Raw genomic sequence first — 110700 nt, 5'->3', positions numbered from 1 at the left:
CACCCGGATCGGCAGCCCCACCAGGTGGGCGTGGCCCGCGATGCGGTAGGACTCCTCGTCGAGGGTCATGCGTACGCTGGGGACGTCCACGCCCGCCAGCACCCGGACCCGCACCGTGCCCTCGCCCCGCGGCCCCGACCGCCGCAGCCGCACCACGGCCCCCGTGATCCGCACCGGCATCGCCGGCTCGTCCCGCAGATAGCGCGCGCCCGCCTCCCGCAGCACCGGCAGGTCACCGGGCGAGAACTCGACGGGATCGGCGTCGACGGCGCACCCCTCGGGCACCCCGGCGGCCGGCGCCCACTCCACGGCGACCCGCGCCCCTTCCGTGCCCCGCACCAGGGCCACCACGGCCTCCGTGAGCTCATGGCTGACGCCCGCCTCGACGGCGCCGTCGAAGGCGTCCATGCCGCCGGTGGCGCGTTGGTAGTCGACGGCTTCGCGGACCGCGTACAGCGCCTGGTGCAGCCGCACCGCCAGCAGACGCCCGGTCAGGACGGGCACGAACGCGGTGAGCTGCCGCCCGCCGGGAGCGGGTCCCACCAGGACGTTCTCCAGGGACGCGGCGGCGGGCCCGCGGTGCCGCGCCCCGTAGTACCCGGCACGGGCGCGCGCCGCGAGGGCTCCGGCGAGCAGCATCTGCCGCGCCGCCGCCCGCAGTTGCTCCTCGGCCGTCCAGGTCGCGGCGCCCGCGGGCCCCACCGGGACATCGCGCCACCAGCGGATCTCGTCGCTGGGCACGGTGAGCCCGACGAGCACGTCACGGGCGGACGGCGACGCGCTGCGCGACAGGGCGATGAGCGCCTCGCCGAGCAGGTCCTCACAGTCCGGGAAGGCCCTGCTCTCCGGCACGAGCAGGCTCGTGCCGCCCGCGCCGGGACCTGGCGGGGTCCAGCGGGCGTAGCGTCCCGCCGCTCCCCCGCGCCGGTGCCAGCCGTGCCGTGCGAGCAGTGCGCCGAGCACGGCGGGGTCGACCTGCGAAGGGTCGGGGGGACCGGCGGCCAGCGGATCGGCCCAGCTGCCCGCGGCTTCGACGGGGTGCGGGCGAACGGGGCGTAGTGGCTCTTCGATCGGGCGGTGCATCAGGGTCTCCCTCCCGTCCCGACCCGCGTCATGATCTCGCAGAGGGCCCTGTCGTCGAAGATCCGCGAGGTCGGGACGCGGACCGTGGTCCTGCGCCGGCCGGTCACCCGGTGTCCGGCGAGGTTGGTCCAGTAGCAGCAGTGCCGCAGGTCGAGCCGGTCGTGGCTCGCGCGCAGCCAGTCGTCCTGCGACCGGGGCACGAGCATCACGACCAGGATCTTGTGCACCGAGACCGGGGTGCGAGCGAGCTTCTCCAGGTGCGGATTGTCGAGCGTGAAGGAGAAGGCGGCGCCCGGCGGGTTCGGCGGTATCTGGTAGGTGCACTTGAGCTGCACCTTGATGGTGACTTCGTCGTCGACCGTGTGCCCGGGGGCGCTGTGGCTGACGTGCCAGTCGATTCCGTTGTCCGGAAAGGGTTGTGAGAGCGAGCACCCCGCCGCGGCGGCGACAGCGTGCAGATAGCCCACCTGAAGGGTCTCCATACAGGCGGTGGTGGCGAGTGTGCCGCGCGGCGGTGCGATCCGCTCGGGCAGCAGCCCACCCTGTTCGGGCTGCGCGAGCGCCATGTCCAACGAGCCTTCCGAACCAGTGAATCCCCGCTTCGGGCCGGTCAATTCCGTTGCCCTGTACCTCTGTTGTCTCCGGGCCGCGTACAGCGCAAACGGCCCGGGTATCACCGGTGTGGGCAGGGGAGGAAAGCCATCTGCCGGACATGATCGAGGAGTTGCGTCACTATGACGTGCTGGTACGAGGGGCCCTTGGCCGCATTCGACACCGAGACCACGGGCGTCGACGTCGAGACCGACCGCATTGTGTCGGCCGCCGTCGTCGTCCAGCAAGGCGCGGGCACCCGCCCGCGCATCACCCGCTGGCTGGTGAACCCGGGCGTTCCCGTGCCCGAGAGTGCCACCGCGGTGCACGGCCTGACGGAGGAACATCTTCAGCACAACGGCCGCTGGCCCGCGCCGGTGATGGAGGAGATAGCGAGGGAACTGGCGGAACAGGGCGCCGCGGGCCGCCCCATCGTCGTCATGAACGCACCGTTCGATCTGACGATCCTGGACCGCGAGTTGCGCAGGCACCGCGCGTCCTCGCTCAGCCACTACATGGCGGGGTCCTCGCTGTGCGTGCTGGATCCGCGGGTCCTGGACAAGCAGCTCGACCGGTACCGCAAGGGGCGCCGCACGCTGACCGATCTGTGCGCGCACTACGCGGTGGAGCTGGACGAGGCGCACGACGCGGCGGCCGACGCGCAGGCCGCGCTGGACGTCGTGCGTGCCGTGGGACAGCGTTTCGCGTCGCGGCTCGAACGGCTCTCGGCGGCCGAGCTGCACGCGCTGCAGGCGGTGTGGCACGCGGCGCAGGCACGCGGACTGCAGGCGTGGTTCGCGCGCAGCGGTACACCTGAGGCAGTTGATCCGGCGTGGCCGCTGCGTCCCGAACTGCCTGCGGCAGCCTGACCGTCGTCGGTGCGACGCGGGCATGAAGCGGTGCGGGTATGAAGCTGTGTGGACATGAAAAAACCGGTCCGTCGGTGACGGACCGGCATTCTCCGGGTGGGCGATACTGGGTTCGAACCAGTGACCTCTTCGGTGTGAACGAAGCGCTCTCCCACTGAGCTAATCGCCCGGGAACGGACTGAACAATACAGGTCTTCACGGGTTTCCTTCAAACCGCTTCCGCGAGAGCCGTCAGCCCCCTGTGAGGTGCTCCCTCAGACCTCGCTCGCCCGCACGCATCATCAGCGCGTGGTTGAGGAGGAAGACGGGCCTCCCGGGGACGGCGAGGCGCCGCATCAGCGGTTTGCGCACCACTACTTCCTGGTCGTAGACCGCTCGCGTCCCGCCCGGTACCGCCGTGACGGTCCAGCGCGCCCAGCCGTGCAGATCCCCGGTCATCCCTATCTCCAGGATTCCGGAGTCCGGGTCGCGGCGCCGCTCCTCGCCGGTGACGAACAGGTCGTAGGGCAGGAAGGAGCGGAAGCGTGCGGTGCCACTGCGCTCGTCGACGGGCGTCACCTCGCGCACCTGGGGCCACCACGCCGGATACTCCTCGGCGCGTTCGAGGACGGCGTACACGTCGGCGAGCGGCGCGGGCACGTGCCAGACGCTGCGGAAGCGGTAGTGGCTCCAGTCCATGGACCGAGTCTGCCGGGAGGGGCCCGATCTGAGTACGTCCTGAGTATCCGAACCGATGCCCGCCACAGTGTTCCCGGCCACACTCCACGGGCATGACGAACATTCCGCCCCCGGCCGAGGAGCTGCGCATCCTCGACCTGGAGCTGCACCGACTCGACGCGCGCAGGTCGCAGTTGCTGCACCGCCGAGCCTGGCTGGTCAGCTCCCTCCAGGCAGTGGCGGCACCGGCCCCCGCTCCCCCGCGGCCGGTCCGCGCCCCGGAGGCCACCCCGCCGAACGTGCAGAACGTGCTGCTCACGCTGGGCGGCATCCTGCTGACCATCGCGGCGATCGCCTTCACGTTGGTGAGCTGGGGGCACCTGGGCATCGGCGGACGCAGCGCCGTCCTCGCGGCCGTGACGCTGACGGCCCTGGGCGTGCCCGCGCCGCTGCTGCGCCGCAGGCTGCGTTCGACGGCGGAGACGGTGGCCGCGCTCGGCCTCGCCCTGACCGTCCTCGACGCGTACGCCCTCCATGCCGTCGCCCTGCCACAGGCCGACGGCCTGGGCTACACGGCGGTCGCGTCCGCCGTGCTCGCCGCGCTGTGGGCGGCGTACGGTCTGGCGTTCCGCGAGCTGCGGCTGCCCTTGCCGCTGGCCGTGGCGAGCGCTCAACTCCCCTTGTTCCTCTGGGTGCGCGCCGCTGACGCGGGTGACCACGCCACGGCTGCGGCGCTCCTGGTGACGGCGGCGTTCGACGTCGCGATCGCGCTGCGGGTCGGCGCCGAGGGCGTGCGCGTCGTCGCGACCGTGGGCGCCTGCGCCGCGGGGCTGTGGGGTGCGGTGGGCGCCGGGTACCTGTCCTGGTCGGCCACGGGGCTGCCCGACGCGGCGCGGGCGAGCGCGCTCCTGCTGCTGGCCGCCTCCGTCGCGCTGGTGGCGGCGTGGCTGATCACGCCGCCCCCGCAGGCGACGGTTGCGGCGTTCGCGGGCGGCCTGCTCGTGACGGCGGCCGCCGGTGGCGTGCTGCGCGGGGCACTGCCCGCCGCGTGGACGGTCCCCGCCTATCTGGCGTGCGGCGTCGCGCTGTTGGCGGTCGTCCGCACCTCCCTGCCCAGCCCCGTGCTGCGCGGGATCGCCGGGTCGGCGCTCCTGGTGCACGCGCTCGCGGCGCTGTGGACGCTGCCCGCGCTGGTCTCCGCGCTGCTCGGCCCCGTGAGTTGGGCCGGGAAGCCCTGGTCGGGCGCACCACGGGGCACGGATGACGCCATCGCGGTGCCCGGCCTGTCCGTCCAACACCCCGTCATGGCCTCACTCGTACTGGCAACCATCGCCGGGGTCCTACTCACAGCCGCCAGGCTGCTGCCCACCGCCGTGACCGCTGCGACTACAGCGACCGCCGTGAGCACCCCGGGCGCACCGGCTGCCACCCCTGCCGCAGGCCCCGCCGCGGGGCGTGGCGCAGAGCCAGGCACAGCCCCCGCAGCAGGTCCCGGCGCGACACCCGGAACAGAGCCGGGCGCAGGTCCCGGCGAGGGGCGCGGCGCGAAGCCAGACGTAAGTCACGCAGGACCCGGCGCGGAGCTGAGCGCCACGCGCGGAGCAGAACCGGGCGTAGATCCCGCTGGCCCGGGCGCGAGCCGCGCCACGGAGCCCAGCGCAGCACGCGGGACAGAGCCGGACGCAAACCCCGCTGGCCCCGGCACGAGCCGCGCCACGGAGCCCAGCGCAGCACGCGGAACAGAGCCGGACGCAGACCCCGCCGCCGAGCGGGCGGGGCAACTGCCGCACAGCCAGGCAGCGGCCGCCCCTGCCGCACATCCCGCAGGCCCCGCACATCCCGCAGGCCCCGCAAGCCCCGCAGGCCCCGCCTCCGAGCGGACCGTACCGCCCCTCGTCGCCATCTCACCGCGGGCCGGCACACCGTTCCTGAACGATCCCGGCGCCACTCGTTCCGGCGCCCTGTTCCTCGCCTGGGCCGCCGCCCTCGTCCTCCCGTCCGCCGTCCAACTCCCTTACGCGGCCGGGGTATCGGCGTACGTCGTGCTCACCGCCGCCCTGCTCGCCGTCGCCTCGCGTGTCGGCTCGACGGCGGTGGCCCTCACCTCGCTGGGTCTGGCGCTCGCCTCATCGGTGAGCGTCGCGTTCCTGGCCCTGGCCACCACGGGGGCGACGCTCGGCACGCTCGGCGCCCTGACGGCACTGTTCCTCGCGGCGACCGTGTGCGCCGTCCGCCGCCGGGAAGCCGCTCCGGGCGTGGCACCCGCCGCCGCGTGCGCCACGATCGCGTACGCCACCGCGCTCGCCTTCGCCTCGGGAGCTGCCCGGGACCTGCGTCCGGACCACACGGGGCTCCTGATGCTCGTCGTACCGGCACTCGGCGCCCTCGTCGCGGCCCGGCTCGGCCGGCACCCGCTGACGCTGCCGGTCGAGATCACCGGTGCGGTCGCGGGCGGCCTCGCCATCGTCCTCACCGCGGGCCACCCGACGACCCTCGCCCTGGCCCTCGCGCTCGGCGGCGTCATCGCCGCGGGCACCGCGCTCCGCACGGACCGCCGACAGGTCGGATACGCGGCCGGGGCCCTGTTCCTCCTGGCGACCTGGGTGCGCCTGGCCGCCTGGGGCGTGGGGGCCCCGGAGGCGTACACCCTGCCGGTCACCGTCCCCGCACTCCTGATCGGCGCGCTACGACGCCGCCGCGCCCCGGAGACATCCTCCTGGACGGCCTACGGCCCCGGCCTCGCGGCGACCCTCCTGCCGAGCCTCGTCGCCGCCTGGAGCGACACGCACTGGCAGCGCCCGCTGCTCCTGGGCACCGCGGCCCTGTTGATCACGCTGGTGGGGGCCCGGCACCGGCTGCAGGCGCCATTGGTGCTCGGCGGCACGGTCCTCGCCCTGGACGCGCTGCACGAACTGGCGCCCTACATCGTCCACGTGGTGGACGCCCTGCCGCGCTGGCTGCCGCCCGCACTCGCCGGACTCCTGCTGCTCACCGTCGGCGCGACGTACGAACAGCGGCTGCGCGACGCACGCCGGGTCCGTGACGTTCTCGGCAGAATGCACTGACTCCGCTTTTTTCCGTTCGGCGGCCGGCTCCGCAGCAGACGGAGCGTCACATTCCTTGTGCCGCACGGAAATGCGAGCGAATACGACTGCGGCCCGGAGGCTGTTAAGCCTCCGGGCCGCAGTTCCGGGGTGGGCGATACTGGGTTCGAACCAGTGACCTCTTCGGTGTGAACGAAGCGCTCTCCCACTGAGCTAATCGCCCCGGGCGCACGGAGAACATTACCGCATGTCAGCGGTGCCTCCGACCGCCGTGGAGTCACCCGAAGGTCACTCCTTGATCTTCCATGGCATCTCGAGCCCGAACTTCCAGACGTAGATCCCGACGAGCACGGCGATGATCACCAGGCCGATGGTCGTCAGGATGATGTTCCGGCGGCGCACCTTGGGGTCGAGCGCACGCTGCGCCGCCTCGGTGACCTTCCGCTTCGTCCAGCGAAGGACCAGCTGGGCCCAGACGAACTCGGTCGCCCAGATCGCCATTCCACCGAAGATCACCAGCCAGCCCGGTCCGGGCAGCGGCAGCATCACGATGCCGGCGCCGACCACGGCGAGGCCGACGATGAAGACGCCCACCTGCCAGCTGAGGTGCAGCGCCTTGCGGGCCTGGATGAACTCCGGCGCACGCGATCCGAGCGGCTGGTCGTCCTTCGTGCCGGTGATTGTTTCGGCAACCCCCGGCTCGTTACTCCCCGTATTCATACGGCCAAACCCTACCGGACGGAAACCCGTCACTGGAATGGCCGTACCTCCCGAACAAACAACCCGCCGTACGAGCTACCTAAAGACACCCAAAACCCTCAGAGGGGTTTACAACGGCACCGTAGGTGGCATGTCGATTTCGCCGACGTGCGAATCCCCGAGCGCACACTGAGCGAAAGGCCCTGGCGCTTATGAACACCACGGTCAGCTGCGAGCTGCACCTGCGCCTCGTTGTGTCGAGCGAGTCCTCACTGCCTGTACCCGCAGGACTGCGGTATGACACGGCCGATCCCTATGCCGTGCACGCCACCTTCCACACCGGAGCCGAGGAAACCGTCGAGTGGGTGTTCGCCCGCGACCTCCTCGCCGAGGGCCTGCACCGGCCCACCGGTACCGGCGACGTCCGAGTCTGGCCGTCCCGGAGCCACGGTCAGGGTGTTGTCTGCATCGCCCTGAGTTCCCCCGAGGGTGAGGCTCTGCTCGAGGCCCCGGCGCGGGCCCTTGAGTCGTTCCTGAAGCGAACCGATGCGGCCGTGCCGCCCGGCACGGAACACCGCCACTTCGATCTGGATACGGAGCTCTCGCACATCCTGGCCGAAAGTTAGCTCAGGCAGCGCGAGAGCGCCCGGCGCCGTCCGACTCGGGGCGACGGCTCGGGCATGACAACCGCACAGTGCAGACACACCGGCGCCGTCGCCGCGGATTCCCGCGGGGACGGCGCCGGTGTGTCGTGTCGTGAAGCCGCTAGCATCGGCCAGCATCGGCGGGCACCCTTCCCCTGGCTCTGATGAGCAGGGGAGGCCCCCACTACCCCCAGGCCAGGGAGCAAATCGTGCTGATCACCCACGACACCCGGTGCGCACTCGACGCCGTGGTCGATCTGGTGAACACCGCGCCGGACACCGAGAGCACCGCGAGCGCCGAGACGGAGGGACTCACGGACGTCGCAGCCCTGGAGGCCTTCGTGCAGAGCCACGGCATAAGTGACGTCGGCGTGCTCTCGGAGCGTGACCTGATCGGCGTCCGGCAGATCCGGAGCCGCTTCCACGAAGTCTTCGCGGCCTCCGAGCCGCAGGCCGCGGCGGCGGTGATCAACGAACTGATCGCGGCGGCGGGCACCACGCCCCGTCTCACCGACCACGACGGCTACGACTGGCACGTGCACTACTTCGCACCCGGGGCCTCCATCGCCGACCACCTCGCGGCGGACTGCGGGATGGCGCTGGCGTTCTTCGTGGTCGCCGGTGAGCAGGAGCGGCTGCGGCGCTGCGAGGCGCCGGACTGCCGGCGCGCCTTCGTCGACCTCTCCCGCAACCGCTCGCGCCGCTACTGCGACAGCCGCACCTGCGGAAACCGGCTGCACGTCGCCGCCTACCGGGCCCGGCGCAAGGAAGCGGCGGGCTGAGCCCCGGCCGCGGCGCCCCTTAGAGCCGCAGCAGGTCGTGCAGCGACCCCATCAGGATCAGGACGCCGATCACCGCCAGAAAGATCATCAGGGGTGGCTGGGAGAGCGCGAACAGACAGCCCTTGGGCTCTTCCGTCGCGGCTCGCTCATCGGTCGGCGGGGCGGCATCGCCCGGTGCGGTCTCCAGCATCTCGCGGCGATGATGACTCAGTCCCGGGGGCTCCGATGACCAACACGCCCGGGAAGCGCGGGAGTTCACCGCCTTCCGTGACCTGCGAAAGTCCAGCGCCGCGCACGCTGCGTCCACGGCTCACCAGCGACGCACCTCATCAGGCCCGACCGCACCGCCGTCCACACGAACGAGGGAGTCCCAGGCCCTTCGAACGCGGACGCTTGTTGACGAACGGGGCGGCGTGCGGGGCGGCGGGCGGGGCCGCTCCCGTCAGATGCCGTGCTTCGTTCAGATGCCGTGCTTCTTCAGGATGGCCTCGATGTCACTGAAGTCCTCCTTGGGCGCCGCCGCCTTCGGCTGGGCAACCGGCTGGGCGGCCGGGCGCGCTCCCTGGCCCAGGGAGGGCGCGGACGCCGCGGGGGCCACGGCATCGCGCTGGGCCGCCTTCGCGGCCTTGCGCTCCTTGCGGGTGCCGCCGGAGCGGCGCTCCACGGCACGAGTGATCATGAAGAGCAGCCAGGCGACGCCCAGGACCCCGAAGCCCGCCCAGGCCTTCATGCTGAAGGCGGTGTCGGCAAGCCATCCGACGACTCCGGTCATCACCAGGCCGACCGGCACCAGGGAGTAGGCGGCGAGGCGCGTCGCCGCGAGGAAACGCTTGCGGTAGGCCGTGATCGCGGCGATGCCGAGGCCGGCCGCGGATACGGCGGAACAGACGGTCTCGGCAATCATCCGATCCTCCAGGCGTGCGGGCGTAGACGCTGACACTGTCGCCCTTCCATCCTGCACCGGGTGGGCCCCTACAAGCCACGCCCGGAGCGGACTTCAGGGACATATCAGGGTCACGCCTCCTCCGCAGGTTCCGGTCGCCGCCCCGGGCCCCGGTTGGGAGGCGCGCGCGGGGCTGGAAGACTGGGGCGCATGAGCGACTCTGCCCCCGCCGCCCCCACCGGCCCCCTCGTCATCGACATCTGGTGCGAGCTGCAGTGCCCGGACTGCCGGACCGCCCTCGACGACGTACGCGCGCTGCGTGCCCGCTACGGCGACCGCGTCGACCTGCGCCTGCGGCACTTCCCCCTCGAAAAGCACAAGTACGCCTTCGCCGCCGCCCAGGCCGCCGAGGAGGCCTTCGAGCAGGGACAGGGCTGGCCGTACGTCGAGGCCGTGCTCGGCCGGGTCGAGGACCTGACCCGCAAGGGAGAACCCCTCCTGGTCGAGATCGCGCGCGAACTGGGGCTGGACGCGGAGGAGTTCGACACCGCGCTCGTCGACGGCCGACACATCCTGATCGTCGACGCCGACCAGGCCGAGGGCAAGGCGATCGGCGTCACCGGCACACCGACGTACGTCATCGGGGGCGAGCGCCTCGACGGCGGGAAGAGCCAGGACGGCCTCCTCGAACGCGTCGAGGAGATCACGGACCTCCTGCTCGCGGCCTCCGGTCAGCACGACGCCTAGAGCTCGCCCAAAGCTCCCCTGGAGCTCGCCTAGAGCAGCTGCTTGTAGACGTAGTACATGACCGATTCGTAGCCCAGCGACTCGTACAGACGCAGGGCCGGGGTGTTGCCCGCGAAGACGTTGAGGCCGATGCGGCGCAGGCCCACCGCCCGGGCCTGGGTCTCCGCGAGCAGCATCAGGGAGCGGCCGTGGCCGCGTCCGCGGTACTCCTCGTCGACCTCGACGTCGAAGACGAACGCGTCGCCGTCCCGCAGCGCGAGCCAGAGGGTGCCGACCTTCGTGCCTTCGTGCGTGAGCACGCAGAGGCTGGTGCCGGGGGTGGCGAGGCCCTGGGGCAGGTGGTCGGCGTGGTCGGCGTCGGACTTGGCGCGCGCCTCGGCCTCCGGGACCCCGCGCTCGATCCAGGTCTGCGCGTAGTCCTCCTTCTCGCGGGCCAGCCACACCTCGTACTCGTCCTCGGTCATCTCCCGCCCCTCGACGCCCGCGGGCAGCGCGGGCGGCTCGGCGGTCAGGGGCTTGGCCATCTGGCGGTTGCGCTCCTGGTAGCCGAGGGACACGGCGAGGCGGTGGGCCGCCGCGGCCTCGGCGGGCACGGCCACCTCGATCCGCTTGCAGCCCCAGCCGCGCGCCACCTCCTCGGCGGCGAGCACGGCGACGGTGGCACGGCCGCGCCTTCGGTCGGTCTCCTTGATGCTCAGGTCGCGCATCTCGGCGACGCCCGGTCCGAAGACGGGGTGCGTGGCGAGTTCTATCCCGCCCACAGGACGGCTGTTCACACACACTTCGTACGTGCGTGACTTGGCGCCGTCAGCGCTCTGCTGGAGCGGCCCGGTCGGCCGCAGGGTCGTGGTCATCAGTGGTGTTCTACCCGCCCAGCGGCTCGTGCGTCATCAGGAATACGTGCGTTTGCGCCCTCGTGCCCCACCGGTCACGGATCGAGGTCGTCCGCCGCCCGCTCGTCGAAGATCCGCATCGCCTTGGCGGTCACCGGACCCGGTGCGCCGGACAGTTCACGCGCGTCGATCCGGTGCACGGCCTGCACGTCACGGAGCGTCGAGGTCAGGAACACCTCGTCGGCGCGGTCCAGGACGTCCAGCGGCAGATCGGTCTCGCGCGCGTTCGTCCAGTCGACGGCCAACGCGCGCGTGATGCCCGCCAGACACCCGGAGGCGACCGGCGGCGTGTGGATCTCGCCGTCGAGCACCACGAAGACGTTCGATCCCGTGCCCTCGCACAGCTGCCCCAGCGTGTTGGCGAACAGCGCCTCCGAGGCGCCCTGTTCACGGGCGCGCGCCAGGGCGACGACGTTCTCGGCGTACGAGGTGGTCTTCAGGCCGGTCAGGGCGCCGCGTTCGTTGCGGGTCCACGGCACCGTGATCACGGCGGTCGTGTCGGGGCGCCTTTCGGTCTCGCCGAGGGCGACCACCAGCGTCGGCCCCTGGTCACCGCGGTCGGAGCCGAGCGGCGAGAGGCCGCCGGTGTACGTGATGCGCAGGCGCCCCAGCGGCATCGGGTTGGCGTCGAGGACGGCGGCGCAGGCCGTGCGCACCTCGTCGAGGTCCGGCTCGGGCAGGCCGAGGCCGCGCGCCGAACGGGCGAGCCGGTCCAGGTGCCGGGTCAGCGCGAAGGGCCGCCCCGCGACCGACTTCACCGTCTCGAAGATTCCGTCGCCGACGGTCAGTCCGTGGTCGAGCACGGAGACACGGGCGGTCTCGAGGTCCTGCAGGCTGCCGTTGAGCCAGATCTTCACTGAGAGGTCCCTCCACTCACTTCGTACGCCCCCGACGCTACCGCCAGCAGCCGTTCCGCCTTCAGCTCGGTCTCCCGCCACTCCCCCTCGGGGTCCGAGCCCCAGGTGATCCCCGCGCCGGTGCCGAAGCGCAGCACTCCCTGCGCGCGGTCGATCCAGAAGGTGCGGATGCCGACGGCCAGTTCGCCGGCGCCCCGGTCGGCGTCGACCCAGCCGATGCCGCCGCAGTACGGGCCGCGGGGCGCGGTCTCCAGGGCATCGATGATGCGCAGGGCGCTGGACTTGGGGGCGCCGGTGACGGAACCGGGCGGGAAGGCGGCGGCGAAGAGTTCGGGCCAGCCGGCGTCGGGGCGCAGCTCGCCGCGGACGGTGGAGACGAGGTGGACGAGCCCGGGGTGCTTCTCGGTCACGCAGAGCTCGGGCACGGTCACGGAGCCCGTCTCGCATATCTGCCCGAGGTCGTTGCGGACGAGATCCACGATCATGACGTTCTCGGCGTGGTCCTTCTCCAGCAGATCGGCCTCGGTGCGGCCGGTGCCCTTGATCGGCCCCGACTCGACGACGCGTCCCTCGCGGCGCAGGAACAGCTCGGGGGACGCCGTCGCTATCTCGACGCCGTGCTCGGGCAGCCGGATCGTCCCGGCGTACGGAGCGGGGTTGCCGCGCGCGAGGAGCGCGGTCAGGGCGTCGATGTCCGCACGGTCCACGCCGTCGGGAACCGGCGCGGACAGCACGCGGCAGAGGTTCGCCTGATAGACGTCGCCGGCCGCGATGTGTTCGCGCACCCTTCGTACGCCGTCCACGTACGCGGCGCGGTCGAGCGACGACGTCCAGTCACCGGCGGCGGGTCCCCGCCACGCGCCCGGCACCGGAGCGGGCACCGGTTCCTCGCGTACGTCGTCGAAGCGGGCGCAGACCAGTTCGCCCTCGAAACTCGCGGACACCGCCCAGAATCCCCGGGAGTCCAGCGCCGAGGGATCGCTGGTCACGTCCCTGAGGCCGGTCGCGAGCAGGCCGCCGAAGCGCGCCATGGGGAGGGAGGCCCCGGAGGGCGGCCGGGAGGACATCTGAGGGGCGCTGTGCACGTCTGCGAGTCTATGACCGGTGTCCTGGTGGCGCCCCGGGCCGGTGACAGCGCAGCACGCTGCGCAAACGCGTTTTTGTACTGGCCCAGGAATCCGCTAGAGTTCAACACGTCGCCGGGACGCGCAAGCGGGCCGGGAAAGACAAGCGGACGTAGCTCAGTTGGTAGAGCGCAACCTTGCCAAGGTTGAGGTCGCCAGTTCGAACCTGGTCGTCCGCTCGCAGGATGTGGGGGATCTTCCCGAACCCCCGCCCTCCTGGTGGAGTGGCCGAGAGGCGAGGCAACGGCCTGCAAAGCCGTCTACACGGGTTCAAATCCCGTCTCCACCTCCAAGCGCGATTAGCTCAGCGGGAGAGCGCTTCCCTGACACGGAAGAGGTCACTGGTTCAATCCCAGTATCGCGCACGCAGCACAGCACGTAGCACAAGCACAACTGAAGGTCCGGTCCGCAAGGATCCCCGCGCGATTAGCTCAGCGGGAGAGCGCTTCCCTGACACGGAAGAGGTCACTGGTTCAATCCCAGTATCGCGCACGCAGTACGCAGCACACGCAGGTTGACCCGCGCGATTAGCTCAGCGGGAGAGCGCTTCCCTGACACGGAAGAGGTCACTGGTTCAATCCCAGTATCGCGCACCATCCGTACGAAGCCCCCGGCCGTTCCCACGGCCGGGGGCTTCGTCGTTCCTCCGGTCAGGAGGAGAAGAGCATGTGCCCGAAGCTCTTGTGGCGCTTGTTGTGGCCGTAGTGCCCGCCGTGGCCGCCGTGGTGGCCGCCGTGCTGGGGAGCGCCCCACGCCGGGGCGGGAGCGGCCGGGTAGGCCTGGGGGGCGGGGGCCGCCGGGTACGCCTGCGGGGCGGGCGGCGGGGGCGGGCCCTGCTGGCCGCCCCACTGATTCTCGAGTCGGCTCAGGGACTCGAGCTCGCCGTAGTCGAGGAATATCCCGCGGCAACCGCTGCACTGCTCGATCTGGACGCCATTGCGGTTGTACGTGTGCATCGGTGCACGGCACTTGGGACACTGCATGGTCGGCTCAACTCCTCGCCGGTCGTGACTGCTTAGCCGGATCTCTGCCCGGCTTCGGTGGGTTGCACCCTACTTCGTGACGGTGGGCGCCAACTCCGGCGGGAGGACGGCCATTCGGTCACAGGCGTCGACCACCGCCTGCTCGATCTCGTCGAGGGGCCGGTTCTCCTTGACGGACTTGGCGATCGCCAGGGCGGCGGTCTGTGCGGTGAGGGCGCGGGCCGGTACGTCGAGGGCTGGCCAGGGGTCCGTGCCGTCGGCGGGGACCGCCGGTCCGCGTGCCGCGCGGTAGGCGCCGAGGAAGCGGGTCCACTCGTCCGGGGCGAGGAGGCCGCAGGCGTACCAGGCCGCGGGGCGGGCCAGGTCCCAGGCCGGGTCGCCGAGGCCCAGGTCGTCGACGTCGATGAGCAGCCAGCGCCCTTCGGGGGTGCGGACCAGCTGGCCCAGGTGCAGGTCGCCGTGGCACAGGAGCCCCGGGAGCGGGGCCCGGGCCTCGGCTCGGGCCCAGGCGGGGAGCGTGGCCCAGGCGCGCTCGACGGGGGCGGCCGCGGGGTGCGCTCCCGCGGCCCGCATCCGCGTCATCGCCCGGGCGGCCTTCGCGGGGCCGCGCATGTCCGGGAGCGGCTGCGGGAGCTCGGCCGGGGGTGTGGCGTGCAGGCGGGCCAGGAGGGTGGCGGCGGCTTCCCACGGGGCGGCGTCGGGGTCGTCTCGGTCCACCGGAGTACCGGCCTGCCAGAAGGTGACCAGCCGGCCGTGGAGCGGGACCGCGGCCTCGCCGAGCGGAGGCAGCAGGGTGCCGGTGAGGGCGGCGGCGACCTTCAGGCGGGCCGCGAGTTCGGTGGGGTCCGTGCCCGGGGCGTGGGCCTTGGCCACGGTGTCGCCGTGCCGGACGACCGTGGCGTCGTCCCGGTCGGCCAGGACGGCTTCGGGGGCGCAGGCACAGGGCCCCGGGGTGCGGTGGGCCGCGCGGCGAACCTTGGCAGTCAACGCGGGCAGCAGAGCGGTCACGGGTCCCCTGACGTACATGGAATCGGCACTGCCCGCGAGCGTACGCGGCCCAGTTCCCAGCCCACCCGCCGCCGAGAACGGCCTCGGTGACGGACCGACCCCCAGCCCGTCCCCTGCTGAGGGCGAACCCGGTGGAGGACCGGCCCCCAGCCCACCCGGCGCCGAGGACGACCTCGGTGACGGACCGGCCCCCAGCCCACCCGCTACTCAGGGCGAACTCGATGGAAGACCGGCCCTCAGCCCGCCCGGCGCTCAGGACAGACGCGACGGCAGGGGAAAATCTCCGCCCATCCCGCGCTTGACGACGAACTCGACGCAGCCGGTGAAGTGCGGCGCCCAAGACATCCCCACAGCTCCCCCACCGCGAGGACGACCTCGGCGGCGGACCAGCCCCCAGCCCACCCGCCGCTCAGGACAGACGCGACGGCCGGGGAAAATCTCCGCCCATCCCGCGCTTGACGACGAACTCGACGCAGCCGGTGAAGTGCGGCGCCCAAGACATCCCCGCAACTCCCCCACCGCGAGGACGACCTCGGCGGCGGACCAGCCCCCAGCCCACCCGGCGCTCAGGACAGACGCGACGGCAGGGGAAGATCTCAGCCCGTCCGGCGCTTGAGGACGAGCTCGCCGCAGCCGGTGATGTGCGGCGCCCGAGAACATCTCCGCAGAGCACCCGGCGCAAAGAAGTGCCCGCGCAGCTCCCCAGCTGCGCGGGCATTTCTCGTGCCGTCCGCCGCACCCCCGTCCCCACGGGGTTTCCTGGCCGGATGTCCCCGCCCGGACCGCTCATCCGGGCCCGGGGCGCCGCTCAGCGCCCCAGCATCACGCCCACGGACGACGCCTGTGTGACCACTGCTTCCCAGCCGCCGAAGACGACCACCAGCAGGGCCGCCAGGGGAAGAACCATGGCCGTCGCCACCAAGGGGTGGCGCGTGCCGGACGGGCGGACGCCGAACGTGGCGAAAGCCTTACGTCCCTGCGTGCGGATCATCGTCCGCGGTGCCGTGTCCGCCATGGTTCCTCTCCTGACCGAGTCTGTATGAATATGGCAGCGGCGGGTGTCTGACCTCGGGGGACGAGTGCTGCACCCGCCGCTTGACTTCAAATTTAGGTGCGCCGGAGGTCGGGGGCGTCATGCCCTCGTACCGATTGCCGGGCCTCCCGGAGGATGACCGATCGTCGGTCATGTACTCCCATGGGTGGAGACGGGGTCCTAGGTCTCAGGGTCTTCCCGGAGGGGACGGACGGCCTGCTCGGACGTGTCCTCCCGAGGGACGGGCTGCTCGACCAGAGCAAGCACACGGGTCGCCATGAACCGTGCCGTCCGCACCACGGAGCCGCTACGGGTGACTTCGCTCACTTCGACCACCCCTCTGCGCACCGCCGTCTCCACCCGGCGGCCCGCCCGGCTCGCCACCACCTCGTACGTCCGTGTCGTGTCCCCGGCGTCCACGACTATCTCCACGCGATCACCCTTCACGGGATCAATCCCCCTTCAGCGATGGATGGTTGGGGAGGACACCCCGCACAACGGCCGCTCTCCCCCGGCGCCCTGACCACTCTTCAAGTTTCCCACCCGGCACTGACAATCGGTCGGGCCGCGAGGGCGCGGCCTCTGCACCTGCCCGGCCACGGAAACGTAAGCTGTGGCACGACAACGGACCGGGCAGCGGGGATGGACATGGCGATGATGCGGCTCCGGCGCGAGGACCCGCGTGTCGTCGGCTCGTTCAGACTGCACAGGCGGCTGGGCGCCGGCGGCATGGGTGTCGTCTACCTGGGGTCGGACCGGCGGGGGCAGCGCGTCGCCCTCAAGGTGATCCGGCCCGATCTGGCGGAGGACGAGGAGTTTCGTTCGCGCTTCGCGCGGGAGGTCTCCGCGGCCCGGCGCATCCGCGGCGGCTGCACCGCGCGGCTCGTGGCCGCCGATCTCGACGCCGACCGGCCGTGGTTCGCCACGCAGTACGTTCCCGGGCCCTCCCTGCACGACAAGGTCGCCGCCGAGGGGCCGCTCTCCGCGGCCGATGTGGCGGTCGTCGGTTCGGCGCTGGCCGAGGGCCTCGTCGCCGTACACGAAGCCGGTGTCGTGCACCGCGACCTGAAGCCGTCGAACATCCTGCTGTCCCCGAAGGGGCCGCGGATCATCGACTTCGGCATCGCCTGGGCCACCGGCGCCTCGACGCTGACCCATGTGGGCACCGCCGTCGGTTCGCCCGGCTTCCTCGCGCCCGAGCAGGTGCGCGGCGCCGCCGTCACGCCCGCCACGGACGTGTTCGCCCTCGGAGCCACGCTGGCGTACGCGGGAATGGCGGACTCGCCCTTCGGTCATGGCAGTTCAGAGGTCATGCTCTACCGCGTCGTCCACGAGGAGGCGCAGCTCGGCGGGGTTCCCGACGCGCTCGCGCCGCTGATCAGGGCCTGCCTCGCCAAGGACCCGGAGGAGCGTCCCAGCACGCTCCAACTGTCGCTCAGGCTCAAGGAGATCGCGGCCCGCGAGGCACAGGGCCTGACCGAGCCGCGGCCGCCCGCGCCCCGGCAGGACCAGGACCGGCCGACGGGGCGGATGGCCGAGGAGTACGCGGACCAGCGCACCCAGCGGCGTCACCCGCAGGGCACTCCCCCGCCGCGCACCGGTTCGTCACGGACCGGCTCCTCGCGGACGGGATCGGGATCTTCGCGGACCGGTTCCTCGCGCACGGGTTCCTCGCGGCCGAATTCCTCGCGGCCGGGGTCCAGTTCCTCGCGGCCCGGGTCACGTCCCGGGCCTGCCAGGAACACGACGCGCTCCGGCGGCCCGCGGCGGCCCGCCAACCCGCGGCTGCTGCGCCAGCGGCTCTTCGTGTTCGTGGTCGTGACGCTGCTCGTGGCCCTGGGGATCGCGGCGGCCCAGGGGTGTCAGGGGCCCGCGCGCGGGCTCGGCGGCAGCGGCGCGCACGATGTGCGCGACGTGCAGCAGAGCCAGAGCCAGCGGCAGGACCCGGGGCCGGGCGCTGGGGCCGGGCGGACCTCTCAGAGCTGAGGGCGGCCCGTCGCCACCGCGTAGAACGCGACCGCGGCCGCCGCTCCCACGTTCAGGGAGTCGACGCCGTGGGCCATCGGGATGCGGACCCACTCGTCCGCGGCGACCAGCGCCTGCGTGGACAGGCCGTCGCCCTCCGCGCCGAGCATCAGCGCGACCCGGTCCATCCGGTGGGGCGCCGCCTCGTCCAGGGTCTTCGCCTTCTCGTCCGGGGTGAGCGCGAGCAGGTTGAAGCCCGCCTCGCGTACGCCCTCCAGGCCCTTGGGCCAGGATTCGAGGCGGGCGTAGGGGACGGAGAAGACCGCGCCCATGGAGACCTTCACCGAGCGGCGGTAGAGGGGGTCCGCGCAGTCCGGTGAGAGCAGGACCGCGTCCATGCCCAGGGCGGCGGCGCTGCGGAAGATCGCGCCGATGTTGGTGTGGTCGTTGACCGACTCCATGACGACGACGCGGCGCGCCCTGGTGAGGAGTTCGTCCGACGTCGGCAGCGGCTTGCGCTGCATCGAGGCGAGGGCGCCGCGGTGCACGTGGTAGCCGGTGACCTGCTCGGCCAGGTCGGGATTGACCGCGTACACCGGTGCCGGGACCTCGTCGATGACGTCCCGCATGACGTCGACCCACTTCGCCGAGAGCAGCATCGAGCGCATCTCGTAGCCCGCCTGCTTGGCGCGCCTGATCACCTTCTCGCCCTCGGCGATGAAGAGGCCCTCGGCGGGCTCGCGCCTGCGGCGCAGTTCGACGTCGGTCAGGCCCGTGTAGTCGCGCAGGCGCGGGTCGGTGGGGTCGTCAACGGTGATGAGATCAGCCACAGGGTGATACTGCCTTGTCCTGGGTGTGGTGCCAACGCCTCGGGGCGGGTTGGGTTACCGATGGTTACGCGCGGGCTCGGAGGGTTACGCGCGGGCTCGGGGTGGTTACGCGGGGGCGCCCGGACCCACGTTCACCACGTCGCCGACGACGATCACGGCCGGGGGCTTCACCTCGTGGGCGGCGACCTCGGCGGCGACGGTCGCGAGCGTGGCGTCCACGCGGCGCTGGGACGCGGTGGTGCCCTCCTGGATCAGGGCGACGGGGGTCAGGGGCGACCGGCCGTGCGCGGTGAGCGCCTCGGCGATCCTGCCGATCTTGTCCACGCCCATCAGGATCACCAGGGTGCCGCGCAGCTTGGCCAGCGACGGCCAGTCCACCAGGGAGCGCTCGTCGTCCGGGGCCACGTGGCCGCTGACCACGGTGAACTCGTGGGCGACACCGCGGTGCGTGACGGGGATGCCCGCGGCGCCGGGCACCGAGATCGAGCTGGAGATGCCGGGGACCACCGTGCAGGAGATGCCCGCCTCGGCGAGCGCCTGCGCCTCTTCCATGCCGCGCCCGAAGACGAAGGGGTCACCGCCCTTCAGGCGGACCACCGACTTGCCCTGCTTCGCGTGCTCTATGAGGGCGTTGTTGATGGCTTCCTGCGCCATGAACCGGCCGTACGGGATCTTCGCGGCGTCGATCACCTCGACGTGCGGCGGGAGTTCGTCGAGCAGGTCGCGGGGGCCGAGCCGGTCGGCGATGACCACGTCCGCCTCGGCGAGCAGCCGACGGCCGCGGACCGTGATGAGGTCCGGGTCGCCGGGGCCGCCGCCGACGAGGGCGACGCCGGGGGTGCGGGCGCGGTGCTGGCGCGCCACGAGGGTTCCGTCGCTCAGACCCTCGACGAGCGCGTCGCGGATGGCGGCGGTGCGGCGGGGGTCGCGGTCGTGGATGTCCGTGGTGAGGACGGCGACCGTGACGCCCGCGGAGCGGCCCGTCGCGGGGGTCAGGGCGGTGGCGGCGTCGGCGTCGTCCGAGCGCACGCACCAGACGCGGTGCGCCTCGCCTTCCGCGGAGGCCGCCGTGTTGGCCTCGGGGTCGCTGGTGGCGATGAGCGCGTACCAGGCGTCCTTGAGGTCGCCGTGCTCGTAGCGGCGGCGCTCCCAGGTGATCTCGCCCGCGTCCGCCATCGCCTCCACCGAGGCGGTCGCCGTCGGCGACACGAGGGTGATGTCGGCGCCCGCCGCGATCAGGGCGGGCAGACGGCGCTGGGCCACCTGGCCGCCGCCGAGCACTACCGTGCGGCGGGCGGTGAGACGGAGGCCTACGGGGTAGGCGGGGCTTTCGGCCATGGCGGGTGGCTCCTCGTGCGGGGCGCTGCGTGCGCTGCCGCTTCGGCGGTGGAGCGGCGCTGACGTGCGGGTTCTGGGTGTGGGACTACTTTACGGCCCCTGTACGTCTGCGGACCGTGGGCACAGACACAGCGGCGAAGGGTGGGCACGGCCTGCGTGACGCCCTGCCCACCCCTGTGCCGGTGCGGCTACTTCTCCGTTACTCCTGCCGAGTCGAACGTGGCCACCTCGTGCATCGCGCGGGCCGCGCTCTGGACCACCGGGAGGGCAAGGAGGGCGCCGGTGCCCTCGCCCAGGCGGAGGTCGAGGTCGACCAGGGGGCGCAGGCCCAGCTTGTTGAGGGCCGCCACGTGGCCCGGCTCCGCGCTGCGGTGGCCCGCGATGCAGGCCGCGAGGACCTCGGGGGCGATGGCGCGGGCGACCAGGGCCGCCGCGCCGGCGCTCACGCCGTCCAGGATCACGGGCGTACGCAGCGATGCGCCGCCGAGCAGCAGGCCCACCATCGCCGCGTGCTCCAGGCCGCCGATCGCGGCGAGGACGCCGATCGGGTCGGCCGGGTCGGGCTGGTGCAGGTCGAGGGCGCGGCGCACGACCTCGACCTTGCGGCTGTGCATCTCGTCGTTGATGCCGGTGCCGCGGCCGGTGACCTCGCCCGGGTCGGTGTCCGTGTAGACGGAGATGAGGGCCGCGGACGCCGTCGTGTTCGCGATGCCCATCTCGCCGGTGAGCAGGGCCTTGTTGCCCGCGGCCACCAGGTCGCGGGCGGTCTCGATGCCCACCTCGATGGCGGCCTTGACCTCCTCGCGGCTCAGCGCGGGGCCGGTGGTCATGTCGGCCGTGCCCGCGCGGATCTTGCGGGGCAACAGGCCGGGGGTGGCCGGGAGTTCGCTCGCCACGCCCACATCGATGACGCAGACCTCGGCGCCCACCTGGTTGGCGAAGGCGTTGCAGACCGCGCCGCCGCCGAGGAAGTTGGCGACCATCTGCGCGGTCACCTCCTGGGGCCAGGCGGTGACGCCCTGGGCGTGCACACCGTGGTCGCCCGCGAAGATCGCGACGGCCGCGGGTTCCGGGATCGGCGGCGGGCACTGCCGGGACAGGCCGGAGAGCTGCGCGGAGATGATCTCCAGCATGCCGAGCGCGCCCGGCGGCTTCGTCATCCGCTTCTGCCGCTCCCAGGCCTCGCCGAGCGCCTTGGCGTCCAGCGGGCGGATGTTGGAGACGGTCTCGGCGAGCAGGTCGTGCGGCTCCTCGCCGGGCAGGGCACGGCGGCCGTACGTCTCCTCGTGGACCACCCAGGAGAGCGGGCGGCGCTTGGACCAGCCTGCCTGCATCAGCTCGGGCTCCTCCGGGAACTCGTCGACGTATCCGACACAGAGATAGGCCACCACTTCGAGGTGCTCGGGCAGGCCGAGCGTTCTGACCATCTCGCGTTCGTCGAAGAAGCTGACCCAGCCGACACCCAGGCCTTCGGCGCGCGCCGCCAGCCACAGGTTCTCGACCGCGAGCGCCGAGGAGTACGGAGCCATCTGCGGCTGCGTGTGACGGCCCAGGGTGTGGCGGCCGCCGCGGGTCGGGTCGGCGGTGACGACGATGTTCACCGGGGTGTCGAGGATGGCCTCGATCTTCAGTTCCTTGAACTGTTTCGCGCGGCCCTTGGGCAACGACTTCGCGTACGCGTCCTTCTGGCGCATGGCCAGTTCGTGCATCGTGCGGCGCGTCTCGGCCGAGCGGATGACGACGAAGTCCCAGGGCTGCGAGTGGCCCACGGAGGGCGCGGTGTGGGCCGCCTCCAGGACGCGGAGCAGGACCTCGTGCGGGATGGCGTCGCTGCGGAAGCCGTTGCGGATGTCGCGGCGTTCACGCATGACGCGCAGGACGGCCTCGCGCTCGGCGTCGTCGTAGGCGGGGGCGGCCGGCGCCTGCGACTGCTGGGCGGGCTCCGGCTCCCTGACGGGCTCCGCCGGGACGGCCTCGTCCGCGGCTTCCGCCGGTTCGGCGGCCTCGGTCACCTCGGCGGGCCCGGCCTCGGCGACGGCCGCGGGCTCGGGGGCGTCGGGCACGGCCGCTGCCGCTGCTTCGGCTTCGGCTTCGGCGGATTCGTCGATCACCAGGAGGGGCGTGGGCTCGGCTGCCGTCTCCGTCTGCTCGGGCGCATCCGCCACGGGCTCTTCGACTGCTTGCGTGGGTTCTGGCGCTTCCGGCGCTTCCGGCGCTTCCGACGTGGCAGTTGCCGCCGCGGGCTCCTGGCCGTCACGCGGCGCGGGCACGGTGGCCGCGGGCTCGGGGGCCTCCGCGGCTTCGAGAAGAGTCGAGGGCTCCTGGGCTTCCGGTGCCTCGGGGGGCTCCGGGGCCTCCTGGGCGGACGGCACCTCCGGGACCTCGGCTGCCGGTACGGCGTCCGGCGCGGGGGCCTCGGCCTCGGCGGCGGGCTCCGGCTGCGCCTCGGAGGCCTCGGGCAGCGGGGCATCGAAGTGCTCCGGGGGCACGGACAGGGCGTGCGGGGGCGTCGGCGCCAGGTGGGGCGTGGTCGGCACCGACCCCTCGACCGGCACGAACTGGCCCAGCGGCGCGGGCGCCTGGGGCTCCGCGTAGGGCTGGTTCGGGTCGCCCGGGAGTGCCTCGCCGTGGGGCGCCTGGCCCGCGGGGGCTTCCGCGTACTGCGGGGCCTGAGGGGCCTGCGGGGCCTGAGGCGCCTGCGGGATGAGCGGGCCCTGGACCGTGTGCCCGGCGGCCGCGAGCGGCGCGTCCGACCAGGGCTGCGCGCCGGCCATGGCGAACTGCGGCTGACCGGAGCCCGCGTGCGCGGACTGTCCCTGCGCGGACGGCTGCTCCGCGTCGGCGGTGGGCGGCAGCTCCTGGCTCGCTTCCGGGGCGGGCGCGGCGGCCTCCGCGCCCGACGGCTGCTCTGCGTCCACGGCGAACGCGGGCTGTCCGGCCTCGGCGACGGCGTGCGCGAACTGGTCGTCCGCCTCGGTGCCTTGCGCGATCGCGGGGTCGGCGGCCTCAGCGGCCTGCGGGAAGGCGGCAGCGGGCGGCTCGGCGACCGGGGCCGCGGGGTCCGTCGCCACGGGCTGGGGCATGTCGGTGGCCGGCGCGGGCTGCGGGGCCTCGGCGCCGGGCGAGTCCTGCGCTCCTTGTGCGTCCTGCACGGCCGGTGCGTCCTGCGCGGCCGGTGCGTCCTGCGCGGCCGGTGCGTCCTGCGTGCCCTCTGTTACGGGTGTGGCGTCCGGGACGACCGTTTCTGCTGGTGCGACGGGCTGTGCGGCCTGTGCGACCTGCGCGGCCTGTGCGTGCTGCGGCTGGGTCGTCCACGGCGTCGCGCCCTGCGGCGTGACCTCACCGAGCTGCGGACCCGGCAGCATCCCTTCCCCGTCACGCGGGATGTCGAGGTACTCGGGCCCCACGGTCGGCGGCCCCGCGTGCCGCACGGGCACGGCGTGCTGCGGGGCACCGGCCGGGCCGCGGTCGGCGAGGGACCGTACGGGACTGCCCGTGCCGTCGGGCACGGCGGGACCCGAAGGCCCCCGGTGGAGCGGGCGGCGGGAGGCGCCGGGGTGCGATGCGGGCGCCGGCGTGGGCGCGCCCGGCAGCTGGACGCCGTTCAGGTCGACCGAGCCGCTGTCGCGCCCGGCGGTCTCGTGCGGACCCGGCTGGTGCACGGCCTGCGGTCCTGCGGCGTGCTGGCCGACGAGGGGCCGGCCGCCCGACGACTGATCGGCCGAGTGCCTGCCACCGGCGGACTGGCCGGCGGCGGACTGCTCCGCCATGGCCGGGTCGGCCACGGGCTGACCCGCGGCGTACTGGTTCGCGAAGGACGGGTCACCGACAGGCGCGCCCGCGTTCTGCTGACCTACGGGCCGGCCTGCGGACTGACCGACGGCCGCGTGCTGGGCACCCCCGGGCTGCGCACCCACCGGCTGAGCGACGCCGTGCTGCGCGGTCCCGCCCTGGGCGCCCGCGTGCTGGGCGGCCACCGGCTGCTCCGGGCCTGCCTGCTGCGGCGCGGCCGAGTGCGGCTCGCTCCAGGCACCCTGGGCACCCGGCATGAGGAGCAAATCGTCATCGTCTGCGGGGGCGACGCTCTCGCCGGGATTTTCGGAGGGGTCGAGGTAGGTGTACGCACCCAGGGCGGGGACGCCCGGCTGCTCCACCATGCCTGCGTTCTCCGGCAGTCCCTCGCCCGAGACCTGGCCGGTGTCGGTCATGCGTAACCCCTCGCCCATCGGTTAGTGCTTCTTCGACCGCCCCTCAGCCTTAGGCCGGGGAAGCCCCATTGCCCGGAGCGGCGCACCAACCGCCCGTCAACCTCAACGAGCGTGCGCGCCGCGCGGCACGAACCGCGTACGGACAACAGGCATTGTCCCGGGTGGCCCGCCGCCGCGGCGGCTTGATCCGCAACGGCCCGCTGTGGGCTGCGCCACGTTGCGCGCCCTCCGGTCCTGCCGTACCACACACCCCCCAAAACGGGCGAGCTTTCCGGACATTGACCAACTATTTGCCGGACACTCGGGTGCGGTACAACGATCGGCCAGCCTACCCCGCACCGTGCGGCAGCAGGGTCACGGGGCGCGATCGGGCAACTGTCCGGAGAGCAGGAAGACGACGGTCCGCTCCCGTTCCGTCCACGCGCGCGTGTCGAGTTCGACGGACTGGAGCAGGGCGCATTCGACCGCGTATCCGTGCTCCGTCAGGCCCCTGCCGATGAGTTCGGCGGCGTCACGGGTCGACGCGTGCGTCACGATGCGCGCCGGACGGCGGTCGGCGACGGCGGAGACCACCGCGGCTCCCCCGCCCCCGACGCGTACGACGTCGGGCTCGGGCAGGTCTTCGAGGACGTGCGGCGCCGTGCCGTGCACGATCTGCGGCTGGACGCCGAAGTGGCGGGCGACCGCCGTGGTGCGGGCGCAGGCGTCGGGGTCGGCGTCGACGGCGATGACGGCGGCGCCGAACCGCGCCGCCTCCGCGGTGAAGGCGCCGCTGCCGCAGCCGATGTCCCAGACCAGGTCGCCCACGCGCGGGCCGATACGGGCGAGTTGCGCGGCCCGCAGGCGGTCGCTCTCGCCCTCGCCGAGCTGGGCCTCGCCTCCGTAGGCGGGGGCGGGCAGGGCCCAGCCGCGCGGGGTGCCCGGGTCGCGTCCCGCGATCCAGCCGGTGTCGGAGGCGGCGACCGGGCCGCCGATGACGATGACGACGTTCGGGTCGCGCCAGGTGTGGTCGGCAGCCTTGTCGGAGGTGAGGACGGTGACCTGTTCGCGCTCAGTGCCGAGCTCCTCGCAGATCACGAAGGTGCGGTGCACGCCCTGCAGCAGCAGGCCGAGCTCGGCGGGGCCCGCGCCGGGCGAGGTGAGCACGGCGACCTTGGTGTGGGCGCGGCAGACGTTCACCGCGCGGCGCAGGGTGCGCGGGTGGGCGACCACGACCTGGGCGTCGTCCCAGGGCATCCCGGCGCGGGCGAAGGCCTGGGCCACGGAGGAGACGGCCGGCACCACTTCGACCTCGAGGCCGAATTCGGGGGCGCGCAGGGTGCGTACGACGCCGAAGAACCCGGGGTCGCCGTCGGCGAGGACCACGGCGGTGCCGCGGTGGGCGGCGATGCGGCGGGCGGCCAGGCTCACGCTGCCCAGGCGGATGCGTTCGGCGGCCGGTGGCACCTCGGTGAGCGCCAGGTGGTGGGCGGCGCCCGCGACGAGGGTGGCGGCGCCGAGCGCCGAGCGCGCGGTGGCGGTCAGCGGCGAGCCGTCCCAGCCGATCACCGTGACGCGGTCGGCCATCGTCGTCTGTCTCCTGGGTTCTCGCGGGTGTGCGTTCTCGCGGGTCGTCTGAGGGGGCCGGGCGTCGTGTGCAGGGGGCAACCGTGTGCGGCCAGGGGCGAGCGTACCTGGTGGGGCCCCGAGGTGCTTGGGGGGTCAGTTCCAGTCGGAGTAGGCGCTGAACCCGCTGTCGGCGAGCTGCTCTCCGACGCCTTCCAGGTCCTCGGGGAGCAGGCTCCACACGATGAGGTCGGTCCGGACGTCGATCCAGCCGCCGAACGGGTCCCCGCCGTTCCTCGTACGCGCTATCCAGGCGCCCCGCAGGACTCCCTCGCTGATGCAGCCGATCTTCTGCGCGACCTGCTGGGCCGCGGTGTTGTCGGCGGCGGTGCGCAGCTCGATGCGCTCGAAGCGCTGGTCGTTGAAGAGCCACTGGGCGGTGGCGAGCGCCGCCTCCGAGGCGTAGCCCTCGCCGCGGGCCCAGGGGGCGACGACGTAGTTGAGCTCGCTGGAGCGCACCCGCCAGTCGATGTCCCGCAGTTGCACGATGCCGACCAGGCGCTGGGTGAGGAACTCCGTGACGGCCAGGGCGATTCCGCGGCCCTCGGTGCGCTCGGCGGGCGCGACCCGGGTGATCCAGTCGCGGGCGTCGTCCTCGGTGTAGGGCTGGGGCGCGGAGGTCCAGGCGGTGACCATCTCGTCGTTCATCATCTCCGCGTACGCACAGACGTCGGCTTCCTCGAACGGGCGCAGCACCAACCGCTCCGTGCTGATGGAGATGTCGGGCAAGGTGGTAGTCATGCGCTGCTCCGTAACCTGGAACCCTCGGGCCTGCTGAAGTGCCCAGCATGCAGCATGTCGGCGCGCAAACGCACCACGGGGTCCGCTCCTTCATCAGGAGAGGACCCCGTGGTGAGGGCGGAAACGGACTGTGCGTCAGCTCGTTTCGACGGGCAGGACCGAGCCCTTGTACTTGTCCTCGATGAACTGCTTCACCTCGGGTGAAGTGAGCAGTTCGGCCAGCTTCTCGACCCGGGGATCGTCCTCGTCGCCCTTCTTGACGGCGAGCACGTTGTTGTACGGATTGTCCTTGGGCGACTCCAGAAGGATGGCGTCCTTCTTGGGGCTGAGTCCGGCGTCGAGCGCGTAGTTGTTGTTGATGACCGCGGCGTCGACGTCTTCCAGGGAGCGGGGCAGCTGGGCGGGTTCCAGCGGCTTGATGGTGAGCTTCTTCGGGTTGGACGTGATGTCCTCGGGGGTCGCGGTCGAGCCGGCCCCCTTCTTGAGCCCGATGACGCCCTTGGAGGCGAGGAGTTCGAGCGCCCTGCCTTCGTTGGTGGTGTCGTTAGGAACGGCGACGGTCGCCCCCGCGGGCAGCTCGGTGACGTCCTTCGCCTTGTTCGCGTACACCCCCATCGGCGGCAGATAGACCTCGGTCACCGGCGTCAGCTCCGTCTTCTTGGACTTGTTGAAGTCCTCCAAGTACGGGGTGTGCTGGTAGAGGTTGGCGTCGAGGGAGCCCTCCTGGAGCGCGGTGTTCGGCGTGACGTAGTCCGTGAACTCCGTGATCTGGAGGTCGAGTCCCTTCTTCTTCGCGAGGTTGTCCCTGATGTACGCGAGGACTTCACCGGCCGGGGTCGGGGTGGCGCCGACGACGAGCTTGTCACCGTCGGCGCCTCCCGAGCCGGATTCGCTGCCGCAGGCGGTCAGGCCGAGGGTGAGGGCCAGTGCTCCCGCGGCGGCCGCGATGACGGGCGTCCGCATGATCAGAACGCCGCGACGACGGCACCGTCGTACTTGTCGTCGATGAACTTCTTGACCTCGGGCGAGGTGAGGAGCTTGGCGAGCTTCTTCACGCGCGGGTCGTTCTCGTCGCCCTTGTTCACGGCCAGGAAGTTGCCGTAGGGGTTGTCCTTGGCGGGCTCGGCGACGATGGCGTCCTTGGCCGGGCTGAGCTTGGCCTCAAGGGCGTAGTTGCCGTTGATCACCGCGGCGTCGACGTCACCGAGGGAGCGGGGCACCTGGGCGGCCTCGAGCTCCTTGAACTTGAGGTTCTTCGGGTTCTTCGCGACGTCCTTGGGGGTGGCTTCGTAGCCGACGCCCTTCTTGAGCTCGATCAGGCCGTTGTCGGCGAGGAGCTTGAGCGCGCGGGCCTCGTTGGTGGTGTCGTTCGGCAGGGCGACCGTGGCACCGCTCTTGAGGTCGGTGAGCTTCTTGACGCTCTTGGAGTAGACGCCGAGCGGCTCCAGGTGCACCGTCGCGTTCGGGACGGGCACGATGTCCGTCCCGTTCTTCTTGTTGAAGTCGTCGAGGTAGGGCTTGTGCTGGAAGTAGTTCGCGAAGACCTCGCCCTGCTGGACGGCGGTGTTCGGCGTGACGTAGTCGGTGAACTCCTTGACCTCGAGGTCGAGGCCGGCCTTCTTGGCGAGGTTCGCCTTGACGTAGTCGAGGATCTCGCCCTGCGGCGTCGGGGTCGCGGCGACGATGAGCTTGCCGTCCTTGTCGCCCGCGGCGGAGCCCTTGTCGGAGCCGCAGGCGGAGAGACCGAGGGTGAGGGCTCCGGTGGCGAGGACAGCGGTGGTGATCTTGGCGGTGTTACGCACGAAAAGTGCCTTTCTCCATGGGTGGTACGCCCCGCGATGGGGTGTGCGGGGTGAGATTCAGGAAGCCTTCGAAGGCGCGAGCTTGAGGAAGCGCAGGCGCGGTGCGGCGCCCGAGTGGCCGCCGCGCCGGTGCAGCCTGCGGGCCGCGTAGTCGCCCGCGAACTGGATGATCGAGATGACGACGGCGAGGACGCCGACGGTGATCCACATCAGTTCGGTCTCGAAGCGCTGGTAGCCGTAGCGGATCGCGATGTCGCCGAGGCCGCCCGCGCCGACGGCGCCGGTGATGGCCGAGTAGCCGATGATCGTGACGATCGTCGTGGTGGTGCTGGAGATCAGCGAGGGCAGCGACTCCGGCACGAGGACCTTGCGCACGATGGTCCAGGTGTTGCCGCCCATCGACTGCACGGCCTCGACGAGGCCGCCGTCGACCTCGCGCACCGCGGTCTCCACGAGCCGCGCGAAGAACGGCGTGGCGCCGATCGCGAGCGGCACGATGGCGGCCTCGCGGCCGATCGTCGTACCCGTGATCCAGCGCGTGAAGCCCATCAGGGCGACCATGAGGATGATGAAGGGCATCGAGCGCGCGATGTTCACGATCTGCCCGATGAGCTTGTTCAGGAACGTGTTCTGCAGCAGCCCGCCGCGGTCGGTGAGGACCAGCAGGATGCCGAGCGGCAGTCCGGCGACGACGGCTATCAGCGTCGACCAGCCCACCATGTAGAGGGTGTCCCAACAGGCCTGCTCCAGCAGGGGCTGCATCTCCGACCAGGTCACTTGGCACCTTCCTTGACCAGCGGCGTGGCGTCCTTCGGCGTGCTCACGGGCTCTTCGCCCGCGATGTCCACCTGTAGTCCCTGCTCGCGCAGGAAGCCGATCGGGACGACGTTCTCCTCGAAGCGTCCGGGCAGCTCGATGCGCATCCGGCCGACCTGCTTGCCCGCGACGGTGTCCATCGCGGCGCCGAGGATCGAGATGTCGATGTTGTACGTGCGCGACAGTTGGGAGATGACCGGCTGGGTAGCGGCCTCCCCGTGGAAGGTCACGTCGACGACGGTGCGGTCGACGCCCGACGCCTCGCCGCTGACCGGGAAGAGCGCGGCGGCCAGCTCGGAGCCGGGCGTCGCGAGCAGCTCGGTGACGGTGCCGGACTCGACGATCCGCCCGTTCTCCATGAGGGCGGCGGAGTCGCAGACGCTCTTGACGACGTCCATCTCGTGCGTGATCAGCAGGACGGTCAGGCCGAGCTGCCGGTTGAGGTCGCGCAGGAGCCCCAGGATGGAGCGGGTGGTCTCCGGGTCCAGGGCGCTGGTCGCCTCGTCCGAGAGCAGCACCTTGGGGTCGCCGGCGAGCGCGCGGGCGATGCCGACGCGCTGCTTCTGGCCGCCGGAGAGCTGCGCCGGGTAGGACTTCGCCTTGTCGGCGAGGCCGACCAGGTCGAGGAGTTCGAGGGCCTTGCGGGAGCGCTCGGCGCCGCTGAGACCGAGGATCTCCAGGGGCAGCTCGACGTTGTCCTGCACGGTGCGCGAGGACAGCAGGTTGAAGTGCTGGAAGACCATGCCGATACGGCTGCGGGCCCGACGCAGGTCCTTGCTCGCGCGGCTGCCGCGTCCCGCGAGGGCGGTGAGGTCCTGCCCCGCGACGGTCACGGTGCCGGCGGTGGGGCGCTCCAGGAGGTTGACGCAGCGGATCAGCGAGGATTTGCCGGCGCCGGACTGGCCGATGACGCCGTACACCTCGCCTTCGCGGACATGCAGATCGACGCCGTCGAGGGCAGTTACTTCACGACCGCGTGAGCGGTAGACCTTGGTGAGGCCGGAAGTGGTGATCACAGGGGTTTCCGTCACTGTCGAGTGCGCGGCGCGGTTCTCGCCGGGCACGGGGCATTCGTGGGGAACGCGGCACGGTTTCTCGCGGTGGCGAAAAGAACCGGAGGAGGTGTGCGCGGGGCAGGCTCGCTTCCTACGTCATGTCCGCCGGTAAGGCGTACGTCGCATAGGGGCGCGGCACAGCGGCTTCGCTTCGGGGCGCGATGCTCAGGGGTGGTGCGGGGGCCCTCAGAAGGCGCACATTCGACACATACAACGAGCACCGGGCGTCGTGATCGCCTCGGTCGCAAGGGTGCGGCTGCTCGTCGTGGTCATGTGGACCAGTAAAACACGCGTGCGTCGGCGCCCCGCCACCGTTGTCCGCTATACGGACAGCCGGTGGACAGGTGCGGACGTCGCGGGGCGGGTGCTCAGCCCTCGACGGTGATCTCCACGCCACCCTCGGTGGCCTGTGCGGACACGGCCGAGAGGTCCTTCACGACGACGTCTCCGGAGAGCTCGCCGACGGTGTGCGTTGTGGCCAACGCCACGGTGGTCATGCCGGCCGCGCGGCCCGCCGTGAGACCCGCCGGTGCGTCCTCGAAGACCACGCAGCGCGCCGGGTCGACGCCCAGCTTCGCCGCCGCGAGCAGGAAGGGCTCCGGGTCGGGCTTGCCGCGCGTGATGTCGTCGGCGGCGATCAGCATCGCGGGGTCGATGCCGACCTCCGCGAGCCGGGCCTCGGCCAGGCGCCGCCCGGCGGAGGTCACCACGGCCCAGCGCTCGGGCGGCAGGGACGCGAGCAGCTCACGGGTGCCGGGCAGCAGCACGACGCCGCCGGCGACGTCCGAGACCTCAAGATCCTCGATGCGGGCGACGGCCTCGGCCACGCGCTCGGCGGGCAGCATGTCGGCGATGATCTCGGCCGCGGGGCGGCCGTGCAGCTCGACCCGCTCGAACTCCTCGGCGGTGATCCCGTACTCCTGCGCCAAGCGCCTCCAGCAGCGGTACACCGACTCCATCGAGGAGATCAGGGTGCCGTCGTTGTCGAACAGGAGCGCTTCAGCGTGGATCTTCATGGTGTCCGAGCGTACGGGGCACCCCAGGGGTGCGCGCATCGGGTCATAGGGCCCGTAATAAAGTCACGGCATGCTTGTTGCCCTGACGATCGCGACCGCCGTGGCCGCGCTCGTGCTCGCCGCGTGGTGCGGCTTCGCCGCCTACCGGGACCAGCCGACCAAGGACTGGCACTTCATCGGCATGGCCGTGGTGACGTTCCTCGCCACGGTCCAGCTGATCGTCGGCATCGTTCAGCTGGCGCGGGGCGAGAAGGCCGAGCAGGGCACGACGATCTTCGTGGCGTACTTGATCGGCTCCTTCGCCTGCATCCCGGCCGCGGGCTTCATGTCCCTGGCCGAGCGCACCCGTTGGGGCTCCATCACGGTCGCCGCGGGCGGCGTGGTCCTCGCCGTGCTGCAGGTGCGGCTCTACGACATCTGGGGAGGCTGAGGTGACGGTGACAGAGCCCGAGAAGCACTCCGCGGACGCGGCGCCCGCCCGGCAGAGGCTGATCAGCGGGCCCGGCATCCTGCTGGTGTGGCTGTACGGGGTGATGGTGGTCGGCGCGGTCTCGCGCTCCGCCGTGCAGATCTCGACGGACTTCCACAAGGCCCCGCTCGCCTACACGCTGTCCGCGCTCGCGGGTCTCGTCTACGGCTTCATCACGTACTCGCTGGTGCGGGGCGGCGAGAAGGCCCGCAAGGCGGCGCTGGTGTGCTGCGCCGCCGAGCTGGTGGGCGTCTTGGCGGTGGGGACCTGGACGCTCGTGGAGCCCTCCGCCTTCCCCGACGCCACGGTGTGGTCGGACTTCGGGATGGGCTATCTGTTCATCCCGGTGATCCTGCCGCTCACCGCGATCTTCTGGCTGAACAAGGCGCGCAGGGCGGCGCGCTAGACCCTGGCCGCGTACGCCCCCGCGGTCGCCTCCTTGGCGAGGGTGATGCGCGTGAGCCGTTCGTTCACGTGCTGCGTCTTCACCGCCGCGTAGCCGTGCTTGCGGTAGAGCTGAAGGTTCTGCTCGCTGCGATGGCCGCTGGAGAGCTGGAAGCACTTGGCGGTGCCGCCCGCGCCCAGGCGCCCCTCTATCGCGTCCAGGAGCCGGCCGCCCAGGCCGTGCCGCTGCATCCTGGGGTGGACGATCAGCTTGTCGATCCGCGCCGTGCCGTCGGCGTCGACCGTGCCGCGCACGGACGCGACGACCTCGTCGCCGAGGCGGGCCACCAGCACGTTGCCGGAGGTCAGTTCGGCCTTGATGGAGTCGAGGGTCTGTGTGAGCGGCTCGATGGAGTAGTCGCCGTACAGCTCGGCCTCGCTCTGGTAGCACAGGTACTGCAGTTTGAGGATCTTCTCGGCGTCCTGTCCGCCCGCCTCCGAGATGGTCACGCTCATGCCCATGTGTGCATGCCTCCCGCTCACCTGCTCCGCCGGTTGTCTATCGCTCCTTTCCCCGCGGTTCAGGAGCTGCAACCTCCGCCGCGAGCATTCTGCGCAGGCATCCCAGGCAACGGGAACGTTCAGGCCCCAGACTGCCCTGTGACATTCCCAACTCGCCTGCGATCTCCCGGTAGGTGAGGTCCTTGGGGGAGAGCAGTGCCGCCATGAGACCGGGGCAGCGTCCGGGCAGCCTGCGCACCGCCGCGTGCAGGGTGCGCTCACGGTCGGCCCGCAGGGCGCGCTGTTCGGGGCCGCGCTCGGTGTCGTCGGCCGGCTCGGTCGCGTACGCCACCTCGCGCTCCTCCCGGCGCCGGGCGCCGCGCGCCTCGGAGGCGACGGCGGCGCGCAGCCAGGTGGCCGGGTCGGCTGGTGGGTCGGCGACGTCCATGCGTTCCAACAGGCGCAGCCAGACGGCCTGTTCGAGGTCACCGGGGTCGGTGCCGGAGCCGTGGGCCGCGGCGGAGGCCTCGGCGGCGAGGAGCGGACGCAGGGTGGGGATCAGCTCGTGGGTCATGCAGGGCGGGACGCGACCGCCCCGGCAGGAGGTTGCCGGGGCGGCCGTCTGTCACCCCAACCGGGGCGGGACGATCACTTGTTGACGAAGTCCGCGCGGGCGAGCAGCGCGGTGTCGCAGTTGTCCGAGAAGATGCCGTCGATGCCCGTCTCGAAGTACGCCTTGAAGGCGCCGAAGGCGTCTCCGTAGGCGGCCGGGTCGGTGCCCTTCCTGAAGTTCGTGGGCAGGAAGGTGTTCTCGTTGCGCATCGTGTACGGGTGCAGGATCAGGCCCGCCCTGTGCGCGTCCTTCACGAGGGTGGTCGGGGTGCCGAGGCTGCCGTCCGCCTTCCTCGGGATGATCAGGTCGAGCGTGGGGCCGATGCCCTGCGCGAACGAGGCCATCCACTCCAGGCCCTCGGGCTTGATGAGGTCGGCGACCGTGCGCGGGTCGCCCGCCTCGACGAAGTCCCAGGGGCGGGAGCTCGCGCTGGACAGGAGCACCACGAGCGGCGGGCCGACCAGCTTGTTCAGGCGCTGGATGCTGCTGGGCTCGAAGGACTGAAGGAAGTTCGGCGAGTTCTTCTTGTGCCGTCCGTACTTGCGAAGGAGCTTGGCCAGCGGCTCCTCCAGGCCCAGGCCCAGCTTGCGGAAGTACGTGGGGTGCTTGGTCTCGATGTGCAGCCAGATCCGCTTGCCCGTCCTGCGCTCCTGCCGGTCGGCCCACTGGAAGACCTCTTCCAGGGTGGGCACGTCCCAGCGGCCGTCGTAGAGGGTGTTGCGCTGGCGGGTGCCGGGGATGCGCTCCTTGGCGCGCAGCGTCTTCAGCTCGGCGAGCGTGAAGTCCTCGGTGAACCAGCCGGTGAACGAGGTGCCGTCCACGGACTTGGTGGTCTTGCGGGACGCGAACTCCGGGTGCGCGGCGACGTCCGTCGTCGCGGTGATGTCGTTCTCGTGACGGCATACGAGATGGCCGTCCTTGGTGGGCACGACGTCCTGCTCGATGACGTGCGCGCCCATGTCGAGGGCGAGCTGGTACGAACCGAGCGTGTGCTCGGGCCGGTAGCCGCTGGTGCCGCGGTGCGCGACGACGGTCGGCACGGGCAGGTCCTTGTATCCCCCGTGCCCGTGCTTCCCGTCGGCTCTCGCCACGCCGGGCAGTCCTACGACGGCTGTGCCCGCCCCTAGTACGGCCGCTCCCAGTAGCGCGCGCCGCCCCGGTCGCCGCTCCCCCGGCTCCCCCGGCTTCGAATCCCTCGACTGCTGCGTGGCCATTGAGCGCTCCTCCCGATGTGCTGCCTTGCACCTGACAAAGCGGCACGATCGTAGGTGGCCGCGCGTGACGGACGGGAGACCCTGGACCGAACGGAAGGGTGACGCCGGATGGCGACTGGTGTGCGGGGCGGGGTCCGTTCGGTGGGTCCTGGCGCACGGAGGCGGCCCGCTGCACGGTGGCAGCGCGTGACCACCGCGCGTGACAAGGACCACTAGGACGAGCCACATCCTCCCCACGGAGATACGGTCGTCACAGGGAGGGCGATCCGAGGGCAACACCACGCAAACTCAGGTCAACTCTGCGTATCGAGTGCGTGAACCCGATGTGCGAGGAGCGGTAAGCCACGAGTATCGTCCTCACCTGCACATACTCGTCGTTGACCCGTTGACACCGGAGGGCTCGTTGTCCCGTCTCGCGCTCATCAAGGCTGTGCTCGGACCGATCTTGCGTCTGATGTTCCGCCCTCGGGTGGAAGGCGCCGAGAACATTCCGGGCACCGGTCCGGTCATCATGGCCGGAAACCACCTCACGTTCATCGACTCGATGATCATGCCTCTCGTCTGCCCGCGTCCGGTCTTCTTCATCGGCAAGGACGAGTACGTCACGGGCAAGGGGCTCAAGGGCCGCCTGATGGCCTGGTTCTTCACCGGCTCCGGCATGATCCCCGTGGACCGCGACGGCGGCCACGGCGGCGTCGCCGCCCTGATGACCGGGCGGCGCGTCCTGGAGGAGGGCAAGCTCTTCGGCATCTACCCCGAAGGCACCCGCTCCCCCGACGGCCGCCTGTACCGCGGCCGCACGGGCATCGCCCGGCTGACCCTGATGACCGGCGCGCCCGTCGTCCCCTTCGCGATGATCGGCACGGACAAGCTCCAGCCCGGCGGCAAGGGGCTGCCGCGCCCGGGCCGCGTGACGGTGCGGTTCGGTGAGCCGATGGAGTTCTCGCGGTACGAGGGCATGGACCGCGACCGCTATGTGCTGCGGGCGGTGACGGACTCCGTGATGACGGAGGTCATGCAGCTCTCCGGGCAGGAGTACGTGGACATGTACGCCACGAAGGCGAAGGCGGCGTAGCCCTCCGGGCTCGGGTCGCGCAAGCCTGAACGCCCGCGCCGCGCCAGAGTTCCCCTCCGGCGCGGTGCGGGCGTTCGCGTTTCTGCCTTCAGCTGCGGGCCGTATGTGGCTGGTCGCGCGGTTCCCCGCGCCCCTTACGGGGCTTTTCGCCGTCCTCCAGCCTTGAGCCCTTCAGGAGGAACCACGCCGCCACCGCGGTGGCGAGCAGCACCCCCGCGCCCACGCCCGCCGCCAGGCGCAGGCCGTCGACGAAGGCGTCCTGGGCCGAGGCCAGCAGGGCCTGGGACTCGTGGGCCGGGAGGCCGGCCGTCGACTCCACCGCGCCGCCCAGTGACTCGTGCGCGGCCGCCGCGATCTCCGGTGGGGTGCCCGCCGGGGCGGTGAAGTCGCGGTAGACGCCGGTCACGATGGAGCCGAGCAGGGCGATGCCGAGTGCCGCGCCCAGTTCGTACGCCGTCTCGGAGACAGCGGACGCGGCGCCCGCCTGCTCCTTGGGCACGCTGGAGAGGATGACGTCGGCGGTCACCGTGAACGAGAAGCCCGCGCCGATGCCGACGACCAGGAGCGAGGCGCCGAGCAGCGGATACCCGGTGGACTGGCTCAGCGTGGTCAGCGCCGCGAGGGCCACGCCCACCGCGGCGAGGCCGCCCGCGACCACCAGGCGCACGGAGAACCGCCGCGCGACCATGCCCGCGATCAGACCGGCCGCCACCGCGCCCACCGCGGCGGGCAGTTCGGCCAGGCCCGCCTCGAACGGCCGCCGCCCCTGGACCAGTTGCAGGAACTGGGAGAGGAAGAAGACCAGGCCCGAGAGCCCGAGGACCGTGAGGAGGTCGGCGAGCACCGCCCCGGAGAACCCGCGGTTGCGGAACAGGCGCATGTCCAGGAGGGGCGCCTTGAGGGTGAGCTGGCGCCGTACGAACCAGGTGAGGGCCGCCACGCCGAGCAGGGCCGCCGCCCCGATGTCCCAGCGGATGCCGTGCGCCGCCGCCTCCTTGATGGCGTACACGATGGCGATCATGCCGATGAGCGAGAGCACGACGCTGATCAGGTCCCACGGACCGGGCGCCGGGTTCTTGGACTCGGGCAGGAACTTGATGCCGACGACGACCAGGACCGCCATCACCGGCAGGTTGATCAGGAAGACGGAGCCCCACCAGAAGTGCTCGAGCAGGAAACCGCCGACGACCGGACCCACGGCCGCGCCGGCCGAGGCCATCGCGCCCCAGATGCCGACCGCGAGGCTGCGCTCGCGCGGGTCGTGGAAGATGTTCCGGATCAGCGCGAGGGTGGACGGCATCAGCGTCGCACCCGCGACACCGAGCAGCGCCCGGGCCAGCATGAGCATTTCGGGCGTGGTCGCGTAGGCGTTGAGCACCGAGACGCCGCCGAAGGCGACGGCGCCGATCAGCAGCAGCTTCTTGCGGCCGATGCGGTCACCGAGGCTGCCCATGGAGACGAGCAGACCGGCGATGACGAACGAGTACACGTCGCCGATCCACAGCAGCTGGGTGCCGGTGGGCTTGAGGTCCTCGCTGATGTACGGCGTGGCCAGGCCGAGCACCGTCGCGTCCACGGCGACGAGCAGCACGGCCAGGACCAGCACGGCGAGCGCGAGCCAGCGGCCGGGGCTGCGCTCGACCTCCGCCGACGCGGTCCGCTGTTCGATGCTGGTCATGGTTCCACTCTCCGTTGTGCGCCGCCGATCAGCAGCTCGGCGATCATGTGTGTGAAGTCGTTGGCGGCCACGCGGCCGTCCAGTACGGCCCAGGCGCCCGCGCCGATGAGGCCGTACAGCGCCTCTGTCAGCCAGACGGGGCTCAGGTCGATGCGGAACTCGCCGCTCTCCTGGCCGCGTCGGAAGAGCGCGCCGATGCTGTCGTCGAGCCGGGACCAGCCCTCGTGCTGCGCGTCGTCCTCGAAGAGCTGGTTCTCGGTGACGAGGAACGCGAGCAGGCCCGCGGCCGGCTGGAGCTCCTTCACCAGGCGGCGCAGCGCCTCCTCGGCGCTGTCCTCGCCGAGCCTGGCCGCGTCGAGGGCGGCCTCGCACTCCTGGATGCCGAGCTCTTCCAGGGCGCGTACGAGGGCGTCGCGCCCGGCGAAGTGGCGGTGCAGGGTGGCCCGGCTGATCCCCGCCGCGCGCGCCACCTCGTCCATCGTGGCGGAGCCCTTGCGCGTGAGGAGCGCCGCGGCGCTGCGCAGCACCTGATCGCGATCGACTGACATGAGACAACCATAAGCCATGTGAGACATATTTGTCTCACAATGAAGGCGCGGTGATCACCAAGGGCGCGTCCGGCGGGGTGCTCAGTGCCAGGGCAGTTGTCCGCGCCGTCCCCAGTACGCGGCGGGCTCCTCCACCAGTCCCGCGAGCCGCTCCAGCTGCCCCGCGTCGAGATCGACGGCCGCCGCGTGCAGGTTCGAGACGAGCTGGACCGAGGTTGCGGCCCCGGAGAGCACCACGCCCGCCCAGGGCTGGCGCAGGACCAGGGCGAGGGCCACGGCGTCGCTGCCGAACCCGGACGCGGCGGCGATCTCACGCAGGGCCGCGGGGGCGTGCGGGTCGGCGAGCCGGCCGTTGGCCATGGCCTCCTTGACCAGGACGGTGAGCCCCGCCTCATGGGCCTCCGCGAGCGCGGGGCCCGCCGAGGTCTCCAGGGCGTTGTACGTGGCCTGCACCGTACGGAAGAGCGGCTCGCCGTCGACGGTCACGGCGAGGGCCGCGCGGATCGCGGCCGCCTGCTCCGGGCCGCTGACGGAGAGCCCGACGGTCACACCCTGGGCCGCCAACTCGGCCAGTTTCGCCTGGAGTTCCTTGTCGGTGAGGGCGGGGCTCTCCGGCGTCACGGAGTGGATCTGGTAGAGGTCGAGCCGCTCGCCGAGCAGCTGGGCGCTCTCCTCGCGCTGACGGACGTACGCGGCGAGGCTGTGGTCCTTGACCTCGTGCGGGCCCGCGGCGTCGGCGTTCCAGGCGGCCGTGTACGTGTAGCCCCACTTGCTGCCGATCACGACGTCCCTGATGTCGGGCCTGGCGTTCAGCCAGTCGGCGAGGAACTCCTCGGAGCGGCCGTAGGAGCGCGCCACGTCGATGTACCGGACGCCCAGCGTGTAGGCGGCGTCCAGGAGTTCGAGGGTGCGCTCGCGCAGGGCCTCGACACTGCGGGACGGCGGCAGATCGGTGTCGCGGCCGAGCGTGATGTAGCCGGGCCTGCCGACGGCGGCGAGGCCGAAGCCGATGTGGGCGGTGGGGGTGGTCGCTGCGGCCAGGCGCGAGAAGGGCATCGCGGGCTCCGTTCGGTCGGCTCCTTGCGGAAGAACGACCAACGTAACCCGCGATGCCCACGTCAACGCGGCACGCGCTGTCCCGGCGTCACTTACGCGCCGCGGCCCACTTCTACTTGCGCGCCGCGGCCCACTCCTGCTGGATGGCCAGGTCGGCCTTGACCTCGGCGAGCTGGGCGGCGACGGCCGAGGGGGCGGTGCCGCCGCGGCCGTTGCGCGATGCCAGGGCGCCGGGGACGTTCAGGACGGTGCGGACCTCGGGGGTGAGGTGCTCGGAGATCTTGGCGAACTGCTCGTCCGTGAGCTGGTCGAGCTCGATGCCGTGCGCCTCGCACTCCTTGACGCACTCACCCGCGACCTCGTGCGCGACACGGAACGGCACGCCCTGCTTGACCAGCCACTCGGCGATGTCCGTGGCGAGCGAGAACCCGGCGGGGGCCAGCTCCTCCATGCGCTCGCGGTGCACGGTGAGCGTCGCCATCATGCCGGTGAAGGCGGGGAGCAGGACCTCCAGCTGCTCGCAGGAGTCGAAGACCGGCTCCTTGTCCTCCTGGAGGTCGCGGTTGTACGCGAGCGGCAGCGCCTTGAGCGTCGCCATCAGGCCGGTCAGGTTGCCGATGAGGCGGCCCGACTTGCCGCGCGCCAGCTCGGCGATGTCCGGGTTCTTCTTCTGCGGCATGATCGACGAGCCGGTCGAGAAGGCGTCGTGGAGCGTGACGAAGGAGAACTCCTTCGTGTTCCACAGGATGATCTCCTCGGCGATCCGGGAGAGGTTCACGCCGATCATCGCGGTGATGAAGGCGAACTCCGCCGCGAAGTCCCGCGACGCCGTCCCGTCGATGGAGTTGGCCGCCGAGCCGTGCTCGAAGCCGAGGTCCGCGGCGACGGCCTCGGGGTCGAGGCCGAGAGAGGACCCCGCGAGCGCGCCCGAGCCGTACGGCGACACGGCCGTGCGCTCGTCCCACTGCCGCAGGCGCTCCGCGTCCCGGGAGAGGGGCTGGACGTGCGCGAGGACGTGGTGCGCGAAGAGCACGGGCTGGGCGTGCTGCAGGTGCGTGCGCCCCGGCATGGCGACGTCCGGGTGCGCCTCGGCGAGGCCGACGAGCGCGGCCTGGAGGTCGGCGATCAGACCGCCGATGATCCGGGCGTGGTCCCGCAGGTACATCCGGAAGAGCGTCGCCACCTGGTCGTTGCGCGACCGGCCGGCGCGCAGCTTGCCGCCGAGGTCCGGGCCGAGCCGCTCCAGGAGGCCGCGCTCCAGGGCGGTGTGCACGTCCTCGTCGGCGATGGTGCCGACGAAGTCGCCCGACGCCACATCGGTCTCGAGCTGGTCGAGCCCGGCCAGCATGCGGGTCAGCTCGTCCTCGGTGAGGAGCCCCGCCTTGTGGAGCACGCGCGCGTGGGCGCGGGAACCGGCGATGTCGTACGGCGCCAGGCACCAGTCGAAGTGGACCGATGCCGACAGCTTGGCCAGGGCCTCTGCCGGGCCGTCCGCGAACCGCCCGCCCCAGAGCCGGACGTCACCGCCGTTGTTGCTGCTCACTTCACGTGCTCCTTAACCTGCATTCGCCGTTATGCATGAGTATGCAGTGGTCCGTATGTTTCGTCAATCCAACCAGGAGGTGAGACGCCATCCCCAAGTCGTTAGACAGTCAAAGCTTTTCTGGGAATAATCCTTAGACATGGGAAAGACTTACGAACGCATAGACGGCAGACTCCGCAAGTTCATCGAAGCCCAGCCCCTCTTCTTCACCGCGACCGCGCCCCTCTCCGGCGACGGCACGGTCAATCTCTCCCCCAAGGGCCTCACCGGCTCGTTCGCCGTCGTGGACGAACACACTGTGGCCTATCTGGACTTCGCGGGCAGCACCTCGGAGACCGTCGCGCACCTGCGTGAGAACGGCCGCATCACCCTGATGTGGTGCGCCTTCCAGGGCCCGCCGAACATCGTCCGGGTGCACGGCCGCGGCGAACCCGTCTTCCGCGACGACCCGCGCTGGGCGGAGCTGCTCGGGCACTTCCCCGGCATCGACCCGACCCCGCACGGCCTGCGCGCGATCATCGTCGTGACGGCCGAACTCGTCCGTGACAGCTGCGGATACGCGGTGCCGTTCATGTCGTACGACGACGATCGCGATCTGCACGGCAAGCGCTTCGCGCGCGAGGACGACGCCTCGCTCAGCGCCTACTTCACCAAGAAGGAGTACATCGCACAGAGCATCGACGGCCTGCCCGGGCTGCCGCTGCCCTTGCCTCCCACTACGGTCTGAGCCATGCGCCCCCGTGCCGCCGCCCTCGCGTCCGCAGCCGCCCTCCTCCTCGCCGCCACCGCAACCCTGGGTGCCGCGCCCGGCGCGAGCCGACCGCTGCCGGACCGCATGGCGGACACGGGCGGCGGAACCCAGCTCATCACCGCCCAGGCCGCGCGCACCGGCTCCACCACCGGCACGGTCACGTGGTGGGACCGGCGCGGCGGGCGGTGGGTGAAGTCCGGGACCGCGGCGGCGCGGTTCGGCGCGAACGGCCTGACGGAGGGCGGCTCGCGCAAGCAGGGGACGAACACGACGCCCACCGGTCTCTTCCGCCTGCCGTACGCCTTCGGCATCAAGTCCGCGCCGTCCGGCACGGACTACCCGTACCGCCGTGTCACGAAGGACTCCTGGTGGTGCCAGGACAACGACTCGCGCTCCTACAACCGCTGGACCCAGCCGCGCCCCGCCGACTGCCGCGCCGCCGAGTCTGAGCACCTCATCACGTACGACGCCCAGTACGCGCATGCCCTGGTGATCGGCTTCAACTACGACCGCCCGGTGCGCGGACGCGGCGCGGGGATCTTCCTGCACGTCGACGGACGCGGGGCGACGGCGGGTTGCGTGTCCGTGCCGGGCGATGCGATGCGGCGGATCCTGCGGTGGGCCGAGCAGGGGCGGCGGCCGCACATGGCGATCGGTACGGCTTCGGGGGCCACCGCCATCACGCGGTACTGAACGATCCCCGCCCCCCGGGCAGCTTCGTGTAGCGACCACATATCGAGACGGGTTTGCGTCCCCGCCGCGTGGCGGCGTTGCATCGCCGGGTGCAAACCGAACAGACGATCCCCAGCTCAACGGAGAGCGGCGACAAGGCCGCCCGCCTCGCCGTCACGGTCTTCCCCGTCCTCGTGCTCGCCGCGGGCGCGCTCGGCCTGATGACCCCGGACACCTTCAAGGACTGGGGCACGAACGTCCCGTACCTCCTGGGGCTCGTGATGTTCTGCATGGGGCTCACCATGACCCCGCTCGACTTCCAGGGCGTCGTCAAGCGGCCCTGGGCCGTCGCGCTCGGCCTGGTCGCGCACTACGTGATCATGCCGGGGCTCGGCTGGCTCATCGCCCACGCGCTCGGGCTCTCGCCCCAGCTGGCGGCCGGCGTGATCCTCGTCGGCTGCGCGCCGAGCGGGACCGCGTCCAACGTCGTGACCTATCTGGCGCGCGGTGACGTGGCCCTGTCCGTCTCGGTGGCCACCGTCTCGACCGTCCTCGCGCCGCTCATCACGCCGCCGCTGACGCTGCTCCTGGCGGGCGAGTACCTGCCGGTGGACGCGGGCTCGATGGTCACGGACATCCTCAAGACCGTGCTGCTCCCGGTCCTCGCCGGTCTCGTCGTACGGCTGCTCTTGGGGCGCTACATCGGACGGGTCCTCAGCGCCCTGCCGTGGCTGTCCGCCCTGACCATCGCCGTCATCGTGGCCGTCGTGGTCGCGGGCAGCGCCGCGGCCATCAAGTCGGCCGCCCTGCTCGTGTTCGTCGCCGTCGTGCTGCACAACGGCCTGGGCCTCGCGCTCGGCTACGGCGCGGGCAAGCTGGCCCGCCTGGGTCCGCCGGCCTCGCGCGCCATGGCCTTCGAGGTCGGCATGCAGAACTCGGGGCTCGCCGCGTCGCTGGCCACCGCGCACTTCAGCCCGCTGGCGGCGCTGCCCGCCGCCGTGTTCTCCGTGTGGCACAACGTGTCGGGGGCGCTGGTCGCCGCCTGGATGTCGCACCGGGCGCGGCGGACGGAGAAGGCCGAGCGGACCGAGCAGGCCGAGGCCGCCCAGCAGGCCTGACGGGTACGCATCCGCAAAGAATCTTCCGGCAGCCATAGACGGGACGGATCAGCTCCGCTTACCTTCTAGACATGCCTGGACAGGTTCACAAACACCACCGCGTCGCGCACGTGCTCGCCGACGAGATCCGCGCCGGGGTGCACGCCGACGGCAGCCGCCTGCCCGGCGAGCACGCCCTGCGGGAGCGGTTCGGGGTCAGTCGCACCACCGTGCGGCAGGCCCTGAGCGCGCTCGGCGAGCAGGGGCTCATCGAGACCCACGCCGGCATCGGTTCGATCGTCACGTTCGACGGGACCCCGCTCGACCAGCAGCTCGGCTGGACCCGGGCGCTCGCCGACCAAGGCACCGAGCTCACCACGGACACCCTCCGCTTCGAGCGGATCACCCACCCGGAGCTCGCCGCCGAACTCGGGGTCACGGACCCGCACTTCATCGCCCTCGACCGCGTCAGGCGCCTGCCCGACGGCAGTGGCGTCTCCCTGGAGCGCAGCCGCGTCCCCGCCGTGCCCGCCCTCGCCGATCTGCCCGAGCGAGGCCTCGAAGGCGGCTCGCTGAACCGGACCCTGCTGGCCGCGGGCCACATCGCCGCGTCGAGCGACGCCCACATCGCGGTGTCCGGCCTCGGCGACGAGGACGCGGGGCTCCTGCACCGCTCCCCCGGTGAACCCTTCCTGCGGCTCGCCCAGGTCTTCCGCGATGCCGAGGGAGAGGTCGTGGAACAGGTGACAAGCCTGCTCGACCCGTCCCGGTTCCAACTGCACGTCCGTACCGGCCGAGGAGCCCACTCGTGACCACCGCACCCCCCGACCTTCTCGACCGCGCGCTCGGCGCCTTCTACGGCCTCGCGCTCGGCGACGCCCTGGGCATGCCGACCCAGGTCATGTCCCGCGAGGACGTCGTACGCGTCTACGGCACCCTCACCGGATTCGAACCCGCCCGCGACGACAACCCCGTGAGCGCGGGCATGCCCGCCGGTGCCGTCACCGACGACACCGACCAGGCGGTCATCGTCGCGCGGCTGCTCGTCGAGGGCGGCGGACACGTCGACCCGCTGCGGTTCGCCGACGAACTGCTCTCCTGGGAGCGGGAGATGAAGGCCAAGGGCTCCTTCGACCTGCTCGGCCCGTCCACCAAGGCCGCCCTTGACGCCGTCGCGGGCGGCACCGACCCCAAGGAGGCGGGCAGGTACGGCACCACCAACGGCGCCGCCATGCGCGTCACCCCGGTCGGCATCGCCTTCGCCGCAGAGCCGCTGCCGGACCTCCTCGACCGGGTGGTGGAGTCCTGCCAGGTCACCCATGACACGAACATCGGCATCGCGGGCGCGGCGGCCGTCGCCGCCGCGGTGAGCACGGGCATCGCGGGCGGCACGCTCGACGAGGCCTTCGACGCCGCGATCGCCGCGGCCGAGTCCGGCGCCCGGCGCGGCAACTGGATCGCCGGAGCCGACATCTCCGCCCGCATCGCCTGGGCCCGCGAGCTGGTGGACGGCCTGGACGAGGCCACGGCCCTGGACCGCATCGTCGCGCTCATCGGCACCAGCGTCGCCAGCCAGGAGTCGGTGCCCGCCGCGTTCGCGGTGCTCGCGCTGACCGGCGGCGATCCGTGGCGCAGCACGCTGCTCGCCGCCAACCTCGGCGGCGACAGCGACACGATCGGCGCGATCGCGGGTGCGGTCGCCGGATCGGTGCGCGGCCTCTCGGGGCTGCCCGCCGACGCCGTACGCACCCTGCGCACGGTCAACAGCCTCGAACTGGAGCCGCTGACGGTCCAGTTGCTCACCCACCGCTGATCCCACCACTCCCCTCTTTCTCTCCCCCCTCTTTCTCTCCCCCCTTTTCTCTCTCCCCAGCGCGCAAGGAGGTCCCGTCATGACCGCTTCGACGAAGAACGATCACGTCGGCACCAACGATCAGGTCGGCACCGTAGAGACCCGAGGGATCGAGCCGGTCCCCGACAGCGAGCGCCACGGCCACGCGGGCCAGATGTTCTGGACCTGGTTCGCCGCCAACATCTCGATCCTCGGGCTGCCGCTCGGCGCGACGCTCGTCGCCTTCCGCGGCCTCAGCATCTGGCAGGCCGCGCTGGTCGCGATCGTCGGCTCGTTCGGATCGTTCGCGCTGGTGGGGGCGTTGAGCCTGGCGGGCAAGAAGGGCGGGGCGCCCGCGCTCACCCTCTCCCGCGCGGTGTTCGGGCAGCGCGGCAACGCGGGCCCGACGCTGGTCACCTGGCTGAGCCGGGTCGGCTGGGAGACGATCACGACGACCACGGCGGCGTACGCGCTGCTCGCCCTCCTCGGGGTGGCCTTCGGCGTCCACGAGAACACCTTCCTGACCGTGCTCTGCCTGCTGGTCTTCATCACCTGCACGCTGCTGATCAGCGGCCTGGGGCACGCCACGATCATGTGGATCAACAAGTGGGCGACGGTCCTGTTCGGCGTGCTCAACCTGATCGTCATGGGCTTCCTGGTCGCCACGGTCGACTGGTCGAAGGTCCTGGAGGCCCCTGCGGGACCGACCAGCGGCGTCATCGCGGGCATCGGCTTCATCGCCGCGGGCACCGGCATCGGCTGGGCCAACGCCGGTGCGGACTACGCCCGTTACCTCCCGCGTACGATCCCGGGGCGCCGCCTGGTCACCGCCTCGGCGTTCGGCGCGGGCATCCCGCTCGTGCTGCTCATCTCGCTGGGCTCGCTCCTGACGGCGGGCGACCCGTCGCTCGCCACGTCCTCCGACCCGGTCTCCGCGATCAACGCGATGCTGCCGTCCTGGATGGCGATCCCGTATCTGATCGCGGCCTTCGGCGGCCTGTTGATGTCGAACCACCTGTCGACGTACTCCGCGGGACTCACCATGATCACGCTGGGTCTGCGGGTGCCGCGGGCCTGGGCCGTGGTCATCGACATCGTGCTGATGTTCCTCGGCGGCATCTACTTCATGCTGATCGCCGACGACTTCTACGGCCCCTTCTCCACCTTCCTGACGCTGCTCGCCGTGCCGATCTCCGCCTGGATCGGGGTGATCGCGGTCGACATGCTGCGGGGCCGCGAGTACGACCCGGACGGCCTGATGGACACCTCGCGCGCCGGCCGCTACTGGTACACCGGCGGCTTCCGGCTGCCCGCCGTGCTCGCCTGGGTGGCGGCGATCGTGTCGGGGCTCCTGTTCACGACCGCCGGCACGGGCGCGGACGACGTGTGGTTCTCCGGTCCGCTTGCCGACACCTGGCCGGGCGTGAACGGCCTGGGCTGGGCGGTCTCGATAGGGGTGGGCGCGGCGTTGTACGCCGCCTTCGGCGGACGCCCCTGCGCTACAACTCCCGCCCCCTCCCCCGCACTTGAGGAGCCCGTCCGATGAGCACGCCCACCCGCTCCCCGCGCCTCGTCCTGGCCGGGAACGTCATCGCCGACCTCGTCATCGAGGTCCCCGCGCTGCCCGAACGGGGCGGCGACGTGATCGGCTCCCGTACGGAGCTGTACGCGGGCGGCGGCTTCAACGCGCTGACGGCGGCGCGGCGGTTGGGGGCCGACGCGGTGTACGCGGGGCTCCACGGGACGGGGCCGTACGGGGACCTCGTCCGCCGAGCCCTCGCGGACGAGGGCATCGGGACGCTCCTCCCGGTGCGTACCGACGGGGACACGGGCTTCTGCGTGGCGCTGGTCGACGGTGGGGGCGAGCGGACGTTCGTGACCAGCTTCGGGGTGGACGCCCGGATGACGGCGGCGGAGACGGCGGCCGTGGCGGGGGCGTTGCGGCCGGGCGACACGGTGCAGCTGTCCGGGTACAGCCTCGTGATGGAGGTCAACGGCCCGCTCCTGTCCACGTTCGCGGCGGGGCTGCCGGACGACATCCGGGTCTGCTTCGACCCGGCGCCGCTGGTCGCGGACATCCCCGCGTCCGTCCTGGAGCCGGTCCTTGCCCGGACGGACTGGCTGAGCTGCAACGCGCGGGAGGCCCGCCTGATGACGGGCCACTCCCTTCCGCGGGAGGCGGCCGACGCCCTGCGCGGGCGGCTCGCGCCGGGAGCGGGGGCGCTGGTGCGGGCCGACAAGGACGGCTGCTGGCTGGCCGCGCCGGGCCCGGGGGCGGTGGTTCATGTGCCCGGGTTCCCCGTGGACGCGGTGGACAGCAACGGCGCGGGCGATGCCCACGTGGGAGCGTTCCTCGCCCTGTTGGGGCGGGGCCTCGATCCCCTGACGGCCGCGCGCGGCGCGAACGCGGCGGCGGCTTACGCGGTGACGCGACGGGGCCCGGCCACGGCGCCGGTGCTGGCGGAGCTGGTGGCGTTCCTCGGAGATGATCCGCTGGGTGGGGTGCTGGGGTAAGGGCGGCCCCTGCGGGGCTTTCCCCCATCCCGCCCCTTCCTGAAACTGGGGCTCCGCCCCAGACCCCGTACAAGATGGCCTCAAACGCCGGACGGGCTGGATACTTCCAGCCCGTCCGGCGTTTGAGGACGAACTCGGCGAAGCCGGTGATGACGGCAACCCAAGGCCCCCGCGCCGAGCGGGTTTGTGGGAAGGGGCGGGGCTGGGGACCAATCAGTGCTCGTTCGAAGCCAGCCGCAGCAAGTGGTCCGCCAAGGCCTGGCCCCCCGTGGCCTCCCTGCTGATCAGCATCAACGTGTCGTCGCCCGCGATCGTCCCCAAGATGTCGTGCAGCTCCGCCTGGTCGATCGCCGAGGCCAGGAACTGGGCCGCGCCCGGCGGCGTCCGCAGGACGACGAGGTTGGCCGACGCCTCGGCGGAGATCAGCAGCTCCGCCGAGAGGCGGCGCATCCGCTCCTCCTTGGCCGACTCCCCCAGCGGCGCGCGCGGAGTGCGGAAGCCGCCCTCGCTCGGCACCGCGTAGATGAGGTCGCCCTCGGCGTTGCGGATCTTCACGGCGTTCAGCTCGTCCAGGTCCCGCGAGAGCGTCGCCTGCGTGACCGTGAGGCCGTCGTCGGCGAGCAGCTTCGCGAGCTGACTCTGGGAGCGCACGGGCTGCCGGTTGAGGATGTCCACGATCCGGCGGTGACGTGCGGTGCGGGTCTGCGGCACCGCGGGCCCGGAGTGATCCGGGTGCTCCGCGTGCTCGTTGCCTTGCGCCTGGCTCATCGTCGTCTCATTCTCCGGATCGTCCGTCCCCGTTGGCCGCGGTGGCCTGGTCAAGCACGCCGGGCAGGGCCCGGAGGAACGCGTCCACCTCGTCGTCGCGCACGTTCAGCGGCGGCATCAGCCGTACGACATCGGGGGCGGGCGCGTTCACCAGGAAGCCGGCGTCCTGAGCCGCCTGCTGCGCCTGGGGCGCGAGCGGCTCGGTGAGCACGATACCCAGCAGCAGGCCCGCACCCCGGACATGGCCCACGAGCGGGTGTCCGAGTGACTCGATTCCGTCGCGCAGCTTCTCGCTCGACCGCTTCACGTTCTCCAGGAGTCCCTCGGCCTCGATCGTGTCGAGCACCGCGAGTCCCGCGGCGCACGCCACGGGGTTCCCGCCGAACGTCGTTCCGTGATGACCGGGCTTGAGGAGCTCCGCCGCTGCGCCGAACGCGACGGTCGCGCCGAGCGGCAGACCGCCGCCCAGTCCCTTCGCGAGCGTGACGACGTCGGGCTCCACGCCCTCGTGCGCGAGGTGTTCGAACCAGTGGCCGGTACGGCCGATTCCGGTCTGCACCTCGTCGAGGACGAGGAAGGTCCCGGTGGCCGTCGTGATGTCGCGGGCCGCCTTGAGGTAGCCCGCGGGCGGTACGACCACGCCGTTCTCGCCCTGGATGGGTTCGATGACGACGAGGGCGGTCTCCTCGGTGACCGCGGCCCGCAGGGCCTCCACATCGCCGTACGGGACGTGCGTGACGTCGCCGGGCATCGGCAGGAACGGCTCCTGCTTGCCGGGCTGGCCGGTGAGCGCGAGGGCCCCCATGGTCCGGCCGTGGAAGCCGCCGTCGGTGGCGACCATGTGCGAACGCCCGGTCAGCCGGCCGATCTTGAAGGCGCCTTCGTTGGCCTCGGCGCCGGAGTTGCAGAAGTACACCCGGCCCGTGCGCCCGAAGAGCTGGAGCAGCCGCTCGGCGAGCGCGACCGGCGGCTCGGCGATGAAGAGGTTCGACACGTGGCCGAGGGAGGCGATCTGGGTGCTGACCGCCTCGACGATCGCCGGGTGGGCGTGGCCGAGCGCGTTGACCGCGATGCCGCCGACGAAGTCGACGTACTCCTTGCCGTCGGCGTCCAGAAGCTTGCTGCCCGCGCCGCGCACGAGGGGCAGCCTGGGGGTGCCGTAGTTGTCCATCAGCGCGTCCTGCCAGCGCCGGGTCAGCTCCTCGTTGCCGGTCATGCCGCTTCCCCCTCTGTCTCGTGCTCGGGCGCGTCCGGCACGACCATCGTGCCGATGCCCTCGTCGGTGAAGATCTCCAGCAGGATCGAGTGCTGGACCCGTCCGTCGATCACGCGGGCCGTCTCGACGCCGTTGCGCACGGCGTGCAGGCAGCCCTCCATCTTCGGGACCATGCCGCTGGCCAGCTCGGGAAGGAGCTTCTCCAGCTCCTTCGCGGTCAGGCGGCTGATCACCTCGTCGCTGTTGGGCCAGTCCTCGTAGAGGCCCTCGACGTCCGTGAGGACCATCAGGGTCTCGGCGTCCAGCGCAGCCGCAAGTGCCGCAGCCGCCGTATCAGCATTGACGTTGTAGACATGGTGGTCGTCCTGGGAGCGTGCGATCGAGGAGACGACCGGGATACGGCCGTCCGCGAGCAGGGCCTCGATGGCGCCGGTGTCGATCTCGGTGATCTCACCGACCCGGCCGATGTCGACCAACTCGCCCTCGATACGGGGCTGGTGCTTGGTGGCGGTGATGGTGTGCGCGTCCTCGCCGGTCAGGCCGACGGCGAGCGGGCCGTGCCGGTTGAGCAGGCCGACGAGCTCGCGCTGGACCTGTCCGGCGAGCACCATGCGTACGACGTCCATGGCGTCCTCGGTCGTGACCCGCAGGCCCGCCTTGAACTCGCTGACGATGCCGTGCCGGTCCAGGGCCGCGCTGATCTGCGGTCCGCCGCCGTGCACGACGACGGGCTTGAGGCCCGCGTGGTGCAGGAAGACGACGTCCTGCGCGAAGGCGGCCTTCAGCTCCTCGTCGACCATGGCGTTGCCGCCGAACTTGATGACGACGGTCTTGCCGCGGTGCCGGGTCAGCCAGGGCAGCGCCTCGATGAGGATCTGCGCCTTGGGGAGGGCGGTGTGCTTCCGCGCGGTCTGGTTGCCGCTGGTGTTGCCGCTCGTGTCGCCGCTCATGAGGAGTACGCGCTGTTCTCGTGGACGTAGTCGGCGGTGAGGTCGTTGGCCCAGATCACGACAGGCTCTGCGGTGCCGGCCGCCAGATCCGCGGTGATCTTGATCTCCCGGTAGCGCATGTCGACGAGGTCGCGGTCCTCGCCCACGCTGCCGTTCTTGCAGACCCAGACGCCGTTGATCGCGACGTTCAGCTGGTCGGGCTCGAAGGCGGCCTTGGTCGTGCCGATGGCGGAGAGCACCCGGCCCCAGTTGGGGTCCTCGCCGTGCAGGGCGCACTTGAGGAGGTTGTTGCGGGCGATGGAGCGGCCCACCTCGACGGCGTCGTCCTCGGACGCGGCGTTGACCACCTCGATCCGGATGTCCTTGCTCGCACCCTCGGCGTCGCCGATGAGCTGGCGGGCGAGGTCGTCGCAGACGGCGCGGACGGCTTCGGCGAACTCGGCGTACTCCGGGGCGACCTGGGAGGCGCCGGAGGCCAGCAGGAGCACCGTGTCGTTCGTCGACATGCAGCCGTCGGAGTCGACGCGGTCGAAGGTGACCCTCGTGGCGTCGCGCAGCGCCTTGTCCAGGACGTCGGCCTCCAGGTCGGCGTCCGTGGTCAGTACGACGAGCATCGTGGCGAGCCCGGGGGCGAGCATGCCCGCGCCCTTCGCCATGCCGCCGACCGTCCAGCCGTCCCGGGTGACCACGGCCGTCTTGTGCACGCTGTCGGTGGTCTTGATGGCGATGGCGGCCTTCTCGCCGCCGTGCGCCGAGAGTTCGCCCGCGGCGGCCTCGACTCCCGGCAGGAGCTTGTCCATGGGGAGCGTGACGCCGATGAGCCCCGTCGACGCGACGGCGACCTCGCCCGCGTTCAGGTCGAGGGTCTCGGCGACCTTCTCGGCGGTGGCGTGCGTGTCCTGGAAGCCCTGCGGGCCCGTACAGGCGTTGGCGCCACCGGAGTTGAGGACGACGGCCGAGACGAGCCCGCCCTTGACGACCTGCTCCGACCAGAGGACGGGGGCGGCCTTGACGCGGTTGGAGGTGAAGACGCCCGCGGCGGCCAGGCGGGGCCCGGTGTTGACCACGAGGGCCAGGTCCGGGTTGCCGTTCTCCTTGATCCCGGCGGCGATGCCCGCCGCCGTGAATCCCTGCGCTGCCGTGACGCTCACTGCATCTCCTTGTTCGCTTCTCCGCCCGCGCAGCGCAGAGGCGCGCGGTCCGTTGTCATCTGCGGCCCGGCGGCCGCGCGTGCGTCGCTCACGGAGCCACTCCGATCGTGGAAAGACCGAGCTCCTCCGGGAGCCCGAGTGCGATGTTCATGCTCTGCAGGGCGCCGCCCGCGGTGCCCTTGGTGAGGTTGTCGATGGCGCTGATCACGATGACGCGCCCCGCCGCCTCGTCGTACGCGACCTGGATCTGTACGGCGTTCGAGCCGTACACGGCGGCGGTCGCGGGCCACTGGCCCTCGGGAAGCAGGTGCACGAACGGCTCGTCCGCGTAGGCCTTCTCGTACGCGGCCCGCACGGACTCGGCGGTGACACCCTCGGTCGCCTTAGCGCTGCACGTGGCGAGGATGCCGCGGGGCATCGGGGCCAGGGTCGGCGTGAAGGAGACGGTGACGGGGGTGCCCGCGGCGGCGGAGAGGTTCTGGATCATCTCCGGGGTGTGCCGGTGGACGCCGCCGACACCGTACGGCGACATGGAGCCCATGACCTCGGAGCCCAGCAGGTTCGGCTTGGGCGCCTTGCCCGCGCCCGAGGTCCCGGAGGCGGCGACGACGACCGCCTCGGCCTCGGCGAGCCCGGCGGCGTACGCGGGAGAGAGCGCGAGCGAGACGGCGGTGGGATAGCAGCCGGGCACGGCGATGCGCTTGGAGCCTTCGAGGGCCGCGCGGGCTCCCGGCAGTTCGGGCAGGCCGTACGGCCAGGTCCCGGCGTGCTCGCTGCCGTAGAACTTCTCCCAGTCGGCCGCGTCCTTCAGCCGGAAGTCGGCGCCCATGTCGACGACGAGGACGTCCGGCCCGAGCTGCTCGGCGACGGCGGCGGACTGGCCGTGGGGCAGTGCGAGGAAGACGACGTCGTGTCCGGCGAGGGCCTCTGTGGTGGTCGGCTCCAGGACGCGGTCGGCGAGCGGCATCAGGTGCGGCTGCAGGGCGCCCAGGCGCTGGCCCGCGTTCGAGTTGCCGGTCAGGGCGCCGATCTCCACCTCGGGGTGGACGAGCAGCAGACGCAACAATTCACCGCCCGCGTACCCACTCGCTCCCGCCACTGCTGCACGTACCGCCATGGAACCCTCCTCCTTGATGGCATGACTATACGTATCTACGCAGCTTTATGCAATGAGCCGATCACCCGTTCGGGGGTTCCAGCGGGTCCGCCGCCGGTCTTGGGTGCGCTACTGGGAAGCGACCGGTACCACGATCGAGGAGCAGCGATGGGTGAGAAGCGACGCGACGACGAGGCGCAGGGCGCGCGCTGGATCGGGAAGACCAATGCGGCGCCGGAGCGGATGCGGCCCGCCGACGCCGAGGCGACCGAGAACGACGTCGCCGAGGAGCCGGAGACGTACGACGCGGGCGGGACGAGCAAGCGGCGCCCGCCCGAGAAGTGACCGGGCAAGTTGTGTCCCGGCGATGAGTTCCGGCGGGCGCGAGGGTCAGTACAGGCGCAAGGACCCGAGCGCATCCCGCGCGGGCTCCGCCGACGACAGGAGGCAGTCATGCCCCGCATCACGCCCACCCTCTGGTTCGACACCCAGGGCGAGGACGCCGCCACGTTCTACGTCTCCGTCTTCCCGAACTCGAAGATCACGAACGTCTCCCACTACGGCGAGGCCGGGCCGCGTCCGGCCGGGACCGTGATGACGGTCGAGTTCGAACTCGACGGCCAGCAGTACCTCGTGCTCAACGGCGGCCCCCAGTTCACCTTCAACGAAGCGGTCTCCCTCACGATCTCCTGCGCCGACCAGGAAGAGGTCGACCACTACTGGACCAAGCTCTCCGAGGGCGGCGAGGAAGGCCCGTGCGGCTGGCTCAAGGACAGGTTCGGCCTCTCCTGGCAGGTCGTCCCCGCGGCCCTGGACGAGCTCGTCTCCGACCCCGACCAGGGGCGCGCGCAGCGCGCCATGGCGGCCATGCTCGGCATGAAGAAGATCGACGTGGCGGCGCTGTACGCGGCGGCGGACCAGAAGTAGCCGCCGCGAGGCCCGCACAAATGGTTTGACTTGGAGTCGACTCCAGCTCCTAGGGTCGGGGCGACCGCCCGAAAAAGGGCACACGCTCCACCTGGAGGTACCGGCATGACCAGCATTCCCACGCGCCGACTCGGATCACTGACCGTCTCGGCGCAGGGGCTCGGCTGCATGGGGATGAGCCACGCGTACGGCGCCTCGGACGACACGCAGTCGATCGCGACGATCCACCGTGCCCTAGACCTCGGCGTCAGCCTGCTCGACACCTCCGACTTCTACGGCGCGGGCCACAACGAGGAGCTGATCGGCCGCGCGCTCGCCGGGCGGCGCGAACAGGCCGTCGTCGCAACGAAGTTCGGCTTCGCCAACCGCCTCGGCGAGCCCGCGCAGATCAGGGGCGACGCGGCGTACGTGCACCAGGCGTGCGACGCCTCGCTGCGACGCCTGGGGGTCGACCACATCGACCTCTACTACCTGCACCGCGTCGACCAGAACGTGCCGATCGAGGAGACCGTCGGCGCGATGGCCGAGCTCGTCGAGGCCGGGAAGGTGCGCCACCTCGGACTCTCCGAGGCCAGTACGCGCACGATCCGGCGGGCGCACGCCGTGCATCCCATCGCCGCGCTGCAGAGCGAGTGGTCGTTGTGGACGCGGGACCTGGAGGCGGAGATCGCGCCGGTCTGCCGGGAGCTGGGCATCGGCCTCGTGCCGTTCTCGCCGCTCGGGCGCGGCTTCCTCACCGGGCGCTACACCTCCGTGAACGGCCTCCAGGAAGGCGACATGCGGCGCGGGCAGCCGCGGTTCGCCGACGGGAACCTGGAGCGGAACCTGCCGATCGTGGCCGCCCTCAACTCCCTCGCCGACGAGAAGGGCGTCACCGCGGGGCAGCTGGCCCTGGCCTGGGTGCAGCACCGCGGCGACGACGTGGTGCCGATTCCGGGCACGCGCCGGGAGAAGTACCTCGTGGAGAACCTGGGCGCGCTCGATGTCGAGCTCTCCCCCGACGAGCTCGCGGCGATCGACGCGGCGGCCCCTGCGGAGGCGGTCGCGGGCACGCGTTACGACGAGGGCAGCCTGGCCATCGTCGACAAGTAGACACGGCGGGTGGGCGGGCACGTAGCCTGCCGGTATGCCTTTCGCTGATGAGCCGGCCGACGCGGCGATGGTGGGGAGCGCACCGAGCACCGCCCACCACGCCGTGCCGGACGTGCTGGCGTACCTGGCCGGGTCGTGGACGGTGGAGCGGACCGCGCGGGACCTGGCGGGGAACGCGGAGGGGCACTTCACGGGGACGACGGCGTTCATGCCCCTGGACGACGGCGAGGGTCTCCTGCACCACGAGTCCGGCACCTTCACCTGGCGCGGCACCGCCCGCCCCGCCGAACGCACCCTGCGCTTCCTGCCCGGCGACGAGCCCGGCACCGCCCGCGTCACCTTCGCCGACGGCCGCCCCTTCCACGACCTGGACCTGCGCACCGGGCGGCACACCGCCGACCATCCGTGCGCGCTCGACCTCTACCGGGGCGAGTTCGAGGTCGACGACGCACGGCACTGGCGGACGCGGTGGCGCGTGGCAGGACCCGCCAAGGACCTGATCCTCACGACCGCGTACACGCGGCACGTCACTGGCGGCCCAGTGCCATCCATATCGTCGGGTCCTCGATACCCCTGAACCCGACCTTCTCGTACACCCCGTGCGCATCGGCCGTGGCCAGCAGAATCCGCCCCAGACCGTACGGCTCCAGGTGGTCCCTGACGGCGGTCACCAGCGCACTCCCCAGGCCCTTGCCGCGCACCGCCCGGTCGACGTACACGTCGCAGAGCCAGGCGAAGGTCGCGTGGTCCGTGATGACGCGCGCGTACGCGACCTGCTCGCCCGAAGCCGTTTCGTAGAGCCCGAAGTTGAGCGACCCGGCGATCGCGCGGTCCTGCTTCTCGCGGGGCCGCCCCCTCGCCCAGTACGCGTCCGTGGAGAGCCACTGATGGATGCGGGCCGCGTCCAGGCGGGCGGCGTCGGTGGAGATCTCGTACCCGGCGGGGAGGTCGTACGCTGCGTCGGTCATGACCGCAAGGCTCGCAGGCGCCACGGCACTTCGTCAGCCGGACACCCCCCGCACCGCGTCAGCCGGACACTCCCCGCACCTCGTCGCACGCCCTGCGAAGCCTGCGCACCCCCTCGCCGATCTCCCCCACCCCCGCGACCGCGGCGAAGCTCAACCGCAGGTGGGCCGCCGTGGGTTCGGCCGCGAAGTACGGGCGGCCGGGGGCCACCGCGACGCCCGAGCGCAGCGCCGCGCCCACCAGGTCCGCCTCGTTCGTGCCGTCGGGCAGGCGCAGCCACAGGAGGTAGCCGCCCGCGGGGACGTGCGGCAGGGCGAGTTCGGGCAGCTCCAGGCGCAGGGCCGCCGTCATCGCGTCCCTGCGGTCCTTCAACTCGCCCGCCACCTGGCGCAGATGGCGCGGCCAGGCCGGGGAGCCGACCAGTTCGAGCGCCGCCTCCTGGAGCGGTCTCGGCACGAAGAAGTGGTCGACGACCTGGATCGCGCGCAGCCGCTCCAGGACAGGGCCGCGGGCGGCGAGCGCGCTCACCCGGAAACTGGGCGACGTGGCCTTGGTGAGCGAGCAGACGTGCACGACGACACCGTCGGGGTCGTCGGACTGGAGCGGCCTGGGCAGCGGGCCCGCGTCCTCGTGGACGAGGCGGCGCACGAAGTCGTCCTCGATGACGAAGGCCCCGGCCTCGCGCGCGATGCGCAGCACCTCCGGGCGCCGCTCCGCCGAGAGCACCGCACCCGTCGGGTTCTGGAACAGCGGCTGGCACACGAAGACCCGCGCCCCGGTGGCCTTGAACGCCGCGGCGAGCAGCTGGGGCCGTACGCCGTCCACGTCCACCGGCACCGGTACCGGCCGCAGCCCCGCCGCGCGGGCGATCGCCAGCATGCCGGGGTAGGTGGGCGACTCGACCAGGACCGGCGCACCGGGCGGGGCCAGGGCCCGCAGCGCCGTGGTGAGCCCGCTCTGGCCGCCCGCGGTGATCAGCACCTCGGCGGCCGTGATCGCGCCGCCGATGCCGCGCGCGAACCACTCCCGCAGTTCGGGGAGCCCGTCGATCGGGGGCCTGCCCCACGCGCCGGGGCGCCGCCCCGCCCGCGCCAGGGCCGCCGCCATCGCGCGCTCGGGCTGCAGGGAGGGGTGCAGATAGCCGCCGTTGAACTCGATGATGCCGGGCGGCGGCGCCGCGAGCGTGACCAGGACCCCGGAGGCGTCCACCGCACGCGGCACCAGCTCCGTGGCCGCGTCCGCGCTCAGCGACACCTCCTGCCACGAGGTGTCCCCCGCAGGCGCCGCGGCGGCCTGCGACTCGGCGCGGAAGACACCGGCGCCGGGCCGCGAGACGACCAGGCCCTCGGCGGCCAGCTGCCCCAGGGCCCGCGACACGGTCACCGGGCTCACCCTGAAACGATCGACCAGCGCCCGGCTCGACGGCAGCTTTCCACCAGGTGAGTAGCGGTCGAGCTCACCCCGCAACTGTTTTGCCAACTCAGCCACACTGCTACCCTCATGCATGACAGCACAGGATAGCGCTACTCGCCCGAGTCGGATAGCAGTCACCATCGCCACGGGCCCGCGGGAAGCCCCGGCCGCACCGGTCGGCGCCCCCCGGCACGGCTCCCGCCGCGGCGGCACCGTCATGGCCGCGCTCGGCGTCATCGCGTTCTCGCTCACCTTCCCCTCCACCGCCTGGGGCCTCGAAGGCTTCGGCCCCTGGTCGTTCGTGGCCCTGCGCTGCGCCCTGAGCGCGGTCATCGCGGGCGGCGCCCTGCTCGCCCTGCGCGTACCGCTGCCCGCCCGCCGCCACTGGCCCGGTCTCGCGGTCGTCGCCGCCGGAGTCGTCATCGGCTTCCCGCTGCTCACCACGCTCGCCCTGCAGACCTCCACCACCGCCCACGCGGCCGTGGTCGTCGGCCTGCTCCCGCTGACGACCGCCGTGTTCTCGGCGCTGCGCACCGGGGCGCGGCCCTCGCGGATGTTCTGGGCCGCCGCCCTCACCGGCGCGGCGGCGGTCATCGCGTTCACCGTGCAGCAGAGCGGCGGCGACCTGTCCACCGCCGACCTCTACCTCTTCGCCTCGCTGCTCATCTGCGCCGCCGGCTACACCGAGGGCGGCCGCCTCGCCCGCGAGATGCCGGGCTGGCAGGTCATCGGCTGGGCGCTGGTCCTGTGCCTGCCGCTCGCCGTGGTGGGGGCGGCCGTCGCCCTCCAGCACGAGCCCTTCCAGCTCACCGGCCACAGCACCGCCGGGCTGCTCTACGCAGCCATCGGCTCGCAGTTCCTCGGCCTGGTCGTCTGGTACCGCGGGATGGCGGCGATCGGCGTCCCCAAGGCCAGCCAGCTCCAGCTCGCGCAGCCGCTGCTCACGCTGGTCTGGTCGGTGTTCCTGCTCGGCGAGCACCTCACGGTCGCGGCGCCGCTGACGGCCGCCGCCGTCCTCGTGTGCATCGCGGTCACCCAACGGGCGCGCGGCTAGGCGCCGACGGCCGGGGACCGGCTCCCGCCACCGGACGTAGACTTGCCGCCACGGAAGGCAACCGCAGGGTGGGACGAGGAGGTCGCTCCAGATGCGTGCAACCGTAGGCGACGAGCTGGTGCTGCACGGCAGGATCGTCGGCCAGCACGACCGGATCGGGCAGATCGTCGAGGTGCTCGGCGCGGACGGCGGACCGCCGTACCGCGTCCGCTTCGAGGACGGTCACGAGACGCTGATGTCACCGGGCCCCGACACTGTCGTACGACACCAGGACCCGGCTTCGTAGCTCCCGAGCTTCCGACGGGAGACCGGATCAGCGGGGCGGCCTGGCCCGCTGCTGATAGTGGTCGGCGACCACGCGCGCCATCGCGCCGATCTTGTCCACGCCCACTTCCTTCGCCGAGAAGTACACGTGCCCGCGTGCCTGCGGGAACCCCTTGGCGAACGTGAGGTGACGGGACAGCTCGGCGGGGTCGTGCCAGGGTGCCGCCTGCGCGGGGTCGCCCGCCTTGTAGAGGGCCTCCCCCACGTACAGGCGCACGCCCGTGTCCTTGACGACATCGGCCCACCAGGGCAGCAGCTTGCCGTAGTCCGCGACGGTGAAGCCGATGTTCCAGTAGAGCTGCGGGCAGATGTAGTCGAGCCAGCCCTTCTTGACCCAGCCTCGCGTGTCGGCGTGCAGATTGTCGTAGGTCTGCACGCCGGCCTGAGTGTCCGAACCGATCGGATCGGTCGAGGCGTTGCGCCAGACCCCGAAGGGGCTGATGCCGAACTGCACGTGCTTGCGCACCTTCTTGATCCGCGTCCCCATCTCGCGCACCAGGCGGTCGATGTTGTCGCGCCGCCAGGCGGCCCGGTCGGGGAAGTCGCCGCCGTAGCGCGCGAAGGCGTCGTCGTCGTCGAAGACCTGGCCCGCGACCGGGTACGGGTAGAAGTAGTCGTCCCAGTGCACCGCGTCGACGGCGTAGTGCCGCACGGCGTCGAGCATCGCGTCCTGGACGAAGCGCCGCACCTCGGGCAGGCCGGGGTTGTAGTAGAGCTTCCCGCCGTACGGCACGACCCACTCCGGGTGCAGCCGAGCGGGGTGCGTCGGGACGAGGCGCGAGGGGTCCGTGTGGTTGGCGATGCGGAAGGGGTTGAACCAGGCGTGCAGTTCAAGGCCCCTGCGGTGCGCCTCGGCCACGGCGGTGCCCAGCGGGTCCCAGCCGGGGTGCTTGCCCTGCACGCCGGTGAGGCACTCCGCCCACGGCTCGTAGGGCGAGGGCCACAACGCGTCGGCGGTGGGGCGCACTTGGAAGATCACGGCGTTCAGCCGGCGCCGCACGGCGGTGTCGAGATGGCCGATCAGCTGGGCGCGCTGCTCCGCCGCCGTGAGGCCGGGCTTCGAGGGCCAGTCGCGGTTGGTGACCGTCGCCAGCCACATGCCCCGCAGTTCGCGGCGCGAAGGAGCCTTCCCGGGCACGGCCGCCGCGTCGCCCGCGGCTGTGAGCCCCGCCACCATCGCGGCTGCCGCCATCGTGAACCCTCGGCGTGACATACGCCTCATCCGCTTGCCCCCTGGCCTCTGTATCCGCCGGAACCGCAGTCTCTGGGGGACAGCATGCCCGACCCGGCACGTGATGCACCGGAGGTTCCGGAGTAACGTTCACCGCTGGGGCAGACGCCGCACCCGTACGGCGGCTGCCCGCCCGTTGATCAGCGAAAGGCACGAGGTGACCGACTCTATGCCCGACATCGAACGCGTCGGAGTAGTGGGCTGCGGCCAGATGGGCGCCGGGATCGCGGAGGTCTGCGCCCGCTCCGGACTCGATGTGAAGGTCGCGGAGACCACCGGCGAGGCCCTGGAGATCGGCCGCACCCGGCTGTACAACTCCCTCTCCAAGGCCGCCGAACGCGGCAAGATCTCGGAGGAGGAGCGGGACGCGACGCTCGCCCGGCTCAGCTTCACGACCGACCTCGGGGAGTTCTCCGACCGCGACCTCGTCATCGAGGCGGTCGTCGAGAACGAGGCGGTCAAGACCGAGATCTTCCAGGTGCTCGACCAGGTGGTGACGCGGCAGGACGCGATCCTCGCCTCCAACACCTCGTCCATCCCGCTGGTGAAGCTGGCCGTCGCCACCTCCCGCCCGGACGCGGTCATCGGCATCCACTTCTTCAACCCGGCCCCGGTGCAGCAGCTCGTCGAGCTGATCCCCGCGCTCACGACGTCCGAGGGCACGATCAGCCGCGCGCAGTCCATGGTCGAGAAGGTGCTCGGCAAGCACGCGATCCGCGCCCAGGACCGCTCGGGCTTCGTGGTCAACGCACTGCTCATCCCGTATCTGCTCTCCGCGATCCGGATGTTCGAGTCGGGCATCGCGAGCCGCGAGGACATCGACAACGGCATGGAGATGGGCTGCGCCCACCCGATGGGTCCGCTCAAGCTCGCCGACCTGATCGGCCTGGACACCGTCGCCTCGGTCGCGGACAGCATGTACGCCGAGTACAAGGAGCCGCTGTACGCCGCTCCCCCGCTGCTCCAGCGGATGGTGGACGCGGGCAGGCTCGGCCGCAAGTCCGGCTCGGGCTTCTACCCGTACGGCTGACGCCTGCACGCCTGACACGTCCGCGCCGGACACGACTCACACCGGCACCCGGCACTTCGCACCGCACGCGGGCCCGGCACTCGATCGAGTGCCGGGCCCGCGGCGTTCACACACCGTGTGCGCCCTGGGCTCGCATATGCCCTTCGCACACTCTCCCGTCCTGGCCACCAGGCGAGTTGACTTTCCGTGCGCATCAGGGGGATGGACAGCTACAGAAAGGAACGCAACTGTGACCGCCGACCCCGAACCTCGCGTGGTCCCCGAAGAACTCGCCGAGTTACGCCGAAGCTTGGACGTGGGTCTCGCCCGCGTCGACGGACAGCTGGCGTTGCTCACCCAACATGACGAACAAAGCGTCAAGAATCAGGATGAACTGACCGTACGGATCGCAGCACTCGAGCACACACGCTGGCCGCTGCCCGCCCTTCTCGCCCTGACGGCGGTAGGTGCGCTCGCCGTGGCAATCTGGCAGGCCATCGGCCGTTAGTGCGCGTCCTGGCCAAGACGCAGGTGGTGCAGGAGCAGGAGCGCCGCCGCCATGTTGGCGGCCGGCACTTCACCGCGGGCCACCATGTCAGGGACGAGTTTGAGTGGGACCCATTCACGGCGGTCGGACTCGAAGTCGTCCTCGGGATGACCGATGTAGGTGCACTCATCCGACCAGTAGATGTGGTGCACGGCGTCGGTGAGCCCATTGGACGGCTCGACACTCATCAGGTGTCGTAACGGGCCCGGCCGCCAGCCGGTCTCTTCCTCCATTTCCCGGGCGGCCGCGTAAGCGAGCTCCTCCCCGTCCTCGACGACACCCGCGGCCAGTTCCCAGCCCCAGCTGTCGGTGATGAACCGGTGCCGCCACAGGAGCAGCACCTCGTTGGCCTCATTGACGACGGTGGCCACGGCGACGGGCCGCAGCCGTATCAGGAAGTGGTCGAGGTGCCGGCCGTCGGGCAGTTCGACATCTGCCAGATTGACCGTGAACCATCGATTTCCATACACAGTTTGTTCGCTTTGTTTCGTCCACTGCACGGTTCTGCCACCTTCCGCCGAGTAGATGGCAATATCGCAGCAGGAGGGTGTTCAGAGCAGCGTGTGAACGACGTCGGGGTTCAGTGCTCGCCGTGTGTTGTCGCCGTCGTACGCGCGGTGCGCATCACAGGGGTACGCGCAGCGCCCCGTCGATGAGTTCGGCCGCCTCGGCCGTGCCCGCGCAGTCGCTGCGTACCAGGTGTTCCCGCACGGCCCGCAGCCGGTCGCGCAGCCGTTGGGACTCCATCCCCCGTGCCTGTTCTGCCATTTCCACCGCCGTGGCCACGGCCTCGTCGGTGTTCCCCTGGCGCAGTTCGATCTGGCTGAGCATGGCGAGCCGATGGACCCGGCCCCGGTCGTGAGCCGGCGTGTCCACCGCTGCCGCCGCGTGCTCGTACGCACCCGTGAGGTCGCCGAGGCTGAGCAGCGCCTCCGCCACTTGTACGTTGACGAGCCCGGGCTGGACATACCCGGTCTCGTCCGGCTCGCGCCCACGCCGGATGCGGTCCGCCGCGCCTTCCGCACGCCGGATGCAGGACAGCGCGCTGCTGCCGTCGCCCAAGTGTGCGTACGACTTGGCCTGCATGGCGTAGAGATCGGATGCCAGGGCCGGGGTGAGCTCGCGCCCTGCGGCGCGCAGCGCGGCCTCCGCGAAGGCCACCGCCTGGCGGTACTCGCGCATGAAGAGCGACTGGTTGACCAGGAGCGCGATGACGTAGGCGCCAAGTCCCCTGTCTCCGCTGGCCTTCGCGAGACGCAGGGCCTGGTGGAAGTAGCGCTGGGCCAGGCCGTGGGCGTCCGAGTCGTAGGCGCAGATGCCCGCGATGGCCACCAACCCCCCGGTGGATCTGTGCAGTTGGCGTCCCGTCTCGTCCGTGTAGCTGCCGCGCAGCAGGGGCGCGGCCTCAGCGTTGAGGAAGCCGACGATGCGGGTGCGGGTCGCGATGCCGCCGGTCTTGCGGTACATCTGCTCGTAGTGGGCGCGGGCCGCGCGCATCATGTCGATGTCCGCGGTGCTGACCTGATGCCGGCCGCCGCGGGAGACGTCCACGTCCTCGGGCGGGTTCTCCCACTCCCACACGGGCATCACCGCGGGCGTTCCGGTGACGGCGGGGGCGCCGAGCAGATGCGGGCGCTGCTGTTCGTCGGAGCGCCACAGGGCGGTGGCCCGCTCCACGAAGCCGGACAGCGTCGAGGCCACGGACCCTGATCCCGCGACCGGCAGGCCCGGCACTCCGAGGCCGATGTCGTCCAGGGTGACGGTGCGCTGGAGCCGCCCCGCGAGGACCTCGCAGATCAGGTCGGGCACCTGGCCACGCGGACGCTGGCCCTTCAACCACCGCGACACGGCGGTGTGTTCGTAACGCAGGGCGAGGCCGCGCCTCTTCCCTGCCTGATTGACGTGGGCAGCCAGGCCCGCGTGGGAGATTCCCGCCTCGTCGAGGATCGCGTCGAGCAGGGTATTGGGCTGCATGGAGGCCCTCCGGTGGCTCGGTGTGGCCAGCGTAGTAGAGGTGACTTCACACGGGGTGTGAACGGAACGCCCGAATCCGGGGGGTGTGCGCTCTGCCGCCGCCACTCCCGTCACGCTTGACTGAGGTTCCTCACAAGGAGGCTGGCCGGGCCGCCGGCTCCCCCTCGAAAAGTGCGGCGGCCCTCACCGGCGCCGTCCGCCCCGCCGTCTGCCCGACACTCCTGGGCGGGGTCGGGCGGCGCACGGCCGGGGAAGGTTGACGGTGCGTCACGTCATGGTGCTCTGCCGACGCACCGTCTCCCCCTGCTGCTGGGGCACCCGTCGGCGGTCGTTGCGCAGGACCAGGAGCGCGGCGTCGTCGGCGGGCAACCGCCCGGTGTGACGCAGGAGTTGGGCGTACACCGAGCGGACCACCGTCCGGGGCGCGACCGGCGGGACCCGCACCGCTTCGGTGAGCGCCGCCCGGAGCGGGAAGAACCGCCCGGCCGCGTCCCTCGCATCCTCCATGCCGTCCGTGTGCAGCACGAGCGCCTCACCCGGAAGGAGCGGTCCACAGTGCAGTACGGGCAGTTCGGCGGGGAGCGGGAAGGGGCCGAGCGGCGGCAGCGGCTCCCCGCCGACCACCGGCTCGGCGTGCCCGCTCAGGCGGTACGGCCAGGGGTGACCGCAGTTGAGCGCGGTCATCTCGCCTTCGGGACTGATCTCCATCAGGAGTACGGTGACGAACTCCTCGGCCAGGGGGGTGTCCGGCGCGGCTCCGCCGCTCGCCGGATGCTCGGCCCGCGCCCGCTCCCGCAGATGCCGCCCCAGGGCGCGCTCCAACTTCCTGAGCACGTGCGGCAGTTCCACCTCTTCGTACGCCGCCTCGCGGAAGCAGCCGAGGACCGCGGCGGCCGTGCCGATCGCGGTCAGGCCGTGCCCGCGCACGTCGCCCATGACGACGCGGACGCCGTGATCGGTGGCCGCGACCTCGTACAGATCGCCGCCGACGGAGGCGCCGCGGGACGCGGAGAGCCGCCCGGCCGCGACGGTCAGGCCCTCGACACGCGGCGGCAGCGGGCGCAGCAGGACGTTCTGCGCGGCGCCCGCGATCTCGCGCAGCTGGCGCAACTCCCGCAGCAGCGTGCTGCGGACGTGCCATATCAGGCCGGTGCCGACCGCGAAGAAGACCGCGCTGGTGGCGATCCGCGCCCCGATGCCGTCCTGCTGGGCGAGCGGACAGACGAGTTTGTACGTGATGGCGGCCGCGCCCCACACCGTGGGGAGGCCGAGCGTGAGGACGCGCCGGATCCGCGGCGGGTCCATGCGCGACACCCTCGCCCGGGCCCGCGCCCGGAAGCGGGTCGGGCCCCTTGCCCGGAACCTGGTCCGGCCCCTCGCCCGGAGCAGCACCCGACGGGGAGCTCCAGCCCTCATACGGATCATGCCGACGGCCCCCCTAAGGCCCTGTTCAGCGTGCAGGCCGCGCAGGCCGCCCAGAGATCACGCTCCTGCGGCCGGATTGATTCTGTCGACCGCCTGAGCCAATCGGGCCAGAGAGGGCTTACTTGTCACTCAAACGAGTGAAGGGCGCACCCGGAGGTCCGGATACGCCCTTCTTTGCGCCTCTTGTGCGCCTGGCGGCGACTACAGGCGGTGACTACGCTCCGCGCAGCACCGCGCCGGTCCGCTCGGCCGCCAGCGCGACGGCCGCGTCACGGGCCGCGGAGGCCTCGTCGACGGTCAGCGTGCGGTCGGCAGCGCGGAAGCGCAGCGCGTACGCGAGGGACTTCTTGCCCGCGCCGACCTGATCGCCGGTGAAGACGTCGAACAGGCGGATGGACTCCAGGAGTTCACCCGCGCCCTCGCGCAGCACCTTCTCGACGTCGGCGGACGGGACGCCCTCGTCCACGACGAGCGCGACGTCCTGCGTGGCGACCGGGAAGGTGGAGATCTTCGGCCCCTGCGGGACACCGGAGCTCGCGTCCTCCAGGCGGTCCAGGTCGAGCTCCATCGCGCAGGTGCGCGCGGGCAGACCAAGGGCCTTGACGACGCGCGGGTGCAGCTCGCCCGCGTACCCGATGACCTGCTCGGCACCGTCGATCACGACGGCGAGCTCGGCACACCGGCCCGGGTGCCACGGGCCGTACTGGCCCTGGCGCACGAGCAGTTCGGTGCCCGACTCGGCGGCCAGGGCGCGCGCGGCCTGGACCGCGTCGGCCCACTCGGACGGACGGCCCTTGCCCCACCAGCCGGCCTGCTCGCGGGCGCCCGCGAGGACGACGGCGGCGTGCCGCGGCTGGACGGGGAGCGCCTCGGTCAGAGAGGCGATCTCCTCGTCCGTGGGACGGCGGTCCACCGGAAGCCGCACCGCGACCCGGGCTTCGTCACGCGGCTGGAAGACCAGCCCCGTCTCGAAGAGCGCCAGGTCGTGGCTGCCGCGGCCTTCGTTGCGGCGCAGCGCGCCGAGCAGGCCCGGCAGCAGCGTCGTACGAAGAGCGGGCTCCTCGTCGGAGAGCGGGTTGACCAGCTTCACGACCCTGCGCTTGGGGTCGCCGGGCTCCAGGCCCAGCTGGTCGAAGACCTGCTCGCCGATGAACGGGTAGTTCGGCGCCTCGACGAACCCGCTGCCGGCGAGCGCGCGGCCGATGCGGCGGTGCAGCCGCTGCCGGTCGGTCAGGCCGCGGCCCGCGGGGGGCTTGGGCAGCGTCGAGGGGAGGTTCTCGTACCCCTCGAGCCGGATGACCTCTTCGGCGAGGTCGTTCGGCTCGGCGAGGTCGGGACGCCAGGACGGGACGGTGACGGTCAGGGCGTCTTGGCCGTAGACGTCGCAGCCGACCTCCTGAAGACGGCGGACGACCGTCTCGCGGCCGTACTCCACACCGGCGACCTTGTCCGGGTGATCGGCGGGCATGCTGATCGTGTGGGGCGCGGAGGGCGCAATGACCTCGGTGACCCCGGACTCGGCGGTGCCGCCCGCGAGCAGGACCAGGAGATCCACCGTGCGCTGCGCGGCGGCGGAGGCGGCCTGCGGGTCGACGCCGCGCTCGAAGCGCTTGGCCGCCTCGGAGGGCAGCTTGTGGCGCCGGGCCGTGCGGGCGATGGAGATCGCGTCGAAGTGCGCGGCCTCGATGACGACGTCGGTGGTTCCGGCCGCTTCCTCGTGGTCCGCGATCTCGGTGTTGGCGCCGCCCATGACGCCCGCGAGGCCGATCGGGCCGCGGTCGTCGGTGATGACCAGGTCCTCGGCGTCCAGGACGCGCTTGGCGCCGTCGAGCGTCGTGAACTTCTCGCCCTGCTCGGCACGGCGCACGCCGATCGTGCCCTGGATGCGGGAGCGGTCGTAGGCGTGCAGGGGCTGGCCGAGCTCCAGCATCACGTAGTTCGTGATGTCGACGGCGAGCGAGATCGGGCGCATGCCCGCCTTCTGCAGACGGCGCTGCAGCCAGATCGGCGAGCGGGCCTCGGGGCGGAGCCCGGTGACCGTGCGCGCGGTGAAGCGGTCGCAGCCCATCGGGTCGGAGATCTTGACCGGGTAGCCGGAGGCGTTCGGCGCGGGCACGTCCAGGAGCGCCGGGTCGCGCAGCGGCAGGCCGTACGCGATGGCGGTCTCGCGGGCGACGCCACGCATCGACAGGGCGTACCCGCGGTCGGGCGTGACGGCGATGTCCAGGACCTCGTCGACCAGTTCGAGCAGCTTGATGGCGTCGGAGCCGGCCTCGTGCTCGGGCGGAAGGACGATGATGCCGCCGCTTCCGTCGTCGCCCATGCCCAGCTCGTCGCCGGAGCAGATCATGCCGTGCGAGGTCTTGCCGTACGTCTTGCGCGCGGCGATCTTGAAGTCGCCGGGCAGGACGGCGCCCGGGAGCACGACGACGACCTTGTCGCCTTGCGTGAAGTTCCGTGCGCCGCAGACGATCTCCTGCGGCTCGCCGGTGCCGTTGGCGGAGCCGACGTCGACGGTGCAGAAGCGGATGGGCTTCTTGAACTCCGTCAGCTCCTCGATGGTGAGGACCTTGCCGACGACGAGCGGACCGGTGAGGCCGGAGCCGAGCTGCTCGACGGTCTCGACCTCGAGGCCGACCTCGATGAGCTTGGCCTGTACGTCACGGCCGGTCTCGGTGGCGGGGAGATCGACGTACTCCCGCAGCCAGGAAAGCGGGACCCGCATCAGATCTCCATCCCGAAGGGCCGGGTGAACCGGACGTCACCCTCGACCATGTCTCGCATGTCTTCGACGTTGTGGCGGAACATCAGCATCCGTTCGATGCCGAACCCGAAGGCGAATCCGCTGTACTTCTGGGGGTCGACGCCGCAGGCGGTGAGCACCTTCGGGTTGACCATGCCGCAGCCGCCCAGCTCGATCCAGCCCTCGCTGCCGCAGGTGCGGCAGGGGCGGTCGGGGTTGCCCACGGACTCGCCGCGGCAGACGTAGCAGACCATGTCCATCTCGGCGGACGGCTCGGTGAACGGGAAGTAGTTCGGGCGCAGGCGCGTCTTCATGTCCGCGCCGAAGAGCGACTGGACCATGTGGTCCAGGGTGCCCTTGAGGTCGGCCATGGTCAGGCCCTCGTCCACGGCGAGCAGCTCGATCTGGTGGAAGACCGGGGTGTGCGTCGCGTCCAGCTCGTCCGTGCGGTACACACGGCCGGGGCAGACGATGTAGACGGGCGGCTCGCGGCGCTCCAGGAGCGCGCGGGCCTGCACCGGGGAGGTGTGGGTGCGCAGCACGACACCGGACTCGTCCCCGTCCGTACCCTTCGGGCCCTGGACGAAGAACGTGTCCTGCATCTGCCGGGCCGGGTGGTCCGGGGTGAAGTTCAGGGCGTCGAAGTTGAACCACTCCGCCTCGACCTCGGGGCCCTCCGCGATCTCGTAGCCCATGGCGACGAAGACGTCCGCGACCCGCTCCATGAACGTGGTCAGCGGGTGCCGGGCACCGGCCGGGACGCGGTCGTACGGCAGCGTGACGTCCACCGCCTCCTCGACGAGCACCCGGGCGTCGCGCTCGGCCTCGAGCTCGGTCTGCCGGGCGGCGAGCGCCTTGCTCACGGCGCCGCGCGCCATGCCGACGCGCTTACCGGCCTCGGCCTTGGCCTGCGGGGGCAGCGCGCCGATCTCGCGGTTGGCGAGGGCCAGCGGCGAGGTGCCGCCGGTGTGCGCGACCTTGGCCTCCTGGAGCTGTTCGAGGTCGCCCGCGGCGGCGAAGGCGGCGAGCGCCTCGTCCCGCATGCGCTCGATCTCTTCAGGTTTCAGTGCCTCGACCTCAACAGGGTCGTACGACTTGTTCGGTGCCGACATCTCTTCCCGTGCTTCCGGTTGGCTGGTGATGGTCCCCGTCTACGACTCGGAGACGAATCGTCCACATAGGGGGACGCAAACGTGCCAAGGATCGAGTCTAACGGGGGTGGCGCAGGTGAATGAGCCCGCGGGCGGTGCTCGGGCGGATCAGAGGTGATCAGTGCAGCTCGGTGATGATCACAGGAGATACGCCGGAGTGCTCACGGGCAACGTAAATCGGAACTGGGCGCCGCCGCCGGGCGCGCGGCCGACGGTGATCGTCCCGCCGTGCGCCTCCACGATGCCCTTCACGATGTACAAGCCGAGTCCCGTCCCGCCGCGCTTGCTGCCCCGCCAGAAGCGGGTGAAGACACGGCCCATCGATTCCTCCGGAATGCCGGACCCCTCGTCGCTGACGGTCACGGCCGTTTCGGCCCCGCCCCGCTCACGTGGGGACGAGGAGGGTGCCACGTCGATGGTGACAGTGCCCTCGCCGTGCCGCACGGCATTTTCCAGCAGGTTGCTGAGCACCTGGTCGATCTTGTCGGGGTCGGCCCAGCAGTCGGGCAGCGGCCGCTGTATCCGCACGAGGAAGCGATCGGCGTCCTGGCCCGAGGCGACGTGGGCCTGGATGTGGCGGCCGACGGCGGCGCCGATGTCCACGGGCTGACGGCGCAGTTCGAGGCGCCCGGAGTCGATCCGTGAGATGTCGAGGAGCTCGGCGATGAGCCGCGTGACGCGGTTGGCGTCGGCGTCCACCGTCTCCAGCATCAGTTTCTTCTGGTCGTCGGTGAACCGCTCCCACTTGGCGAGCAGCGTCGCTGTGAAGCCCTTCACGGAGGTGAGGGGCGAGCGGAGCTCGTGGGCGACGGTGGCGATCAGCTCCGCGTGGCTGCGCTCGGTGCGGCGGCGGGCCTCGGTGTCGCGGATGGAGACGACGACCCGGCGGACGGGACCGGTGGGCGCGGTGCGCACATAGCGAGCGGAGACGAGGACCTCGCGCCCGCCGGGGAGCAGCAGATTGCGCTCGGGCTGGGCGAAGCGGGTGGCGAGGCCGCCGTACGGATCGGTCAGCCGCCACCAGCGGCGGCCTTCGAGGTCCTCTAACGGGAGCGCCTGGTCCAGCGGGGCACCCAGCGCGTCGGCGGCGCGGACGGCGGTGATGCGCTCGGCCGCGGCGTTGAAGCAGATGACGTGGCCCGTCTCGTCCGCGACGACCAGGCCGTCGGGGAGGTCGTCCGGGTGGATGCCGAGCCCGCCGCCGAGGTCACCGAGGGCGCCATGGTCCGCGCGAGTACACAGGATGTCCTGTACTCCCGGTGATCTGCTCGTGCCGATGCTCATTCCCCGTACCCCACCTCTCGGACCGGCGCAGGAGGCCTCCGAGCCCGTCACCCTACTAGCTGGGAGTGACGGAACGGCACCCTCCAGCCGCACGCTGTGCACGGGCGGACGCATAGAGGCACACGGCCGCCGCCGTAGCGAGGTTGAGGCTTTCGGCTCTGCCGTGGATCGGAACGCGCACCACGGCGTCGGCGAGTGCGCGGGTCTCCTCCGGGAGCCCCCAGGCCTCGTTGCCGAAGACCCAGGCGGAGGGGGTGCCCATGGCGCCCTTGTCGAGCTCGTCGTCGAGGTCGTCCTCGCCCGCCCCGTCGGCCGCGAGGATGCGTACGCCCGCGTCCTTGAGCCCCTGGACGGCCCGCTCGACGGGTACGCCGACGGCCACGGGCAGATGGAACAGCGAACCGACCGAGGCGCGCACGCACTTGGGGTTGTAGAGATCCACGGAGGCGTCCGTCAGGACGACCGCGTCGGCTCCCGCGGCATCCGCGCAGCGCAGCACGGTGCCGGCGTTCCCGGGGTCACGGACGTGCGCGAGGACGGCGACCAGCTTGGGCCTGGCGGCGAGGATGCTCTCGAAGGGGGTGTCGACGAACCGGCAGACGCCGACGAGCCCCTGGGGCGTGACGGTGGTGGAGATGTCGGCGATGACGTCCTCGTCCGCCAGATGCAGCCGGGCACCGGCGGCACGGGCCTCGCCGACGATGTCGGCGTAGCGCTCGGCGGCCTCGACGGTGGCGAACAGCTCGACGAGCGTGTCGGCCGTGTCACCGTACGCGGCGGCCTCCCGCACGGCCTGCGGCCCCTCGGCGAGAAACAGCTGCTCCTTCCCCCGGAAGTTCCGCTTGGCCAACCGCCGTGCGGCGCTGACGCGCGGGGACTTGGGGGAGATCAACTCGGGGCTGGCGGGCATCAAGTCACTTTCGTGCGTGTACGGAACGGAGTCGAGGGCCCCGTCAGGGGCGCGGGGAACTGCGCGACAAGCCCTCCACGACCCGCGGTCGACGGACGGCGGACGCAATCGGACCCGCAAGCCACAGGCTTGCGGGTCCGGTCACGTTCAGCTCAACGCAAGGCTTAGGCGGCAGCCTTGGGCGCGTTGACGTCCGACGGCAGAGCCTTCTGCGCAACCTCGACCAGCGCGGCGAACGCGTTGGCGTCGTTGACGGCCAGCTCGGCGAGGATCTTGCGGTCCACCTCGATGTTGGCGGCGTTCAGACCCTGGATGAGGCGGTTGTACGTCATGCCGTTCTGGCGGGCAGCGGCGTTGATGCGCTGGATCCACAGACGGCGGAAGTCGCCCTTGCGCTTCTTGCGGTCGTTGTAGTTGTAGACCAGGGAGTGGGTGACCTGCTCCTTGGCCTTGCGGTACAGGCGCGAGCGCTGGCCGCGGTAGCCGCTGGCCGCTTCGAGGATCGCCCGACGCTTCTTGTGGGCGTTGACTGCCCGCTTGACGCGTGCCACTTGTTAACTCCTTGTAGCGGGGCCGTGGTTGGACTCACACGACCCGGTATCGATTGGGTCCCGGTTCAGAGTGCGGGCGCGGTGTGCGCCCGGACTCACTTGCCGAGAAGCTTCTTGATCTTCTTGGCGTCGCCCGGGGCCATCTCGGCGTTGCCACTGAGGCGACGCGTCAGACGGGACGACTTGTGCTCGAGCAGGTGGCGCTTGCCGGCGCGCTCACGGAGCACCTTGCCGGAGCCGGTGATCTTGAAGCGCTTGCTGGCACCGCTGTGCGTCTTGTTCTTCGGCATAGCGCCGTTCTCTCCTCGTCATTGGCACTCCCTGCCGTTTCCGGTTCCTGCGAACCGTGGGCAGGGAGCGTCAGATCTATCGGTTGTCGTTCAGGGCGCGCGTGGGAGGCGCGTCCTGAATCAGGCCTCTGCAGGCTCCTCGGCGGGCGCCTCGACCTCGGCGGCGGCCTCGGTGGGCTCAGCCTCCTCGGCCTCGTCCGTGCGGCCCTGTCGCTCGGCCTTACGGGCGGCCTGGGCCTCGCGGGCCTCGGCCATGGCTTCGGTCTTCTTCTTGTGCGGACCGAGGACCATGATCATGTTTCGGCCGTCCTGCTTCGGGTTCGACTCGATGAACCCGAGGTCTTCGACGTCGTTCGCGAGACGCTGCAGCAGTCGGTAGCCGAGCTCCGGCCTGGACTGCTCGCGACCACGGAACATGATCGTGATCTTGACCTTGTCGCCCTGCTTGAGGAACCGGACGACGTGACCCTTCTTGGTGTCATAGTCGTGCGGGTCGATCTTCGGCCGGAGCTTCATCTCCTTGATGACCGTGTGCGCCTGGTTCTTGCGCGCCTCACGGGCCTTCATGGCCGACTCGTACTTGAACTTCCCGTAGTCCATGAGCTTGCACACGGGCGGACGGGCGGTCGCCGCCACCTCGACCAGGTCGAGGTCGTACTCCTGTGCGAGCTCCAGGGCCTTGGCAAGCGGAACAATCCCGACCTGCTCGCCGCTGGGACCGACAAGTCGCACCTCGGGAACGCGAATCCGGTCGTTGATGCGGGGCTCGGCGCTGATGGATCCTCCTCGGTAGCACCACGCGGCGGTCTGGCGGACAGCCGCGTTACGTCTGTTATCTCGACCAACCGAGTGGGTGCATAAAAAATGCCCCAACCGATCACACGAAGGGGCTCCATTACTACCGGAGCACCTCCGCGATGATCGCGGGGCGCGTCTTCGGGCCTGCCGTAGTCTCGGGGACCGCGGCTGCCTGACCGGTGACCCGCCGCTCCGGGGAGCGACTAGGTGGGAAGCGGAGCCTCCACTTGTGGGCCGGATCTCTGCGTGGCACGCGAGTGTCCGGCCGGTCGTTACACAAGGTTAGCAGCTCCACGGGGGTGGGGCTAACCAGCGGCGCTCACGGATGCTCACGGCCTCCCGCGGCTCACCCCGCGTGGGGCTCCGCATATCGTGTGGGACATGAGCGACGCGACCCCCACCCCCGAGTCCGCCACCGGCGCGGCCTCCGATTCCCCCGACTTCGACACCCTGACCCGTGACATCGCGGACGTCCCCGCGGTCGAGGTGATCACCACGGTCGCCGTCCACCTGATGAGCGCCGCGGCCGTGAACCTGGGCCTCGCCGAGGGCGGCGAGGGCCACAAGGACCTGGACGAGGCCCGCAAGCTGATCCACTCGCTCGCCGGCCTGATGGACGCGAGCGCCACGGAGATCTCCTCGTTCCACGCGGCCCCGCTGCGCGACGGCCTGAAGTCGCTGCAGCTGGCCTTCCGCGAGGCGTCCGAGGTGCCGGACGAGCCGGGTCAGGGCCCGGGCGAGAAGTACACGGGCCCGGTCTTCGGCTGACCCCTCAGCCTTCGCGTACGTAGAAGGGCTCGCCCGGTGGCGTCGCCCCGGCCGGCAGCAGTGCCAGGTCGAGGCCGCTCACCAGGCGGGCCCTCAGTGTTTCGTCGGCCGCGATGTGCCCGGCGACGCGCTGGGCGGCTTCGGCCGGGTCCGTCGCGGGGTCGAGGACGAGTGCGAGGGTGCCGTCCGCGGCGCCCGCGCCGAGATAGGCGCGCAGGACGGCCGGCTCGGCGGCGACGGCCGCGCGCACGGCGGCCGTGACGGCGGGGTCGGCGAGCGGGTCCCGGGTGTGGCGGCCTTCGGAGAGGGCGATCAGGGCGGGTCGATTGATCTCGTAGGGGACGGGTCCCGCGAGGTCGAGCACGATCGTGTCGGCCTGCTCGTGGGCCGCGGCCTGGAGCGCCTGGTGCAGCGGGACGGCAACGGGCCGTGCCTCCGGGTCCCACAGGGCGAGCGCCCGGGTGGAGGTGAACGCGGGCAGTGCCTTGCGGTCGCCCGCCTTCAGGGTGGGGACCGCCATGTCGCTGGACTTCTCGCGGCGCAGTCCGTTCTCGTCCTCCTCGACCTCGCCGAGCACGGCGACGACGGGGACGAGCAGCCGGGCGCCGGTGAGGGCCTCCAGGACGGGGCCGTGGGCCGTGCGGTCCTCGGCCCACGCGGCCAGGGCCGCGGTGAGCCGGGGGTCGGCGGACCCGTCGTCGTCGGAGAAGCCGGGGTCCGGGATGTTCTTGTTCGCCACGGTCACGACCCTATCGACCGAGGTCCGGGACCTGTCGAGCGGTGCCGGGGCGGGCTCCCCGACGGCCCCGCCAGAGGTAGACCCCCGCCACCAGCAGGGCCACGCCGAGCCCGCCCGCGACCGGGCCCACCCAGCCCGCCGGGCCGTCGTCGCCCCGGTCCGCGTCCGGCCCCGGGCCGAAGTACTTCTTCCCGTACGCAGCGGAGTTCAGCTCCCGCGGCTTCTTCTTGCCGCCCTCGGCGATCGCGGCGGCCGGGTCGATGAAGCCGAAGCCGTGCGAGTCGTCGCGGCCGCCGCTGGGGACGTCGCGGGCGGTGTCCTCCAGGAGCTCCTTGATCTGGGCCGGGGTCAGGCCGGGGTGGGCGGCGCGGATGAGGGCGACGGCGCCCGAGACGAACGCCGACGCGGCGCTGGTGCCCCAGCCCTCGTAGTACTCGCGGTCGGGGTCGGCGATGACGATCTTCTTGCCGGGGGCGCTGACGGTGGCGTACCAGCGGCGGGTGGAGAAGGAGGCGCGGTCGCCGTTGCGGTCGACCGCGGTGGCGGCGATGACGCCCGGATAGGCCGCCGGGTACGAGATGTGGTCGCCGCGCTCGCCGCCGTTGCCCGCCGACGCGACGACGACGGCGCCCTTCTTCAGGGCGTACTGGACGGCGGCGTCCTCGGCGGGTTCGGGGTGGGCGGACTTGGAGTCGTCGCCCAGGGAGAGGTTGATGACGTCGGCGCCGTGGTCCGCGGCCCAGCGGATGCCGTCGGCCAGCGCGTTGCCCCGGGTGTTGCGGGCCTTCGAGCGGTCCGGGTCGCCGTCCTCCAGGATCACGCGGATCGGCAGGATCTTCGCCTCCGGCGCGATGCCGACCACGCCGTCGCCGCGGCCCGCGCCATGGCCGTGGCCCGCGATGATGCCGGCCATGGCGGTCCCGTGCCGGGCCCAGGGGCGGTCGCCCTTCTGCGCGCCGAAGCCGACCATGTCCTTGCCTTCGAGGACGCTGCCGGTCAGGTCGGGGTGGTCACGGTCTATGCCGGTGTCCAGGACGGCGACGGTGATGCCCTTGCCCTTGGTGGTCTGCCAGGCCTGGCTGGTGTGCATGGCGTCGAGGGCCCACTGCTGTGCGCGTATGCCGTCGTCGGCGTGCGCGGTGGCGGGCAGCAGGGCGAGTGACGCGGCGAGGGCGGCGACGGCCGTCCGGCGGATCTTCATCAGGACGTCTCCGTGGCCGCGATGGTCTTGCGCAGCCGCCGCTCGACGCGGTCGGCGATGCCCTTCGCCTCGTTGCCGAGGCCCGCCTGGGCCGCGGCGGTGGTGGCGGAGGTCTTCATGGCCTCTTCGGCGGGCTCGGGTTCGGTGACCGTGCGGCCGTCGGCGAAGCCGGAGACGGAGAAGGCGACGACGGGGGCGTCCGGGAGCACGGACACGGTCCAGGCTGCGCGCTGGGCGTCGCCGAAGTCCGCGGCAGGGGTGCCCTTGGCCGCGTACGGCCGCGGCATCAGGTCGGGGCGCCGGTCGAGGCCTTCCTCGGTGAAGCGGGTGCGCAGGGAGCGCATCGCCTCGGCGTCGGCCTTGGTGAACAGCAGGCCTACGGTGGTGACATGGCTGCGGGTCGCGTCCGTGTACGTGGCGCGCAGCAGCCGCAGGCAGCCCGCCGGGGCCAGTGCCTTGCGCAGGAGCGGGTCGAAGGCGCTCTTGCAGGTGCTGTCGGGGGCGACGGCGACGCGGGTCCAGGTGCGGTCGGCTCCGCCGGGGCCCGCGCCCTCCCCCTTCATGGTGACCGGGAAGAGCCGGTCGACGGGCACGCTGTGCCAGAGCTCGCCCGCCACGGCGTACGCGTCCCGCGTGGTGCTCGTCCCTTCGGCGCCCCCGGTCAGCCAACTCCCGGTGGCCGCGCCCCCGATGAGCCCGAGGCCGAGCACGACACAGGCAGCGGCGGCGGTCACGCGGGGCTGGACCCAGGTGCGGACGGGGCGCAGCCGCGTGGTGCTGTCGTCGTAGAGCGCGGGCCGGGCGAACGACACGAAGGGCCGTCCGGCCCCGGGCCCCGGGGTCAGGTCGACGGCGCCGACCGCGCGGCGGGCGGCGGTGGTTCGGGGGGAAGGCGCGGGGGCGGAGGCGGACATGGGCCTGGGCGTGTGGGCGTGCGCGTGGGCGGGCCTGGCCTCGGAGGCTGTCGACGCAATCGACGCATCGGACGCGGGTATGTCCGACGGCGGCAGCGGCGGCATCGGCGGGCGGAGCGGGAAGTCCACGTCCGGGGCAGGAGAGCGCGGAACGCGGCTCGGCGCAGGGCCGGAGGTCCGCGCGCGCGTCCGTGTCATCGCCGACGGCGGCGGAGTGTCCGGGAACCGGGCCGAAGCGGGCGGCGGAGGCGGATCGTCCAGCACCTCGTCGGCAACGTCACCCTCGTCGTCCGAACCCTCCGGCGATGCGACGGGCTCGGGCCTGCGCACCCGGTCGAAGGGCGCAAGAAGATCCCCGAGAAGAGACTCCCGATCACCGTCGACGACCGGAGGGTCAACCGGTGGCGACGGCACGGAACCCTGCCCGTCCCCCACCGGATCACCCGTCGCCGGACGGCGGTCCGGGAAGCGCGCGGATGCGGCGGGCGCCGGGGCGGAGGTTTGGTCGTCCGGGGGTTCCGGGGGTGGGTCCGGGAAGGGGGTGGACGCGGCGGGCGGGGCCGACGGTGGGGGTGGTGCCGTGGGACGTGGCGGGACGGGAGCCCGTCGCGCTTCCGTGCTCATGCACCCCCCGTTTCCTCGCTCTTCTGCGCGTAACTCTAAGGGCAGATTCCGGTCGCGCGGGAACCAGTCCGCACCCCCGGGCGATCTGCCCGGATCATCCCCCTACCCTCGGGTAATCCCGTCTGGCAGGCTTCGGCCATGACCTCCCGTGCAGCAGACCGGGCCCGTTACGACCGGGCCACCGCACACCTCGACGCCCCCGTCGCGATCGTCGATCTGGAGGCATTCGACGCCAATGCCGACGACCTCGTGCGCCGCGCCGGAGGCAAGCCGATCCGGGTCGCGAGCAAGTCCGTGCGCTGCCGGGCGCTCCTGGAACGCGTCCTCGCCCGTGACGGTTTCGCCGGGATCATGTCCTTCACGCTCGCCGAGTCCCTGTGGCTCGCGCGGTCCGGCTTCGACGACGTGCTCCTCGCCTATCCCTCGGCCGACCGCGCCGCCTTCGCCGAGCTCGCCGCCGATCCGAAGCTCGCCTCCTCGGTGACCGTGATGGTCGACGACCCGGCGCAGCTGCGGCTCATCGACGAGGCCAGGAACGGCGGTCGCGAAGAGGTGCGCGTCTGCCTGGAGTTGGACACCGCCTACAAGATCCTCGGCGGACGCGTGCGGATCGGCGCCCTGCGCTCGCCCCTGCACTCCCCCGTCCAGGTCGCCGCACTCGCCCGCGCCGTGGCCCGGCGGCCGGGCTTCCGGCTCGTGGGCGTGATGGCGTACGAAGGGCATGTGGCGGGGGTCGGTGACGCGGTCGCCGGGCATCCCGCGCGCTCCCGGGCCATCCGGCTGATGCAGGCCGCCGCCCGCAAGGAGCTGGTGGCGCGGCGGGCGGAGACCATCCGCGCGGTGCGGGCGGTCGCGCCCGACCTGGAGTTCGTCAACGGCGGCGGCACCGGCAGCGTGCAGCACACGGCGGCCGAGCGGGCGGTGACCGAGATCGCCGCCGGGTCGGGGCTCTACGTACCGCGCCTCTTCGACAACTACACGTCGTTCAGCGGGCGTCCGGCCGCGCTCTTCGCCCAGCCCGTGGTGCGCCGCCCCGGCGTGGGCACCGTGACCGTGCTCGGCGGCGGTTACCCCGCTTCGGGTGCCGCGGGACCCGACCGCTCCCCGGTGCCGTACCTCCCGGAAGGGCTGCGCTACGACCCGCAGGAAGGCGCGGGCGAGGTGCAGACCCCGCTGCTCGGCGCGCCCGCCGACGACCTGCAGATCGGCGACAAGGTGTGGTTCCGGCACGCCAAGGCCGGGGAGATGTGCGAGCGGTTCGACGCGCTCCACCTCGTCGAGGGCGACCGCGTGACGGCCACCGTCCCGACGTACCGGGGTGAGGGCCGCACGTTCCTCTAGACGGCCTTCAGGCAGGGAAGCCTCACGGCGTCGCGCCCACGCTGTTGCCCACGCCGCCGCTCGTCGCGCCGCCTCCCACCGGACGGATCCCCTTGGTGATCTTGTCCATGTCGGTGAGGGGCGGGGCGCCCTCGCCGGCCCGCGCGTCGATCGCGAAGCGGACGATGACCATCGCCTCGGAGCCGAGGCTGGAGGGGAACGCCAAGGACTGGACGTACCCGCCGGGACCCGTGTTCGTGCGGACGCGCCAGCGCACGAAGTAGCCGGAGCGGCCCGCGACCGCCACGGTCCCCTCGTCGACCTTCGCGTGGCTCGCGATGCCGTCGAACGGCTCCCTGCCGATCGCGTCCTCGTCGTACGCCCGGTCCGCCGCGTCCTTGATGTCCCCCTGGGCCAGCGCCTTGGGCGAGCGCTCGTCCGTCGCCGTCGAGGTGCGCGAGTAGACCGTGCCGTGGCGGCACAGGCCGCTCTCGCCCGGGCAGTCGTAGGTGTCCGGGGTCTGGACGGTCGGATCGCTGCCGACGGTGTTGTCGGCCTTCTCCCAGCCGTCGGGGACCGGGATCGTGATGCCGTTGAGCTGGTCGACGAGCGTGGAGGGGTCGGGGTCCGGCGCCGATGTGGTGGGCGTCGGCGACGTCGGGGTGGGGGTGTCCAGCGGCTCCGACACGGTCGGGGCGGGCGGGCCGCTCTGCGGGGCGGCGCCGTCGTCCTCGCCCAGGAGCACCACGCCCGTGACGATCGAGGCGACCAGGACGACTCCGGCGGTGGCAAGGGCCACCACCTTGGCCCGGCCGCCCCCGGACACCCCCGGCAGCGGCTGGACGGCGGTCTGTGCCTGCGGCGGGCCGAACCCCGGCTGCGCCTGGCCCAGGTGGGGGGCTTCGGGCGCACGCCGGTGCTCGGTCCACGCGGAACCGTCCCACCAGCGCTCGACGGGCTGTGCCGGCGGCGCCGACGGGTCCGTGTACCAGCCGGGAGGAGGCGACATGCTCATCCCGGCACTCTAAGACGTGCCGTGAAGATCAGAACACCGAGTCCGCCTGATCAGGCACCACCGAGCCGTCCTCGCGCAGGACCGGGCCCTTGCTGCCGTCCGGTTCGTTGTTCGCGGCCGTCGAGCACGGGTAGAGGTCCGGCTTCTGCTTCAGGGGCTCGATGAACATGGGGTTCACGACCCAGCGGCCGTCCGCGTCGTCGTACGCACGGCACATGACCTCGTTCTTGTTGCGGTTCAGGACGAGGTGCGCGCCCGTGGCGTCGCCGACGAACGTCACGTCCGTGTCGGCGTCACCGCCGCCCAGGGCGATGCGGTGGGAGGAATCCTGCTTGTCCCAGGCCGACTTGCCCTTGACGCCGAAGATCTCCTGGTTGATCCAGCAGCGCTTGCCGTCGATGTAGGGGATGGCCTCGCCCTTGTTCACGGGGACGTCGCCACAGCCCTGGTTCCAGGTGGTGATCCGGCCCTTGCGGTCGAGGACCGAGCGGATGGCGATGGTGTGCTTCCGGTCGATGCCGACGCCCTTGGACCACACCTCGGTCACCGGCTCCGAGCCCGCCGAGACGATGTAGACGTCGAACCCGGCCTTCTTGAGCGTGCGGATCAGATCGCGCTGCTGGTCGTAGTAGCGGGCGTAGCCGGGGATCTCGTGCGTGCCGACGGTCTGGGTGGCGCCGACGGGGGCCGCGAGCACCTCCTTGCGGGCCTTGGCGGCGTACGACTCCAGTTCGGGGACGGTGTGTCCTGCGAAGAGCTGGGGCACCCAGGCGTACTGCGGGACGGTGTGCCGGTGGTCCCACTCCCCCGCGAAGGCGGCGGCGCCGCTCATCGTCCTGCCGTCCTCGCGGACCTCGAAGATCTCGTCGGCGCAGTCGGTGTCGGTGGAGGTGGGCAGCGGCTTGCCGACCGGCACCTTCGTGCCGCAGGCCTTGGTGAGCGCCTTGTCGGCCGCGTCCGTCATCCACTTGCTGGTGGACTTCCAGTCGGCGGGACGCAGGATCTTGTCGTGGTGGAGGGACCAGGCGATCGTCGCGTCGGTGATGTCGTTCTTGACGACGGTGTTGTCCCAGTCGAAGGCGGCGACGGGACGCTTCTGATCGTGCCCGCGGTGGGAGCCGCAGCGTCCGCGCTCGTCGATCATCTGCTGGAGCCTGGCGCGGTTGTCGCCGTACCAGCTCAGCTTCTTGGACAGCTGCGGGCAATGGGCCTTCGCAGCGGGGGAGTTCGCGGGCGTGGCGGCGGCCGCGGGGAGCGTCGCCGGTACGGCCGCCAGAGTGGCGGCCGTGGCCAGCGTCAACGCCAAGGCATGTCTGTTGCGCATGCGCATGGACCGTACATCAATCCCCCGGGCCAGGTCAGGCCCCGTGCACCGTGTCCTTCTGGTCGGGGATCACCGAGCCGTCCGCGCGGCGCACCGGGCCCGCCGCGCCGTCCCGTTCGGTGTAGCCGGTGCTCGCGCACGGGTAGGGGTCGGCCTGCTTGCCCTTGGGCTCGATGAACATGGGGTTCACCAGCCAGCGGCCGTCGCCGTTGTCGTAGGCGCGGCACATCAGCTCGTTCTTGTTGCGGTTCAGGACGAGGCGCAGGGCCGTGGCGTCGCGCAGGAAGGAGATGTCGGTGTCGGAGTCGCCTGCCGCGAAGACCTGACGCCTGCTCGCCGGTTGGACCTTCTCGGCGGCCGCGCCCCGGACCCCGTAGATCTCCTGGTTGATCCAGCATCGCTTGCCGTCGATGTACGTGATCATCGAGTCGTCGCCGTCCTTGACGGTGCCGCAGCCCGCCAGACGGGCCGTCAGCTTCCCGTGCGCGGTGACGTTGCGGATGCCGATGGTGTGCCGGGCGTCGACGCCGACGCCCTTCGCCCACACCGCGGCGACCGGCTCCGGCGAGGCGGAGACCACGTAGACGTCGAATCCGGCCTTCTTGAGCGTGCGGATCAGATCGCGCTGCTGGTCGTAGTAGCGGGCCCAGCCGGTGAACTTCCCCGTGCCGACGCGCTGTTCGGTGCCGACGGGCGCGGCGAGGTTCTCCTCGCGGGCCGCCGCGGCGAAGCCCTTGACCTGCCGGGCGGACCAGCCGCGGGTGAGCTGGGCGAGCCAGGCGTACTGGGGTTCCATGCGGCGGTGGTCGAAGCCGGCGAAGGCCGCGGCCCCGCCGGTGGTGGTGCCCTCGGCGTAGACGGAGGCGATCTCGTCGGCGCAGTCCGTGTCGCGGCGCGTGGGGAGGGTGGCGCCGGTGGCGGGGCAGGCCTTGGCGAGGGCCTTGGCCGCCGGGTCGGTGAGGTAGCGGCTCGTGGTGTGCCAGTCGGCGTTCTTCGGCGTACGTATCTTGCTGTTGCGCAGCAGCCAGAACATGGTGGCGTCGCCGACGTCGTTCTTGATGACCGTGTTGTCCCAGTCGAAGGTGGCGACGGGCTTCGCGGCGCCCTGGTCCCCGTCGTCGCCGCAGCGGCCGTAGGTGTCGATCATCCGCTGGAGCCGCGCCTTGTTCTGGCCGTACCAGCCCTTCGACACGGTCAGGTCCGGGCAGGTCTTCGACCGGCCGTGGGAGGGGGTCTGGGTGGCTTCCGCGGTGGCCTGGACGGTGAGGAGACCGGCTGAGGCGACGGCGAGCACGGCTGCGGCCGCGGTGGCGCGGCGCTTGAAGTTCACGAACACACTCCCGTGTCTACGCAGGTCAGCCGGGCGTCGTGCGACGCCCGGCTGACGGGTGGGTGGCTGCTGGGTGAACTGCGCGGAGGACTACACCGGGGTGACGTACGCCCCGGTGAGCCCGCCGTCGACGAGGAAGTCCGTGGCGTTGACGAACGAGGAGTCGTCGCTGGCGAGGAACGCCACCGCGGACGCCATCTCCTCGGCCTCGGCGAAGCGGCCGACGGGGATGTGGACGAGGCGGCGCGCGGCCTGCTCGGGGTCCTTGGCGAAGAGCTCCTGGAGGAGCGGGGTGTTGACCGGGCCGGGGCAGAGCGCGTTCACGCGGATGTGCTCGCGGGCGAACTGCACGCCCAGCTCACGGGAGATCGCGAGGACGCCGCCCTTGGACGCGGTGTACGAGATCTGCGAGGTCGCGGCGCCCATCCTGGCCACGAACGACGCGGTGTTGATGATCGAGCCCTTGCCCTGGCGCCGCATGTAGGGGATGACGGCCTTGCAGCACAGATAGACGGAGGTGAGGTTGACTTCCTGGACGCGCCTCCAGGCCTCGAGGCCGGTGTCCAGGATGGAGTCGTCCTCGGGCAGCGTGATGCCCGCGTTGTTGAAGGCGATGTCGACCGAGCCATAGGTGTCGTACGCGGTCCTGAAGAGCGCCTCGACCTCCTCGGCGTCGGTGACGTCGACCTTGACGAAGATCCCGCCGACCTCTTCGGCGACGGCCTTGGCCGCGGTCTCGTCGATGTCGCCGCAGACGACGTGCGCACCCTCGGAGGCGAGGCGGCGCGCGGTGGCGAGGCCGATGCCGCTGCCGGCGCCGGTGATGACGGCGGTGCGGCCGACCAGGCGGCGGCAGATGCTTGCTTCGGTCATGGTGCTCAAGCCTCCGTGCATTCCGTGCTGATGAAGACGTTCTTGGTTTCCGTGAAGGCGGCGAGGGCGTCCGGGCCGAGCTCACGGCCGAGTCCGGACTGCTTGTAGCCGCCGAACGGGGTCCAGTAGCGCACGCTGGAGTGCGAGTTGACGGAGAGGTTCCCGGCCCGGACGGACTGGGAGACCCGCAGCGCCCTGCCGACGTCCCGCGTCCAGATCGAGCCGGACAGGCCGTACTCCGTGGCGTTGGCGAGGCGGATCGCGTCGGCCTCGTCGTCGAAGGGCAGGACGACGGCGACCGGGCCGAAGACCTCTTCCGTGGCCGCCGGCGAGTCGGCGTCGACGTCGGTCAGGAGCGTCGGCGGAAACCAGAAGCCGGGGCCATCCGGGACCGTGCCGTGGATTCCGGTGCCGGCCGGGACGTACGCCCGCACCCGCTCCAGCTGGGACTTCGAGATCAGCGGGCCCATCTGCGTCTTCTCGTCCGCGGGGTCGCCCACCACGACCGACTCGACCGCGGGCCGCACGATCTCGAGGAAGCGGTCGTACACCGATCGCTGGACGAGGATGCGGGTGCGGGCGCAGCAGTCCTGGCCGGAGTTGTCGAGGTACGACATCGGGGTGGCGAGGGCGGCGGCCTCCACGTCCGCGTCGGCGAAGACGATGTTCGGGCTCTTGCCGCCGAGTTCGAGCGTCACGCGCTTCACGCGGTCGGCGCACTTGGCCATGATCTGCTTGCCGACGCGTGTGGAACCGGTGAACACGATCTTGGCGACGCCGGGGTGCTCGACCAGGGCGTTGCCCGCTACGTCACCCGCGCCGGGCAGGACCTGGAAGAGACCTTCGGGAAGACCTGCCTCCAGGCCGAGCTCGGCGAGGCGCAGCGCCGTGAGGGGCGTCGTCTCCGCGGGCTTCAGGACGACCGCGTTGCCGGCCGCGAGCGCGGGGGCGGTGCCCCAGGCGGCGATCGGCATCGGGAAGTTCCAGGGCGCTATGACGGCGACGACGCCGAGGGGCTCGAGGATCGTGACGTTCAGGCCGCCGGGCACCGGGATCTGACGGCCGTTCAGCCGCTCCACTCCCCCGGCCGCGAAGTCGAGGAGGTCGCGGACGTTGCCCGCCTCCCAGCGCGCGTTGCCGATGACGTGACCGGCCTCGCGCACCTCCAACCGCGCGAGTTCTTCCAGGTGCCCGTCGACGGCCGCGGCGAAGCGGCGCAGCAGGCGGGCCCGGTCGGCGGGGGCCACGGCCGCCCATTTCGCCTGGGCCACGCTCGCGCGTGCGACGGCGGCGTCGACGTCCTGCGCGGTGGCGGCGGCAACGGTCGCGACGACCTCTTCCGTCGCCGGGTTCAGTACCTCGAGCACGTGCTTCCTCACATACGTTCGAAGGAGCGGCGGAGCTCCCAGTCGGTCACCGCGGAGTCGAAGGCGTCCAGTTCGACCCGGGCCATGTTGCTGTAGTGCGCGACCACCTCGTCGCCGAAGGCTGCCTTGGCTATGGGGCTGTTCTCCCAGAGCTCGGCGGCCTCGCGCAGGGTGGTGGGCACGTGGGCGTAGTCCCCGGTGTAGGCGTTGCCCGTGCACTCCTCGGGCAGTTCGAGCTGCTGCTCCATCCCGTACAGACCGGCGGCCACGAGTCCGGCGACCGCGAGGTGCGGGTTCACGTCGCCGCCCGGCAGGCGGTTCTCGAAGCGCATCGAGCGGCCGTGGCCGACGACGCGCAGGGCGCAGGTGCGGTTGTCGTAGCCCCAGGCGGCGGCGGTCGGGGCGAAGGAGCCGGGACGGAACCGCTTGTACGAGTTGATGTGGGGCGCGTAGAGCAGCGAGAACTCCCTGAGCGCCGCCAGCTGCCCGGCCAGGAAGTGCCGCATGACGGGCGACATGCCGCCGGGCGCGTCACCTGCCATGACGTTGTCGCCGTTCTCGTCGGCGAGCGAGAGGTGGATGTGACAGGAGTTGCCCTCGCGCTCGTTGTACTTGGCCATGAAGGTGAGCGAGACACCCTCCTGGGACGCGATCTCCTTGGCGCCGGTCTTGTAGATGGCGTGCTGGTCGCAGGTGACGAGGGCGTCGTCGTAGCGGAACACGATCTCGTGCTGGCCCGGGTTGCACTCGCCCTTGGCCGACTCGACGACGAGCCCGGCGGCCGCCATGTCGTTGCGGATGCGGCGAAGGAGCGGTTCTATGCGTCCCGTGCCGAGCACGGAGTAGTCGATGTTGTACTGGTTCGCCGGGGTCAGGCCCTTGTAGCCGGAGTCCCACGCCTGCTCGTAGGTGTCCTTGAAGACGATGAACTCCAGCTCCGTGCCGACGTTGGCGGTGAAGCCGTGCTCGGCGAGCCGGTCGAGCTGGCGGCGCAGGATCTGGCGGGGCGCGGCCACGACGGGCGACGAGTCGTTCCAGGCAAGGTCCGCGATGAGCATCGCGGTGCCTTCGTTCCAGGGGACGCGGCGCAGGGTGCTCAGATCGGGGCGCATGGCGAAGTCGCCGTAGCCGCGGTCCCACGAGGACATCGCGTAGCCCTCGACGGTGTTCATCTCCGCGTCGACGGCCAGCAGGTAGTTGCAGCCCTCCGTGCCGTGCTCCAGGACGTCGTCGAGGAAGAAGCGGGCGGCGAACCGCTTGCCCTGAAGCCGCCCTTGCATATCGGGGAAGGCCAGGACGACAGTGTCGATCTCGCCGCTCGTGACGAGAGCACGCAGCTCCTCGATCCCGAGCGGGGGTGTGCGGTCTGCCACGGGAAAATCCTCCTTGGGTCAGCCGAGAGCCATAAGGTATTGCCGAGAACCATTGATTGGGAAGGGGGCACGGCCAGATGTCGCACACGGATGCCGACACAGGTTCCGGCACGGCCGCCGGCGCGGCTGCCGACACCACCGGCGCCGCCGCCGCGACCGCCGACGACTGGCTCACACCGGTCCTGCGTCCCGTGCGGGCGGGCAACGGCTTCGAGGAAGCCCTGGAACAGATCCTCCAGGTCGTACGCCTGGGCCTGGTGCCCAGCGGCGAACGCCTGCCGTCGGAGCGCGAGCTGGCCGACCGCCTCGGGATCAGCCGGGTCACGCTGCGCGAGGTCCTGAAGGTGCTCCAGGACCAGGGCCTGGTCGAGTCGCGGCGGGGCAGGTACGGCGGCACGTTCGTCCGCCCGCGCCCCGAGGCGGCCGGCGAGGACGAACTGCGGCGGCACGTGGCGGACGTCGACGTGGAGGACGCGCTGCGGTTCCGCGAGGTCCTCGAGGTGGGGGCGGCCGGGCTGTGCGCGGCGCACGGCCTGACCGACGAGCAGCGCGAGAGGCTGCGCACGGCGCTCGCGCGCACCCATGAGGCGCCGCTCTCCGAGTACCGCCGCCTGGACACCCTCCTGCACCTGACCCTGGCCGAGCTCTGCGGTTCGCCCTCGCTCACCGCGCAGTACGCCGCGGTCCGCGCGACCGTCAACGACCTCCTGGGCTACATCCCCCTGCTGGTGCGGAACTTGGAGCACTCGCAGCGCCAGCACACCGCCCTGGTCGGAGCCGTGCTCGACGGGGACGCGGACGGGGCGCGGGAGATAATGCGCGAGCACTGCGGCGGTACGGCCGCCCTGTTGCGGGGGTTCCTGACATAACGGGCGGGGTGCGGCGTGATTAACGGCGGTGTAACGCAGGGGGCTTGATTTCTCGCCACCGCGACGGCAAAGGTATGGATTCGTTCCATTGAGGCCGTTCCCTTGAGGCGGTCCATCTCGGTCCATCTGAATGCCGCCGCCGCATAGGAGCCGTGCCATGACCGTGGAGTCCACCAAGACGAGCACCGCCGAGCCGTCGGACGACTATCTGGAGCGCAGAACGCTGCGCCGGGGCAGCGCGGGCTGGCTGCTCCTGACCGGCCTCGGCGTCGCGTACGTCGTCTCCGGCGACTTCTCCGGCTGGAACTTCGGCCTGGCGGAGGGCGGATTCGGCGGCCTCGCGATCGCCATGGCCCTCATGGGCGTGATGTACGCCTGCATGGTGTTCTCGCTGGCGGAACTGTCCTCGGTCCTGCCCACCGCGGGCGGCGGCTACGGCTTCGCGCGCCGGGCCCTCGGTCCCTGGGGCGGCTTCCTCACCGGCACGGCGATCCTCATCGAGTACATCCTGGCGCCGGCCGCGATCTCCATCTTCATCGGCGACTACGTCGAGTCCCTCGGCCTCTTCGGCCTCACCTCCGGCTGGCCGGTGTATCTGGCCTGCTTCGTCGTCTTCATCGGCATCCACCTGTGGGGCGTCGGCGAGGCGCTGCGCTTCAGCTTCGTGGTCACGGGCATCGCGGTGGCGGCGCTGCTCGTCTTCGCCGTCGGCGCGTTCATGGACTTCGACGCGTCGAAGCTGAACGACATCCCCGTGGAGACCACCGCCTTCGGCTCCAACTCCTGGCTGCCGATGGGGTTGTTGGGCATCTGGGCGGCGTTCCCGTTCGGCATGTGGTTCTTCCTCGGCGTGGAGGGCGTGCCGCTGGCGGCCGAGGAGACCAAGGACCCGGCGCGCACGCTGCCGCGCGCGATCCGCTGGTCGATGGCCATCCTCATCGTGCTCGCGCTGCTCACGTTCGTCGCGTCGGCCGGGGCACGCGGCGCGAACGCGATCCAGGACGCGGGCAATCCGCTGGTGGAGGCGTTGCAGCCGGGCGGAGACGCGACGGCTCTCAGCCGCATCGTCAACTACGCGGGCCTGGCGGGCCTGGTGGCGTCGTTCTTCTCGCTGATCTACGCGGGCTCGCGCCAGCTGTTCGCCCTGTCGAGGGCGGGCTACCTGCCGAGGTTCCTGTCCCTCACGAGCAGCCGCAAGGCTCCCTACCTGGGCCTCCTGGTCCCCGGGGCGATCGGTTTCGGCCTGGCGGCGGCGACCGGGGACGGTGCGCGGATGCTGAACGTGGCGGTGTTCGGCGCGACCATCTCGTACGCGCTGATGTCGCTCTCGCACATCGTGCTGCGCCGCAGGGAGCCGGGCCTGGAGCGGCCCTACCGCACGCCGGGCGGCATGCTGACCTCCTCGGTGGCGCTGGTCCTCGCCTGCTCGGCGCTGGTCGCGACGTTCCTGGTGGACGTGACGGCGGCGCTGATCGCGCTCGCGGTATACGTGGTGGCGATCGCCTACTTCGGCCTCTACAGCCGAAAGCGTCTTGTGGCGCGGGCGCCCGAGGAGGAGTTCGCGGCGCTCGCCGCCGCGGAGGCGGAACTGGAACGGGACTGAGCACGGGACCGAGCACGCGACCGGCGTACTCGGCTGAGCATGAGGGAGACGAGGGTGAGCGAGACCACCGGCAGGCGGCCGCTGATCGGTGTCAGCACGTACCTGGAGGCGAAGGCGAGCTGGGGCGTGTGGGAGCTGCCCGCGGCGCTGCTCCCCGCCGGCTACCCGCGCCTGGTGCAGGCGGCGGGCGGTCTCACCGCGATGCTTCCGCCGGACGATCCTTCGTACGCCGATGAAGTCGTCGCCAGGCTCGACGGCGTGGTCATCGCGGGCGGGCCCGATGTCGAGCCGGTCCGTTACGGCTCGGAGCGTGAGGAGCGCACAGGCCCTCCGGCGCGGGAGCGTGACGCGTGGGAACTGGCGCTGATCGGGGCGGCGCTGGCGTCGGGGACGCCGCTGCTCGGCATCTGCCGGGGGATGCAGCTGCTGAACGTGGCGCTGGGCGGGACGCTGGTGCAGCACATCGAGGGGCACGCGGAGGCGGTGGGCGTCTTCGGGACGCACGACGTGAAGCCGGTGCCGGGCACGCTGTTCGAGTCGATCGCGCCGGCCGCCTCGACGGCCGTCCCGACCTACCACCACCAGGCGGTGGACCGCCTCGGGCAGGGCCTTGTGGTGTCGGCGTACGCGGAGGACGGCACGGTGGAGGCGGTGGAACTGCCGTCCGCGGAGTGGGTGTTGGGCGTGCAGTGGCATCCGGAGGCGGGTGCGGACCTGCGGGTGATGTCCGCGCTGGTCCGCGCGGCGGGGCCGGGGCCTTCGGCGGGCGGGGCAGACCGGGAGCGCGCCTGACCCTCCGAGCCACCGCACCCCGGGGCTCCGCCCTCCGGCCGGGGGCAGATGCCCCCCGGTGGGCCCCCTGGCCGCCGGGAAATCCCTCCGGCAGGACCTTTCCCTCCCACCCACCCGTCACCCCGCCGGGGATTCGGCTGGGCGGGCGGGAAAACATCCGCCCGGGGGCAAGGCAGACCTCCCCCGCCCCCAGAACCCTTTAGGGCGCCCCCGCCCGCGTCAGCGACAGCAGGTCCCGCGCCGGACCCGTGGGCCGGTGCCCCGTGGGCCACACCGCCCGAAGGGCACGCCGCAGCCGAACCCCCTCCAGGGGAATGTTCACCAGGCGCCGAGCCGACAACTCCTCGCCCACCGCGAGCTCACTGAGCACCGCGGGCCCCGCCCCGTTCACCGCCGACGCCTTCACCGCGGTGGTGGACGACAGCTCGATCAGCGGGCGGGCCAGGCCGCCCAGCGCCGCGTCGAGGACCTGCCGGGTCCCCGAACCCTCCTCGCGCAGGATCAGCGGCGTGGCCGCCAACTCCGCCGCCTCCAGCGGCTTTGCGCGCCGCGCCCAGGGGTGGCCCGGCGCCGTGACGACGATCAGGCTGTCGTGGGCGATGACCGCCGAGTCCAGGCCGGCCGGTACCGCGAGCCCCTCGACGAAGCCGAGGTCCGCGTCCCCCGCCAGGAGCCGCTCCGCGACCGCGGTGGAGTTGCCGGCCGTCAGCGAGACCGCCGTGTCCGGCCGCTGGGTCCGCAGCGCGATCAGCCAGCCCGGCAGCAGATACTCGGCGATCGTCATGCTCGCCGCGACCCGCAGCCGCGAGTCCCGCCGGTCCCGCAGCGCCTGCGCGCCCGCGTCGAACGCCTCCGCCGCCTCCACGATCCGGCGCGCCCAGTCCGTGACGAGCGCCCCCGCGTCCGTGAGCTGCGAACCGCGCGGCGACCGGTCGACGAGCCCGACCCCCAGCTGCCGCTCCATCGACCGGACGCGGCTGCTCGCGGCGGGCTGCGTGATGCCGAGCTCCTTCGCGGCCCGCCCCAGACTGCCGAGCCGCGCCACGGCGAGCAGCAGCTCCAGCGCCCCGAGGTCCGGCACCCGGTGCGCGAGCGGCGCCGCTCCCGGCGACGTGTCGGACACACCGGAGGAACCAGAAGACGTACTCATAAAGCCAGGTTATGCCCTCATACGGAAATGCCTCCTGGTGGGGGGTCCGCCGAACGGCGACGGTGGAGTCATGGTCACCGTCGCCCACACGCAGGCACCCTTGAACACCCCCACGTCCCCCACGTCGAGCACCGCCCGCACCACCCGCACCGCCCGCACCACCCGCATCACCCTCGCCACCCGCCACCTCGGCCCGAACTGGTACGCCACCGTCATGGGCACGGCGATCATCGGCGGCGCGGGCGCGACACTGCCGGTCCACGTCCCCGGCCTGCGGACCGCCTGCACCGCGGTCTGGGCGCTCTCCCTGCTCATGCTGGCCGCGCTCGTCACCGCCAGGACCCTGCACTGGATCCACCACCGCGACCAGGCCCGCGCCCATCTCCTGGACCCGGCCGTCGCCCCCTTCTACGGCTGTCTCTCCATGGCCCTGCTCGCGGTCGGCGGCGGCGCGCTCCTCGTGGGCGAGGACTGGATCGGGACGGGCGCGGCGGTCGCGCTCGACGCCGTGCTCTTCGTCGCCGGTACGGCCATCGGCCTCGCGGCGGCCGTCGCGATCCCGTACCTGATGGTGGTCAAGCACCGCATGGAGCCGGGCCAGGCCTCGCCCGTCTGGCTGCTGCCCCTGGTCGCGCCCATGGTCTCCGCCGCCCTCGGCCCCCTCCTCGTGCCCCACCTCCCGGCGGGACAGGCACAGGAGACGCTCCTGTATGCCTGCTTCGCGATGTTCGGCCTGAGCCTGCTCGCCACCCTGGTGATGCTGCCGATGATCTTCGCCCGCCTGCTGACCGGCGGCCCCTTCCCGATCGCCCTCACCCCCACCCTCTTCCTGGCGCTCGGCCCGCTGGGCCAGTCGACGACGGCCGTGAACAAGTTCGCCGACACCGCCGCGACCGGCGTCGTCCCCGCCCCCTACGACCAGGGCTTCGCCGTCTTCGCCGTGCTCTACGGCGTCCCGGTGATGGGCTTCGCCCTGCTGTGGCTCGCGCTCGCGGGCGCCATGGTGGTGCGGGCACGCCGCAAGGGCATGGGCTTCGCGATGACCTGGTGGGCGTTCACCTTCCCGGTCGGCACCTGCGTCACGGGCGCCGAGGGCCTGGGCAAGCACACCGGCCTCGCGGTCTACGACTGGCTGGCACTGGCCCTGTACGCCCTGCTGGTCACCGCCTGGGCAGTGGCCTTCACCCAGACCCTCCGCGGCCTCCTCAACGGCAAGCTGCTCGCAGCGCCTCGCTGAGGACGGCCGGGGCCTGCGCGAGGGACGGGCCGTACCAGGTGAGGTGGCGGCCGCTGACCAGGGCCGACGGGGTCGGGAACTCCTCGGGGCCGTCCTCGCGGGTGAAGCGGTAGGGCTCGTCCGGCAGGACCACCACGTCCGGGGCCACGGCCCGCAGTTCCTCGACCGGGACGCGCGGATAGCGCTCGGCGTGCGTCGCGTACGCGTTGTCGACTCCGAGGCGGCCGAGCAGGTCCCCGGCGAACGTGTCGCTGCCCAGGACCATCCAGGGGCGCCGCCAGATGGGGATCACCGCCGTCAACCGGACGTCTGGCTGCGGAAGTTGGCCCCACGCGGCCTCCGCGTCGGCCAGCCACCCCGGCCGGCCCGCCCCGCAGGCGGCCAGCACCCGGGCCAGCTCACGGAAGGCGCCCGGCAGGTCACGTACCTCCGTGACGAGCACCTGGATGCCCGCCGCCCGCAGCGCCGCCAGGTCCGGCGCCCGGTTCTCCTCCTCGTTGGCGATCACCAGGTCCGGGGCCAGGCCGATGATCCGGCGCACGTCAGGGTTCTTGGTGCCACCGACGCGGGCGACGTCCAGGTCCTCCGGATGGCTGCACCACTCCGTGGCTCCCACCAGCGCTCCCGGCGCGCTGACCGCGACCGCCTCGGTCAGCGACGGCACCAGTGAGACGACCCGTACTCCAGCCACCGCGTCTCCCCGCCCTCAGCGCCGCGAGCCGTCCACGGCTTCGATGTGGTCGGCCACGGCCACGACGAGGACCTGGCTGTCCGGCACGGTCGCCCGCCACCGGTGGCGCACCCCGCCCGTCAGATACAGGCTGTCGCCGCGCCCGAGGCGATAGGCCCTGCCCTCCGCCTCGACCTCGACGGCGCCGCCCACCACGTACATCAACTCGTCGTTGCGGTGCTGGAACTCGCGTCCCTCGTCGTGGTCGCCGGTGAACTCGACGGCGTGCAACTGGTGGTGGCCGCGCACCAGATTGCGTACGCGGGCGTCGGCCTGAGCGGCGGAAGCCTCGCCGTCGCCCTCCTGCGCGCGCATCAGGTCGACCGTGCACGCGGGGTCGGCGGCGGCCAGCAGTTCGACGTCGGTCGTCATAAGGGCGTCGGCGACGCGCTGCAGGGACCGCCTGCTGGGCCGCGCCCGCTCGTTCTCGACCTGGCTCAGGAAGGGCACCGAGAGACCGCTGCGCTCGGCCACCACGGCGAGGGTGAGCTCCAGCTGCCGGCGGCGTCGCCGCACGGCCGAGCCCACCCGGAGGGTTTCCTTCTGCTCGTCCATCGCCTCGGCTCCCTTCTGCGCGTCGGTCCACTCTCAACCCTGTTGGGTTTTCTGCACCCTACGCATGTTCGCCAAACGGTTTTGCCCCGTTGCCAGGACCGCCGTCTACAGCTTGCGCCAGTAGACAAGCTGCCCCGCCTCTCCGGGAGCCGCTCCTTCCCCCGGTATGAACAGGCTGACCAGCAACGCAGGCTTGCCCCGCGGGTCGGTGATCAAGGTCGCCGACGGATTGGCGAAGGCGCGGCTTCCGCCGTGCGTGGAGATGGCGAGGCGGTCGGCCCGGCCGCTCACGGGGTCGTACGCGTACGTCCGCCAGCTCGCGAAGTCGCCCCGCCGCCGCTGTCCCTCGACGAAGAGCATCCGCTGCCCGGCGAGCTCCACGGGCGAGCGGTCGCCGAGGTTCCCGCCGTTGCCCCACGCCTGGAGCGCCCGGTCGAGCCGCCGGTCCGGCGTCGCGTGCCAGTCGCGGAACCCGGTGAGGGTGGCGCGGAGCTGGCGGTCGGTGTCGCAGTCGGCGCGGTAGTGCCCGGTGAGCTCGATCGTGTCCCCGCGTACGGAGGTGATGCCGGGGGTGCCCTCGGCGCACCGCGAGAGGGTGCGCGGGGCGTCGTAGGCCCGTGCCGCGCGTCCGTCGAGCAGCGCGGCCCGGTCCTCGTAGGCGCGCACGGCGATGTGGTTCCTGGGGTCCTTCTCGTAGGCGAGGACGTAGCCGCCGCGTCCGTCGTCGGCGAGCGAGGCCTGATGGGTGCCGGGCCCGAAGTCGTGGCGGCGGTGCCAGTGCCGCAGATCGGTGGAGGTGGCGACGGCGGCATGGAAGCGGCCGTCGTCCAGCAGGGAGTGGTAGACGGCGAGATACGTGCCGTCGGGGGCCTGCTCGATCTGCGCGGCGTCCATGGTGCGGCCGGTGTCGTCCCGCGCGTCGTAGCGGTGGCCGTCGGCGGCCCTCACGTCGTCCGCGAGGGCGGCGAGGCGTGCGGTGCCGGCGGAGGCGGGCGCGGGGCTCGCGTTGGCCAGGTGCGCCAGGAGCAGGGCGGCGACGAGGGCCAGGGCCACGGTGAGGACGAGGCGGGGCGTCGTCCGGACGGTCGCAGAGGGCACGGAGGGGCACTTACGTTCGAGCGGCGGGGAGGCTGCCCAGCCTAGGGAGCGGAGGTGCCCCCGGGAACGCCCCGAGGGGTGGGCTTCGCCACAAGGACGAGGCCCACCCCTCGGGGGTGATGCGGTGGTGCGGTGATGCGGTGGAAGAGCCGGGACGGCGAGCTAGGACTGCGGAGTCATCTTCTGCTCGAATCCCGGGTTCTTCTCCAGCCACGAGTCGACGGCCTTGGGCTCATTGCCCTTGCCCGCCTTGTTGATCTCGTTCTCCAGGCTGGCCAGTTCCTTCTCGCTCATCTTGAAGTCCTTGAGCCACTTCGTGAGCTGCGGGTACTGCTTGGGGAACTCCTTGCTGGAGATCGTGCGGATCGTGTCGCCCTTGCCGAAGCCGACCTTGGGGTCCTTCAGCTTGGTGAGCTCGTACTCGTTGTACGCCCAGTGCGGCGACCAGAGCAGGACCGCGACCGGCTCCTTCTTGGCGTACGCCGACTTCAGCTCCGACAACATCGCCGGCGTCGAACCGGAGACGATCTTGTACTCCTTGTCGAGGCCGTAGCCGGGCAGGACCTTGTCCTTGAGCGCCGTCATCACACCCGTGCCGGGCTCGATGCCGATGATCTTGCCCTTGAACTTGTCGCCCTTGCCCTTGAGGTCCTCGAGCGACTTCACGTCCTTGACGTAGGACGGGACGGCGATCTCCAGGGACGTCGGGCTGTACCAGGAGCCCAGGTCCTTGAGGTTCGCCTTGTTCTTCTCCCAGTACTGCTTCTGGGCGGTGGGCAGCCACGCGTCGAGGTCCAGGTCGAGGTCGCCCTGGGCCAGAGCGGTGTAGACCGGGCCGACGTCGGAGGGCGTCAGCTTCATCTTGTAGCCGCGCTTCTCCAGGACACGCTTCCAGAGATTGGTGACGGCGATGTTCTCGTCCCACGCGAAGTACGCGGCGTTCAGCGGACGCTTCGCCTCGGCGGGGGTGGAGTTCTTCGGCAGCGGGGCCAGCTTGTCGACGACACCCGGGTTCTTCTTCAGCCAGGCGCGGACGGCTTCCTGCTGCTTGCCCTTGCCCGCCTTGTTGATCTCCGCCTCAAGACTCGTGAGCTGCTTCTCGCTCATCTTGAAGTCCTTGAGCCACTTGGCGACCTGCGGGTTCTCCTTGGAGAAGCCCTTGCGCGCCAGCGTGTGCACGCCGTCGCCCTTGCCCCAGGCACCCTTGGGGTCCTTGAGCTTCTTCAGGTCGTAGTCGCTGTAGGCCCAGTGCGGCGACCAGAGCGTGGTGACGATCGGTTCCTTCTTGGCGTACGCGCGCTTGAGCTCGGCCAGCATCGCCGGCGTGGAGCCGTCGACGACCTTGTACTCCTTGTCGAGCCCGTACTCCCCCAGGACCTTGTCCTTGAGCAGCCCCATCATTCCGGCGCTCGACTCGATGCCGACGATCTTGCCCTTGAACGTGCCGCTCTTGCCCTTGAGGTCCTCGAGCGAGTCGACGCCCTTGACGTACGAGGGCACGGAGAGCTCGAGCGAGGTCGGGCCGAACCACGAGCCCAGGTCCTCGAGCTTGTCGCCGTACTTCTTCCAGTACGCGGCGTGCGTCGTCGGCAGCCACGAGTCGGTCTGGAAGTCGATGCTGCCCTGCGAGAGCGAGGTGTAGAGCGGGCCGGCCTCGAGCTGCTTGGTCTGCGGCTTGAAGCCGCGCTGCTCCAGGATCTCCTTCCAGAGGAAGGTGGAGGCAACGCCCTCGTCCCAGGGGATGTAGCCGATGTTGACTTCCTTGCCCTGGCCGACGTTCTTCCCGGCCGCGGCGACGTCCTTCGACTTCGAACCGCCGAAGACACCCATGCCGCCCGCGACGAGCGCGAGGACGACCACACCGACGACCGCGACCGCGGCCTGCGGACGGTAGGTCCAGATGTTCAGGCCCTGCGCGGCGCGCAGCTTGGCGACAGCACGGCGGCCCAGCGGGGAGACCTGGGTGCCCAACGAGCTGGTCATCCGGTCCAGGTAGATCGCCAGGATGACGATGGCCACGCCCGCCTCGGAGCCGAGGCCCACGTTCAGCTGGCCGATGGCCTCGTTGACGTCGGCGCCCAGGCCCTCCGTGCCGACCATGCCCGCGATGGCGGCCATGGACAGGCCCAGCATGATGACCTGGTTGACACCGGCCATGATCGTGGGAAGGGCGAGCGGCAGCTGGACGCGCAGCAGGATGTTGCGCGGCGTGGTGCCGAACGCGTCCGCGGCCTCGACCAGTTCCTTGTCGACCTGGCGGATGCCCAGCTCCGTCATGCGGACGCCGGGGGCCAGGGCGAAGATGAGGGTCGCGACGATGCCCGCCGGGGCGCCCATCCCGAAGAAGAGGATGGCGGGGATGAGGTAGATCATCGCCGGCAGCGTCTGCATGAAGTCGAGCACCGGGCGGACGATGCCGCTGACCGTGCTGGACCGCGCGGCCCAGATGCCCACGGGCACGGAGATGACCAGCGCGATGATCGTCGAGACGAGCACCAGGGCCAGCGTCATCATCGCGTGGTCCCACAGTTCGAGGGAGACGATGAACGCGAAGCCCGCGAAGGTCAGCACACCGGCGACCACGCCGCGCAGCCAGAACGCGATCACGGCGAAGATGCCCGCGAGGATCAGCGGTTCGGGCGCCTGGAGCACGTCGGCTATGCCGTCGTAGGCGCCCTGGAAGACGGTCTTGAAGAAGTCGAACAGCCAGGCCATGTGGCTGAGCAGCCAGTCGACGCTGTCGTTGACCCACTCGCCGAAAGGAATCCTAGGCACCGCTGACCACCTTGCCCACAGCCTGTCCGCCGTTGTCCTGCGTCTTGTCCCGCGTCTTGTCGAGCGGGACGGCGGTGTCCTGCGGCTCGCTCTCGGGGACCATCGGCTCGCCGAGCACCGCGAGCAGTCGCGCCCGCGGCACGACGCCGATGAGCTTGTCCTCGTCGTCGGTCACGGCGACGGCCGCATCACTGGTGGAGCACGGCGTGAACAGCTCGATGATCGGGGTCCCGGCCTTGACCGTGGCGGGGGCGGCGGACAGCACGTCCTGTGCGGTCCGCAGCTCCGTGCCCTCGGCCGTCTTCGTGCCGAACACGGTCTCGGGCTCGGCCATGATCGCGCCCGCCGTGAGGACACGGGAGCGGTCGACGTCCTGCGTGAACGCGGCGACGTAGTCGTTGGCCGGGGTGACGAGGATGTCCTCGGCGTTGCCTATCTGGACGATCTCGCCGTCACGCATGACGGCGATCTGGTCGCCCAGGCGCATGGCCTCGTTCAGGTCGTGGGTGATGAAGACGATGGTCTTCTTCAGCCGCTTCTGGAGCTCGAGGAGCTGGTCCTGCATGTCGCGGCGGATCAGCGGGTCGAGCGCGCTGAACGACTCGTCCATCAGGAGCAGGTCCGCGTCGGTCGCCAGCGCGCGGGCCAGGCCCACGCGCTGCTGCATACCGCCGGAGAGCTCGTCGGGCCAGGACTTCTCCCAGCCCTTGAGCCCTGCCAGTTCGAGCGCCACCGTGGCGCGCTCCTCGCGCTCGGCGCGCGGCACACCCTGCACCTCGAGGCCGTAGCCGGCGTTCTCGAGGACGCTGCGGTGCGGGAAGAGCGCGAAGTGCTGGAAGACCATGCTGATCTTCTTGGAGCGCACCTCGCGCAGCTCACGGGCGCTCAGACCGGTCAGATCCTGACCGTCGAAGAGCACCTGTCCGGCCGTCGGTTCCGACAGACCGTTGAGCATGCGCAGCAACGTGGACTTGCCGGATCCGGAGAGACCCATGACGACGAAGATCTGGCCCGGCTCGACCGTGAAGGAAGCATCGATCACCGCGGCAGTGGTGCCCTCGGCGCGCAGTTCCTCTCGGTCGGTTCCGTGGCGGAGTTTCTCCACCGCGTCAGCGGGTCGTCTGCCGAAAACCTTGTACAGGTGTTCGGCTTGCAGCCTGGACACATACACCTCTCGGGTTGAACCAAGACGGCCCGCCTCCCCCGCCGGCGGGCCGTGGAGCGACGCGGTTTCTGCCCGCTATTTACCCGGCGAAATAGTTGAATCCTCGACCGGAGGCGCTCCGGCTCGGCGCCTGCCCCGACTTACACAGAACAAACGCAAGAGTGTTCCAGTTCACATTCCATTCACTTCCGACGAACGGAACATGGCGTGATCCGGTCCCTGCCCACCGGGGCGGAAACAACGCCTTGACGGGGTCGCGGACGGTGCGCTGTCGGTGCCGTGCGGCATGATGCGAAGGTGACTCAGCGAACGCGACGGCTCATGCTGCTCGACACGGCGTCCCTGTACTACCGGGCCTATTTCGGGGTCCCCGATTCCGTGAAGGCCCCGGACGGCACGCCGGTCAACGCGGTGCGCGGCCTGCTCGACTTCATCGCCCGGCTCGTCCAGGACCACCGCCCGGACGACCTGGTCGCCTGCATGGACGCGGACTGGCGCCCGCACTGGCGGGTCGAGCTGATCCCTTCGTACAAGGCGCATCGCGTCGCCGAGGAGGTCGAGCAGGGCCCGGACGCCGAGGAGACCCCGGACACGCTCGCGCCGCAGGTCCCGATCATCGAGGACGTCCTGGACGCGCTCGGCATCGCCCGCGTGGGCGTCGCGTCGTACGAGGCGGACGACGTGATCGGCACGTACGCGGGCCGCGCCACCGGCCCCGTCGACATCGTCACCGGCGACCGCGACCTCTATCAGCTGGTCGACGACGAGCGCGGCGTCCGCGTCCTCTACCCCCTCAAGGGCGTCGGCTCCCTCCAGCTGACGGACGAGGCCTGGCTCCGCGAGAAGTACGGCGTGGACGGCTCCGGCTATGTCGACCTGGCCCTGCTGCGCGGCGACCCGAGCGACGGCCTGCCCGGCGTCCCCGGGATTGGCGAGAAGACGGCGGCCAAGCTCCTCGACGCGTACGGAAATCTGGCCGGAATCATGGCCGCCGTGGACGACCCCAAGAGCAAGCTGACGCCCTCCCAGCGCAAGCGGCTCGACGAATCGCGTGCCTATGTGGCCGTCGCGCCGACGGTGGTCCGCGTCGCGGGCGACGTACCGCTGCCGGACGTCGACCTCGCGCTGCCCGCCGAGCCCCGCGATCCCGCGGCCCTGGACGAACTGGCCGCGCGGTGGAACCTCGGCGGGGCACTGAAGCGATTGCTCACGACTCTCCAGGACTGAGGTGTTAGCTTAGGTAAGCCTAAGCAACATTTGATCAGGGGAGGCAGCCGCCATGGCAGAACGTCCGGCACGCAAGGCACCGAAGATGCACGTCGCCCAGGTGGTGCGCACCGAGCGCCTGACCCCGCACATGCAGCGCGTGGTCCTGGGCGGCGAGGGTCTCGCCGAGTTCACGGTGGGCGACTCCACCGATCACTACGTGAAACTGCTCTTCGGCGCCGAGGGCGTGACGTACCCGGAGCCGTTCGACATCCAGCGGATCCGTGCGGAGTTCCCCCGCGAGCAGTGGCCCGTGACGCGCACGTACACGGTGCGTTCCTGGGACCCGCAGACCCGCGAGCTCGCCGTGGACTTCGTCATCCACGGCGACGAGGGCCTGGCCGGGCCCTGGGCCAAGCACGTCCAGCCGGGCGCCACGATCCGCTTCCTGGGCCCCGGCGGCGGTTACGCCCCGGACGCCGCCGCCGACTGGCATCTGATCGCCGGCGACGAGAGCGCGCTGCCCGCGATCGCCGCCGCCCTGGAGGCCCTGCCCGAGGGCGCCAAGGCGTACGCCTTCATCGAGGTCGCCGACGCGGACGAGGAGCAGAAGATCAGCTCCGCCGCCGAGATCCAGTGGCTGCACCGCGGGCAGCGCCCCGTGGGCGAGGCCCTCGTCGAGGCCGTACGTTCCCTCGACTTCCCGGCGGGCGACGTGCAGGCGTTCGTGCACGGCGAGGCCGGTTTCGTGAAGGAGCTGCGCCGCTACCTCCGCGTGGAGCGCGAGGTGCCGCGCGAGCGCCTCTCCATCTCCGGGTACTGGCGCCTGGGCCACAACGAGGACGGCTGGCAGGCCTCCAAGCCCGAATGGAACGCCGCGGTTGAGGCCGAACAGGAGTCGGTGCCCTCCGCGTGAGCGCATGACCGCTTGACCGCTGCGCTCAGCTTGAGCGGCGGTCCGGGATGTTGTCGTCCGCCGCTGAGCGGGGGCTGATCGCGCAGTTCCCCACGCCCCTGAAGGGGCTCACCTGCGGTTCGCGGATGCGGGGCGGCCAAAACCGGTTTCCCCGGGCGGCGCCCGCTGGCACCATGCCCGCATGCCCTTCAAGATCTCGGACGTCGTCGCGGCGGGCTCCCTCGCCGACCGGGCGCAGCCGGCCATCCCCGTCCCCGGCGGGCTCGCCCTGCGCCCCTGGTCGCCCACCGACGCGCCCGCCGTGTACGAGGCGTTCCAGGACCCGGTGATCCAGCGTTGGCACGCGCGCGAGGCCGATTCCGTCGACGAGACCCGCGGCTGGATCGACGGCTGGCGCACGGCATGGGCCGAGGAGCGCGACGCGCACTGGGCCATCGCCGACGCCGCCACGGACGCGGTGGTGGGCCGGATCTCGCTGCGGCTCATCGTCCTCGCCGACGGACAGGCCGAAGTCGCCTACTGGACCATGCCGTCGGCCCGCGGCCGGGGCATCGCCCCGCGCGCCCTCACGGCCCTGAGCGACTGGGCCTTCGACGAAGTCGGCCTGCACCGCCTCGAACTGACCCACGCCACCGGCAACGAGGCCTCCTGCCGCGTCGCGCTCAAGACGGGCTTCGTGCCGGAGGGCACCAAGCGCAGCGCGGTGCTGCACGCGGACGGCTGGCACGACATGCATCTGCACGCCCGCGTCCGATCGGACGCGCCGACGCCCTCCTGACCTGGGGCGTACCCGGGGAACACGGCCCGGTGCCGCCGCCGGGCCCCGTACTCTTGCCGGTTGTGACCCGCAAGCCCCGCATCCCGCCCTCTCCCCTGCCGCAGCGGCGCGGCGTCGACCCCGTGCGGGTCAAGCTGCCGGCCGACGGAGCGTGGGCGACCGTACGGGATCATCTCGTCGAGCGGCTCAAGGCCGGGCCCGGGGTGATCGACCAGATGCTGCGGGACGGCCTCGTCGTCGGCGCGGACGGCCTTCCCGTGGCGCCGGACGCCCCCTATGTGCCCAGCGCCTTCGTGTGGTTCCACCGGGAGCTGCCGGACGAGGTCCCGGTGCCGTACGGCATCGACGTGGTCTACCGCGACGAGCACATCGTCGTCGCCGACAAGCCGCACTTCCTGGCGACCACGCCCCGCGGCAGCCATGTCACCGAGACCGCGCTGGCCCGTCTGCGCAGGGAGCTGGACATCCCCGCGCTCGGCGCGGCCCACCGCCTCGACCGGCTCACGGCGGGGCTGATCCTCTTCACCGTGCGGCCCGAGGAACGCGGCGCGTACCAGACGCTGTTCGGCGAGCGGCGGGTGCGCAAGGAGTACGAGGCCGTGGCCGCCCACGACCCCGGAGTCGACCTCCCCCGCACCGTGCGCAGCCACATCGTCAAGGAGCGCGGCGTCATCGCCGCGTACGAGGTCCCCGGCGCCGAGCCCAACAGCGAGAGCCGTGTCGAACTCGCCGAGCACGACGGCACGTTGGCGCGCTACCGGCTGACCCCGCACACCGGCCGCACCCACCAGCTGCGCGTGCACATGAACGCCCTGGGCCTGCCGATCCTCGGCGATCCCGTCTACCCGCTGGTGACGGGGCCGGTGCCGCCGGACGACTTCCGGCGGCCCCTGCAACTCCTCTCCCGCGTCCTGGAGTTCACGGACCCCCTCACGGGCGCCGACCATCGCTTCGTCAGCGCACGCGAGCTGGACGCCTGGACCTCGTACGCCGACTGGGCGGGCCCGTCAGCGGGCGGTCAGTAGCCCCGCCACCAGGTGACCAGCCTGCGCCACGCCCCCTGTCGCGGCACGGACACCGCCACCGGCGCGGACTCCGGCGCGGGCGGCGCCGCCGGCTGCGACGTCGGCTGGGGCGCCGGCGTCGCGGGGTACTCGGGCCGCGGCTTGGGGGACGACACATGCCAGTCGTTGCGCGCACCCGGCACCCGCGCCATCGGCCGCGCCATCACGTCCTGCGGAGGCCGCGGCGCGAACTGCACCGGGAGCTCCACCAGGTGCCGGGAGAGGATCGACGAGGTCCACCTCAACTCGTGTTCCTCGATGGAGAGTTCCACGTCCGGGAAGCGCATGAGCAGCGCGTCCACGCCCGTGTCGGCGATGGCGCGCCCGATGTCCTGCCCCGGGCACTCGTGGGGTCCGCCGCTGAACGCCAGATGGGAGCGGTTGCCCTGCATGCTGGCGGCCAGGTCCGGGCGTACGACGGGGTCCACGTTGCCCGGCGCGATGCCCAGGAGCAGACCGTCGCCCGCCTTGATCTGCTGGCCGCCGAGCTGCGTGTCCTGCTTGGCGAAGTAGCCGATCATGGCGCTGAACGGCGGCTCGTCCCACAGGGACTGCTCGACCGCCTCGGGGACCGTCATCTGACCGCCGCTGAGCTGGGCGCGGAAGCGCGGGTCGGTGAGGACCATGCGCAGGGCGTTGGCGATGAGGTTGGCCGTCGCCTCGTACGCGGCGATGAGCACGAGCCGCAGGTGCGCGGCGACCTCGTCGTCCGTGAGCTGCCCGGGCTGGGCGATGAGGTTGCTGGTGAAGTCCTCCTCCGCCTTCGCGCGGCGCCGCGCGACCAGGCGCATCAGCGCGTCCATGATGTACGCGTTGCTGGCGATGGCCGTCTCGGTGCCCTTGAGCATGTCGCGGGCGGCCTGCACCATCCGCTCGTTGTACTCCTCGGGCATGCCCAGGACATGGCACATCACCATCATCGGCAGATGCTCGGCGAACTGGCTCACGATGTCGGCGTGGCCGTCCTGGCAGATGTCGTTGAGCAGCAGGTTGCTGTAGCGGTTGATGTAGCGGCGGATGCCCCGGTGGTCGAGGCCCGCCATGGCGCCGGTGACCGCGCCGCGCAGCCGCTGGTGCTCGGCGCCCTCCACCATGCTGGCCATGGGCTGCCAGGTGACGACGGGGGCGAGCGGGTTGTCGGGGCCCATGGAGCCGTCCAGGATAGCCCGCCACTGACGACAGTCGCGGGTGTACTGCGAGGGGGTGCGGACCATGTGGAGGTTCTCGCTGTGGCCGAGGACCGCCCAGATGGGTACGTCGTTGTGCAGCAGGGCCGGGGCCACCGCGCCGTGTTCGGCGCGCAGTTTCTCGTAGACACCCGCGAGATCGGTGTCCGCCGCGGGCCCGTACAGCCGGCGCAGACCGCCGGGGCCGAGGCCGTGCGCGGGGCAGCCGGGCGGCGGCATGGCCGGGTCGTCCGTGCCGGGGTGGGGGTGGGAAGGGGTCGTCACGTTCGTCGCTCCGGGGTTGCGGATGAGATGAGGTGTCAGACGCGGGCCACGGTCAGGGAGTGCAGGTACCGCATGAGGGTCAGCAGGGTGTCCCGGCTCGACGCGCGCTGCCGGGCGTCGCACTTCACCATCGGCACCACCTCGTCCAGGTCGAGGGCACGGCGCAGTGCGTCCATCGGATGACCGGGGGCGTCGGGGAAGTCGTTGACGGCGACGACGAAGGGCACGCCGCGCTCCTCGAGGCGGCCGATCACGTCGAAGCTGACCTCCAGGCGGCGGGTGTCGACGAGGACCACCGCGCCGAGCGCGCCTTCGAAGAGGCCGTTCCACAGGAACCAGAAGCGCTCCTGGCCGGGGGTGCCGAACAGATAGAGCACCAGCTCTTCGGAGATGCTGATCCGGCCGAAGTCCATCGCGACGGTGGTGGCCGTCTTGGTCTCGGAACCGTAGTTGTCGTCGACGCCGATACCGGCCTGGGTCATGGTCTCTTCGGTGGTCAGCGGACGGATCTCGCTGACCGAGCCGACCATCGTCGTCTTGCCGACCCCGAACCCGCCCACGATCACCACCTTCACGGCGGCCGTGGCCGTGTGCGGCAGGACCTCTTCGCTGCTGGGCCCGGTGATCGTGTCAGAGCTTTTGAAGTCCATGCATCACCGCTTCGAGAAGGGAACGATCGGGGAGCGTGGAGCGGACGATCGGCGCCCGCGCCTGTACCAGGTCGGACCCGAGCATCTTCGTCAGCAGGACGGTCACCACGCTGAAGGGCAGCGCGAGGTAGGCGGAGAGCTCGGCGACCGACAGGGGTGTCGTGCACAGCCGCAGCACGGCGGAGTGCTCCGGCTCGGCCGTGGGCGGTGCCTCGCCGTGCGCGACGATCAGCGTGACGAGGTCGAGTGGCGCCCTCTCCGTGTCCTCGCCGGTCAGGATGTAGAGCCGCTCGGGATTCTCCGGGCTGCGCCGTTCCCGTTGGGGAGGGTCGTCTCGGTGGGAGGGGTTCTCGCCTTGCGGAGGATTCATACGGCCTGCCCGTCTCGCCGGGGCGGGCTCGTCAGATGGGCGCCGATCCGGACGACCAGGTCCCGCATGCGGTTGCCGATGAGACCCGCGTCGACGGTCTCGTCGGCGAGCACGGCGAGGTAGGCGCCGGCTCCCGCGGCCATCAGGTAGAAGTAGCCGCCGTCCACCTCGATGATCACCATGCGCATCCCGCCGGCGCTGTGCGGGATCTCGGTGGCCACCGCGGCGGCCAGGGACTGAAGTCCCGCGCAGGCGGCGGCGATCCGGTCGGCGGCGTCGGGGTCGCCGCCGTAGCGCGCGATGCGCAGCCCGTCCGCGGAGAGCACCACGATCTGCCGCGTCTGCGGCACCCCGTCGGCGAGCTCCTTGAGCATCCAGTCGAAATTGGCCCGTTGCTGGATCACTTCCAGCCCCCCTCGTCGGCGTTGTCGGCACTGCCGTGGTCGTTCTCGCTGTGGCCCTTGGGGAACAACGGGTCGTCGGCTGCGGATTCGTCGCCGTTGACGCCCTTCATGAAGGCCTCGATCCAGAGGCCGGGCTCCTTCTCCTCCTTCTTCACCGGTTCGGGTGCCACCGGCGCCGCCCCCTGCGGGGCGTACTGGGCGCGCTGCGCGGCGTACTTCTCGTCCGCGGCCTCCTGGGCGAGCCGCTCGGCCAGTGGGGTGCGGACCCGGCTGCGGCGCTGCGGCAGGCCGTTCGAGGTCCACTCGGTGACCTCGGGGATGTCGTCCTCCATGGCCGCGGTCAGGCCCTTGGAGATCGGCGGCCCGGCCGTCATCACGCGGGGCTTCTTGCGCCGGATGCCCTGGGCCTCCTCGATGGGCACGCCCTCGGCGTTCACCCGGGGCACCGCGGAGGCGCCGATGCCGTGCGCGAGGCCGGGAGCGGGTCCGGTGGTGATCATTTCGCGCGGGACGATGAGCACCGCGCGGACGCCGCCGTACGCGGACTGCCGCAGCGAGACCTGGAGGTTGTACATCTGCGAGAGGCGGCCCACGACGGCCATGCCGAGGCGGGGGCTCTCGCCGAGGTCGTTCAGGTCGATGCCGGCCTGGGCCTGCGCGAGCATGCGCTCGGCCCGTGCCCGCGCCTCCTCGCTGAGGCTGACGCCGCCGTCCTCGATCTCGACGGCGATGCCGGTCTGCACCTCGACGGCGGTGACGTGCACGCGGGTCTGCGGCGGCGAGTAGCGCGTGGCGTTGTCGAGCAGCTCGGCGCAGGCGTGGATGAGCGGTTCCACGGACGTGCCGCGAATGGCGACCTTGGCGATCGAGTGCAGGTCGACGCGCTGGTACTCCAGGATGCGGGACATGGCACCGCGCAACACGCTGAACAGCGGTACGGGCTTGGGCCATTGGCGTCCCGGACGGGCGCCGCCGAGCACGGTGATCGAGTCGGCGAGGCGGCCGATCAGGGCCGTGCCGTGGTCGATGCGCAGGAGGTCGTCGAAGACCTCGGGGTTGCGGCCGTGGAACTCCTCCATCTCGCGCAGTTCCGCTGCCTGCTGGTGGACGATGGACTGCACGCGCCGGGCGATGTTGACGAAGGCACGCTGCGAGGACTCGCGCATCGCCTCTCCGGTGTCCAGGGTGTCCAGGACGTTCCGGAGCAGCTGACGCTGCGACTGCGGGAGTTCGGAGAAGGACTCGTCGCTGTCGACGAGGTTGCGGATCACCTCCGACGGCGCTTCGCCCTGCCGGAGCCGCAGGACGGCCTCGGGGATGACCTCCCTGCCCAGGCGGATGGTCTCGTCGTCATGGGACGCGATGCGCCGCTCCAGGAATGCGAGCCGCTGTGCGTACTGGGTGTGCAACTCCCGGATGGACCGGCCGCGGCGCACTGCTTCGGCGCCGACCGCGACGACCACGAGGGTCGCGATCGCGCCGCACCAGCCCACCGCGATGCGGGCGGGTTCCGTTACCGCGGCGACCGCGGCTCCGGTCGCCGCGGCCATCAGCATGGCGGGCAGCAACAGCACACGTGCGTAAGGGATTTCTCGGCCACCGGGAGGCGATTGAACACTCACCATGTATGCCCTCTGAACACTCGTCTTGGGGGAGAAATGGGGGTTGATTCCATGAAATGGGGGGAGCTTACGGGGAGTTGGGAACGGTAGACGTATGCGAACTATCGAAAGAACTGGGAACAAACGCGCGAATCTATCGCAACTCGTTTCAACTCGCCGCGCTCCGGGCGAGCTTAGTCCGCCGGAATCATCGCCGAGTCATATTCAGCAACCCCCTGAAACCTGCTTACCGACAGGCATACACTCGGCTCCATTTGCACGCGTGGCGATCAATCGAACACGTGGAGTGATGGCGTCGAACAGGCGGGAACACGGCTCCGGCCGACCCCCGTTCGGTCTTCTGTCCGTCCGGGGGAATGGGCGCGGCACGGCCGTGGTTGACGCCCGGTATGGAGGGTTGTCCCGCTGGGCGCATGCGCCCTCAGCCGCGTCTCGTCACGCGCGATCACATCGACTTCGGTCGCGTGTGGTCCGCGTCGTGTTGTCGCTGACCGCCTCCAAGTCAGCGCACACCACGACACGTTGAGATGAGACCGCCATGCCCGTCGAGTTCCTCGGCATCGCCGCGACCAACGAAGGCTCCGAAGTCACCGCCCGCTCGGGCGCGTCCTTCGACAAGGACTACACGCTCCGGCTCGCCCGGGCCCACGAGGACCACGGCTGGGACCGTGTCCTGTTCGCGTACGGATCGGGCTCCCCCGACCCCTCCCCCGCCGCCGCCTACATCGCGGCCCGCACGGACAGGCTGCAGATCCTGGTCGCGCACCGCCCGAACGTCTCGTACCCCACCTTCGCCGCGAAGACGTTCGCGACCCTGGACCGCATCAGCGACGGCCGCCTGGCGGTGCACTTCATCACGGGCGGCAACGACCACGAGCAGCGGCGCGAGGGCGACTTCCTCACCAAGGACGAGCGGTACGCGCGCACCCGCGAGGCCATCCAGATCATCAAGAAGGCATGGACCTCGCACGAACCGTTCGACCACGAGGGCGCGCACTACCGCTTCCACGACTTCGTCAGCGACACCTTCCCGGTCCAACAGCCGCACCCGCGCGTCTCGTTCGGGGGCTCGTCCCCTGCCGCGTACGCCGCCGGGGGCGCCGAGGCCGACATCTACTGCCTGTGGGGCGAGCCGCTCGCGCAGACCGCCGAGCAGATCGAGTCGGTGAAGGCGGCGGCGAAGGCGGCAGGCCGCACGGACGTCCCCAGGATCCAGGTGGCCTTCCGCCCGATCATCGCGCCGACCGAGGAACTGGCCTGGGAGAAGGCGCACGCGACCCTGGCCCGCATCAGGGCCCGCAAGGCGGGCGCTCCGCTCTCCCGCCGCCACCCGCTGAAGAACCCGGAGAACTCGGGCTCCCGACGCCTGCTCGCGGCGGCGGCTTCGGGTGAACACCACGACCGCGCGCTGTGGACCCCGACGGCGGCGGAGACGGGCGGCGCCGGCAACTCGACCGCGCTGGTGGGCACTCCGGAGACGGTGGCCCAGGCCCTCCTGGACTACTACGACCTGGGCGTGGAGATCCTCTCCGCCCGGGGGTACGACCTCCTGGACGACGCGATCGACTTCGGACGCCAGGTGATCCCGATCGTGCGGGAAGAGGTGGCGAAGCGAGACGCCGCGCGAGCGGGCACGGCGGCCTAGGGATTGAGCGTGAGGGCGGGCCCGGGAAATCCGATCCCCGGGCCCGCCCCCACTCACCGTCAGCCGACCGAGCTGTACGCCACCACTCCGCGCAGCAGCTGATCCACGGCCTTGCGGGCGTTCTTGGCCACGGTCGACCCCTCGCGGGGCGCCGCGGCGGAAATCTGCCCCAGCACGTCGATCACCTGCTTGCACCAGCGCACGAAGTCCCCCGCGGGCATCTCGATCTCCCGCAGCACCTCGTCGAGGCCCTTGTCGGACGCCCACATGTACGCCGCCCAGGCGAACCCGAGGTCGGGCTCGCGCTGCCCGACCCCCTCCGCCTGGTTGATCTTGAAGTCTTCCTCCAGGGCATCGAGCCGGCCCCAGATCCGCACCATCTCGCCGAGAGAGGCCTTCACCTTCCCGGAGGGCAGCTTGGGGGCGAGCGCGTCGTCCGCCATCCGCGCCTCGAACACCAACGCCGAGACGCACGCGGCCAGTTCGGCCGGGCTGAGCCCTTCCCAGACGCCTTCCCGCAGGCATTCGCTGGCGAGGAGGTCCAGTTCACCGTAGAGCCGGGCGAGCCGCTTGCCGTTCTGGGTGACCTCGTCGCCGCGCAGATAGTCCAGCTCGGTGAGCAGCGCGACGATCCGGTCGAAGGTCCGCGCGATCGTGTTCGTGCGCCCCTCGATGCGCCGCTCCAGCTGCACGGTGTCGCGCCGCAGACGGTGGAAGCGCTCGGCCCACCGCGCGTGGTCCTCGCGCTCGTCGCAGCCGTGGCAGGGGTGCGCCCGCAGCTCCGTACGGAGCCGGGCGATCTCACGGTCGTCGGCCGCGGCGGCGCGCCCCTTGCGGTGCCGGTCCGGCACGATGTGCCCGGCCTTGGTGCGCAGCGCGGACGCCAGGTCGCGGCGCGACTGCGGCGAGCGCGCGTTGAACGACTTCGGGATGCGCATCCGCTCCAAGGCCTCGACCGGCACCGGGAAGTCCATCGCCGCGAGCCGCTTGACCTGCCGCTCGGCGGTGAGGACCAGGGGCCTCGGCCCGTCCTGGTGCTCGAAGCCGCGGTGGCCGTTGACCCGCCCCGCGGGAATCCCCGGATCGAGGACGAGCGCCAGGCCCGCGTACTTCCCGGTCGGCACGTGGATGACGTCACCGGGCTTGAGCTTCTCCAGGGCCGCTGCCGCGGCCACCCGGCGCTGGTTGGCGCCCTGCTTGGCGAGCTCGGTCTCCCGGTCCTTCAGCTCGCGGCGCAGGCGCGCGTACTCGTCGAAGTCGCCCAGGTGGCAGGTCATCGAGGCCTTGTAGCCCTTGAGGCCCTCTTCGTTCTTCTGCACCTGGCGCGAGATCCCGACGACCGACTTGTCGGCCTGGAACTGCGCGAAGGACGTCTCCAGGAGCTCGCGCGAGCGGTGCCGCCCGAACTGCTCGACCAGGTTCACCGCCATGTTGTACGACGGCTTGAAGCTGGACCGCAGCGGGTACGTGCGCGTGCCGGCCAGGCCCGCGAGGTGCTCCGGGCTCATGGCCCGCTGCCACAGGACCACGGCATGGCCCTCGACGTCGATGCCACGGCGCCCGGCACGGCCGGTCAGCTGGGTGTACTCACCGGGGGTGATGTCCGCGTGCTGCTCGCCGTTCCACTTGACGAGCTTCTCCAGCACCACACTGCGCGCGGGCATGTTGATGCCCAGGGCGAGGGTCTCGGTGGCGAAGACGGCGCGCACGAGGCCGCGCACGAAGAGCTCCTCGACGACCTCCTTGAAGGTCGGCAGCATGCCCGCGTGGTGCGCGGCGATGCCGCGCTCCAGGCCTTCCAGCCATTCGTAGTAACCAAGGACGTGCAGGTCCTCGTCCGGGATGGCGGCCGTGCGCTCCTCGACGATCTCGCGGACCTGCGCCCGCGCGTCCTCGTCGTTCAGCCGCAGTCCCGCGTGCAGGCACTGCTGCACGGCGGCCTCGCAGGCCGCGCGGCTGAAGATGAACGTGATCGCCGGAAGCAGGCCTTCGGAGTCGAGCCGGTCGATGACCTCGGGCCGGCCCGGCGTCCAGATGCGCGAGCGCTGTCTGCGCTCGCGCTCGCGGTCGGCCTCGCGGATCATCTTGCCCTTGCGGCGGTCGCGCGGGTTGTACGAACGGCTGGCCTCCATCCGCGCCATGCGCGTGAGGTCGGGGTTGACGGCCTTTCGCTGGCCCTCGCCCTCCTCGAAGAGGTCGTACATCCGGCGCCCGGCGAGCACGTGCTGGAACAGCGGCACGGGCCGGTGCTCCGAGACGATCACCTGGGTGTCGCCGCGCACGGTGTCCAGCCAGTCGCCGAACTCCTCGGCGTTCGAGACGGTCGCCGACAAGGAGACCAGCGTCACCGACTCCTGGAGGTGGATGATCACCTCTTCCCAGACGGCGCCACGGAAGCGGTCGGAGAGGTAGTGCACCTCGTCCATCACCACATAGCCGAGGTTCAGCAGCGACTGCGAGCCCGAATACAGCATGTTCCGCAGCACTTCGGTGGTCATCACGACCACCGGGGCATCGGAGTTGACGCTGTTGTCGCCGGTCAGCAGACCGACCTTGTCCGCGCCGTACCGCTTGGAGAGGTCGGCGTACTTCTGGTTGGAGAGCGCCTTGATGGGCGTGGTGTAGAAGCATTTCTTGCCCTGCATCAGGGCCAGGTGCACGGCGAACTCGCCGACGATCGTCTTGCCCGAACCCGTGGGGGCGGCCACGAGTACACCCTTGCCCGCCTCGAGCGCCTGACAGGCCTCGATCTGGAAGGGGTCGAGGCCGAATTCGTACATCTCGCGGAAGCCAGCGAGTGCGGTGGCCTGCTCGACAGCGCGCTCGCGCGCCGCCGCGTACCGCTCGGCCGGTGAGAGGTCCTCTGTCATCGTGCTTTCGAGACTACCGGCCACCACTGACAACGGACGATCATTATCTGTCTTACGGTTCCTGCGGCCCCCGGGGCCCGAGCACCCGCACGGCCCCCGGCACGCACTGCGCCGTCAGCGGAAGCCCGCCGAGCTGCTCCCCGTCCGCGTACCCGGTGACCCCCGAGGCGGCGAGCTCCACTTTCGCGGCCCGGTAGGTGGTGACCTTGGGATGGTCCAGGTGCGTGCCCTTGTAGACCCGCGGGAAGACCTTCAGGAGCGTCGTACGGCTGCAGTCGCCGACGACCGTGACGTCGAAGAGGCCGTCGCTCATGTCGGCCCGCGCGCAGATCTTCATGCCGCCGCCGTACGACGAGCCGTTCCCCACGGCGACGAGCGTCGCGTCGACCTCGTGCACCCGGCCGTCGTCCAGCATGATCCGGTACGGGATCGGGCGGAAGGCGGCCAGCTCGGCGACCATCGCCAGGTCGTACTTGAAGCGGCCGGTGGGCCAGCGCATCCGGTTGCCCCGGTCGTTGACCCGCGAGTCGAAGCCGGAGGCGAGCACGGTGCCGAACCACGTCTTGCCCACCCGCCCCAGGTCGACCTCGCGCGTGCGTCCCGCGTCGAGCGCCTCGGCGACGACCGCCCCCGCGGCGGCCGGATCGCGCACCGGAAGCCCCAGAGAGCGCGCGAAGTCGTTGCCGGTGCCCACGGCGATCACCCCCAGGGGCGTCCGTGTCTGCGCGACGGCCTGCAGCGCGAGGCTCGCCATGCCGTCACCGCCGACGGCGATCAGCGCGCGCGTACCGGCGTCGACTGCTTCCCGGGCCC

General features: G+C 71.5%; 105 protein-coding genes and 7 tRNA genes (2 of these 112 running past the window's edge). 40 read left to right on the top strand and 72 right to left on the bottom strand.

All coding sequences use genetic code 11. The features are described 5' to 3' along the window. Together ACZ6ZP_RS30545 and ACZ6ZP_RS30540 are read right to left on the bottom strand one after the other, a co-directional pair. A protein-coding gene (locus ACZ6ZP_RS30545; RefSeq protein WP_366464658.1) for a hypothetical protein crosses the window boundary here: on the bottom strand, positions 1-1086 show its 5' portion. The gene continues 153 nt to the left of window position 1, outside the view; 1086 of the gene's 1239 nt are visible here — the first part of the coding sequence; it begins with the start codon at positions 1084-1086; its stop codon lies beyond the left edge, outside the window. Next, positions 1083-1649: a DUF4365 domain-containing protein gene (locus ACZ6ZP_RS30540; protein ID WP_351164855.1), complete on the bottom strand. Its 567-nt coding sequence runs from the start codon at positions 1647-1649 to the stop codon at positions 1083-1085. Before ACZ6ZP_RS30540 ends, ACZ6ZP_RS30545 begins: the two co-directional genes overlap by 4 nt. A gap of 168 nt (positions 1650-1817) precedes the next feature. On the opposite strand from ACZ6ZP_RS30540, the gene ACZ6ZP_RS30535 reads away from it, so the two are divergent. Continuing rightward, positions 1818-2543 (top strand): 3'-5' exonuclease, encoded by a 726-nt coding sequence (locus tag ACZ6ZP_RS30535; RefSeq protein ID WP_351164856.1) that lies wholly within the window; start codon positions 1818-1820, stop codon positions 2541-2543. Between the two features lie 97 nt (positions 2544-2640). Here the strand turns inward: ACZ6ZP_RS30535 and ACZ6ZP_RS30530 are convergent. Then, positions 2641-2712: transfer RNA gene (locus ACZ6ZP_RS30530), tRNA-Val, on the bottom strand. 62 nt (positions 2713-2774) lie between these two features. Then, on the bottom strand, positions 2775-3221 hold the full coding sequence (locus tag ACZ6ZP_RS30525; protein ID WP_361463254.1) for an SRPBCC family protein: 447 nt from the start codon (positions 3219-3221) through the stop codon (positions 2775-2777). Positions 3222-3313: 92 nt separating this feature from the next. On the opposite strand from ACZ6ZP_RS30525, the gene ACZ6ZP_RS30520 reads away from it, so the two are divergent. Next, entirely contained in the window at positions 3314-6265 is a 2952-nt protein-coding gene (locus ACZ6ZP_RS30520) for an SCO7613 C-terminal domain-containing membrane protein (protein ID WP_469409083.1), read from the top strand. Positions 6266-6395: 130 nt separating this feature from the next. On the opposite strand, the gene ACZ6ZP_RS30515 is transcribed toward ACZ6ZP_RS30520, so the two are convergent. Together ACZ6ZP_RS30515 and ACZ6ZP_RS30510 are read right to left on the bottom strand one after the other, a co-directional pair. Next, positions 6396-6467: transfer RNA gene (locus ACZ6ZP_RS30515), tRNA-Val, on the bottom strand. A 65-nt stretch (positions 6468-6532) separates the two neighbouring features. After that, positions 6533-6964 (bottom strand): TIGR02611 family protein, encoded by a 432-nt coding sequence (locus ACZ6ZP_RS30510; protein ID WP_351164859.1) that lies wholly within the window; start codon positions 6962-6964, stop codon positions 6533-6535. A 191-nt stretch (positions 6965-7155) separates the two neighbouring features. On the opposite strand from ACZ6ZP_RS30510, the gene ACZ6ZP_RS30505 reads away from it, so the two are divergent. Both ACZ6ZP_RS30505 and ACZ6ZP_RS30500 read left to right on the top strand, forming a co-directional pair. Then, the gene (locus ACZ6ZP_RS30505) at positions 7156-7569 is read left to right on the top strand and encodes an SsgA family sporulation/cell division regulator (RefSeq protein WP_003959770.1); all 414 of its coding nucleotides are present in this window, start codon (positions 7156-7158) and stop codon (positions 7567-7569) included. Positions 7570-7796: 227 nt separating this feature from the next. Next, the gene (locus ACZ6ZP_RS30500; RefSeq protein WP_351164861.1) at positions 7797-8369 is read left to right on the top strand and encodes a CGNR zinc finger domain-containing protein; all 573 of its coding nucleotides are present in this window, start codon (positions 7797-7799) and stop codon (positions 8367-8369) included. A 19-nt stretch (positions 8370-8388) separates the two neighbouring features. On the opposite strand, the gene ACZ6ZP_RS30495 is transcribed toward ACZ6ZP_RS30500, so the two are convergent. Next, entirely contained in the window at positions 8389-8559 is a 171-nt protein-coding gene (locus ACZ6ZP_RS30495; protein WP_351164862.1) for a hypothetical protein, read from the bottom strand. A gap of 270 nt (positions 8560-8829) precedes the next feature. Then, positions 8830-9273, bottom strand: a complete 444-nt coding sequence (locus ACZ6ZP_RS30490) for a hypothetical protein (protein ID WP_351164863.1) — start codon at positions 9271-9273, stop codon at positions 8830-8832. Positions 9274-9462: 189 nt separating this feature from the next. On the opposite strand from ACZ6ZP_RS30490, the gene ACZ6ZP_RS30485 reads away from it, so the two are divergent. Further along, entirely contained in the window at positions 9463-9999 is a 537-nt protein-coding gene (locus ACZ6ZP_RS30485) for a DsbA family protein (protein ID WP_351164865.1), read from the top strand. Positions 10000-10028: 29 nt separating this feature from the next. On the opposite strand, the gene ACZ6ZP_RS30480 is transcribed toward ACZ6ZP_RS30485, so the two are convergent. The 3 genes from ACZ6ZP_RS30480 to ACZ6ZP_RS30470 form a co-directional block, all read right to left on the bottom strand. Then, positions 10029-10853, bottom strand: coding sequence for a GNAT family N-acetyltransferase (locus tag ACZ6ZP_RS30480; RefSeq protein WP_351164866.1), 825 nt, complete (start codon positions 10851-10853; stop codon positions 10029-10031). Positions 10854-10927: 74 nt separating this feature from the next. Continuing rightward, the gene (locus ACZ6ZP_RS30475; protein WP_366465187.1) at positions 10928-11749 is read right to left on the bottom strand and encodes an aminotransferase class IV; all 822 of its coding nucleotides are present in this window, start codon (positions 11747-11749) and stop codon (positions 10928-10930) included. Then, positions 11746-12816 carry a chorismate-binding protein gene (locus ACZ6ZP_RS30470; RefSeq protein WP_351165145.1) on the bottom strand — a complete coding sequence of 357 codons (1071 nt, stop codon included), beginning with the start codon at positions 12814-12816 and terminating at the stop codon, positions 11746-11748. The genes ACZ6ZP_RS30475 and ACZ6ZP_RS30470 overlap by 4 nt, the downstream gene beginning before the upstream one ends. A gap of 163 nt (positions 12817-12979) precedes the next feature. Between ACZ6ZP_RS30470 and ACZ6ZP_RS30465 the strand changes: the two genes are divergently transcribed. From ACZ6ZP_RS30465 to ACZ6ZP_RS30445, 5 genes are all read left to right on the top strand, one after another. Next, a tRNA-Gly gene (locus ACZ6ZP_RS30465) sits at positions 12980-13052 on the top strand. A 39-nt stretch (positions 13053-13091) separates the two neighbouring features. Beyond that, positions 13092-13165, top strand: a tRNA-Cys gene (locus ACZ6ZP_RS30460). A gap of 1 nt (position 13166) precedes the next feature. Further along, positions 13167-13238, top strand: a tRNA-Val gene (locus ACZ6ZP_RS30455). Between the two features lie 55 nt (positions 13239-13293). Then, a tRNA-Val gene (locus ACZ6ZP_RS30450) sits at positions 13294-13365 on the top strand. Between the two features lie 29 nt (positions 13366-13394). Next, positions 13395-13469, top strand: a tRNA-Val gene (locus ACZ6ZP_RS30445). A gap of 54 nt (positions 13470-13523) precedes the next feature. Here the strand turns inward: ACZ6ZP_RS30445 and ACZ6ZP_RS30440 are convergent. From ACZ6ZP_RS30440 to ACZ6ZP_RS30425, 4 genes are all read right to left on the bottom strand, one after another. After that, entirely contained in the window at positions 13524-13856 is a 333-nt protein-coding gene (locus ACZ6ZP_RS30440; protein ID WP_351164869.1) for a TFIIB-type zinc ribbon-containing protein, read from the bottom strand. Positions 13857-13925: 69 nt separating this feature from the next. Next, a complete protein-coding gene (locus ACZ6ZP_RS30435) occupies positions 13926-14882 on the bottom strand; it encodes an aminoglycoside phosphotransferase family protein (RefSeq protein ID WP_469409081.1) in 957 nt (318 codons plus the stop codon). A 790-nt stretch (positions 14883-15672) separates the two neighbouring features. Next, positions 15673-15879, bottom strand: a complete 207-nt coding sequence (locus ACZ6ZP_RS30430; protein ID WP_351164871.1) for a hypothetical protein — start codon at positions 15877-15879, stop codon at positions 15673-15675. A gap of 198 nt (positions 15880-16077) precedes the next feature. Next, on the bottom strand, positions 16078-16344 hold the full coding sequence (locus tag ACZ6ZP_RS30425) for a hypothetical protein (protein ID WP_351164872.1): 267 nt from the start codon (positions 16342-16344) through the stop codon (positions 16078-16080). Positions 16345-16539: 195 nt separating this feature from the next. Between ACZ6ZP_RS30425 and ACZ6ZP_RS30420 the strand changes: the two genes are divergently transcribed. Next, the gene (locus ACZ6ZP_RS30420; RefSeq protein WP_351164873.1) at positions 16540-17883 is read left to right on the top strand and encodes a serine/threonine-protein kinase; all 1344 of its coding nucleotides are present in this window, start codon (positions 16540-16542) and stop codon (positions 17881-17883) included. On the opposite strand, the gene ACZ6ZP_RS30415 is transcribed toward ACZ6ZP_RS30420, so the two are convergent. The 10 genes from ACZ6ZP_RS30415 to ACZ6ZP_RS30370 all read right to left on the bottom strand — a co-directional run bounded on the left by ACZ6ZP_RS30415 (position 17874) and on the right by ACZ6ZP_RS30370 (position 31273). Further along, on the bottom strand, positions 17874-18692 hold the full coding sequence (locus ACZ6ZP_RS30415; protein ID WP_351164874.1) for a TrmH family RNA methyltransferase: 819 nt from the start codon (positions 18690-18692) through the stop codon (positions 17874-17876). The genes ACZ6ZP_RS30420 and ACZ6ZP_RS30415 overlap by 10 nt on opposite strands. Before the next feature lie 105 nt (positions 18693-18797). Beyond that, a complete protein-coding gene (gene cobA / locus ACZ6ZP_RS30410; protein WP_469409079.1) occupies positions 18798-20030 on the bottom strand; it encodes a uroporphyrinogen-III C-methyltransferase in 1233 nt (410 codons plus the stop codon). Positions 20031-20218: 188 nt separating this feature from the next. Next, a complete protein-coding gene (gene cobT, locus ACZ6ZP_RS30405; RefSeq protein WP_469409078.1) occupies positions 20219-24238 on the bottom strand; it encodes a nicotinate-nucleotide--dimethylbenzimidazole phosphoribosyltransferase in 4020 nt (1339 codons plus the stop codon). A gap of 354 nt (positions 24239-24592) precedes the next feature. Continuing rightward, complete coding sequence (cbiE, locus tag ACZ6ZP_RS30400; protein ID WP_361463239.1) at positions 24593-25804, bottom strand: precorrin-6y C5,15-methyltransferase (decarboxylating) subunit CbiE; 1212 nt, start codon at positions 25802-25804, stop codon at positions 24593-24595. Positions 25805-25939: 135 nt separating this feature from the next. Continuing rightward, positions 25940-26584, bottom strand: a complete 645-nt coding sequence (locus tag ACZ6ZP_RS30395) for a GNAT family N-acetyltransferase (protein WP_361463237.1) — start codon at positions 26582-26584, stop codon at positions 25940-25942. A 135-nt stretch (positions 26585-26719) separates the two neighbouring features. Beyond that, complete coding sequence (locus ACZ6ZP_RS30390) at positions 26720-27547, bottom strand: MetQ/NlpA family ABC transporter substrate-binding protein (RefSeq protein ID WP_366464027.1); 828 nt, start codon at positions 27545-27547, stop codon at positions 26720-26722. A gap of 2 nt (positions 27548-27549) precedes the next feature. Continuing rightward, a complete protein-coding gene (locus ACZ6ZP_RS30385; RefSeq protein ID WP_351164883.1) occupies positions 27550-28386 on the bottom strand; it encodes a MetQ/NlpA family ABC transporter substrate-binding protein in 837 nt (278 codons plus the stop codon). A 57-nt stretch (positions 28387-28443) separates the two neighbouring features. After that, positions 28444-29163 carry a methionine ABC transporter permease gene (locus ACZ6ZP_RS30380; RefSeq protein WP_351164884.1) on the bottom strand — a complete coding sequence of 240 codons (720 nt, stop codon included), beginning with the start codon at positions 29161-29163 and terminating at the stop codon, positions 28444-28446. Continuing rightward, entirely contained in the window at positions 29160-30218 is a 1059-nt protein-coding gene (locus ACZ6ZP_RS30375) for a methionine ABC transporter ATP-binding protein (protein WP_361463232.1), read from the bottom strand. The genes ACZ6ZP_RS30380 and ACZ6ZP_RS30375 overlap by 4 nt, the downstream gene beginning before the upstream one ends. A gap of 407 nt (positions 30219-30625) precedes the next feature. Further along, complete coding sequence (locus ACZ6ZP_RS30370; RefSeq protein WP_383818199.1) at positions 30626-31273, bottom strand: HAD family hydrolase; 648 nt, start codon at positions 31271-31273, stop codon at positions 30626-30628. Between the two features lie 70 nt (positions 31274-31343). On the opposite strand from ACZ6ZP_RS30370, the gene ACZ6ZP_RS30365 reads away from it, so the two are divergent. Both ACZ6ZP_RS30365 and ACZ6ZP_RS30360 read left to right on the top strand, forming a co-directional pair. Then, complete coding sequence (locus ACZ6ZP_RS30365; protein WP_351164890.1) at positions 31344-31703, top strand: hypothetical protein; 360 nt, start codon at positions 31344-31346, stop codon at positions 31701-31703. 1 nt (position 31704) lies between these two features. Beyond that, positions 31705-32148 (top strand): hypothetical protein, encoded by a 444-nt coding sequence (locus tag ACZ6ZP_RS30360; RefSeq protein WP_351164892.1) that lies wholly within the window; start codon positions 31705-31707, stop codon positions 32146-32148. Here ACZ6ZP_RS30360 and ACZ6ZP_RS30355 read toward each other — a convergent pair. From ACZ6ZP_RS30355 to ACZ6ZP_RS30345, 3 genes are all read right to left on the bottom strand, one after another. Beyond that, positions 32145-32648, bottom strand: coding sequence for a GNAT family N-acetyltransferase (locus ACZ6ZP_RS30355; RefSeq protein ID WP_351164894.1), 504 nt, complete (start codon positions 32646-32648; stop codon positions 32145-32147). The two genes, ACZ6ZP_RS30360 and ACZ6ZP_RS30355, sit on opposite strands and share 4 nt — an antisense overlap. Positions 32649-32685: 37 nt before the next feature. Continuing rightward, positions 32686-33201 (bottom strand): sigma-70 family RNA polymerase sigma factor, encoded by a 516-nt coding sequence (locus ACZ6ZP_RS30350; protein WP_361463229.1) that lies wholly within the window; start codon positions 33199-33201, stop codon positions 32686-32688. Positions 33202-33275: 74 nt separating this feature from the next. Next, on the bottom strand, positions 33276-34454 hold the full coding sequence (locus tag ACZ6ZP_RS30345; protein WP_351164898.1) for a glycerophosphodiester phosphodiesterase: 1179 nt from the start codon (positions 34452-34454) through the stop codon (positions 33276-33278). A gap of 385 nt (positions 34455-34839) precedes the next feature. Between ACZ6ZP_RS30345 and ACZ6ZP_RS30340 the strand changes: the two genes are divergently transcribed. Next, positions 34840-35529, top strand: a complete 690-nt coding sequence (locus tag ACZ6ZP_RS30340; protein WP_383818196.1) for a lysophospholipid acyltransferase family protein — start codon at positions 34840-34842, stop codon at positions 35527-35529. 88 nt (positions 35530-35617) lie between these two features. On the opposite strand, the gene ACZ6ZP_RS30335 is transcribed toward ACZ6ZP_RS30340, so the two are convergent. From ACZ6ZP_RS30335 to argH, 4 genes are all read right to left on the bottom strand, one after another. Beyond that, the gene (locus tag ACZ6ZP_RS30335; RefSeq protein WP_351164899.1) at positions 35618-37207 is read right to left on the bottom strand and encodes an MFS transporter; all 1590 of its coding nucleotides are present in this window, start codon (positions 37205-37207) and stop codon (positions 35618-35620) included. Then, positions 37204-37755 (bottom strand): TetR/AcrR family transcriptional regulator, encoded by a 552-nt coding sequence (locus ACZ6ZP_RS30330; RefSeq protein WP_351164900.1) that lies wholly within the window; start codon positions 37753-37755, stop codon positions 37204-37206. Before ACZ6ZP_RS30330 ends, ACZ6ZP_RS30335 begins: the two co-directional genes overlap by 4 nt. A gap of 81 nt (positions 37756-37836) precedes the next feature. Further along, positions 37837-38811, bottom strand: a complete 975-nt coding sequence (locus ACZ6ZP_RS30325) for an aldo/keto reductase (protein WP_469409074.1) — start codon at positions 38809-38811, stop codon at positions 37837-37839. A 112-nt stretch (positions 38812-38923) separates the two neighbouring features. Continuing rightward, a complete protein-coding gene (gene argH / locus ACZ6ZP_RS30320) occupies positions 38924-40354 on the bottom strand; it encodes an argininosuccinate lyase (RefSeq protein WP_469409072.1) in 1431 nt (476 codons plus the stop codon). A gap of 139 nt (positions 40355-40493) precedes the next feature. Between argH and ACZ6ZP_RS30315 the strand changes: the two genes are divergently transcribed. The 7 genes from ACZ6ZP_RS30315 to ACZ6ZP_RS30285 all read left to right on the top strand — a co-directional run bounded on the left by ACZ6ZP_RS30315 (position 40494) and on the right by ACZ6ZP_RS30285 (position 47219). After that, the gene (locus ACZ6ZP_RS30315) at positions 40494-41081 is read left to right on the top strand and encodes a pyridoxamine 5'-phosphate oxidase family protein (protein WP_351164904.1); all 588 of its coding nucleotides are present in this window, start codon (positions 40494-40496) and stop codon (positions 41079-41081) included. 3 nt (positions 41082-41084) lie between these two features. After that, positions 41085-41798 (top strand): L,D-transpeptidase family protein, encoded by a 714-nt coding sequence (locus tag ACZ6ZP_RS30310; RefSeq protein ID WP_383818192.1) that lies wholly within the window; start codon positions 41085-41087, stop codon positions 41796-41798. A gap of 89 nt (positions 41799-41887) precedes the next feature. Next, a complete protein-coding gene (locus ACZ6ZP_RS30305; RefSeq protein ID WP_469409070.1) occupies positions 41888-42895 on the top strand; it encodes a bile acid:sodium symporter family protein in 1008 nt (335 codons plus the stop codon). 71 nt (positions 42896-42966) lie between these two features. Then, positions 42967-43686, top strand: a complete 720-nt coding sequence (locus ACZ6ZP_RS30300) for a GntR family transcriptional regulator (RefSeq protein WP_469409069.1) — start codon at positions 42967-42969, stop codon at positions 43684-43686. Further along, complete coding sequence (locus ACZ6ZP_RS30295) at positions 43683-44687, top strand: ADP-ribosylglycohydrolase family protein (protein ID WP_468614990.1); 1005 nt, start codon at positions 43683-43685, stop codon at positions 44685-44687. Before ACZ6ZP_RS30300 ends, ACZ6ZP_RS30295 begins: the two co-directional genes overlap by 4 nt. A gap of 79 nt (positions 44688-44766) precedes the next feature. Beyond that, entirely contained in the window at positions 44767-46251 is a 1485-nt protein-coding gene (locus ACZ6ZP_RS30290) for a purine-cytosine permease family protein (protein WP_399980428.1), read from the top strand. Further along, positions 46248-47219 carry a PfkB family carbohydrate kinase gene (locus tag ACZ6ZP_RS30285; protein ID WP_469409067.1) on the top strand — a complete coding sequence of 324 codons (972 nt, stop codon included), beginning with the start codon at positions 46248-46250 and terminating at the stop codon, positions 47217-47219. The genes ACZ6ZP_RS30290 and ACZ6ZP_RS30285 overlap by 4 nt, the downstream gene beginning before the upstream one ends. A gap of 213 nt (positions 47220-47432) precedes the next feature. On the opposite strand, the gene ACZ6ZP_RS30280 is transcribed toward ACZ6ZP_RS30285, so the two are convergent. From ACZ6ZP_RS30280 to argC, 5 genes are all read right to left on the bottom strand, one after another. Further along, complete coding sequence (locus tag ACZ6ZP_RS30280; protein ID WP_351164913.1) at positions 47433-47987, bottom strand: arginine repressor; 555 nt, start codon at positions 47985-47987, stop codon at positions 47433-47435. Between the two features lie 7 nt (positions 47988-47994). Further along, entirely contained in the window at positions 47995-49203 is a 1209-nt protein-coding gene (locus ACZ6ZP_RS30275) for an acetylornithine transaminase (RefSeq protein ID WP_469409066.1), read from the bottom strand. Then, on the bottom strand, positions 49200-50153 hold the full coding sequence (gene argB / locus ACZ6ZP_RS30270; RefSeq protein WP_351164915.1) for an acetylglutamate kinase: 954 nt from the start codon (positions 50151-50153) through the stop codon (positions 49200-49202). Before argB ends, ACZ6ZP_RS30275 begins: the two co-directional genes overlap by 4 nt. Continuing rightward, positions 50150-51304, bottom strand: a complete 1155-nt coding sequence (gene argJ, locus ACZ6ZP_RS30265) for a bifunctional glutamate N-acetyltransferase/amino-acid acetyltransferase ArgJ (protein WP_351164916.1) — start codon at positions 51302-51304, stop codon at positions 50150-50152. Before argJ ends, argB begins: the two co-directional genes overlap by 4 nt. 88 nt (positions 51305-51392) lie before the next feature. Next, positions 51393-52421, bottom strand: a complete 1029-nt coding sequence (argC, locus tag ACZ6ZP_RS30260) for an N-acetyl-gamma-glutamyl-phosphate reductase (protein WP_366464017.1) — start codon at positions 52419-52421, stop codon at positions 51393-51395. Positions 52422-52568: 147 nt separating this feature from the next. Here argC and ACZ6ZP_RS30255 point away from each other — a divergent pair, with 147 nt between their 5' ends. The 4 genes from ACZ6ZP_RS30255 (at position 52569) to ACZ6ZP_RS30240 (ending at position 54996) form a co-directional block, all read left to right on the top strand. Beyond that, positions 52569-52745: a hypothetical protein gene (locus ACZ6ZP_RS30255; protein WP_469409063.1), complete on the top strand. Its 177-nt coding sequence runs from the start codon at positions 52569-52571 to the stop codon at positions 52743-52745. A gap of 108 nt (positions 52746-52853) precedes the next feature. Continuing rightward, on the top strand, positions 52854-53327 hold the full coding sequence (locus tag ACZ6ZP_RS30250) for a VOC family protein (RefSeq protein ID WP_351164919.1): 474 nt from the start codon (positions 52854-52856) through the stop codon (positions 53325-53327). Between the two features lie 105 nt (positions 53328-53432). Next, entirely contained in the window at positions 53433-54419 is a 987-nt protein-coding gene (locus ACZ6ZP_RS30245; protein WP_361463202.1) for an aldo/keto reductase, read from the top strand. Positions 54420-54486: 67 nt separating this feature from the next. Further along, positions 54487-54996 (top strand): DUF6314 family protein, encoded by a 510-nt coding sequence (locus tag ACZ6ZP_RS30240; RefSeq protein ID WP_469409106.1) that lies wholly within the window; start codon positions 54487-54489, stop codon positions 54994-54996. On the opposite strand, the gene ACZ6ZP_RS30235 is transcribed toward ACZ6ZP_RS30240, so the two are convergent. Both ACZ6ZP_RS30235 and ACZ6ZP_RS30230 read right to left on the bottom strand, forming a co-directional pair. Further along, complete coding sequence (locus ACZ6ZP_RS30235; RefSeq protein WP_468614984.1) at positions 54947-55387, bottom strand: GNAT family N-acetyltransferase; 441 nt, start codon at positions 55385-55387, stop codon at positions 54947-54949. The two genes, ACZ6ZP_RS30240 and ACZ6ZP_RS30235, sit on opposite strands and share 50 nt — an antisense overlap. Before the next feature lie 58 nt (positions 55388-55445). Then, positions 55446-56891, bottom strand: a complete 1446-nt coding sequence (locus tag ACZ6ZP_RS30230) for an aminotransferase-like domain-containing protein (protein WP_469409061.1) — start codon at positions 56889-56891, stop codon at positions 55446-55448. Between ACZ6ZP_RS30230 and ACZ6ZP_RS30225 the strand changes: the two genes are divergently transcribed. Continuing rightward, positions 56890-57852: a DMT family transporter gene (locus ACZ6ZP_RS30225; protein WP_351164923.1), complete on the top strand. Its 963-nt coding sequence runs from the start codon at positions 56890-56892 to the stop codon at positions 57850-57852. The genes ACZ6ZP_RS30230 and ACZ6ZP_RS30225 overlap by 2 nt on opposite strands. Before the next feature lie 91 nt (positions 57853-57943). Next, complete coding sequence (locus tag ACZ6ZP_RS30220; RefSeq protein WP_351164925.1) at positions 57944-58138, top strand: DUF1918 domain-containing protein; 195 nt, start codon at positions 57944-57946, stop codon at positions 58136-58138. 27 nt (positions 58139-58165) lie between these two features. On the opposite strand, the gene ACZ6ZP_RS30215 is transcribed toward ACZ6ZP_RS30220, so the two are convergent. Next, positions 58166-59398: a glycoside hydrolase family 10-like protein gene (locus ACZ6ZP_RS30215; RefSeq protein ID WP_469409058.1), complete on the bottom strand. Its 1233-nt coding sequence runs from the start codon at positions 59396-59398 to the stop codon at positions 58166-58168. A gap of 178 nt (positions 59399-59576) precedes the next feature. Here ACZ6ZP_RS30215 and ACZ6ZP_RS30210 point away from each other — a divergent pair, with 178 nt between their 5' ends. Both ACZ6ZP_RS30210 and ACZ6ZP_RS30205 read left to right on the top strand, forming a co-directional pair. Continuing rightward, positions 59577-60437 (top strand): 3-hydroxybutyryl-CoA dehydrogenase, encoded by an 861-nt coding sequence (locus ACZ6ZP_RS30210; protein ID WP_351164927.1) that lies wholly within the window; start codon positions 59577-59579, stop codon positions 60435-60437. Positions 60438-60666: 229 nt separating this feature from the next. Next, a complete protein-coding gene (locus ACZ6ZP_RS30205) occupies positions 60667-60924 on the top strand; it encodes a hypothetical protein (protein WP_351164928.1) in 258 nt (85 codons plus the stop codon). Here the strand turns inward: ACZ6ZP_RS30205 and ACZ6ZP_RS30200 are convergent. From ACZ6ZP_RS30200 to infC, 10 genes are all read right to left on the bottom strand, one after another. Next, the gene (locus ACZ6ZP_RS30200) at positions 60921-61463 is read right to left on the bottom strand and encodes an NUDIX hydrolase (protein WP_351164929.1); all 543 of its coding nucleotides are present in this window, start codon (positions 61461-61463) and stop codon (positions 60921-60923) included. The genes ACZ6ZP_RS30205 and ACZ6ZP_RS30200 overlap by 4 nt on opposite strands. 124 nt (positions 61464-61587) lie before the next feature. Next, positions 61588-62937: a transcriptional regulator gene (locus tag ACZ6ZP_RS30195; RefSeq protein WP_351164930.1), complete on the bottom strand. Its 1350-nt coding sequence runs from the start codon at positions 62935-62937 to the stop codon at positions 61588-61590. Between the two features lie 267 nt (positions 62938-63204). After that, complete coding sequence (locus tag ACZ6ZP_RS30190) at positions 63205-64242, bottom strand: PP2C family protein-serine/threonine phosphatase (protein WP_361463197.1); 1038 nt, start codon at positions 64240-64242, stop codon at positions 63205-63207. A 334-nt stretch (positions 64243-64576) separates the two neighbouring features. Beyond that, entirely contained in the window at positions 64577-67087 is a 2511-nt protein-coding gene (pheT, locus tag ACZ6ZP_RS30185; RefSeq protein WP_361463195.1) for a phenylalanine--tRNA ligase subunit beta, read from the bottom strand. Next, on the bottom strand, positions 67087-68217 hold the full coding sequence (gene pheS, locus ACZ6ZP_RS30180) for a phenylalanine--tRNA ligase subunit alpha (protein ID WP_351164934.1): 1131 nt from the start codon (positions 68215-68217) through the stop codon (positions 67087-67089). The genes pheT and pheS overlap by 1 nt, the downstream gene beginning before the upstream one ends. A 177-nt stretch (positions 68218-68394) precedes the next feature. Continuing rightward, entirely contained in the window at positions 68395-69540 is a 1146-nt protein-coding gene (locus ACZ6ZP_RS30175) for a sensor histidine kinase (RefSeq protein WP_351164935.1), read from the bottom strand. Positions 69541-69595: 55 nt separating this feature from the next. Next, positions 69596-70450 carry a TrmH family RNA methyltransferase gene (locus ACZ6ZP_RS30170; RefSeq protein ID WP_351164936.1) on the bottom strand — a complete coding sequence of 285 codons (855 nt, stop codon included), beginning with the start codon at positions 70448-70450 and terminating at the stop codon, positions 69596-69598. A gap of 164 nt (positions 70451-70614) precedes the next feature. After that, on the bottom strand, positions 70615-71001 hold the full coding sequence (gene rplT, locus ACZ6ZP_RS30165; RefSeq protein WP_351164937.1) for a 50S ribosomal protein L20: 387 nt from the start codon (positions 70999-71001) through the stop codon (positions 70615-70617). 95 nt (positions 71002-71096) lie between these two features. Next, positions 71097-71291, bottom strand: a complete 195-nt coding sequence (gene rpmI, locus ACZ6ZP_RS30160; RefSeq protein ID WP_135330421.1) for a 50S ribosomal protein L35 — start codon at positions 71289-71291, stop codon at positions 71097-71099. Positions 71292-71411: 120 nt separating this feature from the next. Next, positions 71412-72068 (bottom strand): translation initiation factor IF-3, encoded by a 657-nt coding sequence (infC, locus tag ACZ6ZP_RS30155; protein WP_351165148.1) that lies wholly within the window; start codon positions 72066-72068, stop codon positions 71412-71414. A gap of 402 nt (positions 72069-72470) precedes the next feature. On the opposite strand from infC, the gene ACZ6ZP_RS30150 reads away from it, so the two are divergent. Further along, positions 72471-72857 (top strand): DUF1844 domain-containing protein, encoded by a 387-nt coding sequence (locus ACZ6ZP_RS30150; RefSeq protein WP_351164938.1) that lies wholly within the window; start codon positions 72471-72473, stop codon positions 72855-72857. 4 nt (positions 72858-72861) lie between these two features. Here ACZ6ZP_RS30150 and ACZ6ZP_RS30145 read toward each other — a convergent pair whose 3' ends face one another. The 3 genes from ACZ6ZP_RS30145 to ACZ6ZP_RS30135 are packed head-to-tail and all read right to left on the bottom strand — an operon-like array spanning position 72862 to position 75711. Then, positions 72862-73596: an SseB family protein gene (locus ACZ6ZP_RS30145; RefSeq protein ID WP_469409054.1), complete on the bottom strand. Its 735-nt coding sequence runs from the start codon at positions 73594-73596 to the stop codon at positions 72862-72864. Between the two features lie 10 nt (positions 73597-73606). Further along, on the bottom strand, positions 73607-74797 hold the full coding sequence (mycP, locus tag ACZ6ZP_RS30140) for a type VII secretion-associated serine protease mycosin (RefSeq protein WP_361463190.1): 1191 nt from the start codon (positions 74795-74797) through the stop codon (positions 73607-73609). Then, a complete protein-coding gene (locus ACZ6ZP_RS30135) occupies positions 74797-75711 on the bottom strand; it encodes a hypothetical protein (RefSeq protein ID WP_351164942.1) in 915 nt (304 codons plus the stop codon). The genes mycP and ACZ6ZP_RS30135 overlap by 1 nt, the downstream gene beginning before the upstream one ends. Positions 75712-76473: 762 nt before the next feature. On the opposite strand from ACZ6ZP_RS30135, the gene ACZ6ZP_RS30130 reads away from it, so the two are divergent. Continuing rightward, positions 76474-77676, top strand: coding sequence for an amino acid deaminase/aldolase (locus ACZ6ZP_RS30130; RefSeq protein WP_351164943.1), 1203 nt, complete (start codon positions 76474-76476; stop codon positions 77674-77676). Between the two features lie 22 nt (positions 77677-77698). Here the strand turns inward: ACZ6ZP_RS30130 and ACZ6ZP_RS30125 are convergent, their stop codons facing one another. From ACZ6ZP_RS30125 to ACZ6ZP_RS30100, 6 genes are all read right to left on the bottom strand, one after another. Beyond that, complete coding sequence (locus ACZ6ZP_RS30125; protein ID WP_469409052.1) at positions 77699-78670, bottom strand: DUF2510 domain-containing protein; 972 nt, start codon at positions 78668-78670, stop codon at positions 77699-77701. A gap of 28 nt (positions 78671-78698) precedes the next feature. Then, positions 78699-79994, bottom strand: a complete 1296-nt coding sequence (locus ACZ6ZP_RS30120) for an HAD family hydrolase (protein WP_351164946.1) — start codon at positions 79992-79994, stop codon at positions 78699-78701. A 34-nt stretch (positions 79995-80028) separates the two neighbouring features. Continuing rightward, positions 80029-81324: a haloacid dehalogenase-like hydrolase gene (locus ACZ6ZP_RS30115; RefSeq protein ID WP_469409050.1), complete on the bottom strand. Its 1296-nt coding sequence runs from the start codon at positions 81322-81324 to the stop codon at positions 80029-80031. 90 nt (positions 81325-81414) lie between these two features. Then, complete coding sequence (locus tag ACZ6ZP_RS30110) at positions 81415-82197, bottom strand: 3-oxoacyl-ACP reductase (protein ID WP_361463184.1); 783 nt, start codon at positions 82195-82197, stop codon at positions 81415-81417. A gap of 5 nt (positions 82198-82202) precedes the next feature. After that, the gene (locus tag ACZ6ZP_RS30105; protein ID WP_351164949.1) at positions 82203-83564 is read right to left on the bottom strand and encodes an aldehyde dehydrogenase family protein; all 1362 of its coding nucleotides are present in this window, start codon (positions 83562-83564) and stop codon (positions 82203-82205) included. A gap of 8 nt (positions 83565-83572) precedes the next feature. Next, positions 83573-84937, bottom strand: coding sequence for a glutamine synthetase family protein (locus ACZ6ZP_RS30100; protein WP_469409048.1), 1365 nt, complete (start codon positions 84935-84937; stop codon positions 83573-83575). 77 nt (positions 84938-85014) lie between these two features. Between ACZ6ZP_RS30100 and ACZ6ZP_RS30095 the strand changes: the two genes are divergently transcribed. The 3 genes from ACZ6ZP_RS30095 (at position 85015) to ACZ6ZP_RS30085 (ending at position 88201) form a co-directional block, all read left to right on the top strand. Continuing rightward, positions 85015-85806: a FadR/GntR family transcriptional regulator gene (locus ACZ6ZP_RS30095; protein WP_351164951.1), complete on the top strand. Its 792-nt coding sequence runs from the start codon at positions 85015-85017 to the stop codon at positions 85804-85806. A 157-nt stretch (positions 85807-85963) separates the two neighbouring features. Continuing rightward, positions 85964-87409: an ethanolamine permease gene (gene eat, locus ACZ6ZP_RS30090; RefSeq protein ID WP_469409046.1), complete on the top strand. Its 1446-nt coding sequence runs from the start codon at positions 85964-85966 to the stop codon at positions 87407-87409. A gap of 81 nt (positions 87410-87490) precedes the next feature. Then, positions 87491-88201 (top strand): gamma-glutamyl-gamma-aminobutyrate hydrolase family protein, encoded by a 711-nt coding sequence (locus ACZ6ZP_RS30085; RefSeq protein ID WP_469409103.1) that lies wholly within the window; start codon positions 87491-87493, stop codon positions 88199-88201. 199 nt (positions 88202-88400) lie between these two features. Here ACZ6ZP_RS30085 and ACZ6ZP_RS30080 read toward each other — a convergent pair whose 3' ends face one another. Then, positions 88401-89351, bottom strand: coding sequence for a LysR family transcriptional regulator (locus ACZ6ZP_RS30080; protein ID WP_351164953.1), 951 nt, complete (start codon positions 89349-89351; stop codon positions 88401-88403). A 70-nt stretch (positions 89352-89421) separates the two neighbouring features. Here ACZ6ZP_RS30080 and ACZ6ZP_RS30075 point away from each other — a divergent pair, with 70 nt between their 5' ends. Then, the gene (locus ACZ6ZP_RS30075; RefSeq protein WP_469409045.1) at positions 89422-90588 is read left to right on the top strand and encodes a TDT family transporter; all 1167 of its coding nucleotides are present in this window, start codon (positions 89422-89424) and stop codon (positions 90586-90588) included. Here the strand turns inward: ACZ6ZP_RS30075 and ACZ6ZP_RS30070 are convergent. From ACZ6ZP_RS30070 to ACZ6ZP_RS30050, 5 genes are all read right to left on the bottom strand, one after another. Beyond that, a complete protein-coding gene (locus ACZ6ZP_RS30070; protein ID WP_399980483.1) occupies positions 90557-91279 on the bottom strand; it encodes a helical backbone metal receptor in 723 nt (240 codons plus the stop codon). The genes ACZ6ZP_RS30075 and ACZ6ZP_RS30070 overlap by 32 nt on opposite strands. A gap of 15 nt (positions 91280-91294) precedes the next feature. Next, entirely contained in the window at positions 91295-91873 is a 579-nt protein-coding gene (locus ACZ6ZP_RS30065; protein ID WP_351164956.1) for a helix-turn-helix domain-containing protein, read from the bottom strand. A 105-nt stretch (positions 91874-91978) separates the two neighbouring features. Continuing rightward, positions 91979-92971, bottom strand: coding sequence for a hypothetical protein (locus tag ACZ6ZP_RS30060; protein WP_351164957.1), 993 nt, complete (start codon positions 92969-92971; stop codon positions 91979-91981). A gap of 162 nt (positions 92972-93133) precedes the next feature. After that, positions 93134-95746, bottom strand: coding sequence for an ABC transporter permease/substrate binding protein (locus ACZ6ZP_RS30055; RefSeq protein WP_351164958.1), 2613 nt, complete (start codon positions 95744-95746; stop codon positions 93134-93136). After that, positions 95739-96911 carry a quaternary amine ABC transporter ATP-binding protein gene (locus ACZ6ZP_RS30050; RefSeq protein WP_361463176.1) on the bottom strand — a complete coding sequence of 391 codons (1173 nt, stop codon included), beginning with the start codon at positions 96909-96911 and terminating at the stop codon, positions 95739-95741. The genes ACZ6ZP_RS30055 and ACZ6ZP_RS30050 overlap by 8 nt, the downstream gene beginning before the upstream one ends. Positions 96912-97232: 321 nt before the next feature. Here ACZ6ZP_RS30050 and ACZ6ZP_RS30045 point away from each other — a divergent pair, with 321 nt between their 5' ends. The 4 genes from ACZ6ZP_RS30045 (at position 97233) to ACZ6ZP_RS30030 (ending at position 100836) form a co-directional block, all read left to right on the top strand. Then, positions 97233-98138 carry a 5'-3' exonuclease gene (locus tag ACZ6ZP_RS30045; protein WP_361463413.1) on the top strand — a complete coding sequence of 302 codons (906 nt, stop codon included), beginning with the start codon at positions 97233-97235 and terminating at the stop codon, positions 98136-98138. Positions 98139-98190: 52 nt separating this feature from the next. Beyond that, positions 98191-99033 (top strand): siderophore-interacting protein, encoded by an 843-nt coding sequence (locus tag ACZ6ZP_RS30040; RefSeq protein ID WP_361463174.1) that lies wholly within the window; start codon positions 98191-98193, stop codon positions 99031-99033. A gap of 181 nt (positions 99034-99214) precedes the next feature. Then, positions 99215-99811: a GNAT family N-acetyltransferase gene (locus ACZ6ZP_RS30035; RefSeq protein WP_399980491.1), complete on the top strand. Its 597-nt coding sequence runs from the start codon at positions 99215-99217 to the stop codon at positions 99809-99811. Between the two features lie 62 nt (positions 99812-99873). After that, a complete protein-coding gene (locus ACZ6ZP_RS30030) occupies positions 99874-100836 on the top strand; it encodes an RluA family pseudouridine synthase (RefSeq protein WP_469409041.1) in 963 nt (320 codons plus the stop codon). On the opposite strand, the gene ACZ6ZP_RS30025 is transcribed toward ACZ6ZP_RS30030, so the two are convergent. From ACZ6ZP_RS30025 to ACZ6ZP_RS30005, 5 genes are read right to left on the bottom strand one after another with little or no spacing between them, the layout of a single operon-like run. After that, complete coding sequence (locus tag ACZ6ZP_RS30025; protein ID WP_469409039.1) at positions 100830-102326, bottom strand: cytochrome P450; 1497 nt, start codon at positions 102324-102326, stop codon at positions 100830-100832. The genes ACZ6ZP_RS30030 and ACZ6ZP_RS30025 overlap by 7 nt on opposite strands. A 35-nt stretch (positions 102327-102361) precedes the next feature. Beyond that, positions 102362-102976 carry a GTP-binding protein gene (locus ACZ6ZP_RS30020; protein WP_351164966.1) on the bottom strand — a complete coding sequence of 205 codons (615 nt, stop codon included), beginning with the start codon at positions 102974-102976 and terminating at the stop codon, positions 102362-102364. Next, entirely contained in the window at positions 102957-103346 is a 390-nt protein-coding gene (locus ACZ6ZP_RS30015; RefSeq protein ID WP_351164967.1) for a DUF742 domain-containing protein, read from the bottom strand. Before ACZ6ZP_RS30015 ends, ACZ6ZP_RS30020 begins: the two co-directional genes overlap by 20 nt. Next, complete coding sequence (locus ACZ6ZP_RS30010) at positions 103343-103750, bottom strand: roadblock/LC7 domain-containing protein (RefSeq protein WP_351164968.1); 408 nt, start codon at positions 103748-103750, stop codon at positions 103343-103345. The genes ACZ6ZP_RS30015 and ACZ6ZP_RS30010 overlap by 4 nt, the downstream gene beginning before the upstream one ends. Then, positions 103747-105375, bottom strand: coding sequence for an ATP-binding protein (locus ACZ6ZP_RS30005; protein ID WP_351164969.1), 1629 nt, complete (start codon positions 105373-105375; stop codon positions 103747-103749). Before ACZ6ZP_RS30005 ends, ACZ6ZP_RS30010 begins: the two co-directional genes overlap by 4 nt. A gap of 535 nt (positions 105376-105910) precedes the next feature. On the opposite strand from ACZ6ZP_RS30005, the gene ACZ6ZP_RS30000 reads away from it, so the two are divergent. Beyond that, positions 105911-107017: an LLM class flavin-dependent oxidoreductase gene (locus ACZ6ZP_RS30000; RefSeq protein ID WP_361463170.1), complete on the top strand. Its 1107-nt coding sequence runs from the start codon at positions 105911-105913 to the stop codon at positions 107015-107017. A gap of 59 nt (positions 107018-107076) precedes the next feature. Here the strand turns inward: ACZ6ZP_RS30000 and ACZ6ZP_RS29995 are convergent, their stop codons facing one another. Continuing rightward, positions 107077-109887 carry a DEAD/DEAH box helicase gene (locus tag ACZ6ZP_RS29995; RefSeq protein WP_469409036.1) on the bottom strand — a complete coding sequence of 937 codons (2811 nt, stop codon included), beginning with the start codon at positions 109885-109887 and terminating at the stop codon, positions 107077-107079. 52 nt (positions 109888-109939) lie between these two features. Next, positions 109940-110700, bottom strand: the 3' portion of a protein-coding gene (locus ACZ6ZP_RS29990) for a diacylglycerol kinase (RefSeq protein WP_469409034.1). It continues 148 nt past the right edge of the window; the window shows 761 of its 909 coding nt (coding positions 149-909); its start codon lies beyond the right edge, outside the window — the gene reads right to left on this strand; it ends in the stop codon at positions 109940-109942.

The sequence above is a fragment of the Streptomyces sp. NPDC054047 genome (assembly GCF_055585065.1).
This window is presented reverse-complemented; position numbering and strand designations above follow the sequence as displayed.

Bases quoted from the DNA above. Each gene is read 5' to 3' on its own strand.
- ACZ6ZP_RS30540 (WP_351164855.1), bottom strand. From the start codon at position 1,649: ATGGCGCTCGCGCAGCCCGAACAGGGTGGGCTGCTGCCCGAGCGGATC.
- ACZ6ZP_RS30535 (WP_351164856.1), top strand. From the start codon at position 1,818: ATGACGTGCTGGTACGAGGGGCCCTTGGCCGCATTCGACACCGAGACC.
- ACZ6ZP_RS30525 (WP_361463254.1), bottom strand. From the start codon at position 3,221: ATGGACTGGAGCCACTACCGCTTCCGCAGCGTCTGGCACGTGCCCGCG.
- ACZ6ZP_RS30520 (WP_469409083.1), top strand. From the start codon at position 3,314: ATGACGAACATTCCGCCCCCGGCCGAGGAGCTGCGCATCCTCGACCTG.
- ACZ6ZP_RS30510 (WP_351164859.1), bottom strand. From the start codon at position 6,964: ATGAATACGGGGAGTAACGAGCCGGGGGTTGCCGAAACAATCACCGGC.
- ACZ6ZP_RS30505 (WP_003959770.1), top strand. From the start codon at position 7,156: ATGAACACCACGGTCAGCTGCGAGCTGCACCTGCGCCTCGTTGTGTCG.
- ACZ6ZP_RS30495 (WP_351164862.1), bottom strand. From the start codon at position 8,559: ATGCTGGAGACCGCACCGGGCGATGCCGCCCCGCCGACCGATGAGCGA.
- ACZ6ZP_RS30490 (WP_351164863.1), bottom strand. From the start codon at position 9,273: ATGATTGCCGAGACCGTCTGTTCCGCCGTATCCGCGGCCGGCCTCGGC.
- ACZ6ZP_RS30485 (WP_351164865.1), top strand. From the start codon at position 9,463: ATGAGCGACTCTGCCCCCGCCGCCCCCACCGGCCCCCTCGTCATCGAC.
- ACZ6ZP_RS30480 (WP_351164866.1), bottom strand. From the start codon at position 10,853: ATGACCACGACCCTGCGGCCGACCGGGCCGCTCCAGCAGAGCGCTGAC.
- ACZ6ZP_RS30470 (WP_351165145.1), bottom strand. From the start codon at position 12,816: ATGTCCTCCCGGCCGCCCTCCGGGGCCTCCCTCCCCATGGCGCGCTTC.
- ACZ6ZP_RS30440 (WP_351164869.1), bottom strand. From the start codon at position 13,856: ATGCAGTGTCCCAAGTGCCGTGCACCGATGCACACGTACAACCGCAAT.
- ACZ6ZP_RS30435 (WP_469409081.1), bottom strand. From the start codon at position 14,882: ATGTACGTCAGGGGACCCGTGACCGCTCTGCTGCCCGCGTTGACTGCC.
- ACZ6ZP_RS30430 (WP_351164871.1), bottom strand. From the start codon at position 15,879: ATGGCGGACACGGCACCGCGGACGATGATCCGCACGCAGGGACGTAAG.
- ACZ6ZP_RS30420 (WP_351164873.1), top strand. From the start codon at position 16,540: ATGGACATGGCGATGATGCGGCTCCGGCGCGAGGACCCGCGTGTCGTC.
- cobA (WP_469409079.1), bottom strand. From the start codon at position 20,030: ATGGCCGAAAGCCCCGCCTACCCCGTAGGCCTCCGTCTCACCGCCCGC.
- cobT (WP_469409078.1), bottom strand. From the start codon at position 24,238: ATGACCGACACCGGCCAGGTCTCGGGCGAGGGACTGCCGGAGAACGCA.
- cbiE (WP_361463239.1), bottom strand. From the start codon at position 25,804: ATGGCCGACCGCGTCACGGTGATCGGCTGGGACGGCTCGCCGCTGACC.
- ACZ6ZP_RS30395 (WP_361463237.1), bottom strand. From the start codon at position 26,584: ATGACTACCACCTTGCCCGACATCTCCATCAGCACGGAGCGGTTGGTG.
- ACZ6ZP_RS30390 (WP_366464027.1), bottom strand. From the start codon at position 27,547: ATGCGGACGCCCGTCATCGCGGCCGCCGCGGGAGCACTGGCCCTCACC.
- ACZ6ZP_RS30370 (WP_383818199.1), bottom strand. From the start codon at position 31,273: ATGAAGATCCACGCTGAAGCGCTCCTGTTCGACAACGACGGCACCCTG.
- ACZ6ZP_RS30365 (WP_351164890.1), top strand. From the start codon at position 31,344: ATGCTTGTTGCCCTGACGATCGCGACCGCCGTGGCCGCGCTCGTGCTC.
- ACZ6ZP_RS30355 (WP_351164894.1), bottom strand. From the start codon at position 32,648: ATGGGCATGAGCGTGACCATCTCGGAGGCGGGCGGACAGGACGCCGAG.
- ACZ6ZP_RS30350 (WP_361463229.1), bottom strand. From the start codon at position 33,201: ATGACCCACGAGCTGATCCCCACCCTGCGTCCGCTCCTCGCCGCCGAG.
- ACZ6ZP_RS30345 (WP_351164898.1), bottom strand. From the start codon at position 34,454: ATGGCCACGCAGCAGTCGAGGGATTCGAAGCCGGGGGAGCCGGGGGAG.
- ACZ6ZP_RS30335 (WP_351164899.1), bottom strand. From the start codon at position 37,207: ATGACCAGCATCGAACAGCGGACCGCGTCGGCGGAGGTCGAGCGCAGC.
- ACZ6ZP_RS30330 (WP_351164900.1), bottom strand. From the start codon at position 37,755: ATGTCAGTCGATCGCGATCAGGTGCTGCGCAGCGCCGCGGCGCTCCTC.
- ACZ6ZP_RS30325 (WP_469409074.1), bottom strand. From the start codon at position 38,811: ATGCCCTTCTCGCGCCTGGCCGCAGCGACCACCCCCACCGCCCACATC.
- ACZ6ZP_RS30315 (WP_351164904.1), top strand. From the start codon at position 40,494: ATGGGAAAGACTTACGAACGCATAGACGGCAGACTCCGCAAGTTCATC.
- ACZ6ZP_RS30310 (WP_383818192.1), top strand. From the start codon at position 41,085: ATGCGCCCCCGTGCCGCCGCCCTCGCGTCCGCAGCCGCCCTCCTCCTC.
- ACZ6ZP_RS30300 (WP_469409069.1), top strand. From the start codon at position 42,967: ATGCCTGGACAGGTTCACAAACACCACCGCGTCGCGCACGTGCTCGCC.
- ACZ6ZP_RS30290 (WP_399980428.1), top strand. From the start codon at position 44,767: ATGACCGCTTCGACGAAGAACGATCACGTCGGCACCAACGATCAGGTC.
- ACZ6ZP_RS30285 (WP_469409067.1), top strand. From the start codon at position 46,248: ATGAGCACGCCCACCCGCTCCCCGCGCCTCGTCCTGGCCGGGAACGTC.
- ACZ6ZP_RS30280 (WP_351164913.1), bottom strand. From the start codon at position 47,987: ATGAGCCAGGCGCAAGGCAACGAGCACGCGGAGCACCCGGATCACTCC.
- ACZ6ZP_RS30275 (WP_469409066.1), bottom strand. From the start codon at position 49,203: ATGACCGGCAACGAGGAGCTGACCCGGCGCTGGCAGGACGCGCTGATG.
- argB (WP_351164915.1), bottom strand. From the start codon at position 50,153: ATGAGCGGCGACACGAGCGGCAACACCAGCGGCAACCAGACCGCGCGG.
- argC (WP_366464017.1), bottom strand. From the start codon at position 52,421: ATGGCGGTACGTGCAGCAGTGGCGGGAGCGAGTGGGTACGCGGGCGGT.
- ACZ6ZP_RS30255 (WP_469409063.1), top strand. From the start codon at position 52,569: ATGGGTGAGAAGCGACGCGACGACGAGGCGCAGGGCGCGCGCTGGATC.
- ACZ6ZP_RS30250 (WP_351164919.1), top strand. From the start codon at position 52,854: ATGCCCCGCATCACGCCCACCCTCTGGTTCGACACCCAGGGCGAGGAC.
- ACZ6ZP_RS30245 (WP_361463202.1), top strand. From the start codon at position 53,433: ATGACCAGCATTCCCACGCGCCGACTCGGATCACTGACCGTCTCGGCG.
- ACZ6ZP_RS30240 (WP_469409106.1), top strand. From the start codon at position 54,487: ATGGTGGGGAGCGCACCGAGCACCGCCCACCACGCCGTGCCGGACGTG.
- ACZ6ZP_RS30235 (WP_468614984.1), bottom strand. From the start codon at position 55,387: ATGACCGACGCAGCGTACGACCTCCCCGCCGGGTACGAGATCTCCACC.
- ACZ6ZP_RS30225 (WP_351164923.1), top strand. From the start codon at position 56,890: ATGACAGCACAGGATAGCGCTACTCGCCCGAGTCGGATAGCAGTCACC.
- ACZ6ZP_RS30230 (WP_469409061.1), bottom strand. From the start codon at position 56,891: ATGCATGAGGGTAGCAGTGTGGCTGAGTTGGCAAAACAGTTGCGGGGT.
- ACZ6ZP_RS30220 (WP_351164925.1), top strand. From the start codon at position 57,944: ATGCGTGCAACCGTAGGCGACGAGCTGGTGCTGCACGGCAGGATCGTC.
- ACZ6ZP_RS30215 (WP_469409058.1), bottom strand. From the start codon at position 59,398: ATGAGGCGTATGTCACGCCGAGGGTTCACGATGGCGGCAGCCGCGATG.
- ACZ6ZP_RS30210 (WP_351164927.1), top strand. From the start codon at position 59,577: ATGCCCGACATCGAACGCGTCGGAGTAGTGGGCTGCGGCCAGATGGGC.
- ACZ6ZP_RS30195 (WP_351164930.1), bottom strand. From the start codon at position 62,937: ATGCAGCCCAATACCCTGCTCGACGCGATCCTCGACGAGGCGGGAATC.
- ACZ6ZP_RS30190 (WP_361463197.1), bottom strand. From the start codon at position 64,242: ATGGACCCGCCGCGGATCCGGCGCGTCCTCACGCTCGGCCTCCCCACG.
- pheT (WP_361463195.1), bottom strand. From the start codon at position 67,087: ATGCGGGTCCCGCTTTCCTGGCTGCGGGAGTACGTCGATCTCCCCGCC.
- pheS (WP_351164934.1), bottom strand. From the start codon at position 68,217: ATGTCGGCACCGAACAAGTCGTACGACCCTGTTGAGGTCGAGGCACTG.
- ACZ6ZP_RS30175 (WP_351164935.1), bottom strand. From the start codon at position 69,540: ATGAGCATCGGCACGAGCAGATCACCGGGAGTACAGGACATCCTGTGT.
- ACZ6ZP_RS30170 (WP_351164936.1), bottom strand. From the start codon at position 70,450: ATGCCCGCCAGCCCCGAGTTGATCTCCCCCAAGTCCCCGCGCGTCAGC.
- rpmI (WP_135330421.1), bottom strand. From the start codon at position 71,291: ATGCCGAAGAACAAGACGCACAGCGGTGCCAGCAAGCGCTTCAAGATC.
- ACZ6ZP_RS30150 (WP_351164938.1), top strand. From the start codon at position 72,471: ATGAGCGACGCGACCCCCACCCCCGAGTCCGCCACCGGCGCGGCCTCC.
- mycP (WP_361463190.1), bottom strand. From the start codon at position 74,797: ATGAAGATCCGCCGGACGGCCGTCGCCGCCCTCGCCGCGTCACTCGCC.
- ACZ6ZP_RS30135 (WP_351164942.1), bottom strand. From the start codon at position 75,711: ATGTCCGCCTCCGCCCCCGCGCCTTCCCCCCGAACCACCGCCGCCCGC.
- ACZ6ZP_RS30130 (WP_351164943.1), top strand. From the start codon at position 76,474: ATGACCTCCCGTGCAGCAGACCGGGCCCGTTACGACCGGGCCACCGCA.
- ACZ6ZP_RS30125 (WP_469409052.1), bottom strand. From the start codon at position 78,670: ATGAGCATGTCGCCTCCTCCCGGCTGGTACACGGACCCGTCGGCGCCG.
- ACZ6ZP_RS30120 (WP_351164946.1), bottom strand. From the start codon at position 79,994: ATGCGCAACAGACATGCCTTGGCGTTGACGCTGGCCACGGCCGCCACT.
- ACZ6ZP_RS30110 (WP_361463184.1), bottom strand. From the start codon at position 82,197: ATGACCGAAGCAAGCATCTGCCGCCGCCTGGTCGGCCGCACCGCCGTC.
- ACZ6ZP_RS30095 (WP_351164951.1), top strand. From the start codon at position 85,015: ATGTCGCACACGGATGCCGACACAGGTTCCGGCACGGCCGCCGGCGCG.
- eat (WP_469409046.1), top strand. From the start codon at position 85,964: ATGACCGTGGAGTCCACCAAGACGAGCACCGCCGAGCCGTCGGACGAC.
- ACZ6ZP_RS30080 (WP_351164953.1), bottom strand. From the start codon at position 89,351: ATGAGTACGTCTTCTGGTTCCTCCGGTGTGTCCGACACGTCGCCGGGA.
- ACZ6ZP_RS30075 (WP_469409045.1), top strand. From the start codon at position 89,422: ATGGTCACCGTCGCCCACACGCAGGCACCCTTGAACACCCCCACGTCC.
- ACZ6ZP_RS30065 (WP_351164956.1), bottom strand. From the start codon at position 91,873: ATGGACGAGCAGAAGGAAACCCTCCGGGTGGGCTCGGCCGTGCGGCGA.
- ACZ6ZP_RS30045 (WP_361463413.1), top strand. From the start codon at position 97,233: ATGCTGCTCGACACGGCGTCCCTGTACTACCGGGCCTATTTCGGGGTC.
- ACZ6ZP_RS30040 (WP_361463174.1), top strand. From the start codon at position 98,191: ATGGCAGAACGTCCGGCACGCAAGGCACCGAAGATGCACGTCGCCCAG.
- ACZ6ZP_RS30035 (WP_399980491.1), top strand. From the start codon at position 99,215: ATGCCCTTCAAGATCTCGGACGTCGTCGCGGCGGGCTCCCTCGCCGAC.
- ACZ6ZP_RS30020 (WP_351164966.1), bottom strand. From the start codon at position 102,976: ATGGACTTCAAAAGCTCTGACACGATCACCGGGCCCAGCAGCGAAGAG.
- ACZ6ZP_RS30015 (WP_351164967.1), bottom strand. From the start codon at position 103,346: ATGAATCCTCCGCAAGGCGAGAACCCCTCCCACCGAGACGACCCTCCC.
- ACZ6ZP_RS30005 (WP_351164969.1), bottom strand. From the start codon at position 105,375: ATGGTGAGTGTTCAATCGCCTCCCGGTGGCCGAGAAATCCCTTACGCA.
- ACZ6ZP_RS30000 (WP_361463170.1), top strand. From the start codon at position 105,911: ATGCCCGTCGAGTTCCTCGGCATCGCCGCGACCAACGAAGGCTCCGAA.
- ACZ6ZP_RS29995 (WP_469409036.1), bottom strand. From the start codon at position 109,887: ATGACAGAGGACCTCTCACCGGCCGAGCGGTACGCGGCGGCGCGCGAG.